The sequence below is a fragment of the Acinetobacter sp. 1124_18A genome, from assembly GCF_052824995.1.
The window spans coordinates 403,698-519,040 of record NZ_VTDF01000002.1 but is presented as its reverse complement, the minus strand read 5'-3'; the positions used below and the strand labels follow the sequence as shown (position 1 = coordinate 519,040).

Sequence of the window (115,343 nt, the reverse complement as noted above, 5' to 3'; positions counted from 1 at the left end):
AAGCAATAATGATTGGAATCAGAATCAGTGCGCCAACCAAAGCAAACATCTGGCTGGAGTGAGGGGCCGCTGCCTGCCAAATAGTCACTGATGGCGGAATAATATATGGCCATAAACTAATGACGAAGCCTGTAAATGCAAGGAAGACTAGAGCCAGTGTATATACAAATGGCTTGAGGTCATGTTGCTGCTTTTTACACGCTGATAAAATCAGGCCGACAAACAATAAGACCAAAATAGGCACAGGGCTAAAATAAAACAGGTTTGGTAAAGAGAACCAGCGATCTGCAATTTCAGGATGGGTCAACGGCGTATATAAACTTACGCCACCAAAAATAATGAGCAGTGCAATAATCAGCTTTGGCATAAGCTCATACATACGTTGCTGCAGGCCTTTTTCAGTTTTTAAGATGAGCCATCCACATCCTAAAGTGGCATACATAGCGACTACGCCAATACCTGTAAAGATCGTAAATGGAGATAACCAATCAAGTGATCCACCCGCATAAATACCATTTTCGGTTTTAATCCCTTGAATATAAGCACCCAAAATAATCCCTTGGAGAAAGCTAGTTAAAATTGAACCCCAGATAAAGGCTAAATCCCAAAGATGTTTAGTGCGATGGGCTTTGAAACGGAATTCAAAAGCAACGCCACGGAAAATCAGGGCAATCACCATGAAAATGATCGGTAAATAGAGTGCTGATAAAACTGTTGAATAGACTAGTGGAAATGCAGCATATAGACCGGCACCGCCGAGTACCATCCACGTTTCATTACCATCCCAGACAGGAGCCACGGTATTCATCATCACGTCACGTTCTTGGCTGTTCTTAATGAATGGGAACATAATCCCGATTCCTAAGTCGAAGCCGTCCATGACGACATAAATCATGACACCTAAACCGATAATACCGACCCATATTAAAGAAAGATCAATCATGACGGTTCTCCCCAGAGTTTTGTTTGCTGTCAATATTTTCATCGACTGCACTAAGTGGACGCATTGGTGTTTTAAAGTGTCCTACGCCACCAGTTTCAACATTTGGTGTATCAATAAATGATGGGCCTTTGTTAATTAGTTTTAAGGTGTAGTAGATACCACTACCAAAAACGATGGTATAGACCACCACAAAAATAAACAGACTCAGTCCGACTTGTTCTGCGGAAACCGTATGTGAAAGTCCATCTTTAGTTCGCATAATGCCGTACACAACCCACGGCTGACGGCCAACCTCAGTGGTTACCCAACCTGCAAGCATTGCGACATAACCAGAAGGTCCCATCACTAAAGCAAATTTATGGAACCACGAAGTTTCATAGAGTTTTCCGCGTTTACGTAGCCAAAGTGCAATTAAAGACAAGGTGACCATGAGTACACCAAGGCCCACCATCACACGGAAGCTCCAGAAAACAATTGTTGAATTGGGACGATCTTCAGGTGCGAAATCTTTTAAGCCTGTCACTTGGCCATCTAAGCTATGCGTTAAAATTAAGCTACCCAAATATGGAACACCCACTTCGAAGTGGTTACGTTCCTCTTTCATATCTGGAATTGCGAATAACAATAAAGGCATAGGCTCATTGTGATTGGTTTCCCAGTGACCTTCCATTGCCGCAAGTTTGGCAGGTTGATGTTCACGAGTATTCAAACCATGATTATCGCCAATCACTACTTGCAAACATGAAGTCACAAGCACCATCCAGAGACCCATCGAGAACGATTTTTTCACTAATTCATCACGACGGCCTTTTACTAAATGCCATGCAGATGTTCCGACGACCAATAATGATGAAACCAAGAAGGCTGCTGCACCCATGTGGGCAAAGCGGTAAGGGAAGGACGGGTTAAAGACAATTGCAAACCAGTCTTTTGGCACAATAATGCCATTTTCGATGGCAAAGCCTTGAGGGGTCTGCATCCAGCTATTGGAAGATAAAATCCAGAACATGGAAATACATGTTCCGATGGCAACCATAAGTGTTGCGAAGAAATGGGCTCGAGGACCAACACGTCCCCAACCAAATAACATAATGCCTAAGAAACCTGCTTCTAAGAAGAAGGCACTCAAGACTTCATAGGTAAGTAAAGGACCCGTAATACTTCCGGCGACACGTGAAAATTCACTCCAGTTAGTACCGAACTGGTAACTCATGACCACGCCCGAGACCACACCCATACCAAAGGCAACGGCAAAGATCTTAATCCAGTATTTAAATAGATCTTTATAAATCGGGTTTTGGGTTCTTAACCATTTCCACTCTAGCACTGCTAAAAAGCAGGCAAGACCGATGGAAGTGGCCGGAAAAATAATATGGAAGGATACTGTAAAAGCAAATTGTATTCGCGCTAATTCTAGAGCGGTTAGACCGAGGCTCATAAACTTTCCCCCTGTGAACTAGCTGATGATGATTAAATGAGTTAAATACTTATTTTCAGGCAATAAAGTATTTTGACAATTGAACTTACTTCTGTGATAAATGTTCTTAGCAAGTAAAATGCCAACAGGGTGAAGTAATATAATTGCTTGATATTTCAAGAGAATAGACCGATTAATTGTTCTCAATCTGTTAACAAAGTTTATGCTTGATGTTGCATTTGTAAAAATGCATGTTGCATTGAAACATTGATGAAATATCTGACGATGCACCATAGATCGTTTCATGAAAACTACCTACCTTAAGAAGCTTTCTTAATCATGCACTCGCTAATTTTGTATATCTAGATACAGAAATTTTTTATAAAACTATAACAGTCTGGAGCAATTGTGAGGTGTGCTATAGTTTTTTTTCAATTATCTGTAGCTATATATCCATTCACCTAAAGTCCAAAATAAATGAACAAGATTTACGAATGGCCAAAATCATCGTTATAAACAACATCAATGCGACTTTGGTTTTTATATAAGCGCAGGATAAATTACTTCTTTTTTATTCCCTTGTTGTTTTGTGTGAGGTCTGGTTGTTACGTAGGTTATTAAAGACCTGATTTAAGTGTAGCTCTTCTAAAATAGCTTGGATGTTAAAAAATGTTTACTACTTCTCAACTCAATGTCCTGCATAAAATTATTAAAAATCAGCCTATTCCAGCGTCTATAATGGCTCAATTAGAGCAGACCTATGTTAACTTCGAAGCAACTTTATTAAGAGCGAAGGTTCTCAGAGACTTTTCTAAATCTCAAACTGTATATTTAATTCAATCTCATATTCACCTAAAGCAAAGCAGTGTTGCTTACCTATTTTCACCTTTTATATTTGCCAATTTAAATAAAGCAGCCATTTACACAACACCCGCGACAGCGCCTGTGCTTTCTATTCTTAATAAATATTATCAAGCTGAAAAAAAGGTACTTTTCAAGATCGATGACGTTCTAGAAAGCTTAAAAATATATATAGATTTAGAGTTGGCAGAGCTGAGTGAAGTTGAATTTATTTATTTAAGTTTAATTAAAGCACTGTGTCGAAGCGATATCTCTACCGTTTTTTTAATCACCGATTTAGATATAGATTTAGAACATTTGAAAGAGCTTGAGCAGTTCTTAAAAGTCAAAATCTATTGGATTAACCTCAAAATAAATGATGATTTAAAAGATATAAATGAATTGGAAATGCGTAAATTATTATTTAAAAATAAAGATGATACCTACGTGAAATTATGTGCGAAATTTGCTCAAATGAATGCAGAGCTTGTCGGGTTGTGTGACACCTTCACGACGCCTCAAATGACGCATTTAATTGATGATATGTTCTATTCAGAGCATATTTTCGAAAAATTATCGGTCTATTCAGAATATATGCAAACCTTATTGCAAAGTCAGCATAGTCTTCAAAAGAAAGAGTTAGCTTAGTGTTTGCAGGCATTTTCTGGCGTTATATAAAGAATGAATACAGTTATAAAAAAATAATCGTTTTCATGTGAAATAAATATTTTATGGTAAAAGCAAAGCAATATTGGTTTTACATAAATGACAAATTTAAATTTTGAGCATCATCTCGGTTCACTAACGCATGCTGCACTTAGTCAGGCTTCAATCATTTCTCGGGTGTGGGGACAAGGACCTTCTGAACGTTATGATGAGTTGGCAAAAAATTTCAGACCGACTTTTGCGCGTATTAAAGAAGGGGCTTTAATCCGTGAGCAGCAGCATATTTTGCCTTATGAACAACTTCAGTGGCTCAAAGATATTGGTTTTACACGGTTAAGACTTCCCAAAGCTCATGGTGGTTTTGATGCAACTATTCCTGAATTATTTGCATTGCTCATTGAACTTGCAGAGGCCGATTCAAACTTACCGCAAGCTTTGCGTGTGCATTTTGGTTTCACTGAAGATGTCTTGGTAAGTAAAGATAAAGCATTTCAACAGCGTTGGCTTAGCCGAATTGCAAATGGAGAAACGGTGGGTAGTGCATGGTCTGAAGGCGGGAAAGAGTCAATTGATCAGTTCGAAACTCATTTGTATCGAGACAGTGAAGGAAAAATTCGCGTTAAAGGTAAAAAATATTACACCACAGGCAGTCTTTATGCAGACTGGGTGGACGTTGGTGTAACAGACTTAAAGGGTGAATCTGGCTCGGTCGTTGTCCGCCGTGAAGATGAAGGTGTCGAAATTGTTGATGACTGGAATGGCTTTGGTCAGCAACTCACCGCAAGTGGTACAGCATATTTCCATGACGTATTGGTCGATGAAACTGAAATTTTACCTGATGATGATCGTTTTAAATATTCAGCGGCTTACTATCAATTGGTTCAACTGGCAATCATTACAGGTCTAGGACGTGCTGCAACCTATGAAGTTTCTCAAGCTGTTGCTAAACGTACTCGAAACTACACGCATGCAAATGCTCAATTTGTAAAACAGGATCCGCAGATTTTACAAGTCGTAGGCCAAATTCGTGGCGCGGCTTACAGTGCAGGGGCGATTGTTGAAAAAGTTGCACAAAGCTTACAGCGTACTTACTTGGCTGCATTTCAAAATAATGAGCAGCTTGAAGAGGAGCAAAATGCACTTGCCGAGCTTGAAAGTGCACAGTCTCAAACGGTCATTACCGATCTAATTTTAAATGCTTCTACAATTTTATTTGATGCTTTAGGTGCTTCTGCAACAGACAAAGATTTAGGCCTAGATCGATACTGGCGTAATGTACGAACTTTATCTTCACATAACCCTAGAGTATTTAAAAATCGAATTGTCGGTGATTTTAGTGTAAACGGCACATTACCTCCGTATCAATGGCGAATAGGGAATGTTGCTAAACAATAAATTATAGTTTTAGATATTAAGCTGCTATTTTTAGTGGCTTAATATTATTTTGATTGTTTAAATTAAATTATAAAAATCTATTAGAATAAAATCATATTTTGTTTGGGGTTTATATTATAAAGAAAACATAAAAATTGCTTTAGTATAAAAATTAAATAAAATGCTGGTTGATATTTTATGACTAAGAAAATTAGTTTTAATGCTTTTGAAATGAATTGTATTGCCCACCAATCTCCTGGATTATGGCGACATCCTCAAGACCGATCTGTTGAATATAAAGATTTAGAATATTGGACAGATTTAGCACAAATTCTTGAGCGTGGTTTTTTTGACGGTATTTTTATTGCAGATGTACTTGGTATTTATGACGTTTATCATCAAAGTGCTGAACATGCCTTAACCGGTGCAGTACAAGTTCCAGTCAATGATCCGCTACAGATTGTGCCAGCGATGGCAGCAGTCACAAAGCACTTGGGTTTTGGTGTCACGACCTCTATTTCCTTTGAACATCCTTATCCTTTTGCTAGACGTATTAGTACGCTAGACCATTTAACCAAAGGACGAGTGGGATGGAATATCGTGACGTCTTATTTGGAAAGTGGTTCGAAAAACTTGGGCCTAAAAACTCAGGTTAATCATGACAATCGTTATGATATTGCTGATGAATATTTAGAAGTCCTTTACAAACTTTGGGAAGGGTCTTGGGAAGAAGGTTCGGTACTTCGTGACCGTGAAAGCGGTATCTTTGCTGACCATAATAAAGTGCATCCAATTCAGCACGAAGGTAAATACTTTACTGTGCCGGGTATCCATATTTGTGAGCCATCACCGCAGCGAACGCCAGTACTTTATCAAGCAGGCGCATCCTCACGTGGGCAGAAGTTTGCTAGTCAAAATGCTGAGTGTGTATTTATTGCAGCACCGTCTAAAATTGCCACTAAAAAAGTGGTACAGGGCATTCGTCAAAAATTGGCTCAAGAAGGCCGCGACCCGTACTCAGTTAAAATTTATGCGCTTTTGTCGATTGTCACTGATGAAACCGATGCAAAAGCACAGGCTAAGTTTAAAGAATATCAAAGCTATGGAAGCTACGATGGCGCTTTAACCTTGCTGTCTGGCTGGTCTGGTGTCGATTTTTCACAATATCAACCAACTGACAAAGTTGAATATATTCAAACCAACGCCATTCAATCTTTACTAGATTCTTATGTAAATGCAGATCCGGAACGTGTTTGGACCATTGAAGAAATTGCAAATTGGAACAGCTTAGGCGGTAATGGACCTGTGTTAGTGGGTTCGGCAGAAACCGTTTCGGATGCTTTACAGCAATGGGTTGAAGATACCGATGTCGATGGCTTTAACCTTGCCTATATTTGGCGCATCAAACCTTTGCTGATGTGGTCGAATTTATTGTTCCAGAGTTGCAAAAACGTGGGGTATATCAAACCTCATATGCACAAGGAACATTAAGAGAAAAATTATTTGGTGCTGGGCCATATTTGCCTGAAAATCACCGCGGTGCAAAATATCGTAATCTAAAAGAGTTAAAACTTGCTGAGGCGAGTTAATATTTTGCAAAGCCTTTAAATAAAAAGCTGGTTAAATACCAGCTTTTATTTTGTCTTTTTATATCGGTTTTACTGCTGAGTTAATAATGAAAAGATAATTCTATAATTGAGATTAAAACATCAGATTAATTTGTTTTTATATGGTGTGAATAATCATTATTTTGTTTCTGTTATTAAAGTTCAGGAATTATTAAGTGAGCACACAAGAACTCGATCATAACCATCGTTATGAAATTAAATCTCCCGATGATGTTTCACAATTAATTTCAAAATTTGCAGGGAAGGGTAAATCGAATAAAGTTATTTGGTTGGCACTGATTGGGGTATTTATTGATGCCTATGATTTAACAACGCTGTCGTTTGGTATTGAGCAAGTTATCTCAGAGTTTTCTTTAAGCCCTGTCATGACAGGGGTGGTGGCTTCAGCAATTGTCTGCGGAACCATTGTTGGTAACCTGATTGGTGGTTGGCTGACAGATAAAATTGGCCGTTATCGAGTCTTTATGGCAGACATGGTGCTCTTTGTCATTGCGGCAATTGTCGCAGGCTTTGCACCGAATGTATGGGTTTTGATTTTAGCCAGATTTATTATGGGGATTAGTGTTGGTATTGATTTGCCTGTGGCAATGTCATACTTATCTGAGTTTTCTAAATTTAACGGGAGTGGCAATAAGGCAGCGCGTTTAGCCGCATGGTGCCCAATGTGGTATGCCGCTTCTTCGGTGTGTTTTGGTCTGGTTTTGGCGCTTTATTTTCTTTTACCATCTGAGCATAGCAACTGGTTATGGCGAGCATCTTTAATTTTTGGAGCAGTGCCAGCATTACTCATTATTTTTATTCGCGGTAAATATTTAACTGAGTCACCAATCTGGCTTGCAAACCAAGGTGATTTAAAAGGGGCAGCTCAAGTTCTACAAGAGTCCTATGCAATTAATGCAGTCGCTACAGTTGAAAAAGTAGAAAGAACTGCTGAAAAGAAAAGCGAGGGTTTTGCAGTTTTATTTAATAAAACCTATTTGCCAAGAACGATTGTGGCCATTGTGATTCACATTTCGGTGGCATTTCAGTACACCACCATTGCTTTCTTTTTGCCTTCTATTTTAACGCGTTTCTTTCATACTGATGTCTTGACGACCATTACTACAACACTCGGACTCAATTTGCTATTTGCATTTACGGGCGGGCTGTTAGGCGTATTTGTTGCTAGCAGATTTAAATCTCGTCATGTGTTGCTTACAGGCTTTTTACTCCAGTTTATAGCCCTCATTGCATTGGCATTAATTGGTGAACCCGGTAATAGCTTTTTACTCTACACCGCAATTGGCATGCTCGGGCTTTGGCTTTTTGCCGAAGGTTTTGGGCCAGGTGCACAAATGATGGTTTATCCAACCATGGCTTATCCAGCTTCGATTCGTGGTGTTGGTGTTGGCTTTAACCGTGCCGTAACGGGGATTGCTCAAGCAATTGCTTTGTTTGTTTTACCGATCTGGATGGCGGGATATAAAACCGATGTTTACCTGATTATTTCTATTTTTGCGTTTATTCCTTTAATTGTGATTGGGCTACTGATTAAGTTTGAGCCTACTGCACAAGATGTCGATGTGATTGATGAAAATAGTCCAGAACTTCCACTTAATAATTCACCTGTAATTGATTAGCTAAATCTAAATCTTTAGATAAAAATAAAGGCCAACATGTGTTGGCCTTTATTTTGTGGGTTAGAAATAGTAAGCAAAAATCACAAACGCTTTTTTATTCCATTTATCATTGGTTCCACCAGCTGCCAGACCTTCGCTATCACCTAAGTATGGGTCATGTTTGCCAACTAGCAACTCGGCTTGTACTGTCAATTTTTGATAGTTAAAGGCAATGCCGGGAATAAAACGGGTGGAGTCTTTAAAGCCATCTTGTTCTTTTCGATAAGAACTATAGTTTAGGTAAGGACGAACAGAGGCAATTGGGCCAAACTGCTGAGGAAATAAATAGCTGAGTTCGGCTGAATAAATCTGACCTTTGGTTGCAGAGTTAAATGAATAATCGAAACCCCCTAAAGTCAGGTGGTCTTTATATTCAGTGTCGGCATTATCAATGTCTTGATAACCAGCCAAAAGCTGTAAATTCCATTGGTTATAATTGGTATTGCTAAAAACCGAATAAAGTTGGCGATCGCCATCTTGTCCTGAACGTTTGTTTTCAATGGTGGAATACCATGCAGAGGCACCAAGTTGGGTAGAGAAATTTTCTTGGCCTAGAACATTTTTAAAGGTATGAGCACCGCGAACAACAATGGAGTTCTTTTCTTTGGTATTGGTGCCTTGCGGTACAGAGTCATCCGCATTGACAGGGTTGATACTAAATCGACTTGAGTCTTTGCTTTTACCTCTATAGGTGCCACCATCGGTAGGGTAAAAGGCGAGTTGTGCTTCATTGATTCCATCATTGAAGTCATATTTCACCCCAAGGTTATGCACATCTTCCCAACCTGCACTATTGGCAATCCCTAAGTAATAAGTATTTCCCCAAAAGCGACCCAAGCCAAAAGGAACGGGGTTTAAGCCAGCAATAATTTTACTGTTGTCATTAATTTTATAACCCATCCATGCATCGGTTAGCCAATTGGCATCGCCTAAACGCCCGTAATATTCATAAACCCGATAATCTAAACGACCAATCCATTTCGGGGAGTTGTAGTCCAACCATAATACTGCGTCGTTAAAGGAAAATTTGCTCGTAGAAGGTTCAGAGTCAAAATCATAAACATATTTAGCCCGAACAGTACCACTCACTTTAAGTTGGCCTTCTTCAGCATTACCAAAGGTAAGGGCTGCATGACTTGAAAGGCTGAATGTAATTAAAGTCGTTGCGATGAATATTTTTTTGAAAGTTTTAGAATGTTTAAACAAAAGATTCTTTCTCCTCTTAAAAAATAAAAATTAAATTTGCGTCATGTATAAACCAGAAAAAGATTTGTCCAAATCTCAATATTTGCAGAAGATTAAAGATAAAAAGATAATAAAATCTGTGCTTTATATAAAATAATGAAAATTAATTAGATGCAAAACTCTGGTTGCGATAAGCAAAAACAAAAATGATGAAATGAGTAGGATAAAATAATTAGAGGGTGTATGTCAGGTGTTCATCATCATGTATTTTTTGAATATCGTTTTTAATTATTGATATATAAGTATTTTAATTTTACCTCTAACCTGTAAGTTTGTTTGATATTTTCTTTTTACCAAAAGATAAAAACTTATAAGGAAAAGTTATTTATAAAAATTAGATAAGCAACTCATATTTTTTTATTTTTCATTATAAAGCCAGCTGCATACCATGAGCTTATATTATTGAAAGATCATGAAATTATGAGCACAAAGACCAAACCGTTGATTATCACGGCAATTGTGGTTGTAGCAATTGTTGCATTTATCGTATGGCAAAATAAGAAAGACAATAATACAAGTGCTTCAGTTCGCGACAGCAAACCTGTCATCATTGCCTATCAAACAGGGGTAGACCCAAGCAAAGTTGCGCAGGCCAATGGGGAATATGAAAAACATAGCCAACGTAATATTCAATGGAAAAAATTTGATGCGGGTTCAGACGTTGTCAATGCACTTGCTTCAGGTGATGTCGTACTTGGCAATATTGGATCAAGTCCACTTGCAGCTGCGGCAAGCCGTGATTTACCGATTGAAGTATTCTTAATTACTTCAAAACTTGGTGCATCTGAAGCATTGGTAGTAAGTAATAAATCAGGTATTAAAAGCCCTCAAGATTTAATTGGTAAAACCATTGCAGTACCTTTTGTTTCAACTACGCATTACAGCCTATTGTCTGCGCTTAAACATTGGAACATTCCAGAAGACAAAGTAAAAATTATTAACTTGCGTCCACCTGAAATTTCAGCTGCTTGGGAACGTGGTGATATTGATGCTGCCTATGTATGGGAACCAGCTTTAAGTAAAGCTAAAGCATCTGGCACGGTTTTAACCGACTCAAAACAAGTCGGCGAATGGGGCGCTCCAACCTACGACTTATGGGTTGTACGTAAAGACTTTGCAGAGAAAAATCCTGATTTCTTAAAAGCTTTTGTTAAAACCACACTTGAGCAATTAGAAAAATATAACCAAGACCCAGCTGCTTACGTTAAAAATGCCGATAACGTTGAGAAAATTGCTCAGTTAACAGGTTCTGATCCAAAAGATATCCCACTTTTATTAAGTGGAAATATTTACCTAGATCATGCTCAGCAAAAACAAACCTTAGATGGCGAGTTTGCGCAAAATATTTTTGATACAGCGAAATTCTTAAAAGGTCAGGGCAAAGTCGACCAACTGAAAGCCGATTATAAAGGCAATGTGAACTCTTCATTTTTGCAGCCTTAAGGAGTTGTCATGAGTGTATTAGAAGCCAAACATATTCATCTGACTTTTCCTAAACAGCAGAAGCCAGTTTTACAAGACATTAACCTAACGATTGAAGAAGGTTCTTTAACCGTCATTTTAGGTGAGTCGGGTTGTGGCAAAACAACTTTGCTTAATATCTTGGCTGGTTTTCAAAAGCCAAGTTCCGGTGATGTGCTTGTAAATCATGAAGTGGTAAATGGGCCAGATGTAACCCGCGCTGTGGTGTTTCAGGATCATGCATTACTTCCTTGGTTGAATGTTGCAGATAATGTTGGCTTCGCTTTGCAGTTGAAAGGTTTAAAGCGTGCTGAGATCGAAGCGCAAGTGAGTGCAATTTTAAAAATTGTAGGTTTAAGTCACGTTGAAAAAGCTAATATCTGGGAGCTTTCCGGTGGTATGAAACAACGTGTTGGTATTGCCAGAGCTTTGATTAGTCACGCGCCGTTTATTTTATTAGATGAACCTTTTGCTGCATTAGATGCTTTTACACGTGAAAACATGCAGCAGTTAGTGCTTGATTTATGGATTCAGCAAAATAAAAGCTTCTTTTTAATTACACATGACATTGAAGAAGCATTATTGCTCAGCAATCAGTTAGTTCTGATGACAGCCCATCCAGGCAAAATTGTAGAAACTCTACATCTCGATTTTGCTAATCGATATCGTCAGGGCGAGTCTATTCGCTCAATTAAATCGGACCCTCAATTTATTCAGCTCAGAGAGCAGCTATTTGAAAGTTTAAGGGCACAAAAACAAAGCGGTAAGGAGGCGTTAACCACATGAGTACTAAAGATAACGTCTATGAATATGACAAAGCAGGGCTAAAACTTAAGCCAGATGTGCAAACAGAAAATGCTTCATTTCTATCGTCATTTTTTGAGAAACATCGAACTCTTGCGGTAAGTTTTATTAGTGTGGGAAGTGTTGTTGCGATCTGGTTTCTCATTACTGCTTTGCATGTGGTACCTGAACTGTTTTTACCTAGCCCACAGGCAGTATGGCAAAAATTTATAACGGTAAGCCAAGAAGGCTTTATGAAGGCTACTTTGTGGCAACACTTAGCAGCCAGTATCTCTCGTGTATTTTTAGCTTTGATTGCTGCCGTGGTGATTGGTGTTCCCTTAGGTTTATGGATGGGGCTGAACAAATGGGTTCGCGCTGTTCTTGATCCTTTAGTTGAATTATTACGTCCAATTCCGCCGTTAGCTTATTTACCCTTACTCGTAATTTGGTTCGGTATTGGCGAAACCACAAAAGTACTTTTGATTTTCTTCTCGATTTTGGCGCCTGTCATTATTAGTAGTGCACATGGTGTGTTGAGCCATCAGCTTAATCGTGAGCGTGCGGCATTGTCGCTAGGGGCAAGTCAGACACAAGTATTTTGGCATGTCATTTTACCAACAGCTTTACCTCATATTATTACCGGTATTCGTATTGGTCTTGGGGTAGGTTGGTCAACATTGGTTGCAGCGGAGTTGGTTGCAGCGGACCGTGGTATTGGTTTTATGGTGCAATCGGCAGCACAGTTCTTAATTACTGATACGGTGATTCTGGGTATTATTGTGATTGCGATTGTCGCAGTTAGTTTTGAGCTGTTTTTACGTTGGTTACAAAAACAGTTTTCTCCTTGGTATGGTCAGCAGTTGTAGTAAAGAAGATGAATACAGTAGTAGCAAACTTAAATATTGAAGTGATCAAGCCTACGATTGGCGCAATTATTCACGATATTGATTTGAATGCGTTAAATGAACAGACAACGCAACAAATCCAGCAGGCTTTGCTTGATCATCAGGTCATTTTTTTTCGAAAGCAACAATTAGCACCTCAAGCACAAGCAGACTTGGCACGTAGTTTTGGCACCTTACATGTACACCCGATTTATCCTTCAATTGAAGATGTACCTGAAGTCATGGTGCTCGATAGTTGGAAACAAGATTTGCGTGACAATGAACTTTGGCACACAGACGTGACTTTTAGTAAGACTCCACCATTGGGTTGTGTGTTACAAGCCATCAAAATTCCACCTGTAGGCGGTGATACGTTGTGGTCGAGTAATACCGCAGCTTTTAAAGGGCTTACACTTGAGTTACAGCAAAAATTACGTGGCTTAACTTCAACACACGATATTCGTAAGTCTTTTCCACTTGAACGTTTTTCAAATAACGATGAAGAGCGTGAAAAGCTTTTGCAAACCTTTAAGCGTAACCCGCCAGTGGTTCACCCCGTTGTGCGTACCCATCCAGTCACAGGTGAGCCTTTGTTGTTTGTAAGCGAGGGTTTTACCACTCGAATTAATGAATTACCTGAACAAGAAAGTGAGCAATTACTTAATTTCTTATTTGAACATGCAACCCAAGAAAAGTTTCATTTGCGTTGGAAGTGGCAAGATGGTGATGTCGCTATTTGGGATAACCGTTGCACACAACATAAAGCATTATTTGATTATGGCGATGCCCATCGCATTATGCACCGCGCGACCATTAATGGTGATGTACCGTTTTATAAAAAAGAACAACAGCCAGAGTTAGCAGAGGCTTAATTCTTTTAATTGTCTTTGTTTCAATTCCAACGTAGGGTTTTGAGTTGGAATTGAAACAATAATTCATCTCTAGTACGTTCCAAAACCTGACAATATGCCTGTGTAGTTCTTTACAGGAGGTGAGGCCCAATCTCCAATCTTGCTGGTTTTTAAATTTAATTGAACTAACATTTCAGCTTGTTTTACTGCTGCGGTAACACCGTCAATAACGATCATGACCAGCTATTTGCAAACACTTATTGCAAGAACTTCGTTATTTATTGGGTTATATGAAATTCCAAAACATAATAACTGTTCGGCAGATGAACATCGCGCCATTTTAGATGCCATTGAGCAAGGCGATGAAAAACGAGCAATTCAACTGATGGAACAACATTTAGAACACTACGCAACGACATTTATTGAAGAAGACAGCCAACGTCAGCGGAGCACAATTTATTAAATTTATTTAAAAATAAGAAGATTGAAGCTACGCAAACCAGCTAAAAATAGGGGGCCAATTCTTATAGAAAAGGCCCAGATTGCTTATTTTATAGGAACGATTTGATGGGTTAAAAAATCAATAAATAGTTTTACTTTCTTCGATAAAATTTTACGGTTTGGCCATGTCACATATAAGTGAAGTGGTTGACTGGTATAGTCCTCCAAACATTTCTGTAATTTGCCTTCTTTGTAGTAAGGCTCTGCAATAAACTCGGGCAGAAAGACGATACCGTGATCTTTTAAACACATATCTAATAATAATTCACCATTATTACAGGTCATGACTGGGAAGCAATTGAAGGACACTTCTTTTTGATCTTTTTGGAAAATCAATTTCTTATGTCGACTATCTTGATAGTAAATAAGAAATTTATGTTCTTTAAGTTCTTCTAATGAGTCTGGTAATCCATGCTGATTGAAATACTCAGGTGTTGCATATAGATAGCGCTGATAGGTATTTAATATTTTACTGTTTGCTAGATTGGGAGGAGAGCCATCGACACGAATGGTTAAATCAAATTTATTATTATTCATATCTAATAGTTGATCAGTCATGAATAAATCAATTTTAATGCTGGGATATTTCTCAATAAAGTCTGAAATGATATTTTGAAGAAAAATATTGCTAAAAGACATTGGCGTATTAAGCTTGAGTTCACCTTCTGGGTACTGCTGGTTATAGCTAATTTCGTAGGCAGCCCATTCAAACTCACTTAAAATGACTTTACTATGCTGATAAAACTTTTCTCCACAAGAGGTGAGGTTCATCTGCCTTGTGGTTCGGGTTAACAGTGTAGTTTTTAGGTCATTTTCAAGGTAGCAAACACGTTTGGCCACTAAGTCACGAGAGATGTCGAGTGCTCTGGCTGCGCTACTAAAATTCCCATGTTCTACGACACTTACAAAAGTGGAAATACAGTCTAATCGATCCATGGATAAGCAAAAGTTAAAAAAATATATATCAATGATTAAACTATAAAAATTAAAAAGCAATGATTGATTTTATTGTATTCGTACAGCATACAGATTCGTGCCATTTTGCTGTCTATGCTTTTACATTTTTATTTGTTTTGATAATAAGCACAAGGCAATTTTAAAAGCCTTAAATAATGAATAATGGAGTTTACCCATGAATAAATCACTTTTAGAACAACTATCACCAACGAATTGTCAGGTTATTTTTATTGATCATCAGCCACAAATGGCTTTTGGGGTACAGTCAATAGATCGTCAAGTATTAAAAAATAATACGGTAGGGTTAGCAAAAGCAGCTAAAACATTCAATATTCCTGTCACCATTACTACGGTCGAAACTGAAAGCTTCTCTGGTCATACCTATCCAGAACTTTTAGATGTATTTCCAGATGCTCCACTTTTAGAACGTACTTCAATGAATTCATGGGATGACCAAAAAGTACGTGATTCGCTTGCAAAAAATAATCGCAAAAAAGTGATTGTTTCAGGTTTGTGGACCGAGGTGTGTAATAACACTTTTGCTTTTGGTGCCATGCTTGAAGGTGATTATGAAATTTATATGGTCGCGGATGCTTCAGGTGGTACATCGAAAGAGGCACATGACTATGCCATGCAACGCATGATTCAAGCAGGTGTTGTTCCGGTAACTTGGCAACAAGTATTACTTGAATGGCAACGTGATTGGGCACACCGCGATACCTATGATGCTGTCATGGCAATTGTACGTGAGCATTCTGGTGCTTATGGTATGGGCGTTGATTATGCCTATACGATGGTACATAAGGCCCCTGAACGTACAACATCAAAACACGAAGTATTTGCACCAGTTCCAGCAAAATAAGAAATAGTTGAGTTAAGGGTATTTTGATATTAAGTTGATTTATTCGATTTTTGACTATATTTGATAAGTGGAAAAGCCATCTGCAACTGTTCGAGACAGGACAAAATCTGAAAAAAGATTGTAATTGAACGAGTTTTGCAGATGAATGGTTTTGGTTACTTTTCCCGAAAGAAAAGTAACACAATTAACTACTCTTATTGAATGTAAAAGCGGTCAGACTCCGTCGTGTAAAATCAAAAAGAATAATGAAATAAATATGTTGTTATACCTTTATTTTTTAGAACGATAATTCACAAGAAAGGAGTTCAGAATGACCGAAATAAACCTCATACTCAAAAACGGTAAAATCACCACACTAGATCCTAAAAGCCCAGAAGTCCAAGCGATTGCCATTGCGGATGGTAAAGTCGTATGCACAGGCACAAATGATGAAATTATGAAGTTGGCAACAGCAACGAGCAAAGTCGTAGACTTAAATGGTCGTCGCGTTATACCGGGTCTAAATGACAGTCATCTGCACATTATTCGTGGTGGCCTAAATTACAATATGGAGTTGCGTTGGGAAGGTGTGCCATCCGTCGCTGATGCTCTACGCTTACTCAAAGAACAAGCCGATAATACCCCAGCTCCTCAATGGGTGCGTGTGGTTGGCGGTTGGACCGAATTCCAGTTTGCTGAAAAGCGTTTACCGACTTTAGAAGAAATTAATAAAGCTGCACCTGATACCCCCGTCTTCGTTTTACATTTATATGCTAGTGCTTTGCTGAACCGAGCTGCGCTTGATGTATTGGGCTTTAACAAAGACACCCCAGACCCGCCCGGCGGCAAAATTGTACGGGATGAAAAAGGTGAGCCAACAGGTCTGTTGCTCGCAACGCCATCCGCTATGATTTTATATTCAACTTTGGGCAAAGCACCAAAACTGCCAGTTGAAGATCAAGTCAATTCAACTCGTCATTTCATGCGTGAGCTGAACCGATTAGGCATTACTTCTGCAATTGATGCAGGTGGTGGCGGACAAAACTATCCTGAAGATTATGATGTGATTAAGCAATTACACGATCAAAATCAAATGACAGTGCGAATTGCATACAATCTATTTGCTCAAAAGGCAGGCCAAGAGCTTGATGATTATCGCCGTTGGACAGAAATGACATTTCCGGGCGATGGTGATGAACTATTTAGAATGAATGGAGCAGGTGAGAACCTGACTTGGTCGGCGGGTGACTTTGAAGATTTCTATGAACCACGTCCAGATTTACCAGAAAAAATGGAAGGTGAACTCGAAGCCATTGTTGAACATCTGGCTGAAAAGAAATGGCCATTTCGTATTCATGCAACCTATGATGAAAGTATTAATCGTTTGCTCAATGTATTTGAGAAAGTAAATGCCAAACAGCCATTTGCGACCCGATTTATTATTGACCATGCTGAAACGGTATCTGAGCGTAATATCGAACGTATTGGTGCATTGGGCGGTGGTATTGCCATTCAACACCGGATGGCATATCAAGGCGAAATTTTCGTAAAACGCTATGGTGCTGAAGCTGCTCAGGAAACTCCACCAGTCAAGAAAATGCTTGAGTTAGGCGTACCTGTGGGCGCTGGAACAGACGCAACACGTGTAGCTTCGTATAATCCTTGGGTGTGTTTATATTGGCTAAGTACAGGTAAAACAGTCGGTGGTTTGCCACTCTATGATGAAAAAAATCTGTTAGATCGCCAAACTGCACTCAATCTGTGGACCAAAGGTTCTGCATGGTTTTCAGGTGAAAAAGATGTCAAAGGCTCATTAACAGCAGGGGAACTTGCAGATCTGGTTGTGCTGTCCGATGACTACTTTAAAGTTGAAGCAGAAGATATCCAATGGATTGAGTCTGTGCTCACTGTTTTGGGCGGAAAAGTGGTATATGCGGGAGCAGAGTTTAAGCAGGATGATCTGCCATTACCACCAGCATCACCAACATGGTCGCCAGTAAAACGCCTCGGTGGTCAGTGGCGTTTATCTGAAAATCGTAATGCACCATCTAATCAGTCATTACAGTCACAAAGTGCATTGTGTGCATGCGCCAGCAGTTGTGGCATGCATGGACATAGCCACTCATGGATGTTGGATGTCCCTGTAAATGATAAAGATAAAAAATCCTTCTGGGGTGCACTCGGGTGTTCTTGTTTTGCATTTTAAATAAAACAGTTTGGGAACCTGCTTCGTTAAATGGTTTGCTTCCCTAAGGGATGTACGATGAAAATGTACTTGTTATCTTTGGCTGTAGGGTTGCTTGTTGGTGTCTTATATTACGTTTTAAATGTTAAGTCACCAGCTCCACCTCTTGTTGCGTTAGTCGGATTATTAGGCATGGTAATAGGAGAGCAACTGCTTCCTTTTATCAAATCCTATTTTTAATCCGTTTCATTCAGAAAAAGCTAAATGGTGTCATGCCATTTAGCTTTTTATATTAATAAGTATCTTCAATTACTTTATACGACTGCCTTGTTCATCAATAATCACTTCACCATCTTCTTTTGCAAAATAGCCTAAGTTTTTTGAACCTAAAATGTCGAGCACCACTTCAGAAGGGCGGCAAAGTCGTGTGCCTTTTGGTGTAACCACGAATGGGCGATTAATTAAAATTGAATATTGCACCATAAAATCAATTAACTGCTCATCGGTCCAATGGGCTTGTTCTAACTCTAAATCTTTATATGGATCAACATTTTTACGAATGGCTTCACGTACAGTTAAGTTTGAATCCTTAATGAGTTGAATCAATTCATCTTTACTGGGTGGTGTTTTTAAATATTCAATAACAATAGGTTCAAGCCTTGCACGACGAATAAGTGCCAAAGTATTTCGTGAGGTTCCGCAAGCAGGGTTATGGTAAATCTTCACTAGCTCAGTCATGGTAAATTCAGGGTTGAATTAAGATATTGCATTTATATATGGATATCCGTATATTTGCAATAACGAATATATTCTGTTGAAGATATGATCAACCAAGTCGATTTCTTTAAATGTCTATCTGACCAAACTCGGTTAAACATTCTTAAATTAGTTCTAAATAAACAAAATATTTGTGTCTGTGAGCTAACTGAACAACTGGATTTGAGCCAACCTAAAATTTCCAGACATTTAGCTTTACTGCGTACCCACGGTATTTTACTAGACACGCGGCAAGGGCAATGGGTGTATTACAGTGTCAACCCTGATTTACCAAGTTGGGCCGTTGAAGTTTTGAAAATTATAGGAAACCAAGATGAAAGTTTAGTGAATCAATCATCTTCACAGTTTTCTTCTATTTCAACTTATTGTGAGTAAGACCATGAAGTTCTTATTTTTATGCACTGGAAACAGTTGCCGTAGCATTTTGTCAGAAGTTTTATTTAACAGTCGTGCACCAGAAGGTTGGAAAGCTTACAGCGCTGGCAGTAAACCATCAGGACATGTTCATCCACTCACGCTCGAAACGCTTGAAAATTTAGGTCTTTCAACAGAAGGCTTATGGAGTAAAAATATTGATGATTGTGAACAATATCAACCAGATGTTGTGATTACGGTCTGTGATTCTGCTGCACAAGAAGCCTGCCCACTTTATTTAGGTGGCGCAATCAAAGCACATTGGGGACTGAGTGACCCATCACATCTTGATTTGCCAAAAGAAGAAAAACTCAAAGCTTTTCAATATACAGTGAATCATATTAATCGTCGTTTAGATGCCTTGTTTGCTTTAGATGTGGCACATTTAAATCGGTCACATTTGATTGCTGAGATTAATAAAATCTCTAATATTGAGTAAGAGAGCCGAGATGACTAAGCAAAAGCTTTCTTTTTTAGACAGGAACCTAACGCTATGGATTTTTATTGCCATGGGTTTAGGGGTGGCAATAGGTGTTTTCTTTCCTCAAGCCTCGGTTTCTTTGAATCAACTTAGTGTAGATAACGTCAATATTCCGATTGCAATTGGTTTAATTTTAATGATGTACCCACCTTTGGCAAAGGTAGATTACGCAACTTTACCCGAAGTATTTAAAGATAAAAAAACGTTGGCTTTGTCTTTAGTACAAAACTGGTTAATTGCTCCAATTTTGATGTTTGCTTTAGCGATTATTTTTCTGCATAACTATCCGGAATATATGACAGGTCTAATCCTGATAGGCTTGGCACGTTGCATTGCAATGGTATTGGTATGGAACGGTTTAGCATGTGGGGATAACCAATATGTTGCTGCTTTAGTTGCTTTTAACAGTATCTTCCAGATTTTATTCTTTAGTACTTATGCATGGCTTTTCTTAACTTTCTTGCCGCCGTATTTTGGTGTGGCGGGTCAAGTCATCGATGTGAATTTCTGGACCATTACCCATGCTGTATTGGTGTATTTAGGTATTCCATTTTTAATGGGTTTTCTAACGCGACTCATTTTAGTGGAAGCAAAAGGATTAGATTGGTATCAAACTAAATTCTTGCCAAAAATTAGTCCAATTAGTTTGATTGCATTACTTTTTACCATTGTGGGGATGTTCAGCTTAAAAGGTGGTGATGTGGTGAGCTTACCTTTAGATGTGCTGCGAATTGCAATTCCACTGACGATTTACTTTGTGGTGATGTTCTTCATTAGTTTCTTTATGAGTAAGCGTATGGGAAATAACTACCCACGTACCACTGCCATTTCATTTACCGCTGCGGGTAACAACTTTGAGCTCGCTTTAGCCGTTGCGATTGCAACATTTGGTTTAGCGTCACCTGTAGCATTTACTACAGTCATAGGACCATTAGTTGAGGTTCCGGTTTTAATTTCACTCGTTTCAGTTTCTCTTTGGCTCAAGAAAAAGTATTTCTCACATGAACAGTCTTAACAATGATTTATCAAATGTAGCGTTAAATCTTTTAGATAAGCCTACCTTTGAACAAGTGCAAGCACAGCAACTTGAACATCCACCACGCATTTTATTGCTATATGGGTCTAATCGTGAGCGTTCTTATAGCCGTTTTGCTGTGTTGACGGCTGGCCGAATTCTTGAATATTTAGGTGCCGAGGTCAAAATTTTTCATCCTAAAGGTTTACCTTTACCAGAGGATGCAGCAACAGATCATCCTAAAGTGCAAGAGTTGCATGAGCTTTTGGCTTGGGCAGAAGGTATGGTGTGGTGTTCACCAGAACGTCATGGTGCGATGAGTTCGATTTTAAAAGCTCAGATTGATTGGATTCCCTTAGCTGGCGGAGCAATTCGTGCAACTCAAGGTAAAACTTTAGCTGTTATGCAGGTTAGTGGAGGTTCTCAATCTTTCAATGCTGTGAATCAAATGCGCATTTTAGGGCGCTGGATGCGTATGATTACGATCCCGAATCAGTCTTCAGTTGCTAAAGCTTTTTTAGAATTTGAAGAAGATGGAAGTATGAAACCATCCTCTTACTATGACCGAATTGTCGATGTAATGGAGGAACTCTATAAGTTCACTTTATTAACACGTGGACAAAAACAATATCTGACAGATCGCTATTCGGAACGTAAAGAATCGGCAGAAGAATTATCTAAACGAATCAATCAAAAATAGTAGATTTATCACAATAAAAAAGTGCTCACTTTAGAGCACTTTTTTATTGATATTTAATGCGAATTTAGATGGTAGGTAATAATGTTTGTAAGAGGTCAATAAAATTTGCCACTTTGGCTGAATTTTCATTTTCTCTTGTAATTAAGTAAAGAGGAGCATTAAGTTTTATTGAACTATCAAATTCGCGATAAACAATTTCATGGTTCCAGAAATTATGCATTGAGGCTGGTACAATAGTTATACCAATTCCAGCAGCGACTAAATTTAATGTTGCGGTAGGTCGAGGTGCTTCCTGAATAATACGTGGGCTAAAACCTGCTTGATAACAACTATATAAAATATTGTCATATAAACCTTGTCCTGAAGAACGACGGTATAAAACAAAATTTTCATCTGATAAGTCACTTGAACTCACTTTTTCTTTATGTGTAAGTGGATGCCCTATAGGCAATGCCACCACCATTGGCTCATCTAGTATGTGAATATGTTTTAATCCAATATCGCGACTAATAGGTGCTCTTAGAAAAGCGATATCAAGCTTTTCCGAAATTAATCGATCTAATTGTTTTTGGCTGCCTGCTTCTTCAAGTTTGGTTTGTACCTTTGGATAGATTTCCCGATATGAACGTAATACTAATGAAATAAGTGGGTGCAAGCCTGCGGAACTTGTAAAACCAATATTGAGTTGTCCAGTTTTACCTTGGCTAACATCTTGAACTAATTTTGGAATCTGTCTGGCATGTTCTAATAAAATTTGTGCTTCTTTAAATAATGCTAAACCTGCTTCGGTTGGTTCAATTCCACGAGGCTGGCGAATAAGTAATTGTGTACCAAGCTCTTCTTCAAGTTTTTTGAGTAAACGCGTTAAAGGAGGCTGTTGAATAAATAGCCGGTTTGCTGCATGAGTAATGTTTCTTTCTTCGACGACCACAACAAAGGCATGAAGCTTGTGCAAATCGAGCATAGAAATACCTTTAGAGTATGGTTAACGAAAATAAAAGCATTTGTAGATATGTCATAAAAGTAGCATTCTATTTGAGTCAGATAAAGTGAAAAGTAACGAAAATGAACCATGTTGAGATTGCCGTGCAGAAGGAGAGCGTACCAACCTGCACAGAACTATTTTTAGGTTTTTTAACATTAGGTTTAATCGGATTTGGTGGTGTATTGCCTTTAGCGCGTAAAGTCGTTGTAGAGCAGCGGCAGTGGCTAAGTCCTGAAAAATTCACTGAATTACTTGGGTTATGCCAATTTTTACCAGGCGGCAATATTATTAATTTATCTGTTGCGATTGGCATGGAGTTTCGTGGTGTTCGTGGTGCAGTCAGCTCCCTGATTGGTTTAATCTTTGCGCCAACAGTCATTGTTGTACTTTTACATTATGTCTATGAGCAGTTTCAAGATAACCTCATGGTCAAGCATCTTTTTGAAGGATTGGCCGCCGCCGCCGCTGGGCTACTCGTGGCAACAGGCTTAAAAATGCTCAAGCCTTTATTACGTAATCCACTAGCGATCTGTGTAGTCGTAGTGGCAATTGTCAGTATCGCTTTTCTGAAAATATCCTTACTGATAACTATGCTAGTTTTATTGTCATTTTATTCAGCCATCATTTGGAGACGTGTGTAATGGGTGCAGTTCTACTGACTTTAGCCATCATTTTTACTCAGTTATCACTTATTGCTTTTGGTGGCGGAAATACAATTTTGCCTGAAATGCAACGTCAAGTGGTTGATATCCATCACTGGATGACAGCACAAGAATTTAGTGCATTATTTGCCATAGCTCAAGCAGCACCTGGTCCGAACATGATGATTGTACCTTTGGTGGGATGGCATGTAGCAGGGTTGTCAGGTCTGCTTGTGACATCTACTGCTAAGTTTTTACCTTCATCAATCATTACAGTGTTTGTCATGAGAGGCTGGTCAAAATTTAAAGATAAGAAATGGCGCCGTGTTTTACAGCTTGCTTTACAACCCGTCACCGTTGGAACAGTACTTGCCAGTGCGTGGATTATTTCTGAGGCGGCTGCAATAAATACTTTACTGATTATTATGGTGGTTATTGCAACTTTATTATCTTTAATTAAGAAAGTTCATCCTTTGCATGTCCTGATTGCTGGGGCTGTATTTGGTGTTGTTTTACTCTAGTTTAACCAGTTTGCCGACCTGCGCTGGATGAGTTCAGGTCGGCTTTTTTTGATTCAAGTAAATAAGAATAAAATCTAAAAAACCGATTGAATCTATAAAAACATACTATTTTACCTATTTTGTGTTTTAACGTACTATGTATCTATTGAAAGAATTTGGATGCATTGGAGTAAAAACAGATGTTAGATCAAAACATCAAAACTCAATTAAAAGCTTATTTAGAACGTTTAGAAAGTCCAATCGAATTAGTTGCTGCTTTAGATGAATCAGATAAAGCGGCTCAAATTAAAGAGTTAGTAACCGAAATTGCTGAACTTTCTGACAAAGTAACTGCCCGTTTTGATGGCAACAATACACGCCGTCCAAGCTTTGGTGTAGCTAAAGCAGGTCAACAACCTCGTGTGTTCTTTGCTGGCTTACCGATGGGCCATGAGTTTACATCTTTGATCTTGGCCCTGTTACAGGTGTCTGGCTATGCACCTAAAGTGTCTGATGAAGTGCTGAACCAGATTAAAGGTTTAAACCTCAAAGCCAACTTTGATGTTTTTGTATCGCTAAGCTGTCATAACTGTCCTGATGTGGTACAGGCGCTTAACCTGATTGCGATTTATAACCCGAATACAACCGCAACCATGATTGATGGTTCATTCTTCCAAGACGAAGTGGAACAACGCAAAATCATGGCGGTTCCAATGGTGTTCCAAGACAATGAACACATTGGTCAAGGTCGTATGACCCTTGAAGAGATTGTGGCAAAACTCGACACCAACTCAGCTGAAAAAGATGCAGCGGCATTGAATGCCAAAGATGCTTTTGATGTATTGGTGATTGGTGGTGGACCTGCGGGTGCAACGGCTGCAATCTATGCGGCACGTAAAGGTATCAACACAGGTATCGTGGCTGAGCGCTTCGGTGGTCAGGTCATGGATACCATGGACATTGAAAACTTCACTTCTGTACAAAAGACTCAAGGTCCTAAGTTTGCTGCCGAGATGGAAACACATGTTCGTGAATACGATGTTGATATCATGAACCTGCAACGTGTCAGCAAAATCACAGGTGCAAACCAAACGATAAATGGTCTGGTTGAAGTTGAACTTGAAAACGGTGCAAAACTTGAATCGAAAACAGTAATCCTTTCTACAGGTGCACGTTGGAGAGAAATGAATGTACCGGGTGAACAAGAATACCGTACCCGTGGTGTTGCGTACTGCCCACACTGTGATGGTCCATTGTTCAAAGGCAAACGTGTTGCCGTGATTGGTGGCGGTAACTCAGGTGTTGAAGCTGCAATTGACCTTGCAGGGATTGTTGAGCATGTCACTTTGGTAGAGTTCGATACCAAACTACGTGCTGACCAAGTCTTGCAAAACAAATTGCATAGCTTGCCAAACACCACTGTGATTATGAATGCCTTAAGTACGGAAGTGTTAGGTGACGGATCACAAGTGACAGGTCTTAAATATAAAGATCGTGCGACCGAAGAAGAACATGTGGTTGAGCTTGCAGGGATCTTTGTACAGATTGGTTTATTGCCAAACACTGACTTCTTGAAAGACAGTGAGCTTGAGTTAACCAATCGTGGCGAGATCATTGTAAATGACCGTAATGAAACCAATGTAAAAGGCGTGTTTGCTGCGGGTGACTGTACTACGGTTCCGTACAAACAAATCATTATTGCCACAGGTGAAGGTGCTAAAGCATCACTCTCTGCATTTGATTACATCATCCGTTCGGGGCAGTAAAATTTAGATCCAGAAACAAAAGAGCCAAAGGTTATCCTTTGGCTCTTTTTATTTTATGGTTTATATAAACCATGTTCGACTAAATGCTCTCGTAAAATACGACGCAGTTCTAAAACGGCTTGCGGTGTTAACTGAATTGAATGTCCACCTGGAAGAACCTTCTCAGATTTGGCACCCTCTAAGTGAGCACTCTTATAAGGGACAATACCATCAGTAATGACATTTGGATCATCGCTCTTGGTAATATTTCCCATAATTGAGTGAAAAACTAAACCTTGATGTGGATTAATATTTTCCGTGAGTTCCATAAATTTGGACTGATGGCTCAAATCACTTGGACCATTTTGAATCAAACCATTATCAATATTACTTAAGAAATCTTTAACATCTAAATTTTCAGTGGTGAGTGAAGTCGCTACGGCTGACAAAAATGCGCCCGGTAAACGAATAATTTTACGCGCCGCTAATGTAAACCATCGATCTGCATAATCTGTACCTCGATGAGGAGAAGCCAAGAAAATTGCGCGATCAAAATTATTAATTGAATGCATTTGCAATCGTTCAGTAACCATTGGATGTTTCTTAAAGCGGTTTTGCTGACGTGTCGTCATTAGCTCTAAAGCAGGCTTGGTAATATCGCCATCACTTACCAGTAAACGGCTAATAATACCTCCCATACTATGTCCAACCAGTACAGCATCATGTGCAGCAGGATCATTAGGGTTCAAAGAACCAAAAGCTTGCTTAAGAAGGGCATAAGTTTGGAAACGGCTTTCCAGAATCGGCATATTAGTCGAATAGAAAACTTGCCAAACTTGATAATTATCTCTTAAAACCGTATCACCCATAACATCATTGGTCAAAGCAATCCATGCCTCAGGACTACTTGCGAGCCCATGGACTAACACAATAATTTTCTTATTTGGATTATAAGGCTCAAGCATGTAGAGATGTGGCATGGTCAAATGCTGATCACGATCAATTAGACTTAAATAAGCCGCTACACCTAAATTATTTTCAGCTAACCATAAACCATAAGGCGCTGAAAAGTTGGCTGCTAGAGGATATTGTTTACCTGCTACACTAATATTATCGGTCCGGTATGGATCATAAACCCGAATTACGAATTCAGGATTATTAATAATTTCTTCAACAGTGGTTGCATGTTTTGGTTCAGCTACAATAGTTGCAGCCAAATAACGTGCATGATGAATATTTGGATTAACACCATTTTTATAATTGTATTTAAGTGGGTCTAAAATATATTCATTAATATCTTCGCTTCCTGAACTCGGAAAAACAGCGACAAATTCAGACCCAAAACCATCACGACGGTTAATCGTTCTTAACCCTGAAAAATTTAAGTTATAACTTGAAATTAATTTTTCTAATTTTTGACCCGTTAACTGTCTATGAAATTCAAAGTCAATTGAATACACACTTTTACCAATATGAATTTGGGGTTCGACACCATTTTTTTGGGGATGTCTCAAATCATAAACACCGACCATTTTGGCAATTGCCTGATTATAGAAGTCTCGAATCTGAACTTGTCTATTATCAAAAATACGGTCAGTGGGCTGACGCTTCGTTGCAAATAGATAGGCATAACTATAACGAATACTTTTATCTAGTAAATTTAATTGTTGGTCTAAGCAATCATGATATTTATTTTGAATATTTGTTTTTTCTTCTTCAGACTTATGTTTAGCAAATCTACTCATTTTGCAATCCGAAGAATCTGATAAAGCCATTGCTTTTGCCAGATACATTTCACTTGCAGCTGATAAGAACTGTTCATCTAAAATTTGAGGTAATTTTTTGAGTTGATTTACACAGTTATCAGGGGTGTCTGTACAAACTTTAGCTTCCTGACCAGACATCGATAAAACATTCAGACTTGCTTCGCTGAGTTTATCTTGCGTAAGAATACTATTACGTTCATTTGCAATCGTTACGTTCAAAGCTTGCTGTTTAACATTGACGACCTGACAACCACTCAGAATTGAACCGAGTAGCATGACCGTCAATAGTGTTTTGCTTCTTTTTATTGGAAACATTATGGTCAAAATATAGTGGCTCAATGGTAGGTAGATCATACAAATTTTAAAGTATTTTTCAAATGATCAAATAAAAAAAAGGGCTGTCAAAACAGCCCTTTTTATCTAATTAATCTTATTTTTTTGATGTTGCAGTAGAAGTAGCAGGAGACATTGCAGGGTTAGTTAAAACTTGCCATACATTCCAACGACCTTGTTTTTCAATCTCTTGAATTAAACGGTCAGCAATTTCCGATTCATCTGGATATTTAACTTTATAATTCTTAAGCGTCTGGATCGCATTTTTCTTTTGCTCCATCGCAATATAGTTATTTGCAGCAGCTAAATATGCTTCTTGAACATTACCTTTAATCGCTTTATCTAAATATGGAATCGCTTCGCGTTGACCACCACCTTCAGATAAGCCAAAACCGAACCAGAAGTTTGCTTCTGCATCATCTGGGCTAATTTTTAAAAGTCTTTGAGCATATTCTAAAGATTTAGTAGTGTGAACGGTTCCTAAATCAAGGTTACGTGCAAGAACACTTGCTTTAAAAGCACGAAGCAAAATATCAAATGACGCATTTGGGTTTGCAGCAAGTGTATCAAGTTGCTGTGTTACTTCTTTAAGTTTACTTTCAAAGCCTTTACGTTCTTGGCGGTCAGTAAAGCGTGGTGGATAGTGACGAGCTTTGCCTTCCACTAACTGTAAGAAGTCATCAATACTCGTAACATCAATTTCATTCTCGCCAGCTAAAACTGCATATTTCATTGAGCGTTGTGAATTATTTACAGTTGGGACAATCAGTTTATTAGTGTCGAGAGTAAGTTGTTTGGTTGGGTCATCTTGACGATTAACCACCATTTTTGTTACCGGCTGTGCAGCAGCGTCTTTTAACGCAACTTCAAATGCTGGCGGTTGATCATAGTTAAATGGATTTAGTGCATAAAAAGGAGGAGTAAGCTCTGGTTCCTTGAAAACAAAAGGCTCAATTTTTTGTTGTTTTACAGGTGCCATTGTACAAGCTGTTAAACTTGAGGTCGCAAGGATGATATATGCCAAAGGCTTAAAATTCATAGGGTCTTCCGTTCATTTTAGTAAAGTCAGATTTGGTAGTGGTAAGTCTAGGAAAAGCTAAACCGACATGCAAGAGTAAGCGTGTTACATTATGAATCAAGAATATTACGTTTTTGATATCTTGTTTTGTGCGCCACATTCACGACGCACTTCTTCAAGAATTTTTAGCTCTTCATCACTAAAAGGTTGTTCATCTTGATTTTCTTTTTTGAAGCTAGGGTCTAGCTCTGATAAACGCTGGCATAAATTATTCATACGCGTTTCATTGTTCTGAATACGATCAAGCAAAACGCGCATACCTTCTAAAATAGGGTCTGACTGATCAGCAGTTGTCGCATATGGGGCAAAACCAATACTTTGTGCATAATCACGACGACGTGCTTCATCTTTATCGTTATTTTTGTCGGCATCTTTATAAATATAGCGAGCAGGATTGCCTACAGCAGTTACACCAGCAGGAACAGCTTTAGTCACCACGGCATTTGAACCGACTTTGGCGCCTTTACCTACCGTAAATGGACCCAAAATTTTCGCACCGGCACCAACAACTACACCATCTTCTAAAGTTGGATGACGTTTGCCAGTCTTCCATGTTGTACCACCTAAGGTAACACCATGATAAAGCGTAACATCGTCACCAATTTCAGCAGTTTCACCAATCACAACACCCATGCCATGATCAATGAAAAAACGCTTACCGATTTTAGCGCCCGGATGAATTTCAATTCCTGTTGCAAAACGGCTAAATGAAGAAAGTAGGCGAGCTGCACCTTTACAGTCTTTTTGCCATAATTCATGTGCAACCCGATGCATCATAATTGCATGAATACCAGGATAAGTAGTAAGAACTTCGAGTGTATTGCGGGCAGCAGGATCACGCGCAAATACAGCCTTTATATCTTCTTTAAGCTGCTTAAGCATTGGGTTGATCCTCCTTGTCAGATAATGCTTTTTTCCATTTACCACTCGTTAAAGCTTGTACGCGACTAAAAATACCGCGAAGTAAATGATATTCCATACGATCTAATTGTATACGACCAAACAGACGACGCAAGCGTAAAGGCAATAAACGTGGATTTTCTGGATCTAAAAATTCAATTTCAGTCAGCATTTTTTCTAGATGAGGATAAAACTCTTCCATTTGTTGCTGAGTCACCAAAGGCTCATCCCATTGCATGCTTTGGCCTTGCACTAATGGCATTTCATCTACAGTCTGATCGACTTGGTCTTGTTCCAGAGCAGACATTCGAAGTTCGTAACATACGACTTGAATCGCTTGCGCAACATTTAATACGCCATAATCCGGATTGACAGGAATCGTTAAATGATAATTTGCCAGTGCTAATTCTTCGTTAGTTAAACCACGGTCTTCACGGCCAAAAACAATAGCAATTTGTTGTCCCTGAGCGGTTGCTTTAATGGCTTCTTTAGCCGCAGGTCGCACATCAAGTAAAGGCCAAGGAATGGTGCGGCTACGTGCACTTGTTCCAAATACTAAATGACAATCTTTAATCGCATCTTCTAAGGTATCTACAATTTCAAGATGTTCAAATAAATCTTGGGCACCAGCAGCAAGCGCTTGTATATCTGGATGAGGATATGTTTTAGGTGCTACAAGAACTAATTTAATTAGTCCCATTGTTTTCATGGCGCGTAAAGCACTACCAATATTGGCAGGTAAAGTTGTATTTACCATGACAATACGCACTTGTGCTAATTGTTTTGACACGGTGGTGTGGTCAAACGAACTCATAAGATTTCCAGAAATTACGAATATTGAGAAACTTCGCTTTGGTATAAATCCAATGCATCGTCCATAGACATACCCGCAGGAGGTGAGGCAACAGCATGTGGACGAACAGGGTCTGCTGCTTTAGCTGCTTTCGACTTTACTTGATACTCAATATAAATATTATCTTTACCAAAATAATCTCTGAGTTTAGCAAGTAATTCGTCTAGAGGAGCGACTTTCCATTGTGGACCAAACTGAAGCTCGGCTTGAGCATAGGGTTGATCAATCTGTAACTGTAGAGCGATATGCTGATGCATATCTACATTGCAAAATGGCAAGATCATGTTTTGCAGATCTTTTGCCAATGTTGGCTGCATGAACTCTTCTGTTAATTTGATTTGAATACTGTTAGCACGTTTTTGTCTAATTTCATTTAAGGTGAAAGCTTTGGTTAAACGTCCCATTGGACGATCAAAGCCTTCTCGTTCATAGATTTCGCCTTCGAAAACTACAACACGCTCCACTTGAACGATATCTTTAAAACGTTGGAAGCGCTCATGGTTACAGCTGACTTCAATACGTGCTGTACCATCATCAAGTACAATAACAACTCGGTTAGGGAAGTTTGCGACATCAATAACCAAACCTGCATAAACCGTAGTAACGCCACGACGTGTAGCGGTAATTTCATTGAGTTTTACAGGAATAAAAGCTTTGAGTTCTTGTCGGTAAACATCAATTGGATGGCCTGTTAAATATAATCCAAGTGTATCTTTTTCGCCTTTAAGACGAACTTCATCACTCCACGGCTTAACAGGCTTAGCTGGCTTGCGCTGAACTTCTTCAACTTCACCAAATAAATCCATAATACCGCTTTCACGATTACTTCGAGCTTGTTCAGCGGCTTGAACAGCTTCAGGCAATTGCGCCATTAAGCTTGCACGTTCAATCCCTAAGCAATCGAGAGCACCCGCACGAATTAAAGCTTCAAGAGTACGCTTATTGATTTTTTTCAAATCAATACGATGGCAAAAATCGAATAGATCTGTATAAGCACCAAATTGTCGACGAGAGTCAATGACTGACTGCATTGCTTGTTCGCCGACACCTTTAATTGCACCTAAGCCGTAAACAATGGTTTTATCATTACTTGCATGGAAATGATAAGTCGACATATTGACCGATGGTGGTAAGACCTCAAGATTATTATTTCGGCAGTCATCAATCAAAAATACAACACTGTCGGTGTTTTGCATTTCCGATGTCATTACGGCTGCCATAAACTCGGCAGGGTAATGAGCTTTTAACCACGCAGTGTGGTAAGCAACTAGCGCATAAGCAGCGGCGTGAGATTTGTTAAAACCATAGCCTGCAAACTTTTCCATATAGTCAAAGATATGGTTGGCGGTGCTTTCATCAATACCTTTTTCAGCAGCACCTTCTAAGAAAATTTGGCGCTGCTTAACCATTTCTTCGGGTTTCTTTTTACCCATTGCACGGCGTAATAAATCTGCGCCGCCTAATGTGTAACCTGCACAGATCTGTGCAGCCTGCATCACCTGTTCCTGATAAACCATAATCCCGTATGTTGGCTCTAATACACCTTCGAGAAGCGGATGGAGATATTCAAAATCTCCACCATGCATACGGTGAATAAAGTCAGGAATCAGGTCCATTGGACCCGGACGATACAAGGATACGAACGCAATAATTTCTTCAAATTTGCTTGGGCGTGCTTCTTTAAGCATCCGTTTCATGCCGACGGATTCAAACTGGAATACCGCTGTCGTATTTGCATCGGCAAAGACAGAATATGCTTTAGCGTCGTCAAGAGGAACATGCAAGATATTGAGTTGATCATTACTGTCGCGGTTTTTATTAATATTTTGAATCGCGTCTTCAATAACGGTTAAGTTACGTAAGCCCAAGAAGTCGAACTTGACCAGACCCGCTGCTTCTACATCGTCTTTATCATATTGAGCAACGCGGTTTGTTCCATCAGCATCACAGAGTACAGCTGAGAAATCGGTAATTTTACCTGGTGCAATGACGACACCTCCGGCATGTTTACCTGTATTTCGGGTTACACCTTCTAATTTTAATGCCATTTCCCAGATTTCGCTTGCATCGTCGTTATCTGGGTTAGATGGATTAGTCACGATATCTTTAAGCTGAGGTTCCATATCAATAGCGGTAGCTAAATCCACACCGAGTGGTTTGGTAGGCACCATTTTTGAAATACGGTCAGCTAAACCGTAAGATTTACCCAATACACGCGCAACGTCACGGATTGCACCTTTTGCTGCCATGGTTCCGAAAGTTGCAATTTGTGAAACGGCTTCGCGACCATAAGTACGTGATACGTAATCAATAACGCGGTCACGTCCAGCAATACAGAAATCGACGTCAAAGTCGGGCATCGATACACGTTCTGGGTTCAAGAAACGTTCGAAGAGTAGATCGTAACGAAGAGGGTCAAGGTCTGTAATTTCTAAGCTATAGGCGACTAATGAACCTGCACCTGAACCACGACCTGGCCCAACAGGAACACCATTACTTTTTGCCCATCGAATGAAGTCCATGACGATGAGGAAGTATCCTGGGAAACCCATTTTAAGGATAATACCGACTTCATAATCAATTCGTTCATCGTAAGGCTTACGAATCTCTGCCCAGTCCTCGCCACGTTTTTCAACAGGGTAAAGATAATTTAAGCGCTCTTCCAAACCTACTTTTGATAAATGTTCAAAATAAGTGTCGATGGTAAAACCATCTGGAATTGGATAGTCAGGTAAAAAGTAAGTACCGAGTTGTAGTTTAACATTGCAGCGCTTGGCAATATGATAGGTGTTCTCGATAGCACTAGGAATATCGGAAAACAACTCGATCATTTCATCTGAGGTTTTAAAATGCTGCTCAGGGCTATACGTCCGTGGACGGCGATTATCTGCTAATACATAACCATCAGCGATACAAACTCGAGCTTCGTGTGCCTCGAAATCTTCTTTTTCTACAAAGTGCACATCATTATGTGCAACTACACCAACATTATATTGTGCAGCAAGCTTAGCTGCTTCTTGAATAAAGTCTTCTTCCCCGGGACGGTCAGTACGTGTTAAAGCAAGATAAACACGGTTACCAAACTTTTCGAGCCATGCTTCTAAAAGGGGAGCAGCTTTTTGAGGGTTAGATGAGCAAAGCATCTGACCAACATCACTATGCTGGCCAAGTAAAACGATAATGTCTTGATGCTGTTCAAGTACCCATTCTTTTTGTACACATGGAATACTGAGCTGTTGTCCTTCAATAAAACCGCGTGAAACGATTTCGGTGAGACTTTTCCACCCAACATCACTCATTGCAAGTAAAGTGACACGATGTTGAGCATCATCAAGTCGAATTGTGCTACCTAAAAGCGGCTTAATTCCTTTTTTTAAACAAGAATTATAAAACTTTACCGCCGCATGGAGGTTAGAGAGATCAGTTAATGCCAACGCAGGCATTTGGTCTTTAACCGCAGCATTGACCAAGTCAGGTATGCGAACTATCGACTCTGTAATCGAAAATTCTGTATAAATACCTAGATGAACAAACTGCATAAACCAATCCTTAATGCGACCGCAGCATAGTTTAACACGCAAAGTTAAAAGGAAATGGTTAATATTTTGGCAAACTGTTAAGGATTTTATTATTTAAGAAGAATGAGTTGAACATCTATTGTACAGATTTAATATAAAAGACATTATTTTTATAAAATATGACCAGCTCAAACATCTAGGTTTGAGCTGGTTGAAAAACTTAGTACTGCCAGAACATGCGTTGAATTTCTTTAGCATCGGTAGTCTTGGTAAGAGCTAATGCTGCAAGAAGACGCGCTTTCTGAGGATTTAAATCATGTGCTGCTACCCAGCCATATTTAGAGTCAGGTTGTTCTGCATCACGCACTACAAAACCTTGTGGAACACGTGATGAGCGGATAATTTGGATACCGTTATTGTCGTGAAGATTTTGTAAAGTTGGTACGATATAGTTAGCAACTGAACCGTTACCAGTACCTGCATGGATAATCGCTTTAGCGCCAGCTTTTGCATATGCTTCATAAGCATCTGGAAGCATAGAGTCTGAGCCATAAACGATCTGTACCATTGGAAGTGCATCACCTTTAATATTTTCAATATTAAATTCTGAAGCATTTGTAAAACGTTTTACAGACTGTCTGAACCAGTATGGCTTGCCTTCAACTAATGTACCTAAAGCACCCCATTGGCTAACAAAAGCATTTGTATGAATGTTAATGCCTTTGGTTACATCACGCGCAGCAAAAATTGAGTCGTTCATGAGAACCATAACGCCTTTATTTTTTGCATCATCAGAAGCTGCTAAAGCAACTGCACTATAAAGGTTAAGTGGGCCATCTGCTGAAAGAGCAGTTGAAGGGCGCATTGAACCAACAATAACAATCGGCTTATCGGTGTGAACAACCAGATTTAGGAAAAATGCTGTTTCTTCTAAAGTATCTGTACCGTGAGTAATCACAACACCATTAACAGATGGTTTTTTTACCAGCTCATTTACTTGACGAGCAATTTGTAATAATTCCTTGTCAGTAATACTTTCAGAAGCGACCTGTAATGCCTGAATACCAGTTACATTCGCCAAATCTTTGATTTGTGGAACTGCATTAATTAAGGCATCAACTGGAACTTTCGCAGCAGTGTAAGTTGCACTGTTTGTTGAATTTGCGCCAGCACCTGCGATAGTACCGCCAGTGGCAACAACAACTACATTGTTTTTTGCATAAAGTGGGAGAGAGCAGGCCAATAAGCCCATCGCTAAACCTAAAGATTTAACAGTTTTAGTCAACATCGAAAATATCCTTATGAAGTGACGAAAGTAAAAAAGTTTGTCGAATATGTCTGCTTTTCCTAAGCAAAATACATACCATGTAAAACATATTCGTAACTTGCTGAATAAGAAGCATCCCTGAATAGCATTTTGTTTCACCAACAATTACTTAGTCATTGCTTTTATTCAGCGTTAATAAATATCATGAATAAAATAAAAAATCTATTAAGTTTTTCTAATTTATCTCGATTTTTTTGCTTTTTAATATAAAGAAAGCAAATGATTTTTTTATCTTTATAAAATTAAAAAATAATGGGTGTGACGGGGTTTTATTTACCATTTGGTATTTATATTGTATTGATTATAAAAATTTTTATTTGTAAATGAAGTTATATAAATTTTTTAGTAGGGAAACTAAATAATAATTACAATAGTTTAATATAATTAAGTTTTAATAAAATGAATTAAAATTTAATCACTTGATGTTTATTTCTAAGAATATAAATTCTGTTTGGGTAATTTTTATTCTCTTTTTAAGGTTTACTTTAATAAAATTTAATAGGGGTTAAAGTACATTTTTTGGTTCATTATTTAATATGAAAATACAGATAAATTTTTATTGTTTAATTTTAGAATAAAAAGAAGAGCAATTTTATAAGGTCATATAAAATTGCTCTTAAGTTGGGAGAGTGGGAGAAAAGAGAAACTTAAGCGGTCGTTTGTTCTTGAGTTGATTTAATTAATACAGGCTCTGGTAGCTCTTCAGTGTCAGCTACTTTATCACCTTCAAGTTTAGCAACTACGGCAGTAGCAATACTGTTACCTACTACGTTTGTTGCAGTACGACCCATATCAAGGAACTGATCGATACCAAGCAATAAGAGAATGCCTGCTTCAGGTAAATGGAACATGGTGAGTGTTGCTGAAATAACCACGATAGAAGCTCGTGATACACCCGCAATACCTTTACTTGTCACCATAAGCGTTAACAGAATTAAGATTTGTTGAGTGAAGCTAAGATCGATGTTGTAAGCTTGAGCAATAAACAGTACTGCAAACGTGGTGTACATCATTGAACCATCTAGGTTAAATGAATAGCCCAAAGGTAATACAAAGCTAGTCACTTTTTTAGGTACACCAAATTTATTTAGTGCATCCATTACTTTAGGGTAAGCAGATTCACTTGAAGCTGTAGCAAAAGCAAGCGTTACAGGTTCGCGAATTAATTTGCCTAAGCGGAAAATATCTTTTTTAAGTACGATTGCACCAACAGAGAACAAAATAATCCAAAGCAACAGAAGACCGAAATAGAACTCAGCGATTAAAATACCGTAGTCAACAATCAAGCCTAAGCCTTGTACTGTAATTGCAGAAGCCATTGCAGCAAATACTGCAAAAGGGGCGAACATCATGACGTAATCGGTAATACGGAACATGATCTTGCTAAGTTCTTCAGTCAAACGAATAATGACAGAGTCTTTTTCTTTACCTTGATTTACAAAAGCAAGAGCTGAACCAAAGAAGATTGAGAAAACGAGTACTTGTAGGATGTCATTGTTGGCCATTGCTTCTGCAATGCTGCGTGGGAAAACATGGCTTAAGAATGATTGTAGTGTAAAGCCAGTGGTCGCTGGGAGAGAGGCGCCACTAAGTTGTTGAGCTGTTGGTAATGCTAAATCTAAAGCTGCACCAGGTTGGAAGAAGTTAGCTAAACCCATACCGATTGCAAGCGATACAAACGAAGCAGTAATAAACCAAGTCATTGACTTAAGTGTAATACTTCCAATTGATGTAGATTTCCCCATTGATACAATGCCTGAAACAATTGTGGCAAATACCAATGGAGCAATAATCATTTTGATTAAGCGTAAAAAGATGTCTGAAATAATGCTGAAATAAGAAGCGATCTGTTTGAGTTGTTCACCTTCATTGAAAAAGTGGTGACAAATCCAACCTGTTAGTATGCCGAGTAAAATAGCAATAACAATATACTTGAGCAATTTCTTTTGCTTCATATGAACCTCTATCCATTTGATTCAATCATTCTTTGATGGGATTTGAATGATTGAAAGCTTTCCTTGTTAGTTCAGTCCGGTCGTTCTACCGATTTTATCTTCCTAGATATCTGTATCTGTTTTAACCGAATCGAATATGGTGGTGTTGTTATGGAAAAGGATTGTTGCTCGATTTTGAAGCAGTGTGAAATGCAAAAATATATTGATCCATGCATTTTTTGCATAATGAAGATTGAGAGAAATGTGAAATTACACACAAATTTAAACGTATGGTAAAAAATATATAAATGAATTTTTAAACTGAATTTAAAAGTTAAAAGAACTAAATTTCTAATGAAAAGTTTTTAACTTCAAAGAGTTATTTTTGAATGGACAGGAAGGTGGGGTGTTTGTGATAATTCTTTTTTTTAAATTAATAAAATAGAATTATCAAAAAAGGCATCCAATTTAAGATGCCTTTTTTGATATGCATTTTTTTAACGACGATTGGCTAAGAAACGACCTAAGCGAGTAATTGCTTCTCGTAATTCATTTTCAGCAGGTAAAAAAACCACGCGAAAATGATCTGGAGTTGGCCAATTAAAGCCTGTACCTTGAACCAATAACACTTTTTCTGCACGTAATAAATCAAGCATTAACTTTTCATCATCTTCAATTGGATAGATGTTCGGATCGAGGCGAGGGAAACAGTACATTGCTCCTTCTGGTTTCACGCAGCTTACCCCTGGAATTTCATTTAGCATTTCCCAAGCAATATTACGCTGTTCGTATAAACGGCCACCTGGGCGAATCAAGTCATTGATTGATTGATAACCTCCGAGGGCGGTTTGAATCGCATATTGAGCTTGAACGTTTGCACATAGGCGCATAGATGCCAACATATCTAAACCTTCGATATAGTCAGCAGCGCGGCTTTTATCACCGGTAATTGCCATCCAGCCTGAACGGAAACCTGCAATACGATAAGCTTTTGACAAGCCGTTAAAAGACACGCAAAGCTGGTCACCCGCTAATGAAGCTACTGAAACATGTTCAATACCGTCATAGATAATTTTGTCGTAAATTTCATCAGCAAATAAAATTAGATCGTATTTTTTCGCAAGCACAACAATCTGTTCAAGAATATGACGTGGATATACTGAACCAGTCGGGTTGTTCGGATTAATAATGACAATGCCGCGTGTGTTCGGCGTAATTTTACTTTCAATATCAGTAATATCTGGATACCAGCTATTTTCTTCATCACATTTATAGTGGATTGCTGTACCACCTGAAAGATTAACAGCTGCTGTCCAGAGAGGGTAATCCGGCATTGGAATTAGCATTTCATCGCCATCATCTAATAGGCCTTGCATCGCCATGACAATGAGTTCAGATACGCCATTACCGATATACACGTCATTCACGTGCATATTTAGAATGCCTTTTTGCTGGTAATACTGACAAATCGCCTTACGAGCAGGGAAGATACCTTTTGAATCAACATAACCAATTGCATTTGGCAGGTTTAAAGCAACGTCATTAATAATTTCTTGTGGGGCTTCAAAACCAAATGGAGCAGGGTTGCCGATATTTAGCTTAATGATTTTATGTCCTTGCTCTTCCATTTCATTGGCGGCTCGTAATACTGGTCCGCGAATGTCATAACAAACATGCTCAAGCTTCGATGATTTCTTTATTTCTCGAGAAGTTGGCATGGATTGGAGGGTAGCAGTATTTTTAGACATAGCTGGATTCACTTTTGCATATCGGTATAAATAACTTTTAAATGTTTTAACTGTTACCAAATTTAGATCGTGTTGATCTTTTAGTAATTCAACAATTTTTTCATGGGTAAAGCCCGATTGCTGATACTGTTTGATAACTGGTAATAGTTGCTGGAAAAGCACACTTTTTTTCTGAGACATGTTTTGTCCTATACAACCGTGCCAAACAAGAATAGCACCATCTTTGCTTCCTTGGAAGAAAATAAAACATAAATTTGCTTACTTTTGATTTTGAATTTTGCCTACTTTTTGCTTTCTATTGCTTAGATGATTAAATTCCAACAAATTTTACGTTCAGAGACTAGTGTTTTTGTGATGAATGGCGTAAATATAAAAACTCAATCATCAGAAATGTTTACATCAGAATAAAGGTGCATGTCATGGGAAAAGTCAATAAAACAGACCGGGAATGGCAAAGAGAGTTATCACCAGAAGAGTATCGGATTACACGACAAAAGGGCACTGAACCTGCATTTACGGGGCAATACTGGAATACTAAGCAACATGGTACCTATGTCTGCCGTTGCTGCGGCGCAGAATTGTTCTCATCAGATACTAAATATGACAGTGGTTGTGGTTGGCCTAGCTTCTTTAAGCCGATTGAGCCAACTGCAATTGAAGAACATGACGATTTATCGCATGGTATGGTCAGAACTGAAATTGTTTGTCATGATTGCGAAGCCCATTTAGGGCATGTTTTTGAAGATGGACCACAGCCGACTGGTTTGCGCTATTGTGTAAACTCGGCATCATTACAACTGAAATCACAAGAAAAAAATGATGAGGAAACCTATCCATGAGTAATATTTATCAGTTTGAAGCTGAACTGTTAGAGGGTGAAGTTAAGCAATTAGCTGATTACAAAGGTAAAGTTTTACTAATTGTAAATACTGCGAGTAAATGTGGTTTTACACCACAATTTGCTGGCCTTGAAAAACTTTATGAGAAATATAAAGATCAAGGTTTGGAAGTTTTAGGTTTTCCCTGCAACCAGTTTGGGGGGCAAGATCCAGGTAACAATAAAGAAATCGGTACGTTCTGTCAGCGCAACTATGGGGTGAAATTCCCGATGTTTGCAAAAGTTGATGTAAAAGGACCGGAAGCTCATGTGATTTTTAGATATTTAACACGTGAAGCTAAAGGTATTTTAGGTAGTAGCACGATTAAGTGGAACTTTACCAAATTTTTGGTGGGAAGAGATGGCGCTGTGTTAAATCGCTATGCTCCTACGACTAAACCAGAAGCTTTAGAAGCTGATATTGAAAAAGCATTAGCAAGTTAGTAAATTCAATGAACGCTATTCCCCAAGATTTTGAGTTTTGGCAAGATGGGCGAATGCCTTATGTTGAAACTAGAAGATCTTGTTTTAGCCGAATATGTTATAAGTCTCATAGTCATCCAACATTTTCAATTGGAGCTATCGACGAAGGGAATAGCGTTTTTCAAAGCTCATTTGGTACAGCACAAAAGATTTCTGCCGGCACATTAGTCATTGTGCCTGCTCACATTGAACATTCTTGTAACCCACTGCCTGATCAGGCTTGGAGTTACCAGATGCTACATCTGGATATATCTTGGCTTAATCAATGGTATGCCGAATTTCAAAAAGAGGGCTTTGATTTAAATTTGCCCCAACATAGACCTCTCATTATTAAAGATGAAAATTTATATCAGGCTTTTTCTGACATGAATGAAACTTTATTTGATTCTCAAAAATTAATTCTCGAAAAAGAACAGTCGCTTATATATTGCCTTACACAGTTGTTATTACCTCATTTTATATTTGAAGAAATACAGAAAACTCAATATTTGTATGAAAGCTTTTTGGACTTGATTCATATTATTAAATCATCCGAACGATTTATTTCTTTAGAAGAGCTTGCACAGCAGGTAGGTCTTAGTCGATATGCTATTATTCGTCTATTTAAAGCCAATGTTGGCTTAACACCCCATGCATTTCAAATTAATTTAAAGGTTAATCAGGCCAGAGCACAATTAAAACAAGGCATTCCACTCGCAGAGTTAGCTGTAAATTTAGGCTTTAGTGATCAGAGCCATTTTCATAAAGCTTTCAAAGCCCATACAGGAATCACTCCTCGTCAGTTTCAACTCGTTGCCGCGCAATAATTTACAAGAAATTATTTTTCTCTATTTTTAAGCTATTCCATACTGTTTTACAGATGAAACCGTTATGGAAGTTTTTTTAGTTATCGCCTTTACTCACTTTTTAGCTTTGTTATCTCCTGGACCTGACTTCTTTCTGATTCTCACCAGCCTTTTGCAAAAAGGTTCGCGTTATACGTATGGTGTCATTATGGGAATTACTTTTGGTAATGCCTTGATTTTGATGGCGTGTATGTTTGGATTTATGGTGCTTGGAAATTTGAGTACGAACATTCTTTTAGTACTTAAATGGCTTGGGGCGGGGTATTTGGTTTATTTGAGTTACCTTTGTTTTAGTGCGGCTCGGTCTGGCACCTTAACTATTGCTATTGAAAAAAATGGTTTGATGGATCAAGAGTATCAACAGCACGATAAAGTTAAGAGTTTAATGTTAGGAATACAATCTAGTCTTCTTAATCCGAAAAATATTATGTTTTATAGCAGCTTAATGTTGCTCATTCAGCATGACTTTAATCTGCTTCAAAAATTGCTGATGAGTACGTGGATGACTGGGGTTGTGCTTGGTTGGAACTTATTATTGGTTCGCTTATTGTTTCAAAATCGGGTTCTAGAACAGATTAAACGTTCTGCTAAGGGCTTATATTATTGCTCTAGTTTGGCTTTTATATTTTTTGCAGTACTACTGGTTATTTATAGTTAATGTAGTGTACAGCCTTTAATATTACTAAAGGCTGTACAATTTACTTATGCTTAGAGAATTGCTTTTAAACGCTTAACCACTTCTTCGCATTGCGCTAAATCGGCAACTAAAGCCATACGCACATGATTTTCCCCAGGGTTACCTTGATCTGTGTCACGAGATAAATAACGGCCAGGTAAAACCTTAATATGTGCTTTTTCCATTAACATCTTGGCAAAAGTTTCATCATTATCAACTTTTAACCAATAATAAAAACCAGCATCTGGCTTTTGCAGAGGTAATAAGTGACCTAATTCGTTTTGGAATAAATCAAATTTTGCACGATATTGCTTACGGTTTTCTTCAACATGGTTCTCATCATTCCATGCTGCAATTGATGCAAGCTGATGTTGAACAGGCATTGCTGCACCATGATAAGTACGATACTGCAAATATGGTTTTAATAATTCTGCATCACCAGCAACAAAACCTGAGCGTAAACCCGGTAAGTTTGAGCGTTTAGAAAGTGAATGGAATACGACACAGTTTTTATAGTCATCACGACCAAGTTCTGCACAAACTTCTAGCAAACCTGTAGGTGCTTGATCGAACCAAAGCTCTGAATAGCATTCGTCAGAAGCAATAACAAAATTATATTGATCAGACAAGGCAATTAACTTTTTGAATTGCTCTTTAGAAAGCACAGTACCTGTTGGGTTACCTGGTGTACATACAAAAAGAAGGGCAGTTTTTTCCCATACTTCTGCGGGTACCGCATCAAAATCACCTAAATAGCCATTTTCTTCGGTGCAATTGATGAAATAAGGTTTTGCGCCGGCAAGTAGAGCTGCACCTTCGTAAATTTGATAAAACGGATTCGGCATTACCACATACGGTGCGTCTTCACGGTTAATGAGCGCCTGAACAAATGAGAAAATCCCTTCACGCGTACCAGACACTGGCAAAATGTGGTTTTCAGCACTAATACTATTAAGTTTAAAGCGTTTAGTTAACCAGTCTGCAATACTTTGGCGAAGCTCAGGTAAGCCTTTGCTGTTTGGATAAGTTGATAGATGATTGAAGTTGTCAATAATTGCCTGTTTAACAAACTCTGGTGCTGGGTGCTTCGGTTCGCCAATTGATAGTGGAATCAAAGGAAGATGAGCAGGAGTAATATCCTTAAAAAGCTGGTTTAACTTTTCAAATGGATATGGGTGCAATAACGACAAGCTAGAGTTCATTAAACAGTTACCAGATAGTTGAGTTTCAGTGCTGACAAATTTGATTAGATGCTTCATCTAATGCAGCTTTAAGCTTTTCCGAGAAGAGTTTGACCTCTTCGTTATTTAACGGTTTTCCATCTTTTTTCGTGACAAAGAAAATATCTTCGGCACGTTCACCTAAAGTTGCAATTCTAGCTGAATGGATGTCTAAACCTTGCATCATAAACAAGCCACCTACACGTGCAAGTAGACCGGGGTGATCGAGTGTTGAAATTTCAACCATGTTTTGCTGTAACGCTTCATTCAATGTTACGTCAACTGTATTTTCAATATCGAAGTGGCGTAGTTGACGTGGAATACGGCGTTGCATAAGTCCCGGATATTGGTCTGGCTGACTAAGCGCCTTCACTAATGCAGTTTTAACTGTTTCTTCGCGTTCAGGATCGGTTAGTAATGTACCAAAGCGATCGAGCACAACATAGGTGTCTAAGCTAAATGCGGTACTTGCTGTGATAATTTTTGCATCCTGAACGTCTAAGTTCATACGGTCCAAAACTGCCACAGTCGTTGCAAAAAGGTTGGGTTGGTCACGCGTATATATAAAGATTTGCACGGCATCTTGAGCAGCTTTACGATGAGCACGTAACAGAACTAATGGTTCTGGATTGTCGCCGTGTTTCAAAATTGCTTGAGTGTGCCATGCAATTTCATCTGCCGATTCTTTAATGAAGTATTCATCGCCTAGTTCTTGCCATACTTTTTCAACGTCTGCCAATGAGAAGTTATTTACCAGTAATTCACTTGCTGCAAATTTAGTGTCTTCAATCAGCATTTGATAGTCAACAGGACGACTTAAACCTGTACGAATGACATCACGGGCATGCGTATAAAGTTGACGCATAAGCGAGGCACGCCATGTATTCCACAGTTTTGGATTTGTCGCATTAATATCTGCAACTGTTAAAGTATATAGATAATCAAGATGTTCCATATCGCCAAGTTTTTCGGCAAAATCTTTAACAACATCTGGATCGGAAATATCCTTTTTCTGAGCAGTTAAAGACATGAGCAAATGGTTGTGGATGAGCCATGCAATTAATTTACATTCACGCTCTGTAAAGCCGTGTGCACGTCCAAACTCAATCGCATCTTCTGCACCAAGTTCACTATGGTCTCCACCGCGGCCTTTGGCAATGTCATGAAATAACGCAGCAATAAATACAATATCTTGACGGGCGAGACGTTGGAAAACTGAGCTTACAACAGGGAACTCTTTAGCAAATTCTGGTTCTTTAAAACGGTTTAAATTGCGCAGTAATAATAATGTGTGTGCATCGACTGTATAGATATGGAATAGGTCATATTGCATAAGGCCCATAATCTGACCAAAGGCTGGAATATAGTTTCCTAAAACACCATATCGTTTCATTGCTACCAAGGTATCGTATAGACGATAAGGTGAGCGAATGATTGACATAAATAGTGCTTGATGCTCAGGATTATCTCGAAAATTTTGGTTAATACGTTTTGCAGCAAGAATAAGTAAGCGTAACGTACGAGCGCGGATACCTTCAATATCTGGTCGATTAGCTAAAATATAGAATAGTTCTAAAATAGCACTTGGATGTTCTGCGAAAATTTTGTGGTGCTGTACGGCAAGTTTATTATCGACAATCTTAAAGTGATCATTAACGACTTCAATTTTACGTTCGTAATTTGGTAAACGTGGAGTAATCACCGATTCGCTAAAATAGGCCAACAACATTTCATTGAGTGTTGAAACCTGTTGAGCCGTACGGTAGTAGCGTTTCATGAACTGCTCGACACCGTAATTTACAGGCTGACCTTCTTGACGAGTGTAACCAAATTGAGCCGCAATTTCTCTTTGATGATCAAACAGAAGACGGTTTTCATCACGCTTCGCTAAGCGATGTAAATGGTGACGAATTTCCCAAAGAAAACTTTCAGCTTCTTCTAAAACGTTTAATTCAAATTCTGAAATAAAGCCTAAATGAACTAAGTCATAAATGCGGTTTACGCGGAAATGACGCTTAGCAATCCAGCCAATCTGGTTAATATCACGAATGCCGCCAGGCGCATTTTTAATGTCAGGTTCTAAGTTGCTTTCAGTATTGTTGTGTTGGTGGTAACGCTTAGCTTGTTCAGCCATTTTTGCATCAAAAAATGTTTTGTCTGTCCACGTTTGCGAAACAATTCGACGCGGCCATTTTGCAAGTTGACTATTACCCGTAATTAAACGAGCTTCGATGAGTGTAGTTGCAACAGTTAAATCGGTAGCAGCTTGTTCAACACAGCTTTGAATGGTACGAACGCTAATGCCGGGCTTGAAATTGCCAACATCCCATAAAGAGGAAATGAATGTAGAAATGCGTTTTTCATTTTCTTCGTTAATTTCATGTTCCGATAAAATCATGATATCAACGTCGGAATAGGGCAACATTTCACGGCGCCCATAACCACCCACAGCAAAAAGACCTAGTCCTGTCTGGTCAAGTTCGGCATGTTTCCACAAAAAGATCAGTGCTTCGTCAACGAGGTCTGAGCGCGCTTTAATGACTTCCCGAATAGATTGCCCATTTTCATATGAATCCTGCAATTGCTTTTCTACATCCGTTCGCCATTGATTAATGGCTTTAATATCATGATGGCTTGTAACGTAGTTCAGCAATGGCGATGTATTGATCATGAAAATGGGTCTACCAAAAAGTAAATATTAAGAGTTGGTGTTTACGCTTACTTGATCAGCGGTTTCTTTCGCTAAAGTACGAGCAAGATCCGTATTTTCTGCACGCGCAGTTGCCACACCCATACGACGTCGTTTGAAACCTTCTGGTTTACCAAACAGGCGTAAGTCGGTATTTGGGTTAGCCAATGCCGTATTTAAACCGCTATAGCTTAAGTTGTTAGCATCGACCCCTGCATAAATCACTGCACTAGCAGCAACACTATGGCGCGCCGTATTCACTGGCAATCCTAAAATAGCACGAGCATGCAATTCAAATTCGCTTTGAAATTGTGACGCTAAAGTCACTAGGCCAGTATCATGTGGGCGAGGCGAGACTTCACTAAACCAGACCTTGTCGCCTTTAATAAACAGTTCTACACCAAAAATACCACAGCCACCAAGTGCTATTGTCACTTTATTCGCAATACGTTTTGCTTCTTCAAGCGCAGCAACGGTCATAGGTTGAGGTTGCCAGCTTTCTACATAATCACCAGCATCTTGACGGTGACCAATTGGGTCGCAGTAGTGAGTTTCGATTTCACCAGTTTCAGGGTTTTTAGCACGAACGGTAAGTAATGTAATTTCAAAATCAAAATCAATTTGAGATTCAATAATGACCGTACCTTGGTTAACACGACCACCTTGCATCGCATATTCCCAAGCAGTATCGACTTCATCGAAACTTTTTACACGAGACTGACCTTTACCTGAAGATGACATTACTGGTTTTACAAAGTTTGGATAACCAATATCATCAGAAGCAGCGCGGAAGCTTTCTAGAGAGTCAGCAAAGCGGTAAGCAGAAGTAGGTAAACCAAGTTCTTCAGCCGCAAGACGACGAATGCCTTCACGGTTCATTGTTAGGTTTACAGCTTTAGCGGAAGGAATAACAGTTGCAGTTTGGCTCGCTTCAATTTCAAGCAAAACTTCTGTAGCGATGGCTTCAATTTCTGGAACAATTAAATTCGGTTTAATTTTCTCGATGAGCTGTTTTAACTCAGTTGGATTAGCCATATTTAACACATAAGAAAAGTGTGCAACTTGCATGGCTGGCGCATGATCATAACGGTCGGCTGCATGTACTTCTACACCAAGGCGTTGTAAAGAAATTACAACTTCTTTGCCAAGCTCTCCTGAACCTAACAATAAAACTTTAAATGCAGAAGACTGAAGTGGGGTACCGAGTGTCACGCTCATGCGAATCGTCCTGACAAAATTATTTTTTTAAGCATAGCAGAACTTATGATGGAGTTAAGCTTTATGACACATAAAAAGATTAATTTTGTCGGACAATTAAGATGTCACTTTTTTAGATATTAACTTGATAATTTAAAAGCAACTCATCTGCATTTTTACCGCGGATACCCCAATTTTCTTTAGGGGTTTCAAAAATCGTAATTTCAATATCTTGAGGAGCTATTTTGCATTGTTCTTCAATATTGCGAAATAAAGTTTGAATGAGTTGTTTCTTAGTAGCTGGGGTACGTCCCGCAAACATTGAGAGTTCAATAATAATGTAGTGTTGGCTACGGTCCGAAGGATAGATAAAATTTCCAGGCTTAAGACTAATAAAACGCTGAAATCTTTTTTCGACAGGATATTTCAACTCTTGAATTAAAGCTTGATGGATTGCATGAGAAAGTAATTCTCGATACTGCATAATCGTTTGTTCATTTGCGTAAATTTTAACTTGTGACATTTTTATCTCTATGAAGTAGGTAAGATTATCTTTTTAATCAATTCAAAAATTAGATTTTTATGCCAGAAGTTTCAATCTTAAAGGCTTCTGGCTAGGTTTCATTTTATATAAGGAAGGTCAGTTTATCTATTTATAAAGGTAAATAAGTATAGATCAGGCCATAAACAATTGCGGCAGTTAACGTTGCCGAAACAATTTTCTTAAATTTAAAATAAAGACCTGCTAAAACCAGAAAGCCAATAAGCATGGCTAAGCTTTTATCAGGATTTTCAAGAAGTGGTGGAAGAGTGGCAACCACAAGCATGGCACTAATTGCAGATATACCAATACAACCCAAAGCAATTTTTAGCCATACTGAACCACGTCTTTGCTGTGTCCCTTGTAGCTTTTGTATAACAAAGAATGGTCCAAAACGTGAGGCAAAATTGGCAATACCAACAATGATACCGACCAGAATAATCTCTAGGTTCATTTTAAACTTCGACCTCTTCTTGTTGTTTCAGCACATAATGTTTAAACAAGCCGGCTAAAATGCCTGAAAGAATACCTATAAAAATAGCCGCAGATAGGTTAATCCAATAGCATGACAACGCTGAAACGACTAAAGATACAGCAACTACAAGGCTATGCTTTCGCTCAAATGCCGCTAATAAAAAACTTAAAAATAAAGCAGGTAATAAGAAGTCTAAGGCTGCTTGTAAAAACTTGGGAAGATGAGCGACTTGATCTGCAAATAATCCGCCTAACAATGAGCCAGTTGCCCAAGCCATCCAACTAAATAGACTTAAGCCTAACATCCAAGACTCGGACCATTGCTGACGACGTTGTGACAGTTGGATCATTCCACTGGCAAAAACTTCATCTGTTAAGCCCCACGCCCACAGCGCCGTTTTTTTTAGATTTAATTTGTTTGGAATCAGATTGTATAGCGCTGGTCCATAAAGTACATGGCGAATATCAAGTGCAATGACTGTTAATGCAGTTAACCAGATAGATGAACCACTGGCTAAAAGTGCAACAACTAAGAACTGACTGGCTCCAGCATACATTGAACAAGATAGGAAAAATGCTTCCCATGGTGTAAAACCAAACTGAGATGCAGAAACGCCAAAGGCAAAAGAAACGGGTAAATAGGTGAGTACGATAGCTTGGCTATCTTTGGCGCCTTGCCAAAAAGTTGCCGTTTGGGCAGGCATCAATTGTTGTTCGGACACAATACACCTTGGCAATAAACCAAATGATAAAAATACTTGAAAGATTGAGTATTGTAGCCGAATTTAATAGCATAGTGCCGAAATGTTTAATCGGCAGTTTGCTATGTTCAACGCAAAGATTCGTTTAGTTTATATCGCCATGTTGAGTGCAGGTATTTTTACATTGCAGGGCTGTGACAATGGTAATCATGAGGCAGAAAAAAAAGTAGAAATTAAGCCAGCACCTAAACTGACCAATGACGCAACTGTTTATGCTCAAAAAGCATGGACATTGATTAATGCGGTTGAGCATTTAGTTTATGAAAAGCAGTTGAGCCAAATCGATGACAAAGTTCGTAAACCTTTACGTCAATTGAGTACGGACTGGCGCATTAATGTGAAAATGACTGATTCTGTGACAGAAGGGAAGTACGCACTTTGTCGTAAAGCTCTAACGAGTCTAGATGTGTGGGCACGCGAAACGCTTGAAAATAATGATTCAGTTACTAAGAAACAAGCAGATTATGAGCGAGATAAAGCGCAATGTAAGGATGCAATCGATACGCCAAATCTTGGAAATACATCTCCAAAATAAAATTTATAAATATAAAAAAGCGAGATGATCAATCTCGCTTTTTTGCTTTTAAAACGATAATGAGTGAATGTTAATTAAGGTTTTGTTGCTGGTTTCATTGCATCATGTTTCATTTGAGTTGCATCGTGCTGAGCATGCATAGATTTCATCATTGCTTCATGTTTTTGTTCAGTCATATCTTTTTTAACATCTTGTTTTGTTTTTACTGCTTCTTTTTTAGCAGTTGCTTTGCCATGTGCAGCAACACATTTCCCGCCTTTATGATTTGGCCCTGTACCACCTTGTAATTGAGTTCCTTTTGGACATGCAAATGCCGAAACACTTAACATAGCCAATACGCCTGCTGTAAGAATTGTTGATAATTTTTTCATGTTAATCAGCGCCTTGTTGAGTATTATTGCTCAGCTTGAGTGTAAAATGAAAATATCTGCTTTAAAACATTTATTTTGTGAAATAGAGTTTGAACAATGTGTTGTTTTGCAGCGTTATCTATTTTTTTAATTTGGTTTTAAGTTTTTGTCATATAGCTGGTTGTGCAAAGATTAGGAATGGGCTTGAGCAACTACTTTCAACTTCTCAATATCTAGAATCTCGATTTTTCTAAAAGCAATTTTGATGATTTTCTGTTTTTCGAGCAGGCTCAACTCATGGTTGATAGTCTGTCTAGATGTGGTCAGCATATTTGCCAATTGTTCTTGAGAAATATGGATGTGATGATCTTGAATAAGAATATGATTCCCATATCCTTCTAAAATGAATAGAAGACGTTGAGCAAGCCTTTGAGAAATACTGCGTGTTTGGATAGCAATCTGTTCTAAGAAAACATATCTGAGTTTTTGGCTGGTTAAGCGTGCAAAGTAGTACCAATAATATGGATTGTCTTTGAGTAATTCATTTAATGGTTTTGCGGGAATATGCAGAACTGTACTTTTTTTCAAGGCAATCGCATCGTGTGAGCGCGGTTCATGATCAATCAGGGATATTTCACCAAACCACATAATTGGTTCAGCAATTGCAGAAAGCGCTTCATTACCATTTACGTCGACATAGCCCAAGCTAATTGAGCCTTCAAGCACAGTATAAATGCCATCAAATATATCTTGGGCACGGAACACATAATTGTTTTTTTCAAATGTTCTTTGCTTACCATGCTCTAGAATAAAGTTTTGGAATGCTTCTGGAAGCACACTAAACCATGTATTTTCTCTTAGTCGATTAATATAAATAAGATCCAATATTGAGCCATCCATGAAAAAAAATCATTACTTTGTCAAATAGCTGACAACTTTAAGTTTTCTTTATTTGTACAGTATGACTATAGATAGATGAATAGGGAACAACTCATGTCAAATCTGGAGCAACAGCTTAGCAAATATGCGGCTTACCACTTAAATCATAAAAATATTTTGACGCATTTTATCGGTATTCCGCTCATCGTGTTTTCAATTTTATGTTTAACTGCGAGAGCAGGAATCGATATTGGCAGTTTTAAATTGACTTTAGCCATGGTGTTGATTGCAGCTAGTACGATTTATTATTTTATTTTAGATAAAGTATTTGGTTTACTCATGCTGATTCTTTTAGTCGCTGTGTATCCACTGGCGAGCGAAATTGCTCAATTGTCTTGGGGAGAATGGTTGGCAGCAAGTATTGGTTTCTTTGTGGTGGGGTGGGTCTTTCAGTTTGTTGGGCATTATTTCGAAAAGAAAAAACCAGCTTTTGTTGATGATGTGATTGGACTTGCGATTGGGCCGTTATTTGTATTGGCAGAATTTATATTTATGCTGGGTTTTAGAAAGCCTTTGCATGAGCGAATTTTGAAAGAGGCACGTAGTAAACGAGATATGATGGATTTGAATCATTCATTATAAATATAAAAAAAGCCCCAATATGATGGGGCTTTTTTTTAAAGCTTTAACTTATACGTTAAAACGGAAGTGCATTACATCGCCATCTTGAACAACGTAAGTTTTACCTTCTAAACGCCATTTACCAGCTTCTTTAGCGCCGTTCTCACCGTTGTATTGTACAAAGTCATCGTATGCAACAACTTCAGCACGGATAAAGCCTTTTTCGAAGTCAGTATGAATCACGCCAGCCGCTTGAGGAGCAGTTGCGCCAACTTTGACTGTCCATGCACGTACTTCTTGTACACCAGCAGTGAAATAAGTCTGTAAACCTAAAAGTGCATAACCTGCACGAATAACCACATTTAAGCCTGGTTCTTCCATGCCCATTGCTTCTAAAAATTCAGCACGATCTTCATCTTCTAATAATGAAATTTCAGCTTCGATTTGGTTGCAAAGAGGAACAACAATTGCGTTTTCTTCAGCCGCAAGTTTTTTAACTGCGTCTAAGTGTGGGTTGTTTTCAAAACCATCTTCTGCAACGTTTGCAATATACATGGTTGGTTTTAAAGTCATTAAACCAAAACCACGAACTAATTTACGTTCGTCATCAGACAAATCAGCTGCACGAGCTGGTTTACCTTCGTCAAGTAAAGGTTGGATTTTTTCTAAAACTGCTTTAGTTGCTACAGCTTCTTTATCTCCGCCTTTAGCAACTTTAGTTAAACGTAAAATTGCTTTAGCAACAGTTTCAAGGTCGGCAAGTGCAAGTTCAGTATTAATAGTTGCGATGTCGTCTAATGGATCAATTTTACCATTTACGTGAATCACGTTTTCATCTTCGAAACAACGTACAACATGTGCAATTGCATCAGTTTCACGAATGTTAGCAAGGAATTGGTTACCTAAGCCTTCACCTTTTGATGCACCAGCAACAAGACCTGCAATGTCCACAAATTCCATTGTAGTTGGCAAAATACGTTGCGGTTTAACAATCGCAGCAAGTTTGTCTAAACGTGGATCTGGTACAGGAACAATACCTGTGTTTGGTTCAATGGTACAGAAAGGGAAGTTTTCCGCTGCAATTGCTGCTTTCGTTAATGCATTGAAAAGGGTAGATTTCCCTACGTTTGGCAGACCAACAATACCGCAATTAAAACCCATGAAAACCACTCACAAATGTGTAAATTAAAAATTGTGGCTGATTTTACATGAAAGCCATGACAAAGTCATGGCTAGAGCGGGGTTCTGTTGAGTTTAAACTTTACGTTTATCAAGTTGCTGGGCTAATGCATCGCCTGTCGCTTGTATTAACATCACCAAAACAATGAGCACAAAAATCACAGCCAACATAATTTGCATATCAAAACGTTGATAACCATAACGATAAGCAATATCTCCTAAGCCACCAGCACCAATAGCACCCGCAATGGCAGAGGAGTTAATCATGGTCACAATAGTCACAGTAAAGCCTGCCACAATACCTGGTAAAGCCTCTGGCAAAAGCACATGCCAAATAATTTGTTTACGGTTACAACCCATTGCTTGTGCTGCTTCAATTAAGCCTTGATCGACTTCACGTAAGCTGACTTCTGCAATACGGGCAAAAAAAGGAATTGCTGCAATGGTCAATGGAACAATAGCTGCCCAAACGCCATAACTCGTACCGACAATCCAGCGAGTAAGCGGAATGAGTGCGACCATTAAAATAAGAAAAGGCACAGAACGAGTAATGTTAATGACCCAACCTAAAGCCTGATTAATTTTTTGTGACGGATGAATGCCGTGCTCAGAAGTGCTGACTAAAACAACAGCAATCGGTAAGCCAATTAAAAAAGCAATAAACGCAGATGCACCTACCATAAGTAACGTGTCTACTGTTCCAGTAATTAATAAATCAATGAGCTGGTCGTGCATAGCCAAGTACCTCAAATTGTGCAATTGCAGTTAATGCATCTTGTCGTATAGATGAAAGATCAATTTCTACGTTCGGAATACCGACTAAAAGTGAACCAATAATGTGGCCTTGAATGGTATCGACCTGACTTTGATATAAATTGACGGGTGCTTTAAATCTAGCCAGTAGTTCTTTAATATCCGGAACTTGATGTGCTTCAGCCTCATATTTCAGTTTTACAATAATATGAGTCGAATCTTCATCGGGTAGAGGACTGATTTTAAAAGGCAGAGTGATCTGCTCAAGGTTTAACAATTCTTGAGTAATTTGTTGCTCTGGTCGTGAAAACACAGACCAAACTTGTCCAGCTTCTACAATTTCACCTTGGTCAATCACCACGACTTGATCACAAATTTCTCGAATAACTTGCATTTCGTGAGTGATGAGTACAATCGTTAGGCCGAGTTCCTGATTAATCTTTTTAAGTAAAGCCAAAATAGTGGCGGTACTCTCTGGATCAAGTGCTGAGGTGGCTTCATCACAAAGTAAGATTTCAGGGTGGTGAACAAGTGCACGTGCAATACCGACACGTTGCTTTTGCCCGCCAGAAAGTTGTGACGGATAATGACCAGACTTATCTGCAAGACCTACGAGTGCTAGAACTTCATTTACACGTTGGTCGATATCTGCTTTGTTGTAATTGGAAACTTTTAAAGGCAAAGCCACATTTTCCCAAACTGTTTTTGCAGACATCAAATTGAAATGTTGGAAAATCATTCCAATTCGCTGGCGTGTTTGAATAAGCTCGGAATGACTCAATTCAGCAATGTTTTGTTGATGAATATGAATACTGCCTGTATTTACTTGTTCTAGGCCATTTAACGTGCGGAGTAGGGAAGATTTTCCGGCACCACTTTTACCAATAATGCCTAAAATCTTACCTTGAGGAATATCAAGGTTAATCTCTTTTAAAGCATGCAGTTTTTGACCCTGCGATTGGTAAAACTTATTTAAACCACGAATTTTGATATGGGGTAGAGAAAAATCAACTTGTGATCCAAAACTCACCATCGTCATTCTCCTTATTTCCAGCCTTGAAACCACATACCTTGGCCAAAGTCTTTATCCAGAATATCTTGTGCTTGTTTTGAGTTCTGGAATGCTTTAACGAAGGTTGCGAGTTTTTGGTTTTTGTCTTGGTAATCGCGACGGGTCACAAACAAAATTGCGTATTTTTTATCGATTGGATCTAAAAATAATGCGCTATGTGGGTCGGTTACCTTTGCCATTTTTAAGTAGTGGGGGAAGCCGAAAATTAAATCGACATCGTTATATGCATGTGCTGTTTGTGGGCCTTCAACCTCAACAAAGCTTAGCTGTTTAGGATTGGCAATAATGTCTTGAGTCGTTGAAAGCTCATTGTTGCTATCTTTCAGCTGAATTAAGCTCGCGCGATGGAGCAAAATTAAGGCACGAGCTAAATTGACGGGATCATTTGGAATAGCAACACGTGCTTGCGAAGGTAAGTCTTCAAGTGTTTTATATTTTTTTGAATATAAACCTACATGACTTCCTGAGCCCACGGCAAATGCATGTAAGTCATAACCAGTTTCTTTAACAGCATTGCGTAGAAATACACTTTGCTGGAAAAAGTTTGCGTCAATATCGCCGTTTTGTACGGCAACATTTGGTGCTCGCCAATCAGAAAATTCAACGAGTTTGACATGAATACCTTGTTTTTCCACTTCATTAGCAACGCTTTGTAGTAACTCAGCATAAGGCGGGCTAATGCCAATCGTTAACACATCATCGGGCTGCTTATTTTTAATATAACGGTAACCGACGAGGCCCAGAACTACGATAACAATCGTAATTCCGAGTAACCAAGATTTATGCTGTTTGAACTGAATCGCCATAATCTTTCCGTTATTACTTCCAGCCAGGGAACCAAAGTTTTGGCCCAATCTCAGCATCTAACACAGCTTTAACTTTTGGCGAGTTTTGATAAATCTTAACAAATTTCTTCAATTTTTCGCCCTTATCCTGATAGTCATCACGCACTACAAACAAAATGGCATAACGTTTATTGGTATTGTCATCAAGTAAAAGTGCACTTTCAGGGTCAGCTGTTTTTGCTAAACGCAAGTAATGTGGATAGCCAAAAGCTAAGTCAACATCATCAATTGCACGAGCAGTTTGTGGCCCTTCAACCTCTACGAATTGCAAATTTTTAGGGTTTGAAACAACATCTTTGAGTGCAGATAAGTGATTGTTTGAATCCTTAAGCGTAATTAATTTTGCTTGCTGTAAAAGTAGTAGGGCACGGCCTTGATTCACTGGATCATTTGGAATGACTACACGTGCGTTTTGTGGCAATTCATCAAAGCTTTTATATTTCTTTGAATAAAGTCCGACATGTGATGCTGCACCTACTGCAAATGCCTTTAATTTAAAGCCAGTTTCTTTAATTGCATTGTCTAAGAAAGGTTGATGCTGGAAAAAGTTCGCATCAATATCCCCATGATTTAAGGTAATGTTTGGTGTGTTCCAGTCGGAAAATTCGACCAGTTTTACATTTAAACCCTGTTGCTTTGCTTCATCAGCAGCAGCTTGTAATGTTTTTGCAAATGGTGGACTAATACCAATTACAAGTTCATTTGAGCCACTTTGACGGTGTTTATTCCAAAAGAATAAAGCAACAAAAAGGACTACAACGACTAAGCCTACGCCTAGCCATTTTTTAGAGGCTGTTTGAGCCATGTCTATCTCCAAATTTAGGCAGTTATTTCTTCAATTTTTGTTAAGTTTTTGCTGTTGTTATAGGGACTACATCGGAACGTTTGAACAGGGTGCTGTTCTGGTAATTGATCGCCGCGATTAAAGATTTTGTTCCGTAGTGAACCCGTTTTATATGCAGTTTTATAGCGACCACGTTGTTGTAGTTCAGGAATGACCAAGCGAATAAAGTCGTGGTGAGACTCGGGTGCAACAGTACGTGTCAAATTAAAGCCATCAATATCGGTCTCATCTAAAAGATGAATTAAGTATTCAGCAACTTCTTCACCACTACCCACGATGAGCGGATAACGACCGCCTAAAACATGCTGAGCTTTTAAATCATTTTTAGTGATTTGCTGTTCTTTAAATTTTTCGGTAATCGAAACAATGCTGTTACTTTTCTGGTAGGGAATCGCTTCATCGTCGGCAAATTTACTTAAGTCGATACCAGTTGAACTCGCATAATGCGCTAAACCTGCTTCAGGACTTGCATACTGACGATATTCATTAAGTTTTTGTACAGCCAGATCATGTGTTTCAGCAACAACAACAGTTATGCCAACAAAGACTTTAATGTCATTCGCTGCACGGCCTTGCTGTTCTGCAAGAGCACGAATCTTTTTCACTTGTTCGCGTATTTTTTCGGGTTTTTCGCCGCCAATAAATATACATTCAGCATGGCGAGTAGCAAACTGCATACCTTTTGATGAAGCACCTGCCTGAAATAATGTCGGGGTGCGTTGCACAGAAGGAGACACTTGAAACACACCTTCACTTTGGTAGTATTTTCCGTGGTGGTGAATGGTGTGAACTTTAGATGGGTCTGTAAAAATACGCTGTACTTTATCTTTTTTTACTGCGTCGTTTTCCCATGAACCTTCCCAATATTTATAGCAAAGCTCTAAAAATTCTTCGGCTTGTTCATAACGGGCATCATGGTCTTTTAAACCTTTTTGACCAATCAAGCGTTCCGCACTATCTAGATAACCTGTCACGATATTCCAGCCAATACGACCTTGAGTTAAATGGTCGAGACTCGCAAAACGACGTGCAAATTGATACGGATGTTCATAGCTTAAGTTCACAGTGACTCCAAAACTTAAGTTTTGAGTGACTGCCGCCATAGCTGAAATGAGTGTAGATGGGTCATGGCTTGGAAGCTGAATGGACTCTTTTAAAGTCAGATCAATACCATTTTGATAGACGTCATAAACACCTGTAATGTCCGCAATAAACAAACCATCAAATAAACCACTTTCTAAGGTTTTGGCTTGTTCTGTCCAATAGCTCAGTTCATTAAAGCGGTGTGATTCATCACGTGGATGTGTCCATAAGCCATGATTGATATGTCCAACACAGTTCATATCAAAAGCATTGAGTAAAATTTCTTTCGCTTTGAAGTCTGTCATTACAATGTCCCCCGACGAGGTGGTAGAACACCGTTAAGAACATAGTTCCCAATAAAGTAATATTTCCATCGTGCAGCATCATGCAACGTGTGTACGCGCGCATTGCGCCAGAAACGATCTAGACCATCTTGTGATTGACTTCCACGACTACCAGCAAGTTCAATCAGCTTAGACGATGCTTTTAGTGCGATATCGCTACTATGAGCACGTACTTTGGCAACATCGATGGATGCTTTAGCAAGATTTTCAGGTGTGGTTTCAATTTTTGCTGTATCAATTGATTGAGCAGCTTGTTTTAATAGGACTTCACTTGCCCGTACATCGACAGCAATGCGTCCCAATTCATAAATCGTTAAAGGATCTTGGTTTGCCGTTTCTACATTTGAATCAATCCAAGGGCGGGCTTGATGCACTCTTTGCAAGCTTTCTTCAAAGGCTGCTCGTGCAATGCCTACCTCAATTGAGGCATGCATAATTTGGGCAAAAGGGCCCACTAAGGTTGGTTGTAAAAATGCACTATCAAAAGGAATAACATCATCTGCATCGACAAAAACCTGATCAAATTTAACTGTGCCGCTGCCTGTAGTTTTTTGTCCAAAACCAGACCAGTCATCAACAAGTTTTAATCCTTGTGAACCACTTTTTACAAATGCTAGATATTCTCGACCTGCATCGTCTAAAACTAAGGTTGGAATACGGTGCGCAAATAAACTTCCTGTGCAATAAAACTTTTCACCTTGAATGAGATAACCATTTTCATGCGGACGGATATTGGTTTGTTTATGAGTTGAAGTTTTAGTTTTAAACTCGGCAAGTGCATTACCAAAGCGAGTGCCATTTAACACTTCGCCATATAAACGTTGTTTTTGAGCTTCTGTGCCTGTATTGCGTAAGACTTCTAGAGCATAAAAATGGTTTTGTGGAATTTGTCCGATTGAACCATCTGCACCGCTTAAAAGAGCAATCACTTTAGCAACGGTATGGCTTGAAACTTCGGCACCGCCATATTGCTTTGGCACTGTAATTGCCCAAAGACCTGATTGGCTTAAAGCATCAATTTCGGTATAGGGTAGAATTCGCTTAGAGTCTCGCTCAACTGCAGTTTTTTTAAATTGCTCAGCAAACTGTTTGGCAACTTCTAATGCTTCCGCATCATTTTGAATAATATGTGCTTGGCCAGATGCCGAGGTTTGTTTCGTTTGAACCGATTGATATGAAGTCATGACAATTTCTCCTTAAATCCAAGCATGGCGGGCAGGGAAATGACCATTAAGGTAATAATTGCCAATGGCATGTAATTTCCAGCGAACAGGGTCGTGTAAGGTATGTACACGGGCATTTCGCCAATGTTGATCTAAATTGTGTTGGCTTAAACTTGAACGGCTACCACCCAGCTCTAGTAGTTTTTCAGAGATTTGTAGAGCCGCATCATTGGCGTAGACTTTCGCTTCTGCGACCAAAATTGAAGCTTTTGCTACTTGTTCATCAGTCACAGTTTGCAGTTGGTCAAGTTCATCTAAATATTCAGCAGCGTCATCAAGCAGCAAAATTGCAGCGTCGAGTAAAATATTTAACTTACCTACCTCTTGCAGGGTGTAATGTTCAAAGCTGGCTTTTTCAACATTTGCATCAATAATTGGACGTGCTTTATGAATAGTCGATAAAGTATCGTCAAATGCAGCTTCTGCAATACCTACATCAATGGCAACTTGTAATAACTGAGAATAAGCACCGCGATAAGTAGGGGTTTTAGTTAATAAACGTTCATCAAAAATAAGTTCTGGGTTAACTTCGACATTATTTAATTTAACGGTACCGCTGGCTGTAGTACGCTGACCAAATCCATTCCAGTCATTAATGACTTCAATACCTTGAGTCTCTCGGTTAACAATGACTAAAACGACATGGCCATCTGGATGAACCGCTTTAATTGCAAGCCAGTGTGCAAAACTTGTTCCTGTCGAATAAAACTTTTCGCCGTTTAAAAGGTATTTGCCATTTTCAATGCTAAGTGTGGTTTTTAATGTTTTTGAGTCATGTGTATTGCGTTCTGGACCACCGTTAGCAAGACGCTTACCTGCTAATATTTCTGAAAAGATAAATTGTTTTTGTTGTTCTGTCCCCATAATTCCGATCAGGTTTAAAAGGCTAATCTGATTTTGTGGAATCTGACCAACATTCGCATCACCTTTACTTAAAATACGGAAAACGTGCGCTAAAGTTTTATTGGAAACAAAAGCTCCGCCATATTTTTTCGCAATTCGAATTCCGCCTAAGCCTTTTTGGCTAAAGCTTTCAATTTGCTCATGCGGTAATAAGCGTTGTTGATCACGTGTATTACGACCCTCTAAAGCATAATCAGCCACTTGATAAGCAGCATTAATGGCTTGTTGATCATTTTGAATGATTTGGACGTATGCCGTCGTTTTAGATAGAGAATTAGACATAATGACACCTTGTATTGCTGTCACTACCTTACAAAAGAAATATTTTTCCACTAAACGAGGACTTATGCTCAGCTTATGAAATAAAGTGCAAAGCATTTTTTTTGATTTTTAATAGAGAAATAAAGATATTAAAAGTTTATATAAATCAATGTTTTGTTATTTTTATGAAGAAAATTAATAATAGGAATAGTTTTAATATGAAAAACAGCAATAAGTACGGTAAAAAAAGATATAAAAAGCTATACCTAACTGTCAGCAAAAAATGAGCACAATATCCATTGTTTTAAATAAAAATAGCTTTTAAAGTATCTACTTACCATCGACCATTTTTGTACAAATAGTCAAATAAAAATAAACGTGGAGATTTTATGCGGGTTTTGTATCAGTTTCCTTTGTCCCATTATTGTGAAAAAGCTCGCTGGTTGTTAGACCATAAAGAACTTGATTATGTGGCTCATAACTTGATTCCTGGATTTCATCGTGCTTTCGCACAACTCAAAACAGGGCAAAATTTACTGCCGATTTTGAAAGATGATCATCAGTGGATCGCCGAATCAACCAAAATTGCACTTTATTTGGATGATACCTACCCAGAACACGCGCTTTTACGCCGTGATGAGCAACTTAGACAACAAACTTTAAAAATTGATAGTTTAGCTGATGAGCTTGGTATACATGTGCGCCGTTGGGCATTAGCACATAATTTAGCCCAAGGGGATCATGCTCTAGAAATTATGATGGGCGAACAAGGCTATTTACGTCAGTTTGAAAAAATATCTAAACCTTTTCTCAAAACCCTCGTAAAGAAGAACTATAAACTTGAAGAAGAGTTAGTAAGCCAGTCCAAAGAACGCATGGGCGAACTTATAAATGAACTCAACCACTCTTTAATTGAAAATCAAGCGCGCTACATGGTGGGTGATCGCTTAAGTCTTGCTGATATTTCTGTTTGTTCGATACTCGCACCACTATTAGAGGTGAAAGGTACGCCGTGGGAGCGAGAAGAAGCAGAAGAAGTTTCTGAAGAATGGGTCAACTATCAAAAATATTTACTCGATTTACCTCTAGGGCAATATGTTTTAAGAATATATCAAACTGAAAGAAACGCTCGAGTAGATTGGCGAGGAATTTGAACTTTATAAAATGCCCTGATTTTCTCAGGGCATTTTTGTAATATTTCCAAACTCTCTCATTTATCTGAATATTACTATCAATTTTATAAATGATTTTTATTAAACCATTTGCAAATATTATTTTGATGTTTAAGTTACTTTTTACAAAGTGAATTTAATGTGTAGCTAAATCTCTAATAATTTTAATTTTTATAATTTTTCACAAAATATAATTTTTCTAAAAACAGTTTTTAGCTGAAGTTAAGCCACTTTATTGTGCATGTGTTTACATTGTAATCAATAATTGCCACATTTAAGTGTAAATAGATGAGCTTAATAATAGACAGAAGATTAAAACATAGATTAAAGTAGAAACATGTTAGCAGTTTTAAAGGTATTAACTCTGCAAAACAGACTGAATAAAATAAGTGAAGCAAATGGATGTGTCCTACTTGGAAAAGTTGGCGCGATAATTGCAATTTAATAATAAATCACTCTATTGCTCTATATGAATGATTCTATAGATAAATAGAGAGAATGATCATCAAGGAGTTCTTATGAAACGTTCTGCAACCTCTCTCATTATTTCAACATTTATGCTTTGTACGGTTGGTGCTACTTCTCAAATTCAGGCAGCAGATACATTAGCTAAAATCAAAAGCAGTGGAAAAATCGTCATTGGCCACCGAGAATCTTCTGACCCAATTTCATATGTTGTTGCAGGTAAACCAGTAGGTTATGCAGTCGATATCTGTAACCAGTTTGCAAATGACATTAAAAAAGAATTGAAAATGCCTGGGCTAAAAGTTGAATACAAGGCAGTAACTTCATCAACACGTATTCCTGAACTTTTAGCAGGCAATATCGATATGGAATGTGGTACGACCACAAACTCTAAGCAACGCCAAGAACAAGTTGGTTTCTCAACAAACTACTATGCGACAGAAGTACGTATGGCAGTTAAAGCGAACTCTGGTATTAAGAGTTTGGCAGATTTAAACGGCAAGGCAGTTGTAACAACTCAAGGCACAACATCTGACAAATACATCAAGATGAATGAAAAAGGCCAAGCGCTTAATATCCAAAATATCTATGGTAAAGATCATTCTGACTCTTTTGCAATGATGGCATCAGGCCGTGCTGCTGCATTTGTTATGGATGATAATATTTTAGCTGGTTTGGTTGCTAAATCTTCAACACCTAAAGCTTTCGCAATTGTGGGTCCAGTACTTTCATCAGAGCCTTATGGCATTATGCTCGCTAAAGGTGATACGAAGTTCAAAGCGATTGCTGACCGTACTGTAAATAATCTATGGAAAACTGGTCAAATGGACGCTTTATATAAAAAGTGGTTCTTATCGCCAATTCCACCAAAAAATACAAATTTGAACATGCCACAAAGTTCATCTTATAAGAAATTAAAAGCTCACCCAACAGATGCAGGGATCTAACAAGATCTTGTTGTCCTAAATTTACTTAAGTAAGTGAAACCTCACTTGCTTAAGCGGTCTATTTTCCTAAAGTATTCATTTAAGGGGCAAACATGTCAGTCGGCTCGCTAAACTGGACTATATTCTGTGCGGAGTCTAATGAATATGGTGTCGATAAAGCCGCATGGGCAGAATCAGTCTGTAGAGTAATTGGTAGCTCAAGCTACAATGCTCATGCTGAAGCGCCCACATGGTTACAAATGTTAGGTTCAGGCGTCTTTACTATGGTTTGGACAGCTGTTATAGCCTTTCTTATCGCATTTTTATTAGGTTCTCTCCTAGGGGTAATTCGTACATTACCCAACAAACCTCTCTCATTTATTGGCAATTGTTACGTTGAAATCTTCCGTAATATTCCACTTATTGTGCAGCTATTCTTCTGGGCATTTGTTTTTCCGGAATTTTTACCGGACAGCTTAAGTGCAGGCAGTGGGGATGTGGTTGCAGGTGGGTGGTGGAAAAATATTTTAAATCATCAGCCTGCAGTTATTGGTGTTTTTGCATTAGGTCTCTACACTGCTGCACGTGTATCTGAGCACATACGTGCCGGTATTAATACTGTTTCAACAGGACAAAAATTTGCTGCTTCCGCAGTAGGTTTTACCACTGCACAAAGCTATCGCTATGTCATTTTACCTGTTGCATATCGCACTGTGTGGCCAACGATTACTTCTGAAGCAATGAACGTTTTCAAAAACTCAGCTGTTTTATATGCTTTGAGTGTTTTGAACTTCTTCGCTTATACAAAAACCATGCGGGAAGAAACTTCTCAGGACATCATTATTCTTATTCTGTCTACACCTGTTTATTTGATCATTACTTATAGCATTAAATTTATCATGGCATGGATTGAGAAACGAATGGCTGTACCTGGTTTAGGTTCAGGAGGGAAGTAATTATGGATTTTTCTTTATTACACAATCCTGACGTGATCGCGGCACTCAAAGAAGGTTTCGTTTTTACCCTTACTGTGACTGTGCTGGCAATGATGGGCGGTATCCTAATCGGAACCCCATTGGCAATGATGCGTTTGTCTAGCAATGCCGTAGCAAGTAATTTCGCAAAATTTTATGTCGATCTGTTTCGTGGTATTCCATTGATTCAGGTAATCTTTATTTTCTACTTTTTATTGCCGAAAATATTTGAGTTTCAATCTGATACATATTGGGGACCGTTGTTTTCAAGTGTTGTGACTTTTGCTATTTTTGAGGCTGCATTTTTCTCGGAAATTGTGCGTTCAGGCATTCAGTCTATTTCAAGAGGTCAGGTACATGCAGGTTACGCGCTAGGTTTTACCTATGGTCAATCAATGCGCTACGTGGTTTTACCTCAAGCCTTTCGTAACATGCTCCCAGTATTGTTAACTCAAACAATTATTTTATTTCAGGATATCTCATTAGTTTATGTGATTAGTGCACCAGACTTTTTAGGTCGTGCAGATACATTGGCTAATACATATGGCCCTGAAACCAAAGCAACATTCTATTTAATCGTCGCTGTAGTTTACTTCTGTAGTTCGTTTGTGCTGTCACAATTAGTCAAACGCTTACAGCAAAAAATTGCCATCATTCGCTAATTGGAGATTTTAAATGCCAATGATAGACATCCAACATATCTCTAAATGGTATGGTGATTTTCAGGTTTTAACAGATTGCACGACGAGTATTGAAAAAGGTGATGTCGTTGTTGTTTGCGGACCGTCTGGTTCAGGAAAATCAACACTCATTAAAACAGTAAATGCGTTAGAACCATTTCAACAAGGCGATATTATTGTTGATGGCGTTTCTCTGAAAGACTCAAAAACGGATCTTGCTAAATTCCGTTCACGAGTAGGAATGGTGTTCCAGCATTTTGAACTTTTCCCACACATGACTGTTTTGGAAAATTTAACAATTGCTCAAGTTAAAGTGTTAAAGCGTTCAGTTGCCGATGCACGTGCAAAAGGTCTCAAATATTTAGAGCGTGTAGGTTTGCTTGCGCATAAAGATAAGTTTCCGGGTCAATTGTCTGGTGGTCAGCAGCAACGTGTAGCGATTGCTCGTGGCTTGTCCATGGACCCAATCTGTATGTTGTTTGATGAACCAACTTCTGCACTTGATCCAGAAATGGTCGGGGAAGTACTTGAAGTGATGGTGCAACTTGCACATGAGGGCATGACCATGATGTGTGTTACACATGAAATGGGTTTTGCTAAAAGAGTATCTAACCGTCTAATTTTTATGGATGAAGGTAAGATTTTAGAAGACTGCCCAACGCATGAATTCTTTGATAATTTAGATGCTCGCCACGAGCGCGCGAAGCTCTTCTTAGAAAAAATTCAAGCTATGCATTAATACCATTAATAAAAAAGAGCCTTTTAAAAGGCTCTTTTTTTACATCAAACTTTTAGAAACTATATTTTGCTAATAAATTGACGCGAGAATAATCACCTTTATCGCCTGCGAAAGTTTCTCGTTGGCCATATGTATATTCTGCACCTAAATCAATATTTTTAACTGGGTTCCAGATTAAATTGACCAAGGCATTATAAATTTCTTTGTTATAGCTGGTGCTGGTTAAATTGCTATTTGCATAGATGCTATCATCTTTATATTGAATACCGCCTATTGCAAAAGTAGAGCGGAGAATAGGGCTCCATTTCCGTTGATAGCCAATAACGGCACTATCAAATTCACCTAAATTAATATCCTGAGTTGTTGTGTCATAGGCATAAGCTGAGTTGCTATAAAGTAAATAGCGGCCATCTCCTTTAACATGATAGTAATTAGCAACCAAGCTATCTTGAGGCGTTAAATCATATTTACCGCCAACCCCAACACCCCAACCAAATTTTTCTTCAGAAGTACTATCTTTGGGAGCTACACGGTTTTCATGGGCAAGACCATGTAACTGTAATAGGCCTTTATTATCTGTAGTTTTGAAATCATAGCGTGCTGTGAAAGCAGGAAAGCGGCTTCCACCGGCAGCATTACCAGCTTTTTCAACATCACCGCCTTCTAAGGCAACTAATATTTTCTGTTGAGCATTAATTGGCTGAGTGTACCTAACCTGTACTGTACGTGTAGTACCTGTACCAATAGCACCATTAAAATCTACTGTTTCTGGTGATGTATCTGTGTTTACAAAAGGTGAGGTCGTTTGACCTGCTAACCATTTTCCTAAAGACATATAGGCATGGCGGACACGGAAGGTACCATTACCATTATCGCCATTTCCACCCATGAAATCGGCTTCAATTTTTCCGGTTAAATCTCCGTATTGGGTAGGTCGAGTAATATCTAGACCAATTCTTGAGGTTGCAGCAGATACATTTAGTGAGTCTTGTTTCGGATCATCTTTATTTAATGGATAGTTAGCGCCATTTGAAATGCTGCCATTTGAACCTTTAAAGTCATAGGTTGCATCTGCGCGGACACTACCATAAAGCTTAACTTGGGTTTGCCCATCGGCCATCGCCATCCAACCTGGTTTTGATACAGGAGGTGTAAGAGCAGCTGGTGCTACAGGAATTGTTGCTGGAGCACTAACCGACAAAGTTGTTTTTTGTTGATCAGATAGTTTCTGGACGAGCTGTTTTAATTCCTTTACTTCATCACGTAAGGCGTTAACTTCAGCATCTGTAGCGGCATGCACAGGCATCGTCAAGCTAATTACGCCTAAAGAACTCATTGCTAGCACTAGTGTTTTGATCTTATTCACAGGAACTCCCCGACATGGATAAAAATTTTCCTGCAAATACATAACAATAATAATGCCAACTTTAAGAATTTATAAAAATAGTAAAATTTTTATAATTATCAGTTATCTATATTTAAATAATGGGGCGAGTAATATCTTATATTGGAAAAAATAAATGAGAGCATGAAATTGACTTTCTAAAATGCGCCATATGCTCCATTATTTGCACGGTTAAAATGCACGTCTGCAATAAAATGTGTAAAAGAATTAAACGTTTTAGCTATTTTTAAACCTTTGTATTTTAAATGCAGGTGAGTTGTATAGGGTATACTGTCGTCACTGTAAAATTCTGGCTGGAGATAACAATGGAGTTAGATCGTTTTGATAAACAAATTCTAGAAATTTTGTCTCATGAAGACTTAAATTTGAATGAACTTTCAGAACGGATCAATCTGTCAGTCAGTTCTGTGCATCGCCGCATTAAGCACCTGATTGAAGCCAACGTTATGGGGCAGCTCAAAAGGGAAATTAATTTTAGTAAACTTGGATTTACTCTACACATTTTATTGCAAGTTTCATTGAGTAAGCATGACACCGAAACATTTGATAAGTTTCTTTCTGAAATAGAAGCAATTCCAGAAGTGACCAATGCATTTCTAGTGACAGGGCAAAGTGCCGATTTTATTTTAGAACTTGTAGCACGCAACATGGATGACTACAGTGAAATTTTATTAAGACGTATTGGAAAAATTGACAATGTTGTTGCATTGCATTCCAGCTTTGTTATTAAAAAATATAATGTTTTTAACTGCTATAACTTACTCAATAAACTATAAAAAAACGCACCATTTGGTGCGTTTTTTCAATTCAAATGTTTGATTTAGGCATCAAGTTGAGCCAAAACTTCATCTGTGAACTCAACGTTGGTATAAACGTTTTGTACATCATCAAGATCTTCAAACATATCAATCATTTTTAGAATTTGTTTTGCTTGGTCGACATCAGTAATTTCAGCTTTGGTTGATGGACTCATAACCACTTCTGCATTGTCAGATTTTAAACCAGCAGCAGTAAGAGCATCTTGAACTTCACCAAAAGTTTCTGGTGATGTGATTACTAAAATTTCATCTTCAGAAATTTCAATATCTTCAGCGCCAGCTTCTAAAGCAACTTCCATGATTTTGTCTTCTAAAGAAACATCTTCAAAAGTAATCTCACCACGTTTAGTAAATAGATAAGCGACAGAACCCGCAGTTCCTAAGTTACCATTTGTCTTACTAAAACAGTGACGTACATCTGGTACTGTACGGTTCAAGTTATCTGTCATTGTTTCAACAAGAACAGCAACACCGCCAACACCATAACCTTCGTAAGTTACTTCTTTTAAATCATCATTATCTTCACCACCGGCACCACGTTGGATTGCACGGTTGATGGTGTCACGTGTCATATTAACTGAAAGAGCTTTTTCAATTACTGCACGCAGACGAGGGTTACTAGCAGCATCTCCACCGCCAAGTCTGGCAGCAGTCACAATTTCACGAATATATTTAGTAAAAACTTTACCGCGACTTGCATCTTGTTTCGCTTTACGATGCTTAATATTGGCCCATTTAGAATGACCCGCCATGGACGTGAACTCCAAAAAAAGAAAATGCAAAAGTGCTGGAATATTAGCATAGGCTTGGTTTTGTTGAAAACTGTTGCCCTGCGTTTTGTTAGCCAATTGAATCAGAATAATAAGCTTAAGGCCTAATGAGTGAGATTAGGCCGAATCAAATCCAATTTGATTTAGTTAATTTTGACGTCTATGTCAAACTGCGCATATAACTCTTTAATCGTTTCCAAATCTTTTTGTAAATCTGTTGGATAAATTTTGCCTAAAATCCCGCCTTGTTTGCTTCGGGCGTTGGCATACATGAGTACAATAGGAACATTAGCTGCTTTCGCAATATGCCAAAAACCTGTGCGGATAGGTTTACGTTCAGAACCATCTTTCGCACGAGTAGCTTCAGGAGCAATCACCAAGTTAAAAGTTTCATGAGTTTGAAATTGTTCAACCATTTGAGAAACAATATCTTTACTCGCTTTGCGGTCAACTGGAATGCCACCAAGTTTTTCTAAAACTGGCTTAAGAGGACCCTTAAAAAGTTCTTTTTTTATTAAAGTATGAACCTTAATGTCTAAAATTTGAAAGAGAGCAATAGAGAGCACTGCATCTAGATTTGAGGTATGTTCAAAGCCAATAATAACTTGTTTTTTCTCAAGAATTTCGGGATCTACATTATAGGTCCAACCAGCAGCTTTAAAGATAGAGTTAGCTAGAATTTTTTTCATAGATCAGTGCAAGGTGATAAATTTTCAGGATTCTAATATGAGATTGTAAAAAAGCCTAGAAAAATTATGAAAGCTAACGTAGAGCACCAAAAATGAAGATCATCTAAGCTATTGAAGATTTAAAAAGTTCTTTCTTATTTTTCTTTTAAACTTAATAAACTTAGATAATTTTAAAATTAAGATACCGATTGGGGTATCTCTTCATTAATTAAAAATTCAATATATTGCCAAATTTTTTCAGCGTTAATTAGCTTTTTATCTGTTGTTCCATCAATAATCATTCCATCAATAATAGAAATAATGATGTGAGTAAGTGGAGTAGGGTTTTCTATGCCTAATTGAGTGAGCTGTTCTTGTAATAAGTGAGTCAACCACTTCGTATACTCGTAAAAGGGTTCCCGAATTGAAGTATATTGTTTAGATACTTCAATAAATGCTTTTTTAAATAAGCATCCATTAAATGTTTCACTATTAATCCATTCAATATACCAATTAAAAATAATGTGGATTTTCTCAAGTGGACTAGCATCTTGACGTAAATTTAATTGTTCGTTAATTGAATTTTGAATATTTAAATTTCGATGTTGCAAACACTCCATAATTAAATTTTCCTTCGAAGGAAAATATTTATAAAAGGTCATCTTTGCAACATTAGATTCAGCAATAATACGGTCAACACCAGTTGCATTGTATCCAATCTGATTAAATAAATTTAAAGCAGTATTTATAATATCTTCTTTTTTTGACATTACTATTCCATATAGTTAGAACTAATTATAACTTAATCTAAAAATTAAAATTTTAATATGAATTATCATAGTAAAAAAAGGGGGTAGATACAAGTTTATATTGTGATAATGATTATCATTATCTTGATTTTTTTTTAAATTTTCTATTTGATTTCGTACGATTTTAATTCTAATATTGATTGATAAGGGAATATATTTAAATATTAATTTAAGTCATTGTTTTTGTAATAAATTATGTAAAAATCGAACAGGCTTCAATAACTTTAATGAGAGTAGATATGCCTAAGAAATTTGAGAATTTTAATAATCCTAGAAAGAAAGCACTCGCAGGGATGAAGCAAAGCATTTCAGCTGAGCTATGGGAAAAAAATTCAGACTTTTTGAACCAATTAAGAGCAAAAATTGCTAAACATGCAGTTTCACATCATCCTGCAATTGATATTTTAAATAACGGAGAAATTAATAAAGAAAATTTAAAAAAAATACACTTAGAATATCGCCATGCAATTGTACAAACTTTTACTGATGCACTGCTCATGGCTCAATTTCAAACTAAACAACTAGAGCCAAGATTGCATGCTGGTGCGAAAATGTTTCCGCGCTTTCTTTTGAGCCTAAATATTTTTGATGAGTTTGGATTTCGACCTGGTTTAGACAAAGATGGTTATTATCAGGGAAATCCTGAATATGCTCACTATCCTTTATTTGAAGACGTATTAAATGACTTTGGTATTACGGAACAAGACCGTCTAACTTATCAGCCGACTGAAATTGCAGATCAAGTTCGAGTTTTTTTAGAAGATGCTTATGATGACTATAAAGCTGTTTCAGCTTTGTTAGCCGTCGCTGAAGAAGAGGTCATCCTTTATAGTCCACCGTTACGTAAAGCGACTAAAGCTGTAGGTTTGGAGGTAGAGGGTGGTGGTTATTATCATGTGCATGGTATTTCTGAGGATGAAAGTGCCGAAGCCGCAGATGATGATCATGAAGAAGATTTATGGTATGTCTTGATGCAAGCCTGTACAGAAGAAGATTATAGCTATATTGAAAAGATATGCTTAGAGTATTGTGATTTATGGGAAAAATTTTGGGATGCTCAATTAGAGCATTCGGAACCTATGAGGAAGCAAATCTTAGCTTAATAGAAAAAATAGGATATTGAGTTTAGAAAAAAACGTATTTTAAACCAGTTAAAATTTTAAGATAAAATAAACTTTACATTTTTATAATTAAATTTTAAATATTGTTTATAGCGGTAAAACGAATTCTGTTTAGATAGCTATTAAAAAACCCCATAAACTTTTTGGTTTATGGGGTTCGAATTTGGTGGGCCCACCGTGACTTGAACACGGGACCAACGGATTATGAGTCCGCTGCTCTAACCAACTGAGCTATAGGCCCTATAAGTCAGAAAAGCTTTTAATCTCAAGGCTTTTCAGTGCGTGCAATACTAATCAATTTTTAAATTAAACACAAGTCATTTTCTAAAGTAGGCACATTTTGGACCCAAAAAAATTGTGTTATTTTGGTTAAATATTACAAGCGAGAGTGATTCTAGCGTATGAGTACTTCATGAGTAAAGTGAACTTAGTTATTTATCGATCAATTAGAACTTATTCCAGCCAAAAGTTTATAGTGAGTGAGATTTAATTGCTTATCCTGTTCAAATCATTAATTCTATTTAAAATAGGTGTTGTTTGAAATTTAACCAATTTGTGGGGTGATTGAATAATACTAAAAAATATAAACTAGATAAGGTCACTCAAACTAATAGAGTACAAGCATAATTTATATATGTGTGTTTTATGCACAATTTATCAATTTTTTATTAAACATTATTTTAATAAAACAATGAAAGTATTATAAATAAAATGAATTCAAGAAATATTTGGTCTTCATTGAATTTTTACAAAAATATTGCTTCAAAAAAAATTATATTTATATAGTCGATGACTTCTTATCATAGTCAATTCTATATCACTCTAATCAGAGTTATTCTCTGAAATTTCATAGAAACTGTAATAAATCTAGTAAAGGTGAGTATTTTTTTAGTAATATGAATTAGAGAGTCTAATTCATATTAAAAAATAAGAATAAACGATCATACTTATAAAATTAGTTTTATTTTAGGAGATACAAATTTTTACGTTTGTAGATAGGGTAGATGATTGTAAATTACTCAGAAAATGTTAGGAGACTAAAGTCTTTAAAAAAATAAATTTAATATGTGATAGGTAAAGCTTTAAGGATAAATATGATTTTTAATAAATGAAGTTAGAGACATCTTAACATTAAAAGCTTTATCTCAATTTATTAAAAAATTAGCACTTTTGAGTCAAAAAAATGGAAGTTTTTTTAATTGAAATTTCTTTCTTTTTCTAATGCGTTTTCTATATAAAACTTAAAGTGTGACTACTTTCACACTAGGTGCAATTGATTGTATTTCATTGATTTTATTCTTGACTAAAATGCTAGGTTTTAATAAAGTATAAATGTATTTTCCCAAAATAAAAAACTATTGCTTAGTCCTGAAATACAGTAAGAAGCCTGCTTTTAAAGTAGGCTTCTTGCTTTTGTAATATAGAGAAAATAGGAAAGAGCAATAATCTGAATTTTAAAAGTAAGTATATACAATCAGAAATAAAAACTATAAAACGAGAGTATGCCTTCTCAGAACTAGAGTATAAAAATTATAAATTTTCTTGAATAATTTGAATGAGTTCTCGAGCTGCTTTAGACAAGGGGCGGTCTTGAAGCCAAATTAAGTAAATGGATAGAGGTAAATGATTTTTGGTATTTTTAAAATCTAAAAGAACTAACTGACCTTGATCAATTTTTTCTTGTACTAACGATAACGGGAAATTTCCCCAACCAAGTCCTGCTTCAACCATATTAATTGCTGTTTGTAGACTATTCGTTTTCCAGTACATTGCACCAATAATTGAACGCGAATCTGTCATTTCATGATCACTACTCGCCACTACAATTTGCCTAATATTGATTAATTCTTCAATAGAAAACTGCTTTGTTTTTTCTTGTAGAAGAGTGTGACTAGACGAGATAGTAGCAACGACTGTTTCAGCCATTACTAATTGCAAATTTTCACGCATTTTTATATTGAGGTCTGAACCTGCTAAGCAAAGACTAATTTCTTCTCTATAAAGTAAATTAACGATGTCATCTTGAGGTGCAGTAATAACCTCTATATTTAATAATGGGAATTTATCAGCTAACTTTTTTACTGAATAGAATAATAATTTGGTATTTACATCTGAGACCACACCAATACGTAATTTAGTTTCAAGCCCTAAAGAAAGTTCATGAGCATGAGTACTAAATAGCCTAAGTTGTTCAGAAATAATTCGCGCTTGAGGTTCCAAAGCTAATGCTGTAGCGGTTGGAATGACCTTGCGAGGAGTACGCTCAAATAAGGTGTAACCCAATTCTGCTTCTAGATTAGCAATAGCCATACTCACTGCTGAGGGGACTCGATTTAGTTTACGAGCGGCCGCAGAGAAAGATCCCGTATCTAGTACGGTAATAAAGAGTTCAATATTTTCACTATTAAAATTCATTTTGATATCAGTAGAACTGAAAGCTATTAACTTTATATATGATTTTGACTGAAATTAAAATATAAAGAATTAAGCAGAGTTTGTTGATTATGCAAGGTGTAAAGCGTCGAATCGTATATGTTTCTTTTTATGAAGTCATTGGAATGATCATTTCATCAGTAGGGTTAGCGATTTTGGCAGGTGATAGTGTTGAACATACGGGGCCACTATCCGTCATGATTACTAGCATCGCTGTAACTTGGAATTTTATCTACAATATTTTATATGAGGAATGGGAAGCTAGACAAAGTAGTAATATTCGTACGGTTAAGCGTAGAGTGGGGCATGCAATTGGTTTTCAGCTTACTTTAGTGCTGTTTTTGATACCGCTTATTTCATGGTGGATGGATATTTCTCTAGTTGCTGCTTTTTGGTTAGATGTGGCCTTTATTATCATTATTCCTATCTATACTTTTATATTTAACTGGAGCTTTGATAAGTTATTTGGATTGCCTATTTCAGCACAGGCTAAGACACTAAAAGAATAGTCGCCAAATCAGATCAATAAGCTATCAAGGTATGTGACTTTGATAGCTTATCCAGTTCCATTATTTGACTTGATCAATGACTAACTGTTTTGAAAACTTGAGTTGAGCTTTTTTGGCGAAAATATAATAAATCACTGCGGTAGAGATCAGTCCTACCAGCCATGATAAATCGATTCCTCCTAACATCGCAGCAATTTGCCCCGTATAGAATTTACTATCAATAAATGGCAGTTGAATCAAAATACCTAGAAAGTAGCAGGTAATACCAATTCGATTCCAACGGCCATACTTGCCATTTGGATCATAGAGTGCATCTACATCACATTCTTCTTTAGAGATAAAGTAGTAATCAACCAGATTAATGGCACTCCATGGAATAAAGAAGGTAAGTAAAAACAGAATAAATGCTTTAAAAGCACTTAAGAATGTGTGTTCGCCTATAATTGCAATGAAAGTAGAAATCACAACCATAGCAAGGACAATGAGTAATCTTGTTATTTTTGAAATTTGATTTGTCGATTTAAAACTATTCCAAATCGTAGCAACGCACATAAAACTACCGTAAGCATTTAGGGTCGTCAGAGTAACTTTGCCAAAAGCAATACTAAAATATAAAAAGGTTACGACTAGGGCAATTGGATTCATACCCACAACATATTGAACTTCATTTCCAACAAAATTTCCGTTTGCAACCTGAGCGATCAAAACGCCTAGGGTCATAGAAATTTGTGAGCCCAATAAAGAGCCTAAGCCAACAGCCCAAAAAACACGAGATGAAGAGGTTTTAGTTGGAAGATAGCGGGAGTAGTCTGCAACATAAGGTCCAAAAGAGATTTGCCAAGAAGCAGAAAGTGAAACTGCTAACAAAAATGAAGACCAATTGAAATGACGTACTGCTAAGAGTTCAGAGAAATCAGAAAGTGCTAAGATTTGAGTCAAAATAATCACAAAAGCAATCAAACCAATAATACTGGCTACTTTGCCTACCAAATGAATTAAACGATATCCAATGGTTGCAAATATAATAATTAAACATGCATAAATTAAGATGCCAGTTGTATTGCTGACATGTGCGAGATGGGCAATTGCTTTACCCGCGAGCACCTCACCAGTTGCGGTAAACCCAAGATACATGAGACAAACGAGTATGATTGGAATACACGCACCATATACCCCAAACTGAACACGACTTGAAATCATTTGGGGCAGGCCTAGTTTTGGACCTTGAGCAGCATGTAGAGCCATGACAGCAGCACCAAAACATTGCCCCACAAATAAACCAATAATCGACCAAAAAACATCACCACCTAGTACAACTGCTAGCGCACCCGTCACAATGGCCGTAATTTGTAAATTAGCACCAAACCAGAGAGTAAATTGAGCAAACACTCCGCCATGTCTTTCATTTTCTGGAATAAAATCAATGCTTCGGTTTTCAATAAAACTACTATTTGGTTTCTCAGCCGATGAGTCCATTACACTCTCCTTGTCCTTTAAGAGTCTACTCTATTTTTATTAAGTCAATATTTGTACAAACAAATATAAACATGTATATACAAGTTATTTAAATAATAATCAAATATTTTTTGAGGGATTAGAACTTAAAAGCAGTTTAAGTGTTTAATAAATATTAGAAAAATTAGTCTGGTTTTGTTTTTAATAGAATTAAAATGATAAAAAAATAATATATAAAAAAGCCCTCTATTGAGGGCCAGACTTTATACATTGGTGTCTAAGATCGCTTGAAAAAAAGTTGGAATTTCAGAGAATTGCACAAGTTGGGTTTTATCTTCTTGTTTATAATAATACTGATAGTTGGGAGTTTCTGAATAATTATCTAAATATTGAGTTGCGTCGGTAAATTGTGCTTTGGCAACAGGTTTATCTTTTTTTAACTTAATAATAACAGGGTTTACCGAATTTAATTTTACAGGAACACCATTCTCAAATTTAGCAGTTTCAATCAATAAGGAAATTTTGAAATTTCCAAAATTCACACAAAAATGACCTCCATTTTCCGTTTTAATATCATGGTCAGAAAAAAGATCTTTAAATAAATTCTTTAAAGATTCTCTGTGTTTATCTAAAGCAACCTGAAAGTCATGATCTTGTTGCTCTATTTTTTCTTGCTCTTCTTGTAGCAATTTAGCTTGCTTTTCAATGGTTGTGAAATCCAGCTTCATTTTTAATATCTCCATTGGTTGTTTAAAAACTATATATGGCAATCTTTTATTAATTTTTAAAGAAACATACGTTATTTGTTACAACGGAATAATTAAGATGAACTTTTGTGATAGATAATAAAAAATATAAAAAGATATTTAAAAAATAAAAGTTATAAAATTAAAGAGTTTATTAAATAAATAATTTGTCTATTTTGTGTTGGAAGGTGCTGCTACATGATAAATATAAGTTTTTTAATGTAGCAGCATATTTCCTATTTTGTACAATGTTTGCCTATAAGCGGAGTAGCTTTAATTTTTAAAAAACCTCCGCTACTCATTACACCCAGCATGACTAAAGCTGTTCCTAGCAATTGCCACACATTAAGAGATTGCCCAGTAACTAGGGCGATCAGCATACTGAACACTGGTACAAAGTTAAAAAAGACGGAAGCACGGCCAGCTCCTAGCTTTTGTATGCCATTGAACCAGAATAAATAAGCAATCATTGTTGAGCAAATAACGACATATCCCATGGCCAAATGTGCATTTACAGGGGCAGAAGTGATGGCTGTAAGAGGATCTTCAAATATCATACTTAATACACTAAGCGTTATTGCACCGAACATCATCGAAAAAGTGGTTGTTTCTAGTGGTGTAGCATTTTTTACATAGCGGCGAGATAGAACATTAGCTAAGCAAAAACCAAAAGCTCCTAATAATATAAATAGATCGCCAATATCTATTTTTAGATGAAGCAACGTTGTTATATGCCCCTGACTAATCACAAGTAACACACCACTTAAGCCGAATAAAACGCCTAAAAATTTACTAGGAGTAAGTTTTTCACCGTCTAGCATGATTGTCATTAATAAAGTCATCAACGGTGTAGTTGCCATAATTAAAGCACCGTTCACGGCAGATGTAGTCTGTAAGCCATAAAAACAACCGATGTTGAATCCTGCAATGCCAACTCCCCCAATAACAAGGTAGATAACTAAATTTTGACTTAAAGCTGTCCATCTTAATTTGCCTGTTATTGAAAAGATCAAGAGTAAGCCCAGACTTGCAATTGAAAACCGTTCAGATGCGGCAGATAGTGGAGGCATATGCTGAATAATATAAGACATTGCATTAAATGCTGATCCCCAAAAAAACATCGTTAATACAACACCAGCATAGGCATAAGCCACCGTTCTGTTCATGGACAGGCTCCCATTAAGAAAGGTTTTATTCTGGGCAATTATATAAAGGTGTACAATTCCATATTAATACACTTCTAATGTGAAAATTTGCACAATGATTGATTGGGAAAATTTACATTACTTTTCAGTTTTTACCGAAGAAAAGTCACTGTCAGCGGCTGCCCGAAAATTGGGTGTAGATCATGCAACTGTATCCAGAAGAATTGCTCAGCTAGAACAAAACTTAAAACTTAAATTAGTTGATCGTAGACCACGGACCTACATTCTAACTCCTGATGGGGAACGCCTTGCGCAGGTGGTTGGTCGTATGATGGAAGAAACTTTTTCTATTGAACGTTTAACTCAAGCTGGTCAGCAAGAAGTGATGGGAAGTGTTTCTATTAGTATGCCTCCTTTAACTGCGGCACATCTCATCATGCCTCATCTAGGGAAATTTTATCGTCTGCGTGTACTTGGCGATGTTCATTATGTTTCTTTACAGCATAGTGAGGCTGATATTGCGGTAAGATTTGGCCGTCCTACGGATGAAAATTTAGTTGCTCGTAAAGTTGGTGAAATTCCTTTTGGAATATATGCTGCTCCAAATTATTTAGCATCAACTGATCCCGAAAGTTATGAGTGGATTAGTGTAGAGGTAGGTGGGGTACATGGTCAGAAACAACAGAAGTTAAAAGAAAGATTAGGACATAAAGAACCTGTAATGATTACCAACAATCCTGAGTTGCAGTGGAGAGCTGCATGTGGAGAAGCTGGGTTAGCGGTCTTACCTGATTTTTTAGGTGCTCTTAGTAATTTGGTCAGATTACAAGATGACCATCCAATGAGTGCTGAAATCTGGTTAGTCACACACGAAGATTTACGGCATAGCGCGGCAATACGCGTAGTGATGGACTTTCTCGTGAGTTGCTTCGAGCCTTTCAAAATATAAATCTTAAGAAATAGAAATACGTGCTAGATAATCTATAGAGTAGAGGGGCTTTCTCTAAACATTAGATAGTCGAATTGCTAACTTTCTGAGTTATGGGGGAAGCTTTATTTCTGACTTAAATTCTTCTCTTGTTCATATTTTAATTATCAGGGAAGAAACCCGCATCTTCACGTGCTTGCTTTAAAGCTAAGATAAAGGAGATTAATAAAAGAAAACCTATAAAAAAAAGAAAAAGATCAATCTTACTAATCGCAAAACCTATACTTGTAGCACCTAGACTTAATAATACGATACATAATATTTTCCAAAAAATGAGCATGTTACGTTCTGATAAAAAGTCTAAAGATATTATTGGTAATTGAAGGGGATTTCTAAATTTATTTATGTTTTTTTTATTATAAATTATGTAATTCAGTAAAATTTAAATTTTTATGTTTTTTATCTAACAAATTGAAAATACAGTAAATTTTATTTTTGTTGATTTGAATAATATCTTTTAACTTTTCTTAAAATTAAGTTTTTATTAATTAATAGAATGATAATTCTTTAGAAACACTATAAAATAGGACTCATGAATTAAATTTATTTTTTTAATTTATTTAAAACAACATGTTATGTTATCTATTAGAATCTTTGTTAAAAAAAAGACTTGATCTTTAAGCTATTTTTTGAAATTATAGTGATGCAAATTGTGATCTATTTCCCACAATTTGTATTTCAGGTTAAGTGGTTATCACTAATGCTCATTTGCTATTTTTGCTTATGAGCATTTTTTTATGTGATTTTTTAATAGAACTACAAAGTTTGTGAAATATGAGTTTTGAGTCCTCTTTGTAGCATAAAGCTTTTTTTTAGTAGTGTTATAGAGGGTCGTTAATCATATTGAATGGTCACCGTCGCTGTGGCTTTAACCTCACCTGCGGTCACATTGGTGGCAGTCTGATAATAACGAGCAGTTAAAGGAACATCATATTCAACAGTTTGGTTGGAATTCACCATACCTATATTAAGTTTGCTTGCTTTTTGAATCGGTTTATTTGCTCCATTCATATTCCATAACAGTTCAACCCCCACACCGTTAGCTTTTATTGAATTCGCAGCACTGTTGTTAATCACCTGATTATTTGAGGTGTCAGAATTATAATCAAAACTTAAGCTGATCGTATTACTCGTAGCGATACCAGAGTTATTTTCGCCACCATTACATAAGATCGATAGATTAAAATTCTGTTCCCCTTGGGTTGACCCAATCGCTCGAAAGCCTGATTTCATCACGGTTGGAAGTTGAACTGGTGAATCTACACCATTTTGAATTTCACAAGATGAAGACGCAATAAGAATAGGGGCATTACTTAATACAGTAGTGGTTAAAAATGGGCGGTTCTGTTGTCCTGATACGTAATAGGTACTGTAACGACCTGCGACTAGTGCTCCAGAACCAGTTGTCATGGCAGTTTTAATAACCTCCATAACAAAATACCCCGGGGAAAGTGTATATGTTTGATTGGGTGTTAATGTACGTCTATAAGGATAATATCCGGAAAAATCTGAAGCATCGGCAGCTTCGCGATAAAGACGAATACCAATTCCTGGAATATTGGTCGCATAAACATTATTGCCTATTGGGCTAATTGGATAATTTAAGGGGAGAGCTGCAATGATTTGATCACTCGCTCGATTACAAGTTGCAGTCGAATTATTAGGAGAGATTGTAAAAGTATTCTTTTGTAAGATCGTTCCTATTGGATCATTTGGTTTTACTACGATTTTACCTATTGTCATCGGAATATCGACGGTAGTAAATCCTTTACTTAAATTACAATTTGCATTTGTATGGCTATAAGCAAATAGACTCACTGCCAAGAATCCAATTTTTCTTAAAATATTATTCATTTACAGACTGCCTTTGTCATAATAATTGGTTGGTTGTTATGTTTTATTTGATCCGCTATATCGTATTCAATCTCGCATTTTTCAGTACTCGTATTTCCCCATTTCACATATAAACGGTCATGGGTTAGGGGTGTTCGTAAATAAATGCGACTGCCTTGTGCGACAATGCCTATTACTTCGTTATTCTGGTTATATACCTGTGCGGCAAAAGGTAGATGTGAACCATCTAATGTTGTTGTACTAATAAAAAGTGCATAACCTTTTTTTGTTGAGAATTGAACTTTAGTGATCGAACCTGCGTAGGGGGCAATCCGTAAACTGCTTTCAGCAAGTTCAACTTGGGTAGACATGCCTTCTGGGTCAAGACTAATGTCATTCATACGGTAAGGCGTAACATAGGGAATAACGGCATATCCGTTTTTATTAATACTTAGCCCGGGTGTATTTCCAACTTGTGCTCCAGTAGCATCCGGCGCATAGACCAACACCATGGTTTGAGCTTGATCTGGCCCAAACAAAATTCCTTGAGAATGTGCAACAACATTGCCACTGAAGCTAAGCATTTCTTGTCGGTATGAATCTGCATGACTGAATGAAGCACCAAGTGTTGTATAGTTTGTTTTATAGGTACCATTAATATTTAGGTTGGTTTGATCATTGTCCTGCTTAGAAATTGATGCGCCATAGTTTAAGCGATTTCCTGTAAAGCCACTGAAGCTTAAAATCTGACTGTCGTCACCAATAACACTATTAAAAGTCAGAGAAGTTTTCTTAAAATCTAATGGAAAAGAGAAAGAAGCAAGGTACTGTGTATCTTGTCCTGTGCGAGCACCGTCTTCTTCAATCTCGCTACTCATTGCAGATAAACTATAAGTTAAATCTTTAAATTGATTGCTATAACCTAATTGGAACTGTTTATTGGTCGTTGGTTGATTCCAATAATTTGTCCATGAACCGACTAAGTAAAAATTTCCCCATTGTTTTGGAAGCACTTGATTTAAAGTAATCTGAAATTCACTTTTTTGTTTGCCTACGGAAAAGCTATCAATATTTTGTTGTTGTAAATCTTGAATTAAAATTGCATCACGCAATTTGAGGTAGTTTTCTGTTGAATAGCGATAAGTAGCTAATGTTAAATTAGTATTTGTTGGGGAAAATAACTTACTATAACTTAAACGATAACTTTGCCCCGACATTTTAGGTTGATGATTAAACTCAGTTTTTGACTGGGTCGCATCAAAAGAAATCGCTCCAATAGGTGTTGAAAAAGCTGTACCTAGTAATAATGAGAGATATTGTTGCGTTGCTTGAATCGCACTGTAAGTGGTGAGGTAATTATTAATTCCCCGTTGATATTTACCTTGTATCAGCCACGGATTTAGGTCGAGGTTTGAATCTCGAAACTGCCCTAAAGTTAATGAGTATCGACTCATTTGCGGACGTAGCATTTCAACCACAGAAGCATAGGGAATAGCGAATTTCTGGATTATGCCATTAGATTCAATTACTGAAACTTGTAGCTCACCTCCAAATCCTGTTGGGTAAAGATCATTAATTTCAAAGTTTCCGGGTGGTACTGTTGTCTGATAAATTAAGTTGCCTTGTTGCCTAACCTCGACTTTCGCATTGGTTTTTGCATAACCTCTCACTCTGGGGGCATAACCGAGCATGCTGTTTGGAAGCATTCGGTCGTCACTTGAAATATTTACGCCGCGATACGGTAAAGAATCGATAAAATCACTATTAGTAAAATAATCGCCTAAAGTCACAACACCATTAATTTTTGGAAATGCTTTTTGTATATATGTATTTGTTGATGTATAAGAAGAATTATTAGGTTGTGAGTCGGATTGGCTTTGCCATTTCCATTGTCCATTATGGCGAAATTGCCAACTTGCTAAATTTGCTCCAAGATTAGTCCCCATAAAAGCATATGTACTTTCATGTTGTTCGTTAACTATCCGATAAGCAGTCGTGTTATATGTCAAAAAAGCTGCATTAATACCTCGATCCCAAAGATGCGGATCGATATAGCCCTGTGCATTTTTTTCTAATGTGATTTGGGGGATAGAAATATCAATTCGTAAACGAGAGCTATCAAATAAATAAAAAGCATTATCTATCCAATGACCTAGTGCATCACAAGAAAGAGAGGATGTATGCGAATGTTGGCTAAGCACATCAGCTTTTACGCCATATTCTAGTAACATGGCTTCTGTAAAACAGGTTTCAGCATTTACGTTAGGAGAGCTGGCATTAAAGCGCATGCGCCGTTTACCCAGCCATTGACCATTAATATAGACATCTAAGCTATATTCACCAGCTAAGATAGGGTTTCCATATTTGAAACGACCAATATCAATTTTTTGCGCATTACCGACTAAAAAATTGCTATCAAACTCTGCTTTTGAGAAACCTGAAACATCCACATTATTTTCGGCATATGCAGCCAAAGGTATAAATAACGCAATAGTTGAGGCCACATAACAAGTAAAAGGGCTTTTTAAACATATATAAGGTATAAACCATTTAGACATAGTTTTAGAGCCTATTCATGATAGGTATTTAGGTTTTCTTCATTAATACAGTAAGGTTAGAACTTTATTGGGTGCTCAACTCTTCCACCATAATCATTGATATATACAAAGCTCATATCTGCTAGATTTTTATTTTTTAGTTTTATTTTATCTTCTGAAAAAGGGGCAACCATTAAACCTTGTTGTAATAAGTCTGTTTTATGACTTTCACTTCCTTGGAAAATGGAGGTAAGAGTGAGGAAAAATGGTGTTGGGTTCTTCACTACTAGATATTGATCATTTATTTTCCATTGAACTTTCTCATTTAGTTGTTCAATATTTTCTTTTAGATTTATAGGGCGGTAAAAAAATTTAATTCGCGAACGAACAGCGAGCTGTAAAAAATTATTAGAAATTGGGGTAGTTTGGTCTTGTTGAGTTTTACCTTCGGGTTTAGGAGGTATATCTAAAACATTAAGCCAAAAAATGGATTCTTGTTGCTGATTTAATTGAAAAGAATTAGGTAGAGCTGTAATTCTTAAAGTTTGACCTTTAGTTGCTTCTACTCGTGAAATCGGGGGGGTAATAATAAAAGGGACATTTGCTTCATCGGGAGTTAACTTTGCATTTCCATCATCAATCCAAGCCTGAACAAGAGACGGAGCTGTACCGTTATTACTCAGTTGTAATGTGATTTCACGTGCATTTGAAGGATAAATGACACGAGTTCCATGTAAAATAATTTCAGTATGACCTGTGGTAGTCAGTGCTACCTGTAGGCAAACTAATCCCCAAAAAAACTTACGACCACGAAAAAGCATGAGTCATATTCTCAATAATGAATAATAGATAGGAGATAGCTTCTATTTAGAAATAGAAGCTTCAGTTTTAATTTTATTGATAAATAATGGTATATTTTACTTGTGACGTTACCGTACCAGCAGTCGAAGCGCCTGTAGCATAATACTCAGCATAATAGTTAAGGTCAGCATCACCACCTGCTGAAACATTCACCCATTGTGAGTTTGTCTGAATTCCATTCGTGCTTGTAGCGAGTACAGGGATTACAGCGTTATTACTACCTAGCAACTGGATATTCACGTTTGTTGCCCCGCCCGAAGTTGCTTGGTTTAACAAACGACCAGTATTAAAATCAACGGTAGCGCCCGGCTCAAAATAAGTGGCTACTTTGCCAGCAGAAGAACAGTTTGTTAAATTAATTTGAAATGGGGTACGACCAGCCACATCACCTGCATTTTTTAATGTTTGAGATGAAACTGTAGGCAGATTAATTGTTAAGTTTTTATCTCCAGTATCAATAGTACAAGTATTATCCGTAACAAGACCATTAATAGTAATTGTGCCATCTGCAGCTTGTGCATTTGTTATATTTAAGAGAGAAACTGCCGCTATAAAAATAAACTTTTTCATAAAATCCCCAGAATAGCTTTTTAAAATAAAATCCATTACTTTTCAGCAAGTTTATTCTGCTTAAGTAAGGCGAAGGAAATATATCACTTTTCAACCAAAAAACAAGAAAAACATTATATTTATATATATTTTGATCAGCTATTTTTATAAATAAATATTTTTGAATTATAATTTTTATCAGTTGGTAAAATACTGAATGATTTATTTTTAAAATAAAATTAAAAAACTTGTAATATTTAAGTATTTGTATTTTATTAAATTAATCTAAATTTAATGTATTTTTGATGAAACAAGTTTGTTTTATCTGCATAACTATATGTTTTTAAACAATAAAAATATTTTTAAATTTATCTTGTGAATATGTTTATTTTTTAAGAATTTTTTAAGATTCAATTCCTACTGTTTTAGTTGTAATTTAATAAAAGATAATCTGGAGTTCCGTTCCATGAATAGTATCAAGTATAGCTATAAACCTAATTACTTTTTCTTTGCTCATAAACTCGTTCTGTTTTTAAAGGATTATCTTATTAAGCACCCAACGGAGCAGCAGACAACATTTAACTTACAAACGATTTATGACATCTTTAGTCATGATCTTGCCTCAAGTACAACTAATCTTGAGGGTATCTTAAATATTGCAGATGAATACGTCTTTGAAACAGAAGAAGGATTGCTTCCATTGATTAGTAAGCACTCAGTTAATCTCAAGAATCATGTACTTTCATTAGAGTTTTCACCACAAGCTTTGACAAGCTTATTGTCTGGTGGTTCGTTAGTGAACCCTAAAGCAGCTTAGATTTGCTTTTAAGGTAGAGTTAACTCATATAAAATTCATAAAATTTATTTTTAAGAGTGATTTATGAGTAAAGACTTTAAGGCCTTAACTTATATTGCAGATGATAATTTAGCAGATACCGTGACTTGGCTTTTGCATCATCAAGATATTTTTGATTCTTTTAATTTTGATGTATTGAGCCAAGAGCTGTCTGTAACGCATGCGGCAGGAAAAGACATTATTCGAGTAGGGACATTTCTTAATGCCACTTATGGAATTTTAGTTACTTCTGTTTAAATAAAAAAGCCCTGAACAATCAGGGCTTTTTTATTTTACTGTCTTAAGTTATGCGCTCATGGCATTTACTGATAAGTCAGCAACTGTTGGTTTTGGTTTTTCTGCAGTTAAGCCTAGCTTATTAAACAACGCTTGGTCTTTACCTTCACCTGCATTTGGTGTGGTAAGTAACTTATCACCAGAGAATAATGAGTTTGCACCCGCCATAAATGCTAATGCTTGATCTGAATCACTTAATGACTCACGACCAGCAGATAAACGAATATAGCTATGCGGCATAATAATGCGTGCAACAGCAATAGTGCGGATCCACTCAATTACATCAAGCTTTTCAACATCTGCTAACGGTGTTCCTTCAATTGGAACAAGCATGTTAATTGGTACTGATTCAGGATGAATTGGTAGGGTCGCTAATTCATGTAATAAACCAACACGGTCATCACGGCTTTCGCCTAAACCTACAATACCACCGCTACAAACCTTCATGCCAGCTTGGCGAACATAATCTAGAGTATTTAAACGATCATCAAAAGTACGTGTGCTAATGATGTGGGAGTAGTACTCACGAGATGTATCTAGGTTGTGGTTGTAATAATCTAAACCAGCAACTTGTAGGCGCTCTGCTTGAGATTGGTTAAGCATGCCTAAAGTCATACAGGTTTCCATACCTAAAGCTTTTACTTCACGTACCATTTCTAAAACATAAGGCATATCGCGTTCATGTGGGTTACGCCAAGCTGCGCCCATACAAAAACGTGAAGAACCTGAATCTTTTGCAGCTTTTGCTTCGCTAATCACTTTTTCTACAGCAATACGTTTTTCTGCTTCTAATTTTGATTCGTAATGTGCAGATTGTGAGCAGTACTTGCAATCTTCAGGGCATTTACCCGTTTTAATAGATAAAAGGGTGCTGACCTGAATCGCATTGGCAGTGAAGTGCTCGCGATGTACTTGCTGAGCCTTGAAAACTAAATCCAAAAAGGGTTGTTCATATAAAGCTTGGATTTCTTCACGATTCCAATCATTACGTAGAGTCATTGTCATATCCATGATGATGGCATTAATTCACTACACATAATCATACAGAATTCGTATTAAAGCTATAGGGCAAAAAACATCATTTTTTTAATTTGATAGCTGAAGTTGATTAAGTTGCTGCTCAATTGCCCAATCAATATGCACATTGACGATTTCGTCATGTAAATTTTTGCCTTTGTGTAGCTGATCTACAATTTCCGCTGAATAGGGCGCATTTCCTAATCCGATGGCAATATTACGTTTAAACGATTGATAACCTGTCCGGCGAATTGGGCTGCCTTCTGTATTTGCTAAAAAAGTGGCTTCATCCCACTGCCAGATATCCAGTAGACTAATATTGTCTAATCCATTTCTAGGATTGAAATCGCTAATGGACGCAGTTTTGGCAAAACTGTTCCACGGGCAAATTAATTGGCAGTCATCACAACCAAAAATTCGATTACCAATACCTGCACGTAATTCTTCAGCAATAATTCCTTTGTATTCGATAGTTAAATAAGCAATGCAACGCCTTGCATCTAGCATATAAGGTTCGACAATCGCTTGCGTCGGACAAATATCAATACAAGCGCTACAAGAACCACAATGTGCTGTTGCAGGTTCATCGAAAGGTAAATCGAGTGATGTAAATAGCTCACCTAATACAAAAAAAGAACCTGACTTTTTGTGAATGAGCAAAGTATGTTTACCTGTCCAACCCATTCCTGCACTTTCAGCCAACGATTTTTCAAAAATAGGCGCCGAATCGGCAAAAGGACGAGATTCAAAATCGCCGACTTTTTCACGAATTCGTGTTGCTAAAGTTTTCAATCTGCCACGCATGACTTTATGGTAATCACGGCCACGTGCATAACGGGCAATAATCGCAGAGTTTGGTTCGAAAGGTACATATCGAGGTTTTGGAGATTCGACAAGATAGTTCATACGAACGCAAATAATACTTTTTGTGCCCGGAACTAATAATGTAGGGTCGGCTCGTTTTTCTAGATTTTCTTCTAAATAGGTCATGTCTGCATGATAGCCACGTTCTAGATATTCTAAAAAACGTGGCATTTGCTCTTGAGCATCTGGTTTTGCAATGACACAATCAGCAAAACCCAAGTCTAATGCTTGAGCCTTGATCCATGCTTTTAATTCATGAAGATCAACTTGTTGCACCGTAATGCGTGATGTATCGGAAGATGTCATAAACCAAAACAGAAGAGGATAATAATATGCAGACGGTAGTTTACCATAGCGATGATATTCGAGCATGGGAGCAACGCTGGTTTGCTGCACAAAACTCATCATTAGGTTTAATGCAACAAGCGGCTTGGTCAATTGCTCAACAGTTAATTAAACTTTTTAAAGAGCAGTCTATTAAAAATATTGCTGTTTGGTGTGGACAGGGCAACAATGCTGGTGATGGTTATTTTATAGCAGCTTATTTAAAGCAAGCGGGTTGGAATGTTGAAATCTTTGCATCCGAAGTAGGGGCTTCAGCAGATTTACATCAAGCTGTGCAATTTGCAAAAGATCAACTGGTACAAATTCATCAAAGTTTTGAAATCGCAAAGCATTTTGATTGCCATATTGATGCTTTATTTGGTATTGGCTTGAATCGTGAGTTGAATGCCGATTGGAAACAGGCTATTCAACAATTTAATGGACAAACTGGCCTAAAAATTTCTGTTGATATTCCAAGTGGTTTACATGCAAATACAGGATCTACCTTGCCGTGTGCAATACGAGCTGATCATACATTTACAGTTTTAGGACTTAAAGCCGGATTATTTACAGGTCAAGGCAAAGAATACACAGGCGAGCTTCATTTAATTGATTTAATTCCTATAGACCAAGAGCTGAAACCGTTAGCTTATTTAACATCAACAAATATTAAACTTCCTAAGCGATTAGCATTTGGTCATAAAGGGAGTTATGGGCATGTTTTAGTGGTTGGTGGTCATGAACAGATGGGCGGTGCAGTGATTATGGCTGCCGAGGCTGCTTTTCATGCAGGAGCAGGTAAAGTCACGGTGGTTTGTCATCAAAAGCATCATCAGGCTATTTTGTCTCGTTCACCAAATATTATGCTCCGCGATATTAATGCTTTAACTGAAAAGTCTATTAAAGATATTTTATCTCAGGTTGATGCAGTATGTTTTGGAATGGGGTTAGGGCGTGATGATTGGGCAAAGCAGATCTACCAACAATGGTTTAATTTATTAAATCAGGGTGAACATCTGGAAATTGTTTTAGATGCAGATGCTTTATGGTTTTTAGCAAAACAGCCTCAAAAATTGAATGCACATATTTATTCAACGCCCCATCCTGGAGAGGCTGCTACCTTACTTGGTTGTTCTACAGCGCAAATTGAAAATGACCGAATTGCTGCAATTTACGCCTTGCAACATAAATATGCAGGTCAGTGGGTACTTAAAGGAGCGGGTAGCTTAATTTTAGAGGATGACTTGTATATTTGTACCGAAGGTAATGCTGGTATGGGAACTGGTGGAATGGGAGATGTGCTGGCTGGAATGATTGCAAGCTTAAAAGCCCAGTTCCACAAAGGTATTGCATTACATGAAATTGTTGCTCTTCATGCTCAGGCAGGAGATCAACTTGCAAAACAAGGTATGCGAGGTTTACAGGCTTATCAAATGAATGAAGTAATTACTCAGGTTGTAAATTATAAGTTTAACGTCTACGACTGCTAGAGCGGCTTCGTCCACGCGCCATACCACCTAAGGCATTAAGGACAGATAGTTTACTCATACTTCCAGATGCATGAGCATGGCAAATTGCTGCTGCTAGTGCATCGGCTGCATCGGATTGAGGTTTAACGGTCAGGTTAAGTAATCGCATGACCATCATTTGCACTTGTTCTTTATCTGCAGCGCCATAACCAACGACAGACTGTTTAATTTGACGGGCAGTATATTCTGCAACTTGTAAATCTAAATTGACCAAAGCGGCTATGGCTGCACCACGTGCTTGTCCAAGTTTTAAAGCAGAGTCTGGGTTCTGAGCCATAAAGACTTGCTCGACGGCAGCTTCAGTTGGACCATGAAATTTAACAATACGTTCAATACCAGCAAAAATACGTTTTAAGCGTTCGGGCATTTCCTTAGTTTCTGTTCGGATAGTACCTGCATCGATAAAACGTAGTTTGCTACCATCTTTTTCAATGATTCCATAACCTGTTAAGCGTGAACCAGGATCAATCCCAATAATCAAAGACATGCGAAGGCTTACATAAATAATTTAAAGGTATTGTTACATACCAAAATACGATGTGCATGAGTTATTTAAGTAAGTCACCTATGAGTGGTTATTTTTCGTTTTTTAAATAGATTCTATGTGGGTGACTAAGAAGAATAGGTTTCAAAATTTTCCAAACAATGAAATTCTTTAATAATTGACAATATTCTAGTTTAGTGGAATATTTATCTATAATTTTGGAATAGATGTTTGTGGGTGTATGGAAGATATTAATATTCGCATCGCACAACAAGTACGTGAGTTGCGTTTAGCTCGTGGCTATACCCTTGATGTTCTTGCTACACGATGTCAAGTAAGCCGCTCTGCAATTTCTTTGATTGAAAGAGGTGAGGCGAGTCCAACAGCAGTCGTTCTTGAGAAGCTAGCAAATGGTTTAGGCGTGCCTTTAACTCAACTCTTTGCTAACCCACAAAGTGATCAATCACCTCAGCCTATTGTCCGCCGCAGTCAACAATCAGAATGGAAAGACCCAGAAACTGGCTATATTCGCCGTCAAATTTCACCTCCAAATTGGAAGGCTCCATTTCAAATTGTTGAAATTGAATTTCCCCCTCACTCACGAATTACTTATGAAATTAGTGAAACCTTAAAGGTAGTACAACAGCAACTCTGGGTAGTTGAAGGGAAAATTGATATTCAATTAGGTGAATCTTCTTATGCTTTAAGTAAAGGGGATTGCTTGGCAATGCAACTCAACCAGCCCGTTATATACAGCAATAATTCATCTCAAGTCGCTCGCTACATTTTAGTCGTCTCTAGTCAACTCATCTCTGCCGTTAAGGAATCTTTATGATCTATTCCCTCAATTCTAATTTTCGTTTAATTGATTGTAATGAAGCAGAATATTCAGGGGCTATATTAGAGATTCTGAATGAGGCAATTATCAATTCAACCGCTCTATATGACTATTTGCCGCGTTCCGAAGAGTCGATGAAAAACTGGTTCTCAGTTAAAAGAGAAAATGGCTTTCCCGTGATTGGGATTGTTGATGAAACAAACAAGTTATTGGGTTTTGCGAGCTGGGGAACTTTTAGGGCTTTTCCTGCCTATAAATATACTGTTGAACATAGTATTTATATTCATCACGAACATCGTGGTAGCGGACTAAGTAAAATTTTAATGCAAGAGTTGATTAAACGTGCTCAAGAAGCTGAGCTACATGTATTGATTGGTTGTATTGATGCGACCAATCAAGCAAGCATCGGTTTACATGAAAAAATGGGCTTTATCCATGCAGGTACTTTTAAGCAAGTCGGATTTAAGTTTGGACAATGGCTAGATGCTGCTTTTTATCAGTTAAATTTAAATACACCACAGCAGCCAGTTGATGGGTAAATCATAAAGCTTTCAAATTTCAAGTTTAAAAAAATAGCTCAGTTTATAATGTGAGATATAAACTGGGCTATAGCGTTCAACTTATAAGATACCCAGTTGTTCTAATCCTTTATAAGCAATTTCTTTTCGAATAGAACTAGGTATTCCTTTTTTCATTTCTAAATTGAGTGAGAATGCCACAATTTCTCCTTGTGGTTGAACGACCCAGCCTGTTAACCAACCAACTTGTGGTTCAACATCCAATCCCCAACCACTTTTTGCGTAAATTTTACGTCCATTTTTTTCTTCTATGAACACCAGTGACTGAACTTGTTCTTGTACATCTTTGCTAAATGGAAGAGTTTTATGAGCTAATTCATAAGCAAATTGGGCTTCTTGCAGAGGTGTAATTTTGAGTGGACCAACAAGCCAAAAATTATCTACTCGTGAACCAATGTCCGCATTACCGAAACCAACTCGTTTCACCTCTTTAGACATAAGATTCAGGCCAATTCGTCGGGCTAATTCTTGATAAACAGGAATAGCAGAAGCTTTCATGGCATCGCCCAGTGTCATGTCTTTTTCCCAATCAGGAAATAAACGCTTTTGCCCATCCCATTTAAATACTTCAGTTGTTGTTACCTTATGATGTTCAAGTCCAATTAAAGCATTCAATATTTTAAAGGTAGAGGCGGGAACATATTCGGTTGATGCTCTTTTCAAATCATTACCATAAATTTCTTCTGTTTGCCCACGCTTAATCACAAAAACCCCAGTGGTCTGCGCCTGATCAAACAGTGATTTAATTTCTTCTGAATTTTGATTGGCAGAAATAGAGTGTATTTGATGTTGTTTTACCGTGTTAGAAGAACAGGCACATAAAAATAGAGTAGTTGTTGCCAAGATAAGGACTTTTTTATACATAATTTTGACTAAGTTTAATTTGAAGTAATATTAATTAATTTAACTTGAATAGAACTGTTTTTAGATAGATAAAATGTAAGCTATTTAGGATGGTCTCTACGTCAGTATGACTTTTAAAGTCTCCTACAAGTACAGCATAAACAAAGGAATACTCCTAACTTTACTAAGTAAATAAGACTTTATTTGACTAAATACGTTCTTTTTGAAGAGATTTTCGCTCCAATAGAGTAAAAAATTTAAAATCTGATTGAAGTGGCACTTGATAAAGTTGATACAGCACTCATTAATAAGAAAGCATGTTTGTTTTTATCGAGTTAAAATCAAATGTACACCAGTATTGCAGACTCTTATCGATGTAATCGCTTTTGTTGATTTTTTAGAAATTAGACAGAACAATCAGAGTTAAGAGGAATGCTTAATCCTTATTGGAAACTTAGATAGGGTTAAGTCAAATAAAACTGCAATGAATTTTCTTTTTGAGATAGATAAAGTTTTAAATGAATTTACTTCTTATTGTAGTTCTGGGCGCGATTGTTGAAATTGCCGTATGGATTGGCGTAGCACAGTTCATCAGTGGATGGTATGTGTTCTTTTGGTTCATTATTGCTTTCTTTATTGGTTTTGGGCTTATTCGCAGAAGTACTGCTGGTATCATGCCTCAATTACAGCAAATGCAGATGACAGGCCAGCTAGGTAGTGACCCAACAGTAACTAAAAAACTTGCTTATGCTTTTGCAGGTTTCTTATTAATGTTGCCAGGCCTCGTATCTGATGTTTTGGCTGTTTTAATTTTGATCCCTGGTGTTCAAACAGCATTTCGTAATATAGCGATGAGAACTCTTGCTAAACGTCAACAAGCTATGATGAATAAAATGATGGGTGGTATGGGCGGCAATGCTTCGGGACAAAATCCATTTGCTGATTTAATGCGTCAAATGCAAGATATGCAGAATCAGCAGGGCGGTAGTCAAGGCCAATACCATGATTCAAACATTATTGATGGTGAAGCGAGAGATGTTACTCCAGACCACAAAAAAATAGAGCATAAAAATAAAGATTAATAAGTGTGTTATAAAAAAGCTTAAACCCATAAGGTTTAAGCTTTTTTTATTTTTAAATTATTATTTATTCTGAGAAACTGAAGTAGATGAATCACTATCGTCTATTTCTAATTGAGTTTCTTCTTGTGGTTTCGACTGCGGTTGATATTTATTTGAAGGTAGAGCGGTTTGCTTGTTTTCAGATTGTTGATAACCTCGACTTCGGTTTGCTCTTTCGCGAAAGCCACCCTTATTAATCAGCTGTGTATGAGACATGCAATTGCCTAAAATGTGAGATTATTCGCTTATTTTAGCAAATTTGGCAAAATATCAAAATAAGAAAAATAGTCCAAAAAAAATAATATTTAACTTATCTTTTTGTATTTTAATAATATTTTTTAATTGACTCAATTGTTCATTCAGATTGAATTATCTTTTCATTTCACATAGGATAAATATAAAGGATGTATAAATTAAAAATGCAGCAAACCTATTAAAAAAACAACGGTTGAAATGAGGGAAGGAGGGTTACCTATGCTATATCAATACCATTGTGCGTGTTGCGACAAAGTTGTGGCATCAACTGATAAATCATGTCCATATTGTGGCTCGCAACATATTCGAAGCCCATATGGCTTGTGGATGTTTTGTGTGATGGCTTGTCTAGCGGTTGTCGTCGTATTTAAAGTTGTCCATATTTATGTCCAGAACCATCAAGATACACCAATGCAGTCAACATTACTTGATGTGCTAAATCAGGATGATAAAACGACAAGGCAATAAATTTTGTTCAGAGCTACAAATGATATGGCATCAAGGATGGTTGCTAGAAGAGTAAACCCTACATATTATGAAATTTGAATTATAAAAAAGCCCGCTCATTGGCGGGCTTTTTTATGACTTTATATTAAAGACCAGCAGCATCTTTAAGAGCTTCAACTTTATCAGTTTTTTCCCATGTAAATGCTGTGTCTGATCCTTCGCGACCAAAGTGGCCATAAGCCGCAGTTTGTTTATACATTGGCTGAATAAGATCCAGCATACGAGTAATACCAAACGGTCTTAAGTCGAAATGATCACGTACAAGTTGAATAATCAACTCATCAGAAACTTTTGCTGTACCAAATGTATTAATCGAAATTGAAGTAGGTTCTGCTACACCAATTGCGTAACTCACCTGAATTTCACATTTGTCAGCAAGGCCAGCAGCTACAATATTCTTTGCAACATAACGACCAGCATATGCAGCAGAACGGTCAACTTTAGATGGATCTTTACCAGAGAAAGCACCACCGCCGTGACGAGCCATACCACCGTATGTATCAACAATAATTTTACGACCTGTTAAACCACAGTCACCCACAGGTCCGCCAATAACGAACATGCCAGTTGGGTTAATATGGAACTTAGTCGCAGCATGGAACATTTCAGCAGGAATGATCGGCTTGATAATCTCTTCAATGATCGCTTCTTTAAGCTGGCTTTGCGTAATTTCAGGATCATGTTGAGTAGACAAAACGACTGCATCTAGACGTACAGGCTTGCCATTTTCATATGCAAAAGTCACTTGGCTTTTTGCATCTGGGCGTAACCATGGAAGTGCGCCTGAGCGACGAAGTTCAGCCTGACGTTCCATTAAACGGTGAGCATAAGAAATCGGAGCAGGCATTAACACATCTGTTTCACGGCTTGCGTAACCGAACATCAAACCTTGGTCACCGGCACCTTGATCTTCAGGTTTTTGACGGTCTACACCTTGTGCAATCTCTGGTGATTGTTTACCAATCATATTGATTACAGCACATGTTGATCCATCAAAGCCAAGATCAGAGTGGTGATATCCAATACCGTTAACGGTATTACGAACAACAGCTTCAACATCAATATTAGCAGTCGTTGTTACTTCACCAGCAAGTACAACAGCGCCTGTTTTTACCAGTGTTTCACATGCAACACGTGCGTATGGGTCTTCTTTTAAGATTGCATCCAAAATAGCGTCGCTAATTTGGTCGGCCATTTTATCGGGATGACCTTCGCTTACAGATTCCGAGGTAAAAACAGCGTACTCGCGCATGAAAGTCCTATCTTGGTTATTTCAAAAGACATAATATGTTACATCGACTTGAGCTTGAGGACCAGTTCATACTGACCAAAAAGCATGAATTTGTTTCATTTATACTGTGTTTTAATTGATAAGTGTATTAGTAAAATTGATATAAAGAATCTTTATTTAAAGTATTGGTATTTTAATCACAAGTTATTAGGGTGTTTTTTAGACATATGAATTAACAAAAAGATTATGTCTTATAAGTAGGATTTTAAAGAAAAGAAACATGATCGACCTACATTGAGATATTCAAAATATTTTATCTATATATCAAAGTCTAATAGAACTGCCTGCTGGCATATGGAAGCTGCATTTAAGAAAATGAGCACTGTTTTGTATAACTTAAAGGTCCAAATGTTTTTTGTGTAACCAAGAAACGGTTAAAAATAAAGAAATATACTATGTTGGGGTTTACCCTCAGCCTTTTTTTTAAGACAATATAGCGGCATTGAATTGTTATTCATCTTCTTCTTTTCATCAATCTATTAAAATTGGATTCTGATCTTATGACGACCCCTTTAAACGAACGTCGTATTGCAAATGCAATTCGTGTATTGGCAATGGATGCTGTGCAACAGGCAAACTCAGGGCATCCTGGTGCTCCAATGGGGATGGCAGATATTGCTGACGTCGTCTGGCGCGAGTTTTTAAATCACAACCCAACTAACCCACAATGGGCAAACCGCGACCGTTTCGTTTTGTCAAACGGCCATGGTTCAATGTTGCAATATGCTTTGCTTCATTTAACAGGTTATGATCTTTCAATTGAAGATTTAAAACAGTTCCGTCAATTGCATTCTAGAACTCCAGGTCATCCTGAATATGGTTATGCACCTGGTATCGAAACAACGACTGGTCCTTTAGGTCAAGGTATTGCAAACGCTGTTGGTTTTGCTTTAGCAGAAAAGACTTTAGCTGCTCAGTTCAATAAAGATGATTTAAACGTTGTAGACCACTTCACTTACTGTTTCTTGGGTGATGGCTGTTTAATGGAAGGTATTTCTCACGAAGTATGTTCTTTAGCAGGTACTTTACAGCTTGGTAAATTGATTGCTTACTATGATGACAATGGCATTTCAATTGATGGTGAAGTAGAAGGCTGGTTCAGCGATGATACAGAAGAGCGTTTTAAAGCCTATGGTTGGCAAGTTCTTCGTGTAGATGGGCATGATGCTGATGCGATTCGTCAAGCGACAATCGAAGCGAAAGCTGAAACTCAAAAACCAACCATTATTATGTGTAAAACCATTATTGGTTTAGGTTCACCTAATAAGCAAGGTAAAGAAGACTGCCATGGTGCACCACTAGGTAAAGATGAGATTGCTTTAACTCGTGAGGCATTAGGCTGGAAAGAAGAAGCATTCGTTATTCCTGCTGATGTATATGCTGCATGGGACGCGAAAGCAAAAGGTACTGAATCTGAAGCAGCTTGGGATGCGGTATTTGCACAGTATCAAGCAAAATATCCAACTGAAGCAGCTGAGTTACTTCGTCGTATTAGCGGTGACTTACCGGCAGAATTTGCAGCACAAGCAGATGCATTCATTCGTGAAACAAATGCGAAAGGCGAAACTATCGCAACACGTAAAGCGAGCCAAAACACATTACAAGCATTTGGTCCTTTATTGCCTGAATTACTAGGTGGTTCTGCTGACTTGGCTGGTTCTAACTTAACGCTTTGGAAAGGTTGTCAAGGCATTCAAGAAAACCCAGCTGGTAACTATGTATACTACGGCGTACGTGAGTTCGGTATGACTGCAATTGCGAATGGCGTTGCATTACATGGCGGTTTTGTTCCTTACGTTGCAACATTCTTAATGTTTATGGAATATGCGCGTAATGCAGTACGTATGTCTGCATTGATGAAACAGCGTGTAATTCATGTTTATACACATGACTCAATTGGTTTAGGTGAAGATGGTCCAACTCACCAACCAATCGAACAAATTGCTTCTTTGCGTGGTACTCCGAACCTAAATACATGGCGTCCTGCTGATACTGTAGAAACTGCTACTGCATGGAAATCTGCTCTAGAGCGTAAAGATGGCCCTACAGCACTTATTTTCTCTCGTCAAAACTTACCATTCCAAACACGTTCTGAAGAACAAATTCAAAATGTTGCAAAAGGTGGTTACGTTCTTGCTCAAGAAAAAGGCGAATTGAAAGCAATCATTATTGCAACTGGTTCTGAAATTTCTTTAGCAATGGAAGCTTATGCTCAACTTGACGGTGTGCGTGTAGTTTCTATGCCATGTGCAGAAGAATTTATGAAACAAGACGCTGCATATCGTGAGGCTGTATTACCAGCTCATATCCGTGCACGTGTTGCGGTTGAAGCTGCTCATGTTGACTACTGGTGGAAGTTTGTTGGTCTTGATGGCAAAGTGATTGGTATGACAACTTATGGTGAGTCTGCACCAGCAAAAGATTTGTTCCAATTCTTTGGTATTACAACTGAAGCTGTTGTTGCAGCAGTAAAAGAATTAACTGCTTAAATGTTAAAGTAGTGTAAAAAAGCGCTCTTCATGGAGCGCTTTTTTTATATTTGAAAGGTTAAATGCTCAGTTCGGTTTGAATATTGATTTGAGACGTCAGTAATTTATGAATAGGGCAGTTTTCAGCAACTTTTAATAAGCGTTTGTGTTGGTCTTCAGTGAATTCACCTTTGATGGTGATTTTGCGTTCAATATTATTTTGACCTTTCTCTGGTTCACCATTTGGATTTAATGCTAAATCAACTTGAACATGATCAAGCTTAATACCCTTAAGATTCGCATACATTTCTAGTGTAATGGTGGTACAAGCGCCTAAAGCAGACAGTAATATTTGAACTGGGTTTGGAGCAGTATCTAGACCACCTTTGTCTGTAGGTTCATCAGCAAACCATTGGTGACCTGAAGGATCGGTCAGAGTTACTCGATATGGAGTCGAAGTACTTTGTGCTTGAGCAGTATTAGCCATGTTTTACCTTGTTATTGATCAATAAAATCGAAGTAATAACGAATTAATTTGAGAATCTAAACACGGTACGAAAGTACCTGTACTTTATAATATTGTTTTTAAATAATAACTGTAACGCTTTTATTGTTGCATGGATGAAACATATCGTTTTATAAAGAATAGTGAATTAAATTACTTGAGGTATACACTAACGACTATATCAATAAAGGATACGAAAAATGCATCTTAAAACATTAAGCTTCGGTTTGGCAGTAGCATTGGCTAGTTCAGTTACTTTAGCTGCGCCAGTTGACTACAAAATTGATCCTACACATACAGCTACTGTTTTCTCGTGGAATCACTTTGGTTTCTCTACGCCAAGCGCTAACTTCTCGGATATCCAAGGTGTAATTAAAGTTGATAATGCTAAACCAGCAAACTCATCTGTAAATGTAACTATCCCTTTAAGCAGTGTAAATACAAACGTTCCTGCTTTGGATAAAGAGTTCCAAGAAGAAGCTTGGTTTAATGCAGCTAAATATCCAAACATTACTTTTAAAAGTACTAAAGTTGAAACCAAAGACAAAAAGCACTTTAAAATTACTGGTGACTTAACTGTTAAAGGTGTAACGAAGCCTGTAGTACTTGACGCTGTTTTAAACAAGCAAGGCGAACACCCAATGGCAAAAGTTCCAGCGATTGGTTTCAATGCTACAACTTCATTCAAACGCTCTGACTTTGGTCTAGGTAACTACGTTCCAAATGTTGGTGATAAAATCACTGTAAACATTACGACTGAAGCAAAAGTTGATAAAAAATAAGTTTTAAGTTTTCTAAAAAGCTCTCATTTTTGAGGGCTTTTTTATTAAATGGGTTCTTTTTTATCTGGATCTATAAATACTAAAGGGACTGAAGGATCAATATTTCTTTTTTCAGATTTTTCTCTAAGGAATTGGTAAGTAGGGACCTTCATTTTTGCCTGATCGCGTAATTTCTTTTTAATATATAGAACAAGAGCAAAACATGTTGTTGCCACAGTGAGCATCATACCATTCATATAGCTCATGATTGAGCTTACGTAACCAATGGTCGTTAATCGATGCATCATACGTTCAACTTGAGTGCTACTTTCGACTCCAGTGATTGCCCAGCTACATAAATGTTCACAGTTATTAATAATCAGATGGTAGTTGTTTTCATGCATACGTGAACGCATCCGGCGTACGATAGCTTTTCCTTTATAGCGTGGGGTGTCATAAGAGCGAACGTGAATTTTTTTGCCATGCGAGAAAGCATCTATTGAAGTGATTTCAATCGGGCGTTTCTTGATGAAATGCGCTAAGCCTGAATAATGAATAACTCGACCTCTCCCAGCATATATACCATGATGGCTATAGCCGAGATGCTTTACGATGAGATGAGCCCCTAAAGGGTAGCGCTTATTCGGTTGCTGCATGCTTACGCTGATCCAATAAAGTGTAGATGGCTTTTATTGAAAAGCTGCTAACCATTATAACCAATATCAGCAATGTGGAGTGTATTGATTACGTCGAATGAATGAGTTCGGTGCATACTCAATCTATTTGCGTTTATTGTATATAATTTAAAGGTTTAATATGAAGGAAAAATGTCATGTCTGGTGGTATTAAATGAAATGGTTGATGAGGTGTTTAACTGTATATGGGCTTTTGATTCAGTCTGTCTATGCTATCGAATACCAGCAAGTTAAAACAGCAGAAGGTGACCAATATGATGTGGTTGCAATTAGCGATTTAAAACAGTTGCGTTTGTTCCTTAAGAATTCCAATAATCAACAGTATTACAAAAGCTTTAATAATATTCAGAAAAATTTAAAACAATGTGAGCGACTTTCCTTCGCAATGAATGCAGGAATGTTCCATCCCGGATTTTCTCCAGTAGGACTCTATGTTGAACAAGCTAAGGTGGTTCAGCCATTAAATGAAAATAAAGGATTGGGAAACTTCTTTTTACAGCCTAATGGAGTGTTAGCTTGGAATAAAAAACAGGCTTTGATTTTAACAACGCAGCAATATAGTAGACGCGATTTCAACGTTGATTATGCGACACAGTCTGGTCCCATGTTAGTGATTGATGGAAAGATAAATTCCCTTTTTTTACCAGATTCTCAATCGAATAAAATTCGCAACGGAGTCGGAATACGAAATAATAAGCTCTACTTTGTAATATCGAAGAATAGCGTGAGTTTCTACAAGTTTGCTCAGTTCTTTCAAAGAAATCTTAAGGTGGAGCAGGCTTTATATCTTGATGGTTCTATTTCTAGTTTATATGTTCAAAAGACAAAGCGTAATGATCAACTATTTGAAATGGGCCCAATTGTTGGTTTAGTCGACCAGACAGGTTGTCGATTAAAGTGAAATATAAAAAAAGCCAGTACAAGACTGGCTTTTTTATTAGTGAATAGATGGTTTTTGAGTGAGTTCATTTAACTCTTTTCGGCTATAACCACGGGAAATAAGAACTTTTTTAATTCCCTTAATGACATCTTCATCTGTTGCTAGCGCAAGCGCACTTAGAAGTTGTTCATTTGTTTTACATGAGCAGTCATTTTCAACACAAGCAGTTTGGTTTTTATGCTCGTTATGCTGTTGATCTGCCAAGAACAGCTTTTGCCAAAAACTCATAGAGCCTTCATATACAACTTAACATAGCTCGAAATATAGCCAATTTAAAATAAAATACAAGTCTCTATAAGTGATAAATCCACCAATTGAACTCAAGAATTTTCGATAGGAATGCTCGAGTTAAACGAAATTATGACAGATAGATGACTTGATATTTTTTGAAAATTTAAATACTTAACTAATAAAGTGTTAAAAAATAAGGAGGTATAAAACCTCCTTACTTAAAACGTTACAATGAAAAATTTTGTTTAAATCTTCTCAAGTAATACACCTGACTCAACATGATGGGTATATGGGAACTGATCAAACAATGCAAACTTAGTAATACGGTGAGTTAAACCTAATATTTTTAAGTTCTCATACAATGTATCTGGGTTGCATGAAATGTAAATAATACGCTCAAAACCCTGTAATAATTTTAAAGTTTCATCATCAATTCCTGCACGCGGAGGATCGACAAATACGGTATCAAAATTATAACTCTGAATATCAATATTTGCTTCTTGTAAGCGTCGGAATTCACGCTCACCTTGATAAGCTTGAGTAAATTCTTCAGCTGAAAGACGGGCTACTTGAATATTATCAATCTGGTTTTGTTCGATGTTCCATTGAGCAGCATAAACGGAAGATTTTGCAAGTTCAGTAGCGAGCACTCGTTCGAACTTTAAAGAAAGTGGAAGGGTAAAGTTACCATTACCACAGTACAGCTCTAATAAATGCTTTTTCGATCCTTCCGCTGCATCACATGCCCATTGCAGCATTTTTTTGCAAACCTGTGCATTTGGCTGAGTAAAGCTACTTTCAATTTGTTTGTATTTAAATGAACGGTTTAAAAGTTCAAACTCTTCTACGACAAAGTCATCGCCAATAATAATTTTCTGGCCACGACTGCGGCCCATAATTTTAATATCTAATTTCTCAGCAAGCGCTTTAGCAGCTTGTTCCCATTCTTCGTCTAGTTTGCGGTGATAGATTAATGTGACTAACATTTCTCCGCTAAGTGTTGCAAGAAAATCAGCTTCAAATATACGGCTAGAAAGCTTGGGTTCCGCTTTAAGTTCTTCCAAAAGTTTTGGCATTAAATCATTAATGCTTTGGTCTGCAATAGGAAACTCATCAATGCGTACAACTGTTTTCTGCTTGTCATCATCGTTACGTTCAAACATGGCATAGAACATGTCATTTTCTGTATGCCAGATACGAAACTCAGCACGCATACGGAAGTGTTGTTCCGGTGACTCAAACACTTCTAATGTAGGTGGAGTAAATTCAGAAAATTGGGCAGTAATGCGGTCAATTTTAGTTTGAAGTTGTTGTTGATAAGAAGAGGTCATAGACAAAGAAAATTTAGACAGAATCAAATAGTGAATGGTATCAAAAAAAACGGGGTTACAGGAGCCAATTTTAGCTAGATATCAATAAGCAAGACTAACGTTAAAATTAAGGATGTTTCAAAACGCGATTAATAAAATCTGCTTTTATTGTTCTGGTTCTAAAAAGACCATTATTTGAATCTCAATTTGATAAAATTTATATATTTAAGAATAGATTACTTTATTAAATAAAAAAGCCCAAATACTAAGATTTGGGCTTTTTAGAAAAATGATGGGTTAATCAGCCATTGTCATTAAGCTTGCGTTACCACCAGCTGCAGCTGTATTCACACTAATCGCACGTTCAATCACTAAACGCTCAAGCGGAATAGTCTCATTCGGTTCAACATGTGTAATACCAACAATTGCACCAGAACGCGTCGCAACTTCTTGCTGTAATGAGAAGATTTCTTCACGGTTACCATGATGTAAAACTGCATCAAAATCATCAGAACTGATATTTTTGACTATAGTAATTGCAGCAAGCACATCTTTTGGCAAGGTTTGTTTGTATTTTGCCAATAATGGACTATTAGGCATTACTGCTGCTTGGCTACCCACTGCAAAAATTGCGAGCAACTGATGCAATTGATTTTGTTCTGTGTCCGCAATAGAAAGAACTCGATGACGCGGCAAAATAATATATTGGTTACTTTCCCCAGTAGGGCCTTGTAACTCATAAAACTTACCCACACCAAATGGTTCAATCTCACGATTTGCTTGCGGCAAATGCTGTTTCGCCCAATTTTGTAAGCTCTGATAAACCTCACGGTTAAAGCCTTCAAAAACAGTTTGCTCAGTTTTCATAGCAAATGGTGTTGCCAGTACTTTGTTTGAACAATGTTGCATTAAGCGATACATGTAAAGCGGACCACCAGCTTTTGGACCTGTACCAGATAGACCTTCACCACCGAATGGTTGTACACCAACTACAGCACCGACAATATTACGGTTGATATAGAGGTTGCCAACTTCAGCATGTTGAATAACTGTTTGGATGGTTTCATCAATACGCGTATGAAGCCCCATTGTTAAACCATAACCTTTGGCATTAATACGTGAGATGAGTTGTTCAAGCTCGCCATACTTATAAGTGATGATGTGTAAAACTGGACCAAAGACTTCACGTTGCAAATCATCAAGATTAGGCAACTCAATTGCTGTTGGTACAACAAAAGTTCCTTTATCTAATTCATTTCGGCTGGTTGCACCGAACATCAACTGATGTACAGGATAGCCTTTAGACTTCATTTTTTGGATGTGCTGGTCAATTGTCTGTTTTGCTTCATCATCAATCACAGGACCAATGTCAGTTTTCAAAATCGCAGGATTACCTACGATTAACTGTTGCATTGCACCTTTAAGCATTTTAATAACGCTTGCAGCACTGTCTTCTTGCACACACAAAATACGTAAAGCAGAGCAACGTTGACCCGCGCTATCAAAAGCAGAACTTACAACATCAAGTACAACTTGTTCAGTTAATGCTGATGAATCCACAATCATGGCGTTTTGACCGCCAGTCTCTGCAATGAGAGGAATAGATTGACCATTTTCAGATAAACGTTTTGCAACGGTTTTCTGTAAAATTTTTGCAACTTCAGTCGAGCCAGTAAACATGATGCCATCGATACGATTATCTTGGCTCAGCTGAGCACCAACTGTTTCACCGCGGCCAGGAAGTAGCTGTACAGCACCATGTGGAATACCAGCTTCCCATAAAATTTGAACTGCTTGAGCTGCAATTAAAGGTGTTTGTTCAGCAGGTTTAGCAATAACACAGTTACCACTGCCTAGTGCTGCTGCAATTTGACCTGAGAAAATTGCAAGAGGGAAGTTCCATGGGCTAATACAAAGTACAGTACCTAAAGGCTGAATTGTTGTATTTGCAGGAAGATTCTCAACTTGAGTCGCATAGTAACGTAAGAAATCTACAGCTTCGCGAACTTCTGCAATCGCATTTGCATAAGTTTTGCCACTTTCACGGCTTAGAAGAACCATAAGTTCTTGCATACGACCTTCCATGAGGTCGGCTGCACGTTTTAAGTATTGAGCGCGCTGATCTTTAGGCGTATTTGACCATTCAGATTGAGCTTGCTCAGCTGCATTAAGCGCAATTTCTACATGCTTAAGATCAGCTTCTTGTACATGCCCAACAATTTCATCATTTTGTGCTGGGTTTGTAATTGCAATGGAATGGCCTTGCTCTAACGAATCGTTATTTGCCAATAATGGATGGCTTTGCCAAATACGATTACGGAGTTGTTGAGCTGTATTATCTAGAGCTTCAAGTGGAGCATCGTTTGCTAAATCATATCCTTTAGAGTTTTTACGGAGTGATCCATACATGTCTAAAGGTAACGGAATTGATGGGTGTTTTAAACCAACCAAGCCTTCGAGTTTAGCTGCTTTGCGAATATCGTAAATTGGAGACTGAATGAGAGCTTCAACTTTAAGTGTTTTGTCGGCAATACGGTTAACGAATGAAGTATTTGCGCCATTTTCAAGTAAACGACGAACCAAATAAGCCAACAAAGTTTCATGGTTACCAACGGGAGCATAAATACGGCATGGCACACCTAATTTATTTTGCTCGCGCGGACCAACAACTTGTTCATAAAGTGGTTCACCCATACCATGTAAACATTGGAACTCATATTGACCAGCATAATATTTGCTTGGATCAGCTAAATGATAGATCGTTGCCAATGTTTGAGCATTATGAGTTGCAAATTGCGGATAGATAAACTCTGGCGCAGCAAGTAATTTTTTAGCACAAGCGATATAAGATAAATCTGTATGTACTTTACGGGTAAAGACAGGGTAGTCGTCCATACCTTCGATTTGAGCTTTCTTAATTTCGCTATCCCAATACGCACCTTTCACAAGGCGGATCATGAGGCGTTTCTGACTACGTTTCGCAAGATCAATAATATAATCAACCACGAAGAAACAGCGTTTTTGGTACGCCTGAATAACGAAGCCAATACCTTTCCAATCCGCAAGTTCTGGTTCGAAGCAAAGACGCTCAAGTAACTCAAGGGAAATTTCTAAACGCTCTGACTCTTCAGCATCGATATTTAAACCAATGTTGTAGTGTTTAGCTAAACGAGCGAGTTCAAATACTTTGCCGTAAAGTTCTTGATGAACGCGTTCAATTTGCGCACGTTGATAGCGAGGGTGTAAAGCAGAAAGCTTGATTGAAATACCCGGGCCATCATAAACACCTTTACCGTTAGACGCTTTGCCAATTGCATGAATGGCTTGGTTATAATCGTTAAAGTAACGTTCAGCATCATGCTCAGTTAAGGCTGCTTCACCTAGCATGTCGTAAGAATAGCGGAAACCTTTGTCTTCCAGCACTTTTGCGTGGTCAACAGCTTCTTCAATGGTCTCGCCAGTCACAAACTGTTCGCCCATCATGCGCATTGCAACATCAACTGCTTTACGAATAATGCCACGACCACTACGTGCTAATAAACCAGTAAGTACGCTTGAAAGGCTGGTTTGCTTTGGTGTTTCCATCAGCTTACCAGTTAACATGAGGCCCCATGCAGCAGCATTTACAAACATTAATGTGCTTTGGCCAACGTGTTCTTTCCAGTTGCCTTGATTGATTTTATCTCGAATTAACAAGTCACGTGTTGCTGTGTCAGGAATACGAAGCAAAGCTTCAGCAAGACACATGAGCGCCACGCCTTCTTGTGAAGAAAGAGAGAATTCTTGTAATAACCCTTGAACAATACCTGCTTTACCCGAAGAAGTTTTACGTTCACGTAAATTATGGGCAAGATTAAAAGCAAGGTCATAAATTTTATGATCTAAATCATCAGATACCGCGGCAGCTTGTAATAGCTCTTCTACAGCTTCTGGCTCTGCACGTCGCCAAGCTGTGTTAATGCGTTGTTCAAACTCACTTTTATCGTTGAATTCGGTGATATAGCCTTGGTGAGATTTATCCATTTGATGAAAAGTATCCATTGTATTCATATCTGTTTCCGACAACCGACTCTCGTACAAAGTTCTTGAGTAGAGAGGTTTAGATAATTTATCATTACAGAAGAAACACCGAATAACTCACTATATTTATCCCATTTTTTAGAGGAAAATTCAGATGAATGGCCCATTATTAAGCCTTGATCGCACTGATTTAAAAATTTTGGATATTCTTCAAACAGATGGGCGTATTTCGAACAGTAAATTAGCCGAACTCGTGAATTTATCTCCAACTGCTGTGATGGCTCGAGTTCAAAAGCTGACAAAAGATGAATTCATCTTGGGATACGAGGCTAAGCTAAACCCTGTTAATTTAAACGCCAATTTTCTGGTGTTTGTTGAGGTGTTACTGGATAAAACGACACCTAATGTTTTAGATGAGTTTATTGATGCTGTAGTGCACTATCCAGAGATTGTGGAATGCCACATGGTAAGTGGAGGCTTCGACTTTTTAATTAAATTACGAAGTGGCAGTATGGAAGAATTTAGACGAATTGCGGGGCAGGTGTTGTGGCAGTTGCCTGGGGTAAAAGAAACTCGGAGTTACCCAGTGATGCAAGTAGTGAAAGATACTTCAAAAATTAAAATCAAAACCAAAAATAAATAAAGGGGCCGAAGCCCCTTTATTTATTTCAATGACTTATACGCTTTCTTTGTAGAGTTTATCAGCTTGTTCAAAGCGTCCAGTTACTGTCGTATTTGGCGCTTTAGTTAAAAGACTCACTACAATGATGCTGATAAATGCAAGGATAAAGCCTGGAATGATTTCGTAAACACCTGTGCCTGCGAAAAGATTTTTCCAGCCAATAACCACAACTGCACCAACGATCATACCTGCTAAAGCACCTTGTAAATTCATACGTTTCCAGAACAATGACAAGATGATAAGCGGACCAAAAGCTGCACCGAAGCCAGCCCAAGCATAAGCAACAAGACCAAGAACCTTACTATCGGGGTTCCCTGCAAGCACAATGGCAAGAACAGCAATGACAAGAACCATTACACGGCCAACCCATACAAGTTCTTTTTGAGATGCATTTTTACGAAAGAAACCTTTGTATAAATCCTCAGTTAAAGCACTTGAACATACCAAAAGTTGACAGCTTAACGTGCTCATAACAGCAGCTAAAATTGCAGCCAAAATGATACCCACAATCCATGGATTGAATAAAATTTTAGTCAATTCCATAAAGACAGTTTCAGGGTTTTTGCTCACAACTGCCGCTAATTCAGGGTGTTGCTCAAAATAAGCAATACCGAAGAAACCAGCGCCTACAGCACCCATTAAGCATAAAATCATCCATGTCATACCGATACGGCGTGCAGCAGGAATAGATTTTACTGAATCAGCCGCCATGAAACGCACAAGGATGTGTGGTTGACCGAAGTAACCAAGACCCCACGCCATGGAGGATAAAACTGCTACCACACCAAAATCTGAGATGAGATTAAATGCATGCGGACGTGCAGTCTCAATGAGGGTAACAAAATGAGTTGTGTCCCCGATCGCAAGGTAAGTCACGATTGGCGTTAATATCAGGGCAAAAATCATCAATCCAGCTTGGAATGTATCAGTCCAGCTAATTGCTAAGAATCCACCGATACAAACATAACTGATGGTCGCAATAGCACTAAGCCAAATTGCAGTGTTGTATGACATACCGAATAAATTTTCAAATAAACGGGCGCCCGCCACCATGCCTGAAGCACAGTAAATAGCGAAGAAAACCAAGATGATAACGGCAGAGAAAATACGAAGTACTTTTTTCTGGTCATCAAAACGGCTTGTAAAATAATCTGGCAAAGTTAATGCATTGTTTTGAATTTCAGTATGAACGCGTAATCGACCAGCAACCAGTAGCCAGTTAAGCCAAGCACCGATAATAAGACCAATTGCAATCCAAGCTTCAGATAAACCAGAAAGATAAATTGCTCCTGGTAAGCCCATGAGTAGCCAGCCACTCATGTCTGATGCGCCTGCGGATAACGCAGTAACGAAACTGCCTAAACTACGACCACCAAGAATATAATCTGAGAAGTCGCTTGTAGCACGGTAGGCAAATAAGCCAATAAGTACCATTGCTACGATGTACACCATAAACATGATGAGGGTGGGATCAAAATAACTCATGATGGATGTGTGTCCTTATATCCATAATCCGTGATTGTAACCTAATCCAGGTCGCTGTTTTCTTGTACGGCATTCAAGAGGTTGAGATTCAACCACAAAAGAATTTTTTTGCTCTGTTATTTTTATATTATATTTTTGTATCTTTGTGTAAACCGGTGTAATTTAAATTACAATCTAAAAAATACATTATTAATCATTTACTTATAATTTTTTAATATTCTGTTTTTTTTAATTTTCTTGAGAAGAATAAATTTTTTAAAAAAATAACTCTATTTTTAGTTACAAAGTGAGTGGAGGGAAAAATTTTATTGTGCGAAATTAGAACAAAATTAGAAAATTTGACAAAATTTTGTCCAAAAAATAATAATTTTTATTCAAATTAAATTGATTTTGTACTTAAAAATAGGAGTCAATTGGTTAAATTCTTAAAAAGTTCATGCATTCCTTGAGTAGCTGACATCTTTAACAATTCGTATTGTTGGGGAACACGCACATGATCTGCTTTGGGGTCTATATAGTAAGCTTTACATTGAGCTGCAATTTCATGCACTAAACCTGCAACAGGATATACGCTTAATGTCGACCCGATTACAATAAAAATGTCTGCACTTTGCACGACTCTAATTGCTTCTTCATAAGCAGGTACAGCTTCACCAAACCAAACAACATGTGGACGAAGAGGATATCCATCTGGGCAAAGGTCGTGTTCTAAATCTAATTTCCAACCGTTAATGTCATAAAACTGAGTTGTGAATTGTGCCTTTGGCCCCGAGCTTTTTGCTAACCGAATGTTTCCATGCAAATGTAAAACGTTGGAACTTCCTGCGCGTTCATGCAAATCATCAATGTTTTGAGTAATAACTTGTACTTCAAAATAATCTTGTAGTTTAGAAATATATTGATGAGCTTGATTAGGTTGAGATTCTAAAATATTTTTGCGTCTTTCATTATAAAAGCGTTGAACTAAAGCAGGGTTCTTTTGCCATGCTTCAGGTGTGGCAACTTGCTGAATGTCGTAATTTTCCCATAGACCATTACTGTCACGAAAAGTGCTAATTCCACTTTCGGCACTCATACCCGCGCCAGAGAATACAACAAGTTTTGTCATATAGGTCACCGAATCAGATAACTGATTTTAAATTAACTGCATAAACAAAGAAAAAAACCAGTCTAAATCTAAACTGGTTTTTATTAAATCTTGAAAACTATACCTATCTTATAGGCCAGCTTCATATTCTGCATTTGTTAAAAGTTTTTCAACATCTGCAATATTGTCTGGTTTGATTTTATAAATCCAGCCTTTGCCGTATGGATCATCATTTACAAAATCAGGATCATCTTCAAGGTCAGTATTTACTTCTACTACAGTGCCTGAAACAGGAGCATGGATGTCTGAAGCAGTTTTCACTGATTCAACAACTCCAGCTTGTTCGCCAGCTGTAACTTGACTACCAACTTCAGGAGTTTCGACATACACCAAATCGCCAAGCTCATCTTGTGCGTGGTCAGTAATCCCTGTAATAACAAGATCACCTTCAATTTTTACCCACTCATGTGTACGTGCATACTTCAGTTCCGAAGGGTGATTCATGGTAACTCCTTAAGCTTGTGTCCAATAGTTTTAAACATTATAAGTATGGGTCTTTACGCCAGTTGCTTGGGCTGCGGCCACTCCAGCGTTTAAAAGCACGGCTAAAATTTGCAACGTCCGAATAGCCAAGTTCATCTGCAATCTGTTCAAGACTATAATCTGTACGCGAAAGCAAAGATGTTGCATGTCGATAGCGTACTTCATCAACTAATGTAGAAAAGGAAGTTCCTTCTGCTGCCAATTGACGTTTAAGTGTACGGTCCGACATATGTAGGCATTCTGCTACATTTTCTATGCTTAAATAATGTTGTTCAGAATTACTTAAAATATCACGAACTCGCATTGCTAAACGTCGGCGCTCACCCAAAGCGGAAAGTTCAGCTTCACATTGGTTAATAGCAACTTGACTTGCAATAGGGTCGGCGTTGACTAATTTAAGTCCTAAATATTTTTTATCAAAACTTGAAATTAAATGTGGTTGGTTAAAGCGAATTGTACTGCTTAGTTTATTTCTATATTTTTCGAAACCTTCTGGCTCTGGAAAATCTAAGTCTACATCTCCAGCTAAATCTTCAATGCCAGTCATAGCTTTTGCCATGCTCATGATACCAATGGTTAAACCTAAAACGATTTCTGTACGTAAAGGCTCAAGTTCAATATCACACTGTAATTGTAAGGTCGCCTTGGGTCCAAAAGTTGAGAAATATAATTGTAAAAAGGGCAGGCGTAGCTGAATAAAGCGTGCTGCGAGTGCAATTGCTTCCGTAATATCTTTGGCTGTCATAATTGCATAGCCAATGAAACCATGAATTGAAATACGCATTTGAGTACCAAGATGGTAACCCAAAGTAGTTTCACCAGTTAGTTTAAGAGCGTGTTTAACCAGTTCATTTGCTACTGGTGTAGAAATACGATAGTCAGGGTCAGCCAGTTGCTCGCTTGTAAGATGAAATGGAGCAAATAATGTTTCATCGTTGTATCCCCAACGTGAAACGACATCTAATAGCAATAAGCCATAGACACCCGGAATACCCTGATCTTGACGAGCTGAGGTAATTTTCATATGCGTTCCATTGCTCTCATCAATTTTTCACATGCATTTCTTACACATCTTGTCATGAAATATAATCTGAGTTTATAAAAACTGTTAGACAATCATATCAACCATTTTTAAACATTCTTTTTAAAGACAACAATTTTTGTTGTTGAAATAAGTAAGACATCCCCATGCTGATTTAAGGCTTGTGTAACGTAACTTACAATACCACGATCTAATTTTGTTTTGGATGGGGTGATAGCTGAAATTTCAGTTTCAACATGAATTCTATCACCCGGTCGAGTGGGGCGTGGCCACCGCAAACTAGATTCTGAACCTATCAAACCTCCATGAATAGGCATGCATTCAGTCCATAAACGCATAGTGATGGCAGAAGTGTGCCAACCACTGGCAGCAATCCCTTGAAAAATAGGATCATGCTTAGCTTGCTCTTCATCTATGTGAAATGGTTGAGGGTCATAGGAATTTGCAAATTTTTTGATTTCATCTAAGGTGATTTCATATTCACGACTAATAAAACGATCACCAATTTTCAAATCTTCTAAATAAAGCATTAATCTTGACCCTGTAAAACTTTTTGTTCAATTAGGAAGCCGCCTGTTTGACGTTTCCATAATTGTGCATATATTCCATTTTGCGCAATTAACTCTTCATGTGTTCCTTGCTCAGCAATTTGGCCTTCATCAAGAACAATTAAACGATCCATTTGTGCAATAGTAGATAATCGATGTGCAATTGCAATAACCGTTTTATCAACCATAAGGTCATTTAAACTGGATTGAATCGCTGCTTCAACTTCTGAATCTAATGCACTGGTCGCTTCATCTAAAATGAGAATAGGAGCATCTTTTAAAAATACACGTGCGATAGCAATACGTTGTCTTTGACCGCCAGACAGTTTTACACCACGTTCACCTACTTGAGCGTGATATCCATTACGACCTTTTAAATCAACTAATTGAGGTATAAATTCTGCTGCTTTTGCTTTATTTACAGCGTTTTCCATGTCGGCATCAGATGCATCTGGACGGCCATATTTAATATTTTCGGCAACTGAACGATGTAATAAAGACGTATCTTGAGTAACTAAAGCAATGTTTGCTCTTAGACTATCTTGAGTCACATCTTCAATATTTTGCCCATCAATTAAAATTGCACCGTCTTTAAGATGATAAAAATGTAAAAGCAGTTGAATAAGCGTTGATTTACCTGCTCCAGAGCGCCCAACAATACCGATCTTTTCACCTGCTTTAATATGCAAATTAAAGTGATCAATGACATTTTTATTGTTATAAGCAAAGCTTACATCTTTAAATACAATCTCGCCTTGGGGAACTTTAAGCGTTTTTGCCTCTGGTTTGTCTTGAATATTGATTTTTTTACCTAATGTTTGCATACCATCTTGAATGGTTCCAACATTTTCAAATAATGCGGACATATGCCACATCATAAATTCAGCCATACTATTAAGCTTTAAAATCATGGCAGTCGTTGCTGCAATTACACCTAATGCTGCTAGACCTTGAGTCCATAGCCAAACTGAAGTACCAATAACGCCAATAAATAAAACGGCTGATAGCATGTTGATACTTATTTCAAAAAGAGTGCCTAAACGCATCTGAGCATAGACTGTTGTCATAAACTCTTTCATTGATGCTTTTGCATATTGGCTCTCACGTCCCGCATGAGCAAACAACTTAACAGTTTGAATATTGGTATAAGCATCGGTAATACGGCCAGTCATAACTGATCTAGCATCGGCTTGCTGCTGCGAAACTTTACTTAAACGGGGAATAAAGAACCATGCACTTATTAGAAATAAAGTTAACCAAACTAAAAGTGGTATTAACAAAATAGGGGAAATAGCCCCAAGAACAATGCTAACGGTAATGAAGTAAATAGCGACGTAAGCTAACATGTCGCCCAAAATAATCCAGAATTCACGGATAGCCAGGGCAGTTTGCATCACTTTTGCAGAAAGTCTTCCAGCAAAGTCATTATGGAAAAAATCTAAGCTTTGTTTCAATAAAAGATTATGAAAACGCCAACGCAAACGCATTGGAAAAGTACTATATAAAATCTGGTGTTTAACAATAGATTGAATATTTACAAAAAAGATGTTGGTAAATAAAACTCCAATTAAAAGTAGTAAATCAGTCGTGTGCTGACTGAAAAAACTTTCAGGATGACTTTTACTTAACCAATCTACGAGTTGCCCAATCTTTGAAAAAAGTAAGGCTTCAAAGCTTGCCGCACCTGCTGTAAAAAGAATAAGTAAGAATAAGTAAGGGCGTAAGCCTTCCGTTGCCTGCCATACAAATGGAAAAAAACGAGTTGGTAAAGGTTCATCCAGACCTTTTGTTGGGTAGGGATCTACAAGTTTTTCAAACCACTTCAGCATGAATTACTACCTTTAAGACAAAAGCCACTTAATTAAGTCTTTGCAATTAAATTTACAAAAAAGTCAGTTAGATCAATATCACTTAGGTTTTCGATCTTTTGAATATGTGCAAATACACATGAACTGATTACGTTGTACGTCATTTGTTAGTACATGACGTAAAATTTGGATACCTGAAGAAATCTTCAAGAATGTCGCGAGGACTTAAAAAATTATGATTTATTATATCGGGATTAATAGATAAAGTGGTGAAGGAATTTATTCTTTAAGTATTTTTTCTGAGTATTTTGAACATTTGTTAAATTAATATTTTTAAAGCCATTCGAAAAAGGCCTTTAGATTTACATCATAAAGGCCCTTGTATGTATTACCACATTAAATCATCAGGAATAACATACGCTGCATAAGGATCTTCTTCATTTGTGGTCTGTTCATTGGACTCAGCATTGTTCAATAGAATAAAACCTTTCATTTTTTGATCAATTTTTTCAGCTAATGGTTTAGGTAAGTATGCATATTGATTTTGATCTTTAGCAATGAGCAAACTGCCTGAAACAAGGGCATTATATATTTGCTGAGAAATATATACCTTCTTGATCTTACCCTCATCAATAAATTGATAAACACTATCACCATCAGTATTTGAAATTTTATGATGTTTAATCATTTGAATGATAGATGCTTTGAGGGCTTTCTCCTCAAGTTGTTGCTGTTTTTCTAAGTTTAAAGCCTGATCTTTAGCTAACTTTTCTTGTTGAGCTTTTTCAATATTCGCTTTAATTTCAGGCTCATCGCTTTGCCCGATACGTTGTTCGTGGTGAGCTTGCTTTGTTAGTTTTTTTGCTTTTTTATTATCCACTAAACCAGCTTTTAGTAGCTGTGCTTGTAAGGCATTTTTAACCATGACTTAATCCTTATGTGAAGTTGAAGGGCTGTAGAAGTAAACTACCCAGTAAGAAATACTTAAGACTAAGCTTAAAGTTGCTGGCAATAAAAATGCTTGTAACTTTAAATACGGATGTACCAGCGCGGCGAGAATTCCACCCAGCAGAAAACCCGTAAAAATAAGTAAGTGTAAAACAATACGTCGGTTTTCTACTGATAAGCCTCTGGCTTTATATCCAAGGGCTAAACCAATATCTGTTAAAACCCCAGATAGATGGGTAGTTCGAATAATGGTGCCTTTATAATGGCTCACCATTGCATTTTGTAGGCCCATTGCTGTACAAGCCCATAATAATCCATAGCGTGGAAAATAAGGAAGTAATAGCCAGCAAAGAAAAATGAATAAGGCAACAAGACTTAAAGGTAGGCCATAGCGACGACCTAATCGGAAGTGGCTACTGCCTAAAATAAAACCACTATAAAATGAACCACAAACATAACAAATAATCACTAGAAGTAAGAAAATGATATGTTCTGGTTGCCACTCTACCAAACTCATAGCTAGCATACTAACGTTGCCAGTCATATGTGAAATAGATTGATGTAAAAGAGTAATTAACCCTAATACATTAATCATTCCGGCATTGAATGCCAGTAAAAAGGCTCCGAGTTGGAACCAGTTTGGTAGACGTTGAAATGGCATTTTTTAAGAAGCTTGTTTAGAACGAATATCTACAGCTGCAGTAAATAAAACATCCGTAGAAGAGTTAAGCGCTGTTTCTGTAGAGTCTTGCAATACACTGATGATCATACCAATAGCTACCACTTGCATAGCAATTTCAGTTGAAATACCAAATAAACTACATGCTACTGGAATCAAAAGTAAAGAACCACCAGCTACACCAGAAGCACCGCATGCTGAAACTGTAGCAACAACTGATAAAATAAGCATTGTTGCAAAATCAACATGAATTCCAAGCGTATGTACAGTTGCTAATGTGAGTACAGTAATTGTTACTGCTGCGCCAGCCATATTGATTGTCGCACCTAATGGGATAGACACACTTGCTGTAGATGGATTAACACCTAAGCGTTCTGCCAAATCTAGGTTAACCGGAATGTTGGCTGCTGAACTTCGTGTGAAGAAAGCCGTAATCCCACTTTCTTTAAGACACTTAAACACGAGAGGGTATGGATTCCCACGTATAGTAAGTGCAACAAGAATTGGATTAATAACTAAAGCAACAAAGAACATCGTACCTAACAGTACTATTAATAATTGCGCATAACTTTCAAGGGTTGCGAGGCCAGCATCAGCAAAAGTTACTGCAACCAAACCGAAAATGCCGACAGGTGCAAAAGCAATTACTTTATGAATAATAGCGCTGACAGCATGTGCAACATCTTGCATTACTTCTTTTGTGGTGTCAGAGCTATGGCGCATAGCTAAACCTAAGCCAATTGCCCAAGCTAAAATACCGATAAAGTTTGCTTCACTAATTGCTTGAACAGGGTTAGCAATAAAGCTTAAAAGCAGATTTTTTAAAATATCCGCTAAACTTCCTGGTGCTTGCAAATCATTGTGCGAAACAGTGTTAAGGAACAATGTACTAGGAAAAGAAAGACTAACAATCACAGCTGTGAAAGCAGCAAGCAACATACCGATTACGTATAAAATTATGATTGGACGTAAATTTGCGCTATGACCCACTTGAAAGTTGGCGATAGAGGAAAGTACCAATACAAAAACTAAAATAGGGGCAACCGATTTTAAGGCTTTAATGAAAAGCTCACCAAATAAACTTAAATAAGGCGTAACGTTTGGAAATAGTAATGCGACACCAATACCTAAAATAATGGCGAAAATAATCTTGGCTACCAAGCTTAATCGAGAAAAGAATTCAAGCATATAAAGACCTTATTAACCTATTCGTGGCTAAAGGTTGAACAAGCGGAGTATTTTATACTTAAGTTAAGTGAATCTTAAGCTTTTTTATACCAACTAGATTTTTTTATAATGATTGGTAATATTAAGTTTATGTTTTAAATTAATTTATTATTGAAATAAAACATTTTTTATTGATTGCTTTGCTTGTTAATTGTTCGTTAAGAAAATGAATTCTTTCACAAAACTGTAAAAGCACCGTATGAAATACAGAGATCTGAATTGATGGAACGGTAAATGGGGTATATGAGACTTTGGAAAAACTACGCGAATTTTCAAAACTTTGTGCTTGGACTAAACTCTAAGCTTTCAAGCTGAAAAATCGCATATTTCAGGAAATTACTAATATTATTATAAAATTATAATTTAAAGAT

General features: G+C 37.6%; 106 protein-coding genes, 1 tRNA gene and 3 pseudogenes (1 of these 110 only partly in view). 45 read left to right on the top strand and 65 right to left on the bottom strand.

Annotated elements, in window-relative coordinates; translation table 11 throughout:
- Together cydB and FY048_RS06915 are read right to left on the bottom strand one after the other, a co-directional pair.
- On the bottom strand, positions 1–943 hold the 5' portion of the coding sequence (gene cydB, locus FY048_RS06920) for a cytochrome d ubiquinol oxidase subunit II (RefSeq protein WP_309455528.1). 65 nt of this gene lie to the left of the window's left edge; the window shows 943 of its 1,008 coding nt (coding positions 1–943); its start codon is at positions 941–943; the stop codon falls past the left edge of the window.
- Positions 936–2,381: a cytochrome ubiquinol oxidase subunit I gene (locus FY048_RS06915; protein WP_446090627.1), complete on the bottom strand. Its 1,446-nt coding sequence runs from the start codon at positions 2,379–2,381 to the stop codon at positions 936–938. Before FY048_RS06915 ends, cydB begins: the two co-directional genes overlap by 8 nt.
- A 648-nt stretch (positions 2,382–3,029) precedes the next feature.
- Here FY048_RS06915 and FY048_RS06910 point away from each other — a divergent pair.
- The 4 genes and pseudogenes from FY048_RS06910 to FY048_RS06895 all read left to right on the top strand — a co-directional run bounded on the left by FY048_RS06910 (position 3,030) and on the right by FY048_RS06895 (position 8,487).
- Entirely contained in the window at positions 3,030–3,848 is an 819-nt protein-coding gene (locus tag FY048_RS06910) for a hypothetical protein (RefSeq protein ID WP_446090626.1), read from the top strand.
- Between the two features lie 117 nt (positions 3,849–3,965).
- Positions 3,966–5,261 carry an acyl-CoA dehydrogenase family protein gene (locus FY048_RS06905; RefSeq protein WP_446090625.1) on the top strand — a complete coding sequence of 432 codons (1,296 nt, stop codon included), beginning with the start codon at positions 3,966–3,968 and terminating at the stop codon, positions 5,259–5,261.
- 177 nt (positions 5,262–5,438) lie between these two features.
- A pseudogene (locus FY048_RS06900) lies at positions 5,439–6,829 on the top strand (LLM class flavin-dependent oxidoreductase).
- Between the two features lie 194 nt (positions 6,830–7,023).
- The gene (locus FY048_RS06895; RefSeq protein WP_446090624.1) at positions 7,024–8,487 is read left to right on the top strand and encodes an MFS transporter; all 1,464 of its coding nucleotides are present in this window, start codon (positions 7,024–7,026) and stop codon (positions 8,485–8,487) included.
- Positions 8,488–8,547: 60 nt separating this feature from the next.
- On the opposite strand, the gene FY048_RS06890 is transcribed toward FY048_RS06895, so the two are convergent.
- The gene (locus tag FY048_RS06890) at positions 8,548–9,732 is read right to left on the bottom strand and encodes a hypothetical protein (RefSeq protein WP_446090623.1); all 1,185 of its coding nucleotides are present in this window, start codon (positions 9,730–9,732) and stop codon (positions 8,548–8,550) included.
- Positions 9,733–10,173: 441 nt separating this feature from the next.
- On the opposite strand from FY048_RS06890, the gene tauA reads away from it, so the two are divergent.
- Genes tauA through tauD form a run of 4 tightly spaced genes read left to right on the top strand, consistent with a single transcriptional unit; the run spans position 10,174 to position 13,774 of the window.
- Positions 10,174–11,214 (top strand): taurine ABC transporter substrate-binding protein, encoded by a 1,041-nt coding sequence (gene tauA / locus FY048_RS06885; protein ID WP_446090622.1) that lies wholly within the window; start codon positions 10,174–10,176, stop codon positions 11,212–11,214.
- A gap of 9 nt (positions 11,215–11,223) precedes the next feature.
- Positions 11,224–12,018 (top strand): taurine ABC transporter ATP-binding protein, encoded by a 795-nt coding sequence (locus FY048_RS06880; protein ID WP_311080130.1) that lies wholly within the window; start codon positions 11,224–11,226, stop codon positions 12,016–12,018.
- A complete protein-coding gene (tauC, locus tag FY048_RS06875; protein ID WP_446090621.1) occupies positions 12,015–12,884 on the top strand; it encodes a taurine ABC transporter permease TauC in 870 nt (289 codons plus the stop codon). Before FY048_RS06880 ends, tauC begins: the two co-directional genes overlap by 4 nt.
- A gap of 8 nt (positions 12,885–12,892) precedes the next feature.
- Complete coding sequence (tauD, locus tag FY048_RS06870) at positions 12,893–13,774, top strand: taurine dioxygenase (protein ID WP_446090620.1); 882 nt, start codon at positions 12,893–12,895, stop codon at positions 13,772–13,774.
- A 69-nt stretch (positions 13,775–13,843) separates the two neighbouring features.
- Here the strand turns inward: tauD and FY048_RS06865 are convergent.
- Positions 13,844–13,996, bottom strand: a pseudogene (locus FY048_RS06865) (aspartate/glutamate racemase family protein); the annotation flags it as partial.
- Here FY048_RS06865 and FY048_RS06860 point away from each other — a divergent pair.
- Positions 13,983–14,260: pseudogene (locus FY048_RS06860) on the top strand (FCD domain-containing protein); the annotation flags it as partial. The pseudogenes FY048_RS06865 and FY048_RS06860 sit on opposite strands and share 14 nt — an antisense overlap.
- Before the next feature lie 39 nt (positions 14,261–14,299).
- Here the strand turns inward: FY048_RS06860 and FY048_RS06855 are convergent.
- On the bottom strand, positions 14,300–15,190 hold the full coding sequence (locus FY048_RS06855; protein WP_446090619.1) for a LysR substrate-binding domain-containing protein: 891 nt from the start codon (positions 15,188–15,190) through the stop codon (positions 14,300–14,302).
- A 196-nt stretch (positions 15,191–15,386) separates the two neighbouring features.
- On the opposite strand from FY048_RS06855, the gene FY048_RS06850 reads away from it, so the two are divergent.
- The 3 genes from FY048_RS06850 (at position 15,387) to FY048_RS06840 (ending at position 18,477) form a co-directional block, all read left to right on the top strand.
- Positions 15,387–16,073 carry a hydrolase gene (locus FY048_RS06850; protein ID WP_406522100.1) on the top strand — a complete coding sequence of 229 codons (687 nt, stop codon included), beginning with the start codon at positions 15,387–15,389 and terminating at the stop codon, positions 16,071–16,073.
- Positions 16,074–16,383: 310 nt separating this feature from the next.
- Positions 16,384–18,258, top strand: coding sequence for an amidohydrolase (locus FY048_RS06845; protein WP_446090618.1), 1,875 nt, complete (start codon positions 16,384–16,386; stop codon positions 18,256–18,258).
- Between the two features lie 57 nt (positions 18,259–18,315).
- Positions 18,316–18,477 (top strand): DUF1427 family protein, encoded by a 162-nt coding sequence (locus FY048_RS06840; RefSeq protein ID WP_000784879.1) that lies wholly within the window; start codon positions 18,316–18,318, stop codon positions 18,475–18,477.
- 69 nt (positions 18,478–18,546) lie between these two features.
- On the opposite strand, the gene arsC is transcribed toward FY048_RS06840, so the two are convergent.
- Positions 18,547–18,975 (bottom strand): arsenate reductase (glutaredoxin), encoded by a 429-nt coding sequence (arsC, locus tag FY048_RS06835; protein WP_446090617.1) that lies wholly within the window; start codon positions 18,973–18,975, stop codon positions 18,547–18,549.
- A gap of 84 nt (positions 18,976–19,059) precedes the next feature.
- On the opposite strand from arsC, the gene FY048_RS06830 reads away from it, so the two are divergent.
- The 4 genes from FY048_RS06830 to arsH are packed head-to-tail and all read left to right on the top strand — an operon-like array spanning position 19,060 to position 21,624.
- Positions 19,060–19,389 (top strand): metalloregulator ArsR/SmtB family transcription factor, encoded by a 330-nt coding sequence (locus FY048_RS06830; protein ID WP_250374289.1) that lies wholly within the window; start codon positions 19,060–19,062, stop codon positions 19,387–19,389.
- Between the two features lie 4 nt (positions 19,390–19,393).
- Positions 19,394–19,867: an arsenate reductase ArsC gene (locus FY048_RS06825; RefSeq protein WP_446090616.1), complete on the top strand. Its 474-nt coding sequence runs from the start codon at positions 19,394–19,396 to the stop codon at positions 19,865–19,867.
- A gap of 10 nt (positions 19,868–19,877) precedes the next feature.
- Positions 19,878–20,924 carry an ACR3 family arsenite efflux transporter gene (gene arsB, locus FY048_RS06820; RefSeq protein ID WP_446090615.1) on the top strand — a complete coding sequence of 349 codons (1,047 nt, stop codon included), beginning with the start codon at positions 19,878–19,880 and terminating at the stop codon, positions 20,922–20,924.
- On the top strand, positions 20,911–21,624 hold the full coding sequence (gene arsH / locus FY048_RS06815) for an arsenical resistance protein ArsH (RefSeq protein WP_198495985.1): 714 nt from the start codon (positions 20,911–20,913) through the stop codon (positions 21,622–21,624). The genes arsB and arsH overlap by 14 nt, the downstream gene beginning before the upstream one ends.
- Before the next feature lie 64 nt (positions 21,625–21,688).
- Here the strand turns inward: arsH and FY048_RS06810 are convergent, their stop codons facing one another.
- Positions 21,689–22,588, bottom strand: a complete 900-nt coding sequence (locus tag FY048_RS06810; protein ID WP_446090614.1) for a LysR family transcriptional regulator — start codon at positions 22,586–22,588, stop codon at positions 21,689–21,691.
- A gap of 101 nt (positions 22,589–22,689) precedes the next feature.
- Here FY048_RS06810 and FY048_RS06805 point away from each other — a divergent pair, with 101 nt between their 5' ends.
- From FY048_RS06805 to ahpF, 3 genes are all read left to right on the top strand, one after another.
- Positions 22,690–23,250, top strand: coding sequence for a chromate transporter (locus FY048_RS06805; RefSeq protein ID WP_446090613.1), 561 nt, complete (start codon positions 22,690–22,692; stop codon positions 23,248–23,250).
- Positions 23,250–23,771 (top strand): chromate transporter, encoded by a 522-nt coding sequence (locus FY048_RS06800; protein ID WP_209733388.1) that lies wholly within the window; start codon positions 23,250–23,252, stop codon positions 23,769–23,771. Before FY048_RS06805 ends, FY048_RS06800 begins: the two co-directional genes overlap by 1 nt.
- A 179-nt stretch (positions 23,772–23,950) precedes the next feature.
- Positions 23,951–25,516 (top strand): alkyl hydroperoxide reductase subunit F, encoded by a 1,566-nt coding sequence (gene ahpF, locus FY048_RS06795; RefSeq protein ID WP_446090612.1) that lies wholly within the window; start codon positions 23,951–23,953, stop codon positions 25,514–25,516.
- Between the two features lie 53 nt (positions 25,517–25,569).
- On the opposite strand, the gene FY048_RS06790 is transcribed toward ahpF, so the two are convergent.
- From FY048_RS06790 to FY048_RS06755, 8 genes are all read right to left on the bottom strand, one after another.
- Complete coding sequence (locus FY048_RS06790) at positions 25,570–27,576, bottom strand: esterase/lipase family protein (protein ID WP_446090611.1); 2,007 nt, start codon at positions 27,574–27,576, stop codon at positions 25,570–25,572.
- Between the two features lie 115 nt (positions 27,577–27,691).
- Positions 27,692–28,633: an ABUW_2363 family tetratricopeptide repeat lipoprotein gene (locus FY048_RS06785; protein WP_446090610.1), complete on the bottom strand. Its 942-nt coding sequence runs from the start codon at positions 28,631–28,633 to the stop codon at positions 27,692–27,694.
- 105 nt (positions 28,634–28,738) lie between these two features.
- Positions 28,739–29,554: a serine O-acetyltransferase gene (gene cysE / locus FY048_RS06780; RefSeq protein WP_003651295.1), complete on the bottom strand. Its 816-nt coding sequence runs from the start codon at positions 29,552–29,554 to the stop codon at positions 28,739–28,741.
- Complete coding sequence (locus FY048_RS06775) at positions 29,547–30,386, bottom strand: RNA methyltransferase (protein ID WP_446090609.1); 840 nt, start codon at positions 30,384–30,386, stop codon at positions 29,547–29,549. Before FY048_RS06775 ends, cysE begins: the two co-directional genes overlap by 8 nt.
- A gap of 14 nt (positions 30,387–30,400) precedes the next feature.
- On the bottom strand, positions 30,401–33,964 hold the full coding sequence (gene dnaE / locus FY048_RS06770; protein ID WP_446090608.1) for a DNA polymerase III subunit alpha: 3,564 nt from the start codon (positions 33,962–33,964) through the stop codon (positions 30,401–30,403).
- Positions 33,965–34,163: 199 nt separating this feature from the next.
- The gene (locus tag FY048_RS06765; protein WP_198495981.1) at positions 34,164–35,231 is read right to left on the bottom strand and encodes a type II asparaginase; all 1,068 of its coding nucleotides are present in this window, start codon (positions 35,229–35,231) and stop codon (positions 34,164–34,166) included.
- Between the two features lie 686 nt (positions 35,232–35,917).
- Positions 35,918–37,225 carry a dicarboxylate/amino acid:cation symporter gene (locus tag FY048_RS06760; protein WP_424612973.1) on the bottom strand — a complete coding sequence of 436 codons (1,308 nt, stop codon included), beginning with the start codon at positions 37,223–37,225 and terminating at the stop codon, positions 35,918–35,920.
- A 476-nt stretch (positions 37,226–37,701) separates the two neighbouring features.
- Positions 37,702–39,132, bottom strand: coding sequence for a pyridoxal phosphate-dependent aminotransferase (locus tag FY048_RS06755; RefSeq protein WP_446090607.1), 1,431 nt, complete (start codon positions 39,130–39,132; stop codon positions 37,702–37,704).
- A 239-nt stretch (positions 39,133–39,371) separates the two neighbouring features.
- On the opposite strand from FY048_RS06755, the gene msrB reads away from it, so the two are divergent.
- From msrB to FY048_RS06735, 4 genes are all read left to right on the top strand, one after another.
- Positions 39,372–39,791 (top strand): peptide-methionine (R)-S-oxide reductase MsrB, encoded by a 420-nt coding sequence (gene msrB / locus FY048_RS06750; protein WP_004792889.1) that lies wholly within the window; start codon positions 39,372–39,374, stop codon positions 39,789–39,791.
- Positions 39,788–40,273: a glutathione peroxidase gene (locus FY048_RS06745; protein WP_003651303.1), complete on the top strand. Its 486-nt coding sequence runs from the start codon at positions 39,788–39,790 to the stop codon at positions 40,271–40,273. The genes msrB and FY048_RS06745 overlap by 4 nt, the downstream gene beginning before the upstream one ends.
- A gap of 8 nt (positions 40,274–40,281) precedes the next feature.
- Entirely contained in the window at positions 40,282–41,118 is an 837-nt protein-coding gene (locus FY048_RS06740; RefSeq protein ID WP_446090606.1) for an AraC family transcriptional regulator, read from the top strand.
- A 64-nt stretch (positions 41,119–41,182) separates the two neighbouring features.
- Entirely contained in the window at positions 41,183–41,815 is a 633-nt protein-coding gene (locus FY048_RS06735) for a LysE family translocator (protein WP_446090605.1), read from the top strand.
- 50 nt (positions 41,816–41,865) lie between these two features.
- Here the strand turns inward: FY048_RS06735 and dapC are convergent, their stop codons facing one another.
- The 6 genes from dapC to FY048_RS06705 all read right to left on the bottom strand — a co-directional run bounded on the left by dapC (position 41,866) and on the right by FY048_RS06705 (position 48,658).
- Positions 41,866–43,035 carry a succinyldiaminopimelate transaminase gene (dapC, locus tag FY048_RS06730; RefSeq protein ID WP_209830906.1) on the bottom strand — a complete coding sequence of 390 codons (1,170 nt, stop codon included), beginning with the start codon at positions 43,033–43,035 and terminating at the stop codon, positions 41,866–41,868.
- A 25-nt stretch (positions 43,036–43,060) separates the two neighbouring features.
- Positions 43,061–45,724, bottom strand: coding sequence for a [protein-PII] uridylyltransferase (gene glnD, locus FY048_RS06725; protein ID WP_016138449.1), 2,664 nt, complete (start codon positions 45,722–45,724; stop codon positions 43,061–43,063).
- A 27-nt stretch (positions 45,725–45,751) separates the two neighbouring features.
- Complete coding sequence (gene purT / locus FY048_RS06720; protein WP_446090604.1) at positions 45,752–46,960, bottom strand: formate-dependent phosphoribosylglycinamide formyltransferase; 1,209 nt, start codon at positions 46,958–46,960, stop codon at positions 45,752–45,754.
- 112 nt (positions 46,961–47,072) lie between these two features.
- The gene (locus FY048_RS06715) at positions 47,073–47,462 is read right to left on the bottom strand and encodes a tautomerase family protein (protein WP_446090603.1); all 390 of its coding nucleotides are present in this window, start codon (positions 47,460–47,462) and stop codon (positions 47,073–47,075) included.
- 130 nt (positions 47,463–47,592) lie between these two features.
- A complete protein-coding gene (gene ygaH / locus FY048_RS06710; RefSeq protein ID WP_446090602.1) occupies positions 47,593–47,934 on the bottom strand; it encodes an L-valine transporter subunit YgaH in 342 nt (113 codons plus the stop codon).
- 1 nt (position 47,935) lies between these two features.
- Entirely contained in the window at positions 47,936–48,658 is a 723-nt protein-coding gene (locus tag FY048_RS06705; protein WP_446090732.1) for an AzlC family ABC transporter permease, read from the bottom strand.
- Positions 48,659–48,779: 121 nt separating this feature from the next.
- On the opposite strand from FY048_RS06705, the gene FY048_RS06700 reads away from it, so the two are divergent.
- Positions 48,780–49,250 carry a hypothetical protein gene (locus FY048_RS06700; RefSeq protein WP_446090601.1) on the top strand — a complete coding sequence of 157 codons (471 nt, stop codon included), beginning with the start codon at positions 48,780–48,782 and terminating at the stop codon, positions 49,248–49,250.
- Between the two features lie 74 nt (positions 49,251–49,324).
- On the opposite strand, the gene FY048_RS06695 is transcribed toward FY048_RS06700, so the two are convergent.
- Together FY048_RS06695 and FY048_RS06690 are read right to left on the bottom strand one after the other, a co-directional pair.
- Entirely contained in the window at positions 49,325–49,621 is a 297-nt protein-coding gene (locus FY048_RS06695) for a hypothetical protein (protein ID WP_446090600.1), read from the bottom strand.
- A gap of 171 nt (positions 49,622–49,792) precedes the next feature.
- Positions 49,793–50,500, bottom strand: a complete 708-nt coding sequence (locus FY048_RS06690) for a Crp/Fnr family transcriptional regulator (RefSeq protein WP_446090599.1) — start codon at positions 50,498–50,500, stop codon at positions 49,793–49,795.
- A 93-nt stretch (positions 50,501–50,593) separates the two neighbouring features.
- Here FY048_RS06690 and FY048_RS06685 point away from each other — a divergent pair, with 93 nt between their 5' ends.
- Positions 50,594–51,121, top strand: a complete 528-nt coding sequence (locus tag FY048_RS06685) for an Mpo1 family 2-hydroxy fatty acid dioxygenase (RefSeq protein ID WP_446090598.1) — start codon at positions 50,594–50,596, stop codon at positions 51,119–51,121.
- 48 nt (positions 51,122–51,169) lie between these two features.
- Here the strand turns inward: FY048_RS06685 and ychF are convergent, their stop codons facing one another.
- The 8 genes from ychF to FY048_RS06645 form a co-directional block, all read right to left on the bottom strand.
- Positions 51,170–52,261 carry a redox-regulated ATPase YchF gene (gene ychF, locus FY048_RS06680; RefSeq protein ID WP_004642544.1) on the bottom strand — a complete coding sequence of 364 codons (1,092 nt, stop codon included), beginning with the start codon at positions 52,259–52,261 and terminating at the stop codon, positions 51,170–51,172.
- Between the two features lie 93 nt (positions 52,262–52,354).
- Positions 52,355–53,014 (bottom strand): methionine ABC transporter permease, encoded by a 660-nt coding sequence (locus FY048_RS06675; protein WP_016138440.1) that lies wholly within the window; start codon positions 53,012–53,014, stop codon positions 52,355–52,357.
- Complete coding sequence (locus tag FY048_RS06670) at positions 52,995–54,071, bottom strand: methionine ABC transporter ATP-binding protein (protein ID WP_446090597.1); 1,077 nt, start codon at positions 54,069–54,071, stop codon at positions 52,995–52,997. Before FY048_RS06670 ends, FY048_RS06675 begins: the two co-directional genes overlap by 20 nt.
- 5 nt (positions 54,072–54,076) lie before the next feature.
- A complete protein-coding gene (locus FY048_RS06665) occupies positions 54,077–54,910 on the bottom strand; it encodes a MetQ/NlpA family ABC transporter substrate-binding protein (RefSeq protein WP_446090596.1) in 834 nt (277 codons plus the stop codon).
- A 13-nt stretch (positions 54,911–54,923) separates the two neighbouring features.
- Positions 54,924–55,754 (bottom strand): MetQ/NlpA family ABC transporter substrate-binding protein, encoded by an 831-nt coding sequence (locus FY048_RS06660; RefSeq protein WP_446090595.1) that lies wholly within the window; start codon positions 55,752–55,754, stop codon positions 54,924–54,926.
- A 14-nt stretch (positions 55,755–55,768) separates the two neighbouring features.
- The gene (locus tag FY048_RS06655) at positions 55,769–57,181 is read right to left on the bottom strand and encodes an LLM class flavin-dependent oxidoreductase (RefSeq protein WP_446090594.1); all 1,413 of its coding nucleotides are present in this window, start codon (positions 57,179–57,181) and stop codon (positions 55,769–55,771) included.
- The gene (locus FY048_RS06650; protein WP_446090593.1) at positions 57,181–58,404 is read right to left on the bottom strand and encodes an SfnB family sulfur acquisition oxidoreductase; all 1,224 of its coding nucleotides are present in this window, start codon (positions 58,402–58,404) and stop codon (positions 57,181–57,183) included. The genes FY048_RS06655 and FY048_RS06650 overlap by 1 nt, the downstream gene beginning before the upstream one ends.
- 12 nt (positions 58,405–58,416) lie before the next feature.
- The gene (locus FY048_RS06645) at positions 58,417–59,652 is read right to left on the bottom strand and encodes an SfnB family sulfur acquisition oxidoreductase (RefSeq protein WP_446090592.1); all 1,236 of its coding nucleotides are present in this window, start codon (positions 59,650–59,652) and stop codon (positions 58,417–58,419) included.
- Positions 59,653–59,996: 344 nt separating this feature from the next.
- Between FY048_RS06645 and FY048_RS06640 the strand changes: the two genes are divergently transcribed.
- From FY048_RS06640 to FY048_RS06620, 5 genes are all read left to right on the top strand, one after another.
- Positions 59,997–60,761 carry a glutathione S-transferase family protein gene (locus tag FY048_RS06640; RefSeq protein ID WP_446090591.1) on the top strand — a complete coding sequence of 255 codons (765 nt, stop codon included), beginning with the start codon at positions 59,997–59,999 and terminating at the stop codon, positions 60,759–60,761.
- Between the two features lie 536 nt (positions 60,762–61,297).
- Positions 61,298–62,191 (top strand): amino acid ABC transporter substrate-binding protein, encoded by an 894-nt coding sequence (locus tag FY048_RS06635; RefSeq protein WP_004642554.1) that lies wholly within the window; start codon positions 61,298–61,300, stop codon positions 62,189–62,191.
- A 92-nt stretch (positions 62,192–62,283) separates the two neighbouring features.
- A complete protein-coding gene (locus FY048_RS06630; protein ID WP_446090590.1) occupies positions 62,284–63,126 on the top strand; it encodes an amino acid ABC transporter permease in 843 nt (280 codons plus the stop codon).
- A 2-nt stretch (positions 63,127–63,128) separates the two neighbouring features.
- Positions 63,129–63,806 carry an amino acid ABC transporter permease gene (locus FY048_RS06625; RefSeq protein ID WP_446090589.1) on the top strand — a complete coding sequence of 226 codons (678 nt, stop codon included), beginning with the start codon at positions 63,129–63,131 and terminating at the stop codon, positions 63,804–63,806.
- A gap of 13 nt (positions 63,807–63,819) precedes the next feature.
- A complete protein-coding gene (locus tag FY048_RS06620; protein WP_003651348.1) occupies positions 63,820–64,563 on the top strand; it encodes an amino acid ABC transporter ATP-binding protein in 744 nt (247 codons plus the stop codon).
- Positions 64,564–64,615: 52 nt separating this feature from the next.
- On the opposite strand, the gene FY048_RS06615 is transcribed toward FY048_RS06620, so the two are convergent.
- Positions 64,616–65,929, bottom strand: coding sequence for a DcaP family trimeric outer membrane transporter (locus FY048_RS06615; protein ID WP_446090588.1), 1,314 nt, complete (start codon positions 65,927–65,929; stop codon positions 64,616–64,618).
- 344 nt (positions 65,930–66,273) lie between these two features.
- Between FY048_RS06615 and FY048_RS06610 the strand changes: the two genes are divergently transcribed.
- Positions 66,274–66,744, top strand: a complete 471-nt coding sequence (locus FY048_RS06610; RefSeq protein ID WP_004642558.1) for an Lrp/AsnC family transcriptional regulator — start codon at positions 66,274–66,276, stop codon at positions 66,742–66,744.
- Between the two features lie 44 nt (positions 66,745–66,788).
- Here the strand turns inward: FY048_RS06610 and FY048_RS06605 are convergent, their stop codons facing one another.
- From FY048_RS06605 to FY048_RS06595, 3 genes are all read right to left on the bottom strand, one after another.
- Positions 66,789–67,538, bottom strand: coding sequence for a YebC/PmpR family DNA-binding transcriptional regulator (locus FY048_RS06605; protein ID WP_016138429.1), 750 nt, complete (start codon positions 67,536–67,538; stop codon positions 66,789–66,791).
- Between the two features lie 161 nt (positions 67,539–67,699).
- Complete coding sequence (locus FY048_RS06600; RefSeq protein ID WP_446090587.1) at positions 67,700–68,245, bottom strand: 1-acyl-sn-glycerol-3-phosphate acyltransferase; 546 nt, start codon at positions 68,243–68,245, stop codon at positions 67,700–67,702.
- A gap of 176 nt (positions 68,246–68,421) precedes the next feature.
- Positions 68,422–68,994 (bottom strand): TetR/AcrR family transcriptional regulator, encoded by a 573-nt coding sequence (locus FY048_RS06595; RefSeq protein ID WP_336166338.1) that lies wholly within the window; start codon positions 68,992–68,994, stop codon positions 68,422–68,424.
- Positions 68,995–69,272: 278 nt separating this feature from the next.
- On the opposite strand from FY048_RS06595, the gene FY048_RS06590 reads away from it, so the two are divergent.
- Positions 69,273–70,136: a hypothetical protein gene (locus tag FY048_RS06590; protein WP_446090586.1), complete on the top strand. Its 864-nt coding sequence runs from the start codon at positions 69,273–69,275 to the stop codon at positions 70,134–70,136.
- A 182-nt stretch (positions 70,137–70,318) separates the two neighbouring features.
- Here the strand turns inward: FY048_RS06590 and FY048_RS06585 are convergent.
- Both FY048_RS06585 and FY048_RS06580 read right to left on the bottom strand, forming a co-directional pair.
- Positions 70,319–70,395: transfer RNA gene (locus FY048_RS06585), tRNA-Ile, on the bottom strand.
- Between the two features lie 1,289 nt (positions 70,396–71,684).
- Positions 71,685–72,569, bottom strand: coding sequence for a LysR family transcriptional regulator (locus FY048_RS06580; protein WP_446090585.1), 885 nt, complete (start codon positions 72,567–72,569; stop codon positions 71,685–71,687).
- Positions 72,570–72,658: 89 nt separating this feature from the next.
- On the opposite strand from FY048_RS06580, the gene FY048_RS06575 reads away from it, so the two are divergent.
- Positions 72,659–73,096, top strand: a complete 438-nt coding sequence (locus FY048_RS06575) for a PACE efflux transporter (protein WP_446090584.1) — start codon at positions 72,659–72,661, stop codon at positions 73,094–73,096.
- Between the two features lie 60 nt (positions 73,097–73,156).
- On the opposite strand, the gene FY048_RS06570 is transcribed toward FY048_RS06575, so the two are convergent.
- The 3 genes from FY048_RS06570 to FY048_RS06560 all read right to left on the bottom strand — a co-directional run bounded on the left by FY048_RS06570 (position 73,157) and on the right by FY048_RS06560 (position 76,463).
- Complete coding sequence (locus FY048_RS06570; protein ID WP_446090583.1) at positions 73,157–74,572, bottom strand: purine-cytosine permease family protein; 1,416 nt, start codon at positions 74,570–74,572, stop codon at positions 73,157–73,159.
- A 242-nt stretch (positions 74,573–74,814) separates the two neighbouring features.
- A complete protein-coding gene (locus FY048_RS06565; RefSeq protein ID WP_446090582.1) occupies positions 74,815–75,279 on the bottom strand; it encodes a hypothetical protein in 465 nt (154 codons plus the stop codon).
- Between the two features lie 254 nt (positions 75,280–75,533).
- The gene (locus FY048_RS06560) at positions 75,534–76,463 is read right to left on the bottom strand and encodes a DMT family transporter (RefSeq protein WP_446090581.1); all 930 of its coding nucleotides are present in this window, start codon (positions 76,461–76,463) and stop codon (positions 75,534–75,536) included.
- 94 nt (positions 76,464–76,557) lie between these two features.
- Here FY048_RS06560 and FY048_RS06555 point away from each other — a divergent pair, with 94 nt between their 5' ends.
- Positions 76,558–77,391, top strand: a complete 834-nt coding sequence (locus FY048_RS06555) for a LysR family transcriptional regulator (protein WP_446090580.1) — start codon at positions 76,558–76,560, stop codon at positions 77,389–77,391.
- Between the two features lie 139 nt (positions 77,392–77,530).
- On the opposite strand, the gene FY048_RS06550 is transcribed toward FY048_RS06555, so the two are convergent.
- From FY048_RS06550 to FY048_RS06530, 5 genes are all read right to left on the bottom strand, one after another.
- Entirely contained in the window at positions 77,531–77,710 is a 180-nt protein-coding gene (locus tag FY048_RS06550) for a hypothetical protein (RefSeq protein ID WP_446090579.1), read from the bottom strand.
- A 554-nt stretch (positions 77,711–78,264) separates the two neighbouring features.
- Positions 78,265–79,284, bottom strand: coding sequence for a fimbrial protein (locus FY048_RS06545; RefSeq protein ID WP_446090578.1), 1,020 nt, complete (start codon positions 79,282–79,284; stop codon positions 78,265–78,267).
- Positions 79,281–81,737, bottom strand: a complete 2,457-nt coding sequence (locus FY048_RS06540) for a fimbria/pilus outer membrane usher protein (protein WP_446090731.1) — start codon at positions 81,735–81,737, stop codon at positions 79,281–79,283. The genes FY048_RS06545 and FY048_RS06540 overlap by 4 nt, the downstream gene beginning before the upstream one ends.
- A 140-nt stretch (positions 81,738–81,877) precedes the next feature.
- Positions 81,878–82,621 carry a fimbrial biogenesis chaperone gene (locus FY048_RS06535; protein WP_446090577.1) on the bottom strand — a complete coding sequence of 248 codons (744 nt, stop codon included), beginning with the start codon at positions 82,619–82,621 and terminating at the stop codon, positions 81,878–81,880.
- 73 nt (positions 82,622–82,694) lie between these two features.
- A complete protein-coding gene (locus FY048_RS06530) occupies positions 82,695–83,231 on the bottom strand; it encodes a fimbrial protein (protein ID WP_446090576.1) in 537 nt (178 codons plus the stop codon).
- A gap of 445 nt (positions 83,232–83,676) precedes the next feature.
- Here FY048_RS06530 and FY048_RS06525 point away from each other — a divergent pair, with 445 nt between their 5' ends.
- Positions 83,677–84,027, top strand: a complete 351-nt coding sequence (locus FY048_RS06525) for a hypothetical protein (RefSeq protein WP_016138354.1) — start codon at positions 83,677–83,679, stop codon at positions 84,025–84,027.
- Between the two features lie 63 nt (positions 84,028–84,090).
- The gene (locus tag FY048_RS06520) at positions 84,091–84,303 is read left to right on the top strand and encodes a hypothetical protein (protein ID WP_446090575.1); all 213 of its coding nucleotides are present in this window, start codon (positions 84,091–84,093) and stop codon (positions 84,301–84,303) included.
- A 48-nt stretch (positions 84,304–84,351) separates the two neighbouring features.
- On the opposite strand, the gene bioB is transcribed toward FY048_RS06520, so the two are convergent.
- Both bioB and queG read right to left on the bottom strand, forming a co-directional pair.
- A complete protein-coding gene (gene bioB / locus FY048_RS06515) occupies positions 84,352–85,341 on the bottom strand; it encodes a biotin synthase BioB (RefSeq protein ID WP_016138352.1) in 990 nt (329 codons plus the stop codon).
- A gap of 87 nt (positions 85,342–85,428) precedes the next feature.
- Positions 85,429–86,529 (bottom strand): tRNA epoxyqueuosine(34) reductase QueG, encoded by a 1,101-nt coding sequence (gene queG, locus FY048_RS06510; protein ID WP_446090574.1) that lies wholly within the window; start codon positions 86,527–86,529, stop codon positions 85,429–85,431.
- A 26-nt stretch (positions 86,530–86,555) separates the two neighbouring features.
- Between queG and FY048_RS06505 the strand changes: the two genes are divergently transcribed.
- Entirely contained in the window at positions 86,556–88,037 is a 1,482-nt protein-coding gene (locus tag FY048_RS06505; protein ID WP_446090573.1) for an NAD(P)H-hydrate dehydratase, read from the top strand.
- Here the strand turns inward: FY048_RS06505 and ruvC are convergent.
- Positions 88,018–88,563 carry a crossover junction endodeoxyribonuclease RuvC gene (ruvC, locus tag FY048_RS06500; RefSeq protein ID WP_016138349.1) on the bottom strand — a complete coding sequence of 182 codons (546 nt, stop codon included), beginning with the start codon at positions 88,561–88,563 and terminating at the stop codon, positions 88,018–88,020. The genes FY048_RS06505 and ruvC overlap by 20 nt on opposite strands.
- A 238-nt stretch (positions 88,564–88,801) precedes the next feature.
- Here ruvC and FY048_RS06495 point away from each other — a divergent pair, with 238 nt between their 5' ends.
- Complete coding sequence (locus FY048_RS06495; protein WP_446090572.1) at positions 88,802–89,395, top strand: helix-turn-helix domain-containing protein; 594 nt, start codon at positions 88,802–88,804, stop codon at positions 89,393–89,395.
- Positions 89,392–89,937: an N-acetyltransferase family protein gene (locus tag FY048_RS06490; protein WP_446090571.1), complete on the top strand. Its 546-nt coding sequence runs from the start codon at positions 89,392–89,394 to the stop codon at positions 89,935–89,937. The genes FY048_RS06495 and FY048_RS06490 overlap by 4 nt, the downstream gene beginning before the upstream one ends.
- Before the next feature lie 81 nt (positions 89,938–90,018).
- On the opposite strand, the gene blaOXA is transcribed toward FY048_RS06490, so the two are convergent.
- On the bottom strand, positions 90,019–90,840 hold the full coding sequence (gene blaOXA, locus FY048_RS06485) for an OXA-213 family carbapenem-hydrolyzing class D beta-lactamase (protein ID WP_446090570.1): 822 nt from the start codon (positions 90,838–90,840) through the stop codon (positions 90,019–90,021).
- Positions 90,841–91,337: 497 nt separating this feature from the next.
- Here blaOXA and FY048_RS06480 point away from each other — a divergent pair, with 497 nt between their 5' ends.
- Positions 91,338–91,901: an FxsA family protein gene (locus FY048_RS06480; RefSeq protein WP_446090569.1), complete on the top strand. Its 564-nt coding sequence runs from the start codon at positions 91,338–91,340 to the stop codon at positions 91,899–91,901.
- A 60-nt stretch (positions 91,902–91,961) separates the two neighbouring features.
- Here the strand turns inward: FY048_RS06480 and FY048_RS06475 are convergent, their stop codons facing one another.
- Positions 91,962–92,156 (bottom strand): hypothetical protein, encoded by a 195-nt coding sequence (locus tag FY048_RS06475; RefSeq protein WP_446090568.1) that lies wholly within the window; start codon positions 92,154–92,156, stop codon positions 91,962–91,964.
- Positions 92,157–92,414: 258 nt separating this feature from the next.
- Between FY048_RS06475 and FY048_RS06470 the strand changes: the two genes are divergently transcribed.
- Positions 92,415–92,663 (top strand): hypothetical protein, encoded by a 249-nt coding sequence (locus FY048_RS06470; RefSeq protein WP_016138343.1) that lies wholly within the window; start codon positions 92,415–92,417, stop codon positions 92,661–92,663.
- A 124-nt stretch (positions 92,664–92,787) separates the two neighbouring features.
- On the opposite strand, the gene metK is transcribed toward FY048_RS06470, so the two are convergent.
- Positions 92,788–93,954 carry a methionine adenosyltransferase gene (metK, locus tag FY048_RS06465; RefSeq protein WP_016138342.1) on the bottom strand — a complete coding sequence of 389 codons (1,167 nt, stop codon included), beginning with the start codon at positions 93,952–93,954 and terminating at the stop codon, positions 92,788–92,790.
- Between the two features lie 539 nt (positions 93,955–94,493).
- Between metK and tkt the strand changes: the two genes are divergently transcribed.
- Positions 94,494–96,482 carry a transketolase gene (gene tkt / locus FY048_RS06460; RefSeq protein WP_446090567.1) on the top strand — a complete coding sequence of 663 codons (1,989 nt, stop codon included), beginning with the start codon at positions 94,494–94,496 and terminating at the stop codon, positions 96,480–96,482.
- Between the two features lie 58 nt (positions 96,483–96,540).
- Here the strand turns inward: tkt and FY048_RS06455 are convergent, their stop codons facing one another.
- Complete coding sequence (locus tag FY048_RS06455) at positions 96,541–96,948, bottom strand: OsmC family protein (protein WP_446090566.1); 408 nt, start codon at positions 96,946–96,948, stop codon at positions 96,541–96,543.
- Positions 96,949–97,166: 218 nt separating this feature from the next.
- Here FY048_RS06455 and FY048_RS06450 point away from each other — a divergent pair, with 218 nt between their 5' ends.
- Positions 97,167–97,748, top strand: coding sequence for a YceI family protein (locus FY048_RS06450; protein ID WP_005041161.1), 582 nt, complete (start codon positions 97,167–97,169; stop codon positions 97,746–97,748).
- 44 nt (positions 97,749–97,792) lie between these two features.
- On the opposite strand, the gene FY048_RS06445 is transcribed toward FY048_RS06450, so the two are convergent.
- A complete protein-coding gene (locus FY048_RS06445) occupies positions 97,793–98,383 on the bottom strand; it encodes a lecithin retinol acyltransferase family protein (RefSeq protein WP_446090565.1) in 591 nt (196 codons plus the stop codon).
- 193 nt (positions 98,384–98,576) lie between these two features.
- On the opposite strand from FY048_RS06445, the gene FY048_RS06440 reads away from it, so the two are divergent.
- Positions 98,577–99,323 carry a phosphodiester glycosidase family protein gene (locus FY048_RS06440; protein ID WP_446090564.1) on the top strand — a complete coding sequence of 249 codons (747 nt, stop codon included), beginning with the start codon at positions 98,577–98,579 and terminating at the stop codon, positions 99,321–99,323.
- Between the two features lie 36 nt (positions 99,324–99,359).
- Here FY048_RS06440 and FY048_RS06435 read toward each other — a convergent pair whose 3' ends face one another.
- The 3 genes from FY048_RS06435 to putA all read right to left on the bottom strand — a co-directional run bounded on the left by FY048_RS06435 (position 99,360) and on the right by putA (position 104,953).
- A complete protein-coding gene (locus FY048_RS06435) occupies positions 99,360–99,590 on the bottom strand; it encodes a hypothetical protein (RefSeq protein ID WP_003651412.1) in 231 nt (76 codons plus the stop codon).
- A 248-nt stretch (positions 99,591–99,838) separates the two neighbouring features.
- Positions 99,839–100,924, bottom strand: a complete 1,086-nt coding sequence (gene trmA / locus FY048_RS06430) for a tRNA (uridine(54)-C5)-methyltransferase TrmA (RefSeq protein WP_446090563.1) — start codon at positions 100,922–100,924, stop codon at positions 99,839–99,841.
- A gap of 276 nt (positions 100,925–101,200) precedes the next feature.
- Positions 101,201–104,953 (bottom strand): trifunctional transcriptional regulator/proline dehydrogenase/L-glutamate gamma-semialdehyde dehydrogenase, encoded by a 3,753-nt coding sequence (putA, locus tag FY048_RS06425; protein ID WP_446090562.1) that lies wholly within the window; start codon positions 104,951–104,953, stop codon positions 101,201–101,203.
- Positions 104,954–105,077: 124 nt separating this feature from the next.
- Between putA and FY048_RS06420 the strand changes: the two genes are divergently transcribed.
- The gene (locus tag FY048_RS06420) at positions 105,078–105,566 is read left to right on the top strand and encodes an Lrp/AsnC ligand binding domain-containing protein (RefSeq protein ID WP_016138334.1); all 489 of its coding nucleotides are present in this window, start codon (positions 105,078–105,080) and stop codon (positions 105,564–105,566) included.
- A 33-nt stretch (positions 105,567–105,599) separates the two neighbouring features.
- Here FY048_RS06420 and putP read toward each other — a convergent pair whose 3' ends face one another.
- The 9 genes from putP to sstT all read right to left on the bottom strand — a co-directional run bounded on the left by putP (position 105,600) and on the right by sstT (position 114,933).
- Complete coding sequence (gene putP / locus FY048_RS06415; RefSeq protein WP_446090561.1) at positions 105,600–107,090, bottom strand: sodium/proline symporter PutP; 1,491 nt, start codon at positions 107,088–107,090, stop codon at positions 105,600–105,602.
- Positions 107,091–107,499: 409 nt separating this feature from the next.
- Positions 107,500–108,207: an SIR2 family NAD-dependent protein deacylase gene (locus FY048_RS06410; RefSeq protein ID WP_348949480.1), complete on the bottom strand. Its 708-nt coding sequence runs from the start codon at positions 108,205–108,207 to the stop codon at positions 107,500–107,502.
- A gap of 99 nt (positions 108,208–108,306) precedes the next feature.
- Positions 108,307–108,681 carry a glycine cleavage system protein GcvH gene (gene gcvH, locus FY048_RS06405; RefSeq protein ID WP_003651425.1) on the bottom strand — a complete coding sequence of 125 codons (375 nt, stop codon included), beginning with the start codon at positions 108,679–108,681 and terminating at the stop codon, positions 108,307–108,309.
- A 37-nt stretch (positions 108,682–108,718) separates the two neighbouring features.
- Positions 108,719–109,744, bottom strand: a complete 1,026-nt coding sequence (locus FY048_RS06400; protein WP_017390547.1) for an AraC family transcriptional regulator — start codon at positions 109,742–109,744, stop codon at positions 108,719–108,721.
- A gap of 107 nt (positions 109,745–109,851) precedes the next feature.
- Positions 109,852–110,292 (bottom strand): MaoC family dehydratase, encoded by a 441-nt coding sequence (locus FY048_RS06395; protein WP_003651428.1) that lies wholly within the window; start codon positions 110,290–110,292, stop codon positions 109,852–109,854.
- Positions 110,292–112,139 (bottom strand): ABC transporter ATP-binding protein, encoded by a 1,848-nt coding sequence (locus FY048_RS06390; protein ID WP_446090560.1) that lies wholly within the window; start codon positions 112,137–112,139, stop codon positions 110,292–110,294. The genes FY048_RS06395 and FY048_RS06390 overlap by 1 nt, the downstream gene beginning before the upstream one ends.
- Before the next feature lie 367 nt (positions 112,140–112,506).
- Positions 112,507–113,043 (bottom strand): DUF2058 domain-containing protein, encoded by a 537-nt coding sequence (locus FY048_RS06385; protein ID WP_016138328.1) that lies wholly within the window; start codon positions 113,041–113,043, stop codon positions 112,507–112,509.
- Positions 113,044–113,046: 3 nt separating this feature from the next.
- Positions 113,047–113,727, bottom strand: coding sequence for a YoaK family protein (locus FY048_RS06380; RefSeq protein ID WP_446090559.1), 681 nt, complete (start codon positions 113,725–113,727; stop codon positions 113,047–113,049).
- A gap of 3 nt (positions 113,728–113,730) precedes the next feature.
- Positions 113,731–114,933 carry a serine/threonine transporter SstT gene (gene sstT / locus FY048_RS06375; protein WP_440207186.1) on the bottom strand — a complete coding sequence of 401 codons (1,203 nt, stop codon included), beginning with the start codon at positions 114,931–114,933 and terminating at the stop codon, positions 113,731–113,733.
- Positions 114,934–115,343: the final 410 nt, after the last annotated feature.

Coding starts and splice junctions, on each gene's coding strand:
- FY048_RS06915 (WP_446090627.1), bottom strand. CDS start 2,381: ATGAGCCTCGGTCTAACCGCTCTAGAATTAGCGCGAATACAATTTGCT.
- FY048_RS06910 (WP_446090626.1), top strand. CDS start 3,030: ATGTTTACTACTTCTCAACTCAATGTCCTGCATAAAATTATTAAAAAT.
- FY048_RS06905 (WP_446090625.1), top strand. CDS start 3,966: ATGACAAATTTAAATTTTGAGCATCATCTCGGTTCACTAACGCATGCT.
- FY048_RS06880 (WP_311080130.1), top strand. CDS start 11,224: ATGAGTGTATTAGAAGCCAAACATATTCATCTGACTTTTCCTAAACAG.
- tauC (WP_446090621.1), top strand. CDS start 12,015: ATGAGTACTAAAGATAACGTCTATGAATATGACAAAGCAGGGCTAAAA.
- tauD (WP_446090620.1), top strand. CDS start 12,893: ATGAATACAGTAGTAGCAAACTTAAATATTGAAGTGATCAAGCCTACG.
- FY048_RS06855 (WP_446090619.1), bottom strand. CDS start 15,190: ATGGATCGATTAGACTGTATTTCCACTTTTGTAAGTGTCGTAGAACAT.
- FY048_RS06850 (WP_406522100.1), top strand. CDS start 15,387: ATGAATAAATCACTTTTAGAACAACTATCACCAACGAATTGTCAGGTT.
- FY048_RS06845 (WP_446090618.1), top strand. CDS start 16,384: ATGACCGAAATAAACCTCATACTCAAAAACGGTAAAATCACCACACTA.
- FY048_RS06840 (WP_000784879.1), top strand. CDS start 18,316: ATGAAAATGTACTTGTTATCTTTGGCTGTAGGGTTGCTTGTTGGTGTC.
- arsC (WP_446090617.1), bottom strand. CDS start 18,975: ATGACTGAGCTAGTGAAGATTTACCATAACCCTGCTTGCGGAACCTCA.
- FY048_RS06830 (WP_250374289.1), top strand. CDS start 19,060: ATGATCAACCAAGTCGATTTCTTTAAATGTCTATCTGACCAAACTCGG.
- FY048_RS06825 (WP_446090616.1), top strand. CDS start 19,394: ATGAAGTTCTTATTTTTATGCACTGGAAACAGTTGCCGTAGCATTTTG.
- arsB (WP_446090615.1), top strand. CDS start 19,878: ATGACTAAGCAAAAGCTTTCTTTTTTAGACAGGAACCTAACGCTATGG.
- arsH (WP_198495985.1), top strand. CDS start 20,911: ATGAACAGTCTTAACAATGATTTATCAAATGTAGCGTTAAATCTTTTA.
- FY048_RS06810 (WP_446090614.1), bottom strand. CDS start 22,588: ATGCTCGATTTGCACAAGCTTCATGCCTTTGTTGTGGTCGTCGAAGAA.
- FY048_RS06805 (WP_446090613.1), top strand. CDS start 22,690: ATGAACCATGTTGAGATTGCCGTGCAGAAGGAGAGCGTACCAACCTGC.
- FY048_RS06800 (WP_209733388.1), top strand. CDS start 23,250: ATGGGTGCAGTTCTACTGACTTTAGCCATCATTTTTACTCAGTTATCA.
- ahpF (WP_446090612.1), top strand. CDS start 23,951: ATGTTAGATCAAAACATCAAAACTCAATTAAAAGCTTATTTAGAACGT.
- FY048_RS06790 (WP_446090611.1), bottom strand. CDS start 27,576: ATGTTTCCAATAAAAAGAAGCAAAACACTATTGACGGTCATGCTACTC.
- FY048_RS06785 (WP_446090610.1), bottom strand. CDS start 28,633: ATGAATTTTAAGCCTTTGGCATATATCATCCTTGCGACCTCAAGTTTA.
- cysE (WP_003651295.1), bottom strand. CDS start 29,554: ATGCTTAAGCAGCTTAAAGAAGATATAAAGGCTGTATTTGCGCGTGAT.
- FY048_RS06775 (WP_446090609.1), bottom strand. CDS start 30,386: ATGAGTTCGTTTGACCACACCACCGTGTCAAAACAATTAGCACAAGTG.
- dnaE (WP_446090608.1), bottom strand. CDS start 33,964: ATGCAGTTTGTTCATCTAGGTATTTATACAGAATTTTCGATTACAGAG.
- FY048_RS06765 (WP_198495981.1), bottom strand. CDS start 35,231: ATGTTGACTAAAACTGTTAAATCTTTAGGTTTAGCGATGGGCTTATTG.
- FY048_RS06760 (WP_424612973.1), bottom strand. CDS start 37,225: ATGAAGCAAAAGAAATTGCTCAAGTATATTGTTATTGCTATTTTACTC.
- FY048_RS06755 (WP_446090607.1), bottom strand. CDS start 39,132: ATGTCTCAGAAAAAAAGTGTGCTTTTCCAGCAACTATTACCAGTTATC.
- msrB (WP_004792889.1), top strand. CDS start 39,372: ATGGGAAAAGTCAATAAAACAGACCGGGAATGGCAAAGAGAGTTATCA.
- FY048_RS06745 (WP_003651303.1), top strand. CDS start 39,788: ATGAGTAATATTTATCAGTTTGAAGCTGAACTGTTAGAGGGTGAAGTT.
- FY048_RS06740 (WP_446090606.1), top strand. CDS start 40,282: ATGAACGCTATTCCCCAAGATTTTGAGTTTTGGCAAGATGGGCGAATG.
- FY048_RS06735 (WP_446090605.1), top strand. CDS start 41,183: ATGGAAGTTTTTTTAGTTATCGCCTTTACTCACTTTTTAGCTTTGTTA.
- dapC (WP_209830906.1), bottom strand. CDS start 43,035: ATGAACTCTAGCTTGTCGTTATTGCACCCATATCCATTTGAAAAGTTA.
- glnD (WP_016138449.1), bottom strand. CDS start 45,724: ATGATCAATACATCGCCATTGCTGAACTACGTTACAAGCCATCATGAT.
- purT (WP_446090604.1), bottom strand. CDS start 46,960: ATGAGCGTGACACTCGGTACCCCACTTCAGTCTTCTGCATTTAAAGTT.
- FY048_RS06715 (WP_446090603.1), bottom strand. CDS start 47,462: ATGTCACAAGTTAAAATTTACGCAAATGAACAAACGATTATGCAGTAT.
- ygaH (WP_446090602.1), bottom strand. CDS start 47,934: ATGAACCTAGAGATTATTCTGGTCGGTATCATTGTTGGTATTGCCAAT.
- FY048_RS06705 (WP_446090732.1), bottom strand. CDS start 48,658: ATGCCTGCCCAAACGGCAACTTTTTGGCAAGGCGCCAAAGATAGCCAA.
- FY048_RS06700 (WP_446090601.1), top strand. CDS start 48,780: ATGTTCAACGCAAAGATTCGTTTAGTTTATATCGCCATGTTGAGTGCA.
- FY048_RS06695 (WP_446090600.1), bottom strand. CDS start 49,621: ATGAAAAAATTATCAACAATTCTTACAGCAGGCGTATTGGCTATGTTA.
- FY048_RS06690 (WP_446090599.1), bottom strand. CDS start 50,500: ATGGATGGCTCAATATTGGATCTTATTTATATTAATCGACTAAGAGAA.
- FY048_RS06685 (WP_446090598.1), top strand. CDS start 50,594: ATGTCAAATCTGGAGCAACAGCTTAGCAAATATGCGGCTTACCACTTA.
- ychF (WP_004642544.1), bottom strand. CDS start 52,261: ATGGGTTTTAATTGCGGTATTGTTGGTCTGCCAAACGTAGGGAAATCT.
- FY048_RS06675 (WP_016138440.1), bottom strand. CDS start 53,014: ATGCACGACCAGCTCATTGATTTATTAATTACTGGAACAGTAGACACG.
- FY048_RS06670 (WP_446090597.1), bottom strand. CDS start 54,071: ATGACGATGGTGAGTTTTGGATCACAAGTTGATTTTTCTCTACCCCAT.
- FY048_RS06665 (WP_446090596.1), bottom strand. CDS start 54,910: ATGGCGATTCAGTTCAAACAGCATAAATCTTGGTTACTCGGAATTACG.
- FY048_RS06660 (WP_446090595.1), bottom strand. CDS start 55,754: ATGGCTCAAACAGCCTCTAAAAAATGGCTAGGCGTAGGCTTAGTCGTT.
- FY048_RS06655 (WP_446090594.1), bottom strand. CDS start 57,181: ATGACAGACTTCAAAGCGAAAGAAATTTTACTCAATGCTTTTGATATG.
- FY048_RS06650 (WP_446090593.1), bottom strand. CDS start 58,404: ATGACTTCATATCAATCGGTTCAAACGAAACAAACCTCGGCATCTGGC.
- FY048_RS06640 (WP_446090591.1), top strand. CDS start 59,997: ATGCGGGTTTTGTATCAGTTTCCTTTGTCCCATTATTGTGAAAAAGCT.
- FY048_RS06635 (WP_004642554.1), top strand. CDS start 61,298: ATGAAACGTTCTGCAACCTCTCTCATTATTTCAACATTTATGCTTTGT.
- FY048_RS06630 (WP_446090590.1), top strand. CDS start 62,284: ATGTCAGTCGGCTCGCTAAACTGGACTATATTCTGTGCGGAGTCTAAT.
- FY048_RS06625 (WP_446090589.1), top strand. CDS start 63,129: ATGGATTTTTCTTTATTACACAATCCTGACGTGATCGCGGCACTCAAA.
- FY048_RS06620 (WP_003651348.1), top strand. CDS start 63,820: ATGCCAATGATAGACATCCAACATATCTCTAAATGGTATGGTGATTTT.
- FY048_RS06610 (WP_004642558.1), top strand. CDS start 66,274: ATGGAGTTAGATCGTTTTGATAAACAAATTCTAGAAATTTTGTCTCAT.
- FY048_RS06605 (WP_016138429.1), bottom strand. CDS start 67,538: ATGGCGGGTCATTCTAAATGGGCCAATATTAAGCATCGTAAAGCGAAA.
- FY048_RS06600 (WP_446090587.1), bottom strand. CDS start 68,245: ATGAAAAAAATTCTAGCTAACTCTATCTTTAAAGCTGCTGGTTGGACC.
- FY048_RS06595 (WP_336166338.1), bottom strand. CDS start 68,994: ATGTCAAAAAAAGAAGATATTATAAATACTGCTTTAAATTTATTTAAT.
- FY048_RS06590 (WP_446090586.1), top strand. CDS start 69,273: ATGCCTAAGAAATTTGAGAATTTTAATAATCCTAGAAAGAAAGCACTC.
- FY048_RS06580 (WP_446090585.1), bottom strand. CDS start 72,569: ATGAATTTTAATAGTGAAAATATTGAACTCTTTATTACCGTACTAGAT.
- FY048_RS06575 (WP_446090584.1), top strand. CDS start 72,659: ATGCAAGGTGTAAAGCGTCGAATCGTATATGTTTCTTTTTATGAAGTC.
- FY048_RS06570 (WP_446090583.1), bottom strand. CDS start 74,572: ATGGACTCATCGGCTGAGAAACCAAATAGTAGTTTTATTGAAAACCGA.
- FY048_RS06565 (WP_446090582.1), bottom strand. CDS start 75,279: ATGAAGCTGGATTTCACAACCATTGAAAAGCAAGCTAAATTGCTACAA.
- FY048_RS06560 (WP_446090581.1), bottom strand. CDS start 76,463: ATGAACAGAACGGTGGCTTATGCCTATGCTGGTGTTGTATTAACGATG.
- FY048_RS06555 (WP_446090580.1), top strand. CDS start 76,558: ATGATTGATTGGGAAAATTTACATTACTTTTCAGTTTTTACCGAAGAA.
- FY048_RS06550 (WP_446090579.1), bottom strand. CDS start 77,710: ATGCTCATTTTTTGGAAAATATTATGTATCGTATTATTAAGTCTAGGT.
- FY048_RS06545 (WP_446090578.1), bottom strand. CDS start 79,284: ATGAATAATATTTTAAGAAAAATTGGATTCTTGGCAGTGAGTCTATTT.
- FY048_RS06535 (WP_446090577.1), bottom strand. CDS start 82,621: ATGCTTTTTCGTGGTCGTAAGTTTTTTTGGGGATTAGTTTGCCTACAG.
- FY048_RS06530 (WP_446090576.1), bottom strand. CDS start 83,231: ATGAAAAAGTTTATTTTTATAGCGGCAGTTTCTCTCTTAAATATAACA.
- FY048_RS06525 (WP_016138354.1), top strand. CDS start 83,677: ATGAATAGTATCAAGTATAGCTATAAACCTAATTACTTTTTCTTTGCT.
- FY048_RS06520 (WP_446090575.1), top strand. CDS start 84,091: ATGAGTAAAGACTTTAAGGCCTTAACTTATATTGCAGATGATAATTTA.
- bioB (WP_016138352.1), bottom strand. CDS start 85,341: ATGACTCTACGTAATGATTGGAATCGTGAAGAAATCCAAGCTTTATAT.
- queG (WP_446090574.1), bottom strand. CDS start 86,529: ATGACATCTTCCGATACATCACGCATTACGGTGCAACAAGTTGATCTT.
- FY048_RS06505 (WP_446090573.1), top strand. CDS start 86,556: ATGCAGACGGTAGTTTACCATAGCGATGATATTCGAGCATGGGAGCAA.
- ruvC (WP_016138349.1), bottom strand. CDS start 88,563: ATGTCTTTGATTATTGGGATTGATCCTGGTTCACGCTTAACAGGTTAT.
- FY048_RS06495 (WP_446090572.1), top strand. CDS start 88,802: ATGGAAGATATTAATATTCGCATCGCACAACAAGTACGTGAGTTGCGT.
- FY048_RS06490 (WP_446090571.1), top strand. CDS start 89,392: ATGATCTATTCCCTCAATTCTAATTTTCGTTTAATTGATTGTAATGAA.
- blaOXA (WP_446090570.1), bottom strand. CDS start 90,840: ATGTATAAAAAAGTCCTTATCTTGGCAACAACTACTCTATTTTTATGT.
- FY048_RS06480 (WP_446090569.1), top strand. CDS start 91,338: ATGAATTTACTTCTTATTGTAGTTCTGGGCGCGATTGTTGAAATTGCC.
- FY048_RS06475 (WP_446090568.1), bottom strand. CDS start 92,156: ATGTCTCATACACAGCTGATTAATAAGGGTGGCTTTCGCGAAAGAGCA.
- FY048_RS06470 (WP_016138343.1), top strand. CDS start 92,415: ATGCTATATCAATACCATTGTGCGTGTTGCGACAAAGTTGTGGCATCA.
- metK (WP_016138342.1), bottom strand. CDS start 93,954: ATGCGCGAGTACGCTGTTTTTACCTCGGAATCTGTAAGCGAAGGTCAT.
- tkt (WP_446090567.1), top strand. CDS start 94,494: ATGACGACCCCTTTAAACGAACGTCGTATTGCAAATGCAATTCGTGTA.
- FY048_RS06455 (WP_446090566.1), bottom strand. CDS start 96,948: ATGGCTAATACTGCTCAAGCACAAAGTACTTCGACTCCATATCGAGTA.
- FY048_RS06450 (WP_005041161.1), top strand. CDS start 97,167: ATGCATCTTAAAACATTAAGCTTCGGTTTGGCAGTAGCATTGGCTAGT.
- FY048_RS06445 (WP_446090565.1), bottom strand. CDS start 98,383: ATGCAGCAACCGAATAAGCGCTACCCTTTAGGGGCTCATCTCATCGTA.
- FY048_RS06440 (WP_446090564.1), top strand. CDS start 98,577: ATGAAATGGTTGATGAGGTGTTTAACTGTATATGGGCTTTTGATTCAG.
- FY048_RS06435 (WP_003651412.1), bottom strand. CDS start 99,590: ATGAGTTTTTGGCAAAAGCTGTTCTTGGCAGATCAACAGCATAACGAG.
- trmA (WP_446090563.1), bottom strand. CDS start 100,924: ATGACCTCTTCTTATCAACAACAACTTCAAACTAAAATTGACCGCATT.
- putA (WP_446090562.1), bottom strand. CDS start 104,953: ATGAATACAATGGATACTTTTCATCAAATGGATAAATCTCACCAAGGC.
- FY048_RS06420 (WP_016138334.1), top strand. CDS start 105,078: ATGAATGGCCCATTATTAAGCCTTGATCGCACTGATTTAAAAATTTTG.
- putP (WP_446090561.1), bottom strand. CDS start 107,090: ATGAGTTATTTTGATCCCACCCTCATCATGTTTATGGTGTACATCGTA.
- gcvH (WP_003651425.1), bottom strand. CDS start 108,681: ATGAATCACCCTTCGGAACTGAAGTATGCACGTACACATGAGTGGGTA.
- FY048_RS06400 (WP_017390547.1), bottom strand. CDS start 109,744: ATGAAAATTACCTCAGCTCGTCAAGATCAGGGTATTCCGGGTGTCTAT.
- FY048_RS06395 (WP_003651428.1), bottom strand. CDS start 110,292: ATGCTTTATTTAGAAGATTTGAAAATTGGTGATCGTTTTATTAGTCGT.
- FY048_RS06390 (WP_446090560.1), bottom strand. CDS start 112,139: ATGCTGAAGTGGTTTGAAAAACTTGTAGATCCCTACCCAACAAAAGGT.
- FY048_RS06385 (WP_016138328.1), bottom strand. CDS start 113,043: ATGGTTAAAAATGCCTTACAAGCACAGCTACTAAAAGCTGGTTTAGTG.
- FY048_RS06380 (WP_446090559.1), bottom strand. CDS start 113,727: ATGCCATTTCAACGTCTACCAAACTGGTTCCAACTCGGAGCCTTTTTA.
- sstT (WP_440207186.1), bottom strand. CDS start 114,933: ATGCTTGAATTCTTTTCTCGATTAAGCTTGGTAGCCAAGATTATTTTC.